This window comes from Mesorhizobium sp. 2RAF21 (genome assembly GCF_052115345.1).
Taxonomy (GTDB): Bacteria; Pseudomonadota; Alphaproteobacteria; order Rhizobiales; family Rhizobiaceae; genus Mesorhizobium; species Mesorhizobium terrae.
The window spans coordinates 1-105,299 of record NZ_JBFRGM010000018.1; the positions used below are offsets into that span (position 1 = coordinate 1).

At 61.6% G+C, this 105,299-nt stretch carries 85 protein-coding genes; 37 read left to right on the plus strand and 48 right to left on the minus strand.

The features are described 5' to 3' along the window. Positions 1-271: 271 nt before the first annotated feature. From AB4136_RS25260 to AB4136_RS25270, 3 genes are all read right to left on the minus strand, one after another. The gene (locus tag AB4136_RS25260; RefSeq protein ID WP_112796495.1) at positions 272-598 is read right to left on the minus strand and encodes a DUF736 domain-containing protein; all 327 of its coding nucleotides are present in this window, start codon (positions 596-598) and stop codon (positions 272-274) included. 583 nt (positions 599-1,181) lie between these two features. Next, positions 1,182-1,622 carry a hypothetical protein gene (locus tag AB4136_RS25265; RefSeq protein WP_441931719.1) on the minus strand — a complete coding sequence of 147 codons (441 nt, stop codon included), beginning with the start codon at positions 1,620-1,622 and terminating at the stop codon, positions 1,182-1,184. A gap of 139 nt (positions 1,623-1,761) precedes the next feature. After that, a complete protein-coding gene (locus tag AB4136_RS25270) occupies positions 1,762-1,929 on the minus strand; it encodes a hypothetical protein (protein ID WP_441931672.1) in 168 nt (55 codons plus the stop codon). A 302-nt stretch (positions 1,930-2,231) separates the two neighbouring features. On the opposite strand from AB4136_RS25270, the gene AB4136_RS25275 reads away from it, so the two are divergent. Continuing rightward, on the plus strand, positions 2,232-2,849 hold the full coding sequence (locus tag AB4136_RS25275) for a plasmid pRiA4b ORF-3 family protein (protein WP_441931721.1): 618 nt from the start codon (positions 2,232-2,234) through the stop codon (positions 2,847-2,849). Positions 2,850-2,864: 15 nt separating this feature from the next. Here the strand turns inward: AB4136_RS25275 and AB4136_RS25280 are convergent, their stop codons facing one another. The 8 genes from AB4136_RS25280 to AB4136_RS25315 all read right to left on the minus strand — a co-directional run bounded on the left by AB4136_RS25280 (position 2,865) and on the right by AB4136_RS25315 (position 13,963). Further along, on the minus strand, positions 2,865-3,791 hold the full coding sequence (locus tag AB4136_RS25280; protein WP_441931674.1) for a DUF2493 domain-containing protein: 927 nt from the start codon (positions 3,789-3,791) through the stop codon (positions 2,865-2,867). A gap of 310 nt (positions 3,792-4,101) precedes the next feature. Beyond that, positions 4,102-5,145 (minus strand): DUF7146 domain-containing protein, encoded by a 1,044-nt coding sequence (locus AB4136_RS25285; protein WP_441931723.1) that lies wholly within the window; start codon positions 5,143-5,145, stop codon positions 4,102-4,104. Beyond that, complete coding sequence (locus AB4136_RS25290; protein WP_441931676.1) at positions 5,145-9,491, minus strand: strawberry notch-like NTP hydrolase domain-containing protein; 4,347 nt, start codon at positions 9,489-9,491, stop codon at positions 5,145-5,147. The genes AB4136_RS25285 and AB4136_RS25290 overlap by 1 nt, the downstream gene beginning before the upstream one ends. A 154-nt stretch (positions 9,492-9,645) precedes the next feature. Continuing rightward, a complete protein-coding gene (locus AB4136_RS25295) occupies positions 9,646-9,942 on the minus strand; it encodes a hypothetical protein (protein ID WP_441931678.1) in 297 nt (98 codons plus the stop codon). After that, on the minus strand, positions 9,939-10,202 hold the full coding sequence (locus tag AB4136_RS25300; RefSeq protein ID WP_441931681.1) for a DUF6117 family protein: 264 nt from the start codon (positions 10,200-10,202) through the stop codon (positions 9,939-9,941). Before AB4136_RS25300 ends, AB4136_RS25295 begins: the two co-directional genes overlap by 4 nt. Then, positions 10,199-10,615, minus strand: coding sequence for a hypothetical protein (locus AB4136_RS25305; protein ID WP_441931682.1), 417 nt, complete (start codon positions 10,613-10,615; stop codon positions 10,199-10,201). Before AB4136_RS25305 ends, AB4136_RS25300 begins: the two co-directional genes overlap by 4 nt. Before the next feature lie 126 nt (positions 10,616-10,741). Continuing rightward, positions 10,742-12,853 (minus strand): ParB/RepB/Spo0J family partition protein, encoded by a 2,112-nt coding sequence (locus AB4136_RS25310; RefSeq protein ID WP_441931684.1) that lies wholly within the window; start codon positions 12,851-12,853, stop codon positions 10,742-10,744. A gap of 159 nt (positions 12,854-13,012) precedes the next feature. Continuing rightward, entirely contained in the window at positions 13,013-13,963 is a 951-nt protein-coding gene (locus tag AB4136_RS25315; RefSeq protein ID WP_441931685.1) for an ArdC family protein, read from the minus strand. 404 nt (positions 13,964-14,367) lie between these two features. Between AB4136_RS25315 and AB4136_RS25320 the strand changes: the two genes are divergently transcribed. The 8 genes from AB4136_RS25320 to AB4136_RS25355 all read left to right on the plus strand — a co-directional run bounded on the left by AB4136_RS25320 (position 14,368) and on the right by AB4136_RS25355 (position 33,260). Next, positions 14,368-14,697: a HigA family addiction module antitoxin gene (locus AB4136_RS25320; RefSeq protein ID WP_441931725.1), complete on the plus strand. Its 330-nt coding sequence runs from the start codon at positions 14,368-14,370 to the stop codon at positions 14,695-14,697. Positions 14,698-14,834: 137 nt separating this feature from the next. Next, a complete protein-coding gene (locus AB4136_RS25325; RefSeq protein WP_441931687.1) occupies positions 14,835-20,003 on the plus strand; it encodes a DEAD/DEAH box helicase in 5,169 nt (1,722 codons plus the stop codon). Positions 20,004-20,007: 4 nt separating this feature from the next. Continuing rightward, the gene (locus tag AB4136_RS25330; RefSeq protein WP_441931688.1) at positions 20,008-22,773 is read left to right on the plus strand and encodes a DEAD/DEAH box helicase; all 2,766 of its coding nucleotides are present in this window, start codon (positions 20,008-20,010) and stop codon (positions 22,771-22,773) included. Positions 22,774-22,776: 3 nt separating this feature from the next. Then, positions 22,777-27,129 (plus strand): Eco57I restriction-modification methylase domain-containing protein, encoded by a 4,353-nt coding sequence (locus AB4136_RS25335; protein WP_441931690.1) that lies wholly within the window; start codon positions 22,777-22,779, stop codon positions 27,127-27,129. Beyond that, positions 27,122-29,092 carry a hypothetical protein gene (locus tag AB4136_RS25340; protein WP_441931692.1) on the plus strand — a complete coding sequence of 657 codons (1,971 nt, stop codon included), beginning with the start codon at positions 27,122-27,124 and terminating at the stop codon, positions 29,090-29,092. Before AB4136_RS25335 ends, AB4136_RS25340 begins: the two co-directional genes overlap by 8 nt. A gap of 8 nt (positions 29,093-29,100) precedes the next feature. After that, positions 29,101-29,853, plus strand: a complete 753-nt coding sequence (locus tag AB4136_RS25345; protein WP_441931693.1) for an HNH endonuclease — start codon at positions 29,101-29,103, stop codon at positions 29,851-29,853. Positions 29,854-30,165: 312 nt separating this feature from the next. Then, positions 30,166-31,995 carry an ATP-dependent nuclease gene (locus AB4136_RS25350; protein WP_441931695.1) on the plus strand — a complete coding sequence of 610 codons (1,830 nt, stop codon included), beginning with the start codon at positions 30,166-30,168 and terminating at the stop codon, positions 31,993-31,995. Further along, positions 31,992-33,260: an ATP-binding domain-containing protein gene (locus AB4136_RS25355; RefSeq protein ID WP_441931697.1), complete on the plus strand. Its 1,269-nt coding sequence runs from the start codon at positions 31,992-31,994 to the stop codon at positions 33,258-33,260. The genes AB4136_RS25350 and AB4136_RS25355 overlap by 4 nt, the downstream gene beginning before the upstream one ends. A gap of 35 nt (positions 33,261-33,295) precedes the next feature. Here AB4136_RS25355 and AB4136_RS25360 read toward each other — a convergent pair whose 3' ends face one another. The 10 genes from AB4136_RS25360 to map form a co-directional block, all read right to left on the minus strand. After that, positions 33,296-34,879: a hypothetical protein gene (locus AB4136_RS25360; protein ID WP_130270589.1), complete on the minus strand. Its 1,584-nt coding sequence runs from the start codon at positions 34,877-34,879 to the stop codon at positions 33,296-33,298. A 29-nt stretch (positions 34,880-34,908) separates the two neighbouring features. Further along, positions 34,909-35,706 carry a TIGR02391 family protein gene (locus tag AB4136_RS25365; protein WP_130270591.1) on the minus strand — a complete coding sequence of 266 codons (798 nt, stop codon included), beginning with the start codon at positions 35,704-35,706 and terminating at the stop codon, positions 34,909-34,911. Between the two features lie 7 nt (positions 35,707-35,713). After that, a complete protein-coding gene (locus AB4136_RS25370) occupies positions 35,714-36,529 on the minus strand; it encodes a hypothetical protein (RefSeq protein WP_130270593.1) in 816 nt (271 codons plus the stop codon). Positions 36,530-36,536: 7 nt separating this feature from the next. Beyond that, the gene (locus AB4136_RS25375; protein WP_130270595.1) at positions 36,537-38,300 is read right to left on the minus strand and encodes an ABC-three component system protein; all 1,764 of its coding nucleotides are present in this window, start codon (positions 38,298-38,300) and stop codon (positions 36,537-36,539) included. Continuing rightward, positions 38,297-38,542 (minus strand): ABC-three component system middle component 6, encoded by a 246-nt coding sequence (locus AB4136_RS25380; protein ID WP_130270596.1) that lies wholly within the window; start codon positions 38,540-38,542, stop codon positions 38,297-38,299. The genes AB4136_RS25375 and AB4136_RS25380 overlap by 4 nt, the downstream gene beginning before the upstream one ends. Beyond that, a complete protein-coding gene (locus tag AB4136_RS25385; protein ID WP_130270598.1) occupies positions 38,539-39,450 on the minus strand; it encodes an ABC-three component system protein in 912 nt (303 codons plus the stop codon). Before AB4136_RS25385 ends, AB4136_RS25380 begins: the two co-directional genes overlap by 4 nt. Beyond that, positions 39,443-39,829 carry an XRE family transcriptional regulator gene (locus AB4136_RS25390; RefSeq protein ID WP_245457783.1) on the minus strand — a complete coding sequence of 129 codons (387 nt, stop codon included), beginning with the start codon at positions 39,827-39,829 and terminating at the stop codon, positions 39,443-39,445. The genes AB4136_RS25385 and AB4136_RS25390 overlap by 8 nt, the downstream gene beginning before the upstream one ends. A 282-nt stretch (positions 39,830-40,111) precedes the next feature. Further along, positions 40,112-41,365: a tyrosine-type recombinase/integrase gene (locus tag AB4136_RS25395; protein ID WP_130270600.1), complete on the minus strand. Its 1,254-nt coding sequence runs from the start codon at positions 41,363-41,365 to the stop codon at positions 40,112-40,114. 153 nt (positions 41,366-41,518) lie between these two features. Further along, a complete protein-coding gene (locus tag AB4136_RS25400; RefSeq protein WP_441931702.1) occupies positions 41,519-42,169 on the minus strand; it encodes a JAB domain-containing protein in 651 nt (216 codons plus the stop codon). Between the two features lie 75 nt (positions 42,170-42,244). Further along, positions 42,245-43,075 (minus strand): type I methionyl aminopeptidase, encoded by an 831-nt coding sequence (gene map, locus AB4136_RS25405; RefSeq protein ID WP_024925328.1) that lies wholly within the window; start codon positions 43,073-43,075, stop codon positions 42,245-42,247. A gap of 168 nt (positions 43,076-43,243) precedes the next feature. On the opposite strand from map, the gene AB4136_RS25410 reads away from it, so the two are divergent. Further along, positions 43,244-44,758, plus strand: a complete 1,515-nt coding sequence (locus tag AB4136_RS25410; RefSeq protein ID WP_024925327.1) for an ArnT family glycosyltransferase — start codon at positions 43,244-43,246, stop codon at positions 44,756-44,758. A 186-nt stretch (positions 44,759-44,944) separates the two neighbouring features. Then, positions 44,945-45,241: a DUF982 domain-containing protein gene (locus tag AB4136_RS25415; RefSeq protein WP_024925326.1), complete on the plus strand. Its 297-nt coding sequence runs from the start codon at positions 44,945-44,947 to the stop codon at positions 45,239-45,241. Between the two features lie 54 nt (positions 45,242-45,295). Here the strand turns inward: AB4136_RS25415 and AB4136_RS25420 are convergent, their stop codons facing one another. After that, a complete protein-coding gene (locus AB4136_RS25420) occupies positions 45,296-45,451 on the minus strand; it encodes a hypothetical protein (RefSeq protein ID WP_161773089.1) in 156 nt (51 codons plus the stop codon). Here AB4136_RS25420 and glpX point away from each other — a divergent pair. Both glpX and recJ read left to right on the plus strand, forming a co-directional pair. Further along, complete coding sequence (gene glpX, locus AB4136_RS25425; RefSeq protein ID WP_024925325.1) at positions 45,450-46,433, plus strand: class II fructose-bisphosphatase; 984 nt, start codon at positions 45,450-45,452, stop codon at positions 46,431-46,433. The genes AB4136_RS25420 and glpX overlap by 2 nt on opposite strands. A 65-nt stretch (positions 46,434-46,498) precedes the next feature. Further along, positions 46,499-48,283 (plus strand): single-stranded-DNA-specific exonuclease RecJ, encoded by a 1,785-nt coding sequence (recJ, locus tag AB4136_RS25430; RefSeq protein ID WP_024925324.1) that lies wholly within the window; start codon positions 46,499-46,501, stop codon positions 48,281-48,283. Positions 48,284-48,332: 49 nt separating this feature from the next. On the opposite strand, the gene AB4136_RS25435 is transcribed toward recJ, so the two are convergent. The 3 genes from AB4136_RS25435 to folE form a co-directional block, all read right to left on the minus strand. Beyond that, complete coding sequence (locus tag AB4136_RS25435; protein WP_024925323.1) at positions 48,333-49,304, minus strand: patatin family protein; 972 nt, start codon at positions 49,302-49,304, stop codon at positions 48,333-48,335. Positions 49,305-49,388: 84 nt separating this feature from the next. After that, positions 49,389-49,847: a phosphoribosyl-AMP cyclohydrolase gene (hisI, locus tag AB4136_RS25440; protein WP_024925322.1), complete on the minus strand. Its 459-nt coding sequence runs from the start codon at positions 49,845-49,847 to the stop codon at positions 49,389-49,391. A gap of 49 nt (positions 49,848-49,896) precedes the next feature. Further along, positions 49,897-50,535 carry a GTP cyclohydrolase I FolE gene (gene folE, locus AB4136_RS25445; protein WP_024925321.1) on the minus strand — a complete coding sequence of 213 codons (639 nt, stop codon included), beginning with the start codon at positions 50,533-50,535 and terminating at the stop codon, positions 49,897-49,899. Positions 50,536-50,778: 243 nt separating this feature from the next. Here folE and AB4136_RS25450 point away from each other — a divergent pair, with 243 nt between their 5' ends. Next, positions 50,779-51,225: an iron-sulfur cluster assembly scaffold protein gene (locus AB4136_RS25450; RefSeq protein WP_024925320.1), complete on the plus strand. Its 447-nt coding sequence runs from the start codon at positions 50,779-50,781 to the stop codon at positions 51,223-51,225. 20 nt (positions 51,226-51,245) lie between these two features. Here the strand turns inward: AB4136_RS25450 and AB4136_RS25455 are convergent, their stop codons facing one another. Then, complete coding sequence (locus tag AB4136_RS25455) at positions 51,246-52,406, minus strand: glycosyltransferase family 4 protein (protein WP_051504878.1); 1,161 nt, start codon at positions 52,404-52,406, stop codon at positions 51,246-51,248. Then, a complete protein-coding gene (locus AB4136_RS25460; protein WP_024925318.1) occupies positions 52,384-52,947 on the minus strand; it encodes a polysaccharide biosynthesis/export family protein in 564 nt (187 codons plus the stop codon). The genes AB4136_RS25455 and AB4136_RS25460 overlap by 23 nt, the downstream gene beginning before the upstream one ends. A 275-nt stretch (positions 52,948-53,222) precedes the next feature. Between AB4136_RS25460 and AB4136_RS25465 the strand changes: the two genes are divergently transcribed. Continuing rightward, positions 53,223-55,460 carry a GumC family protein gene (locus AB4136_RS25465; RefSeq protein WP_024925317.1) on the plus strand — a complete coding sequence of 746 codons (2,238 nt, stop codon included), beginning with the start codon at positions 53,223-53,225 and terminating at the stop codon, positions 55,458-55,460. 18 nt (positions 55,461-55,478) lie between these two features. On the opposite strand, the gene AB4136_RS25470 is transcribed toward AB4136_RS25465, so the two are convergent. Beyond that, on the minus strand, positions 55,479-56,696 hold the full coding sequence (locus tag AB4136_RS25470) for a GNAT family N-acetyltransferase (RefSeq protein WP_024925316.1): 1,218 nt from the start codon (positions 56,694-56,696) through the stop codon (positions 55,479-55,481). 105 nt (positions 56,697-56,801) lie between these two features. Further along, a complete protein-coding gene (locus AB4136_RS25475; protein WP_024925315.1) occupies positions 56,802-57,017 on the minus strand; it encodes a DUF2842 domain-containing protein in 216 nt (71 codons plus the stop codon). 252 nt (positions 57,018-57,269) lie between these two features. On the opposite strand from AB4136_RS25475, the gene AB4136_RS25480 reads away from it, so the two are divergent. Next, positions 57,270-58,364 carry a COX15/CtaA family protein gene (locus AB4136_RS25480; RefSeq protein WP_024925314.1) on the plus strand — a complete coding sequence of 365 codons (1,095 nt, stop codon included), beginning with the start codon at positions 57,270-57,272 and terminating at the stop codon, positions 58,362-58,364. Between the two features lie 57 nt (positions 58,365-58,421). On the opposite strand, the gene AB4136_RS25485 is transcribed toward AB4136_RS25480, so the two are convergent. From AB4136_RS25485 to speB, 3 genes are all read right to left on the minus strand, one after another. Further along, positions 58,422-59,264 (minus strand): aminoglycoside phosphotransferase family protein, encoded by an 843-nt coding sequence (locus AB4136_RS25485; RefSeq protein ID WP_024925313.1) that lies wholly within the window; start codon positions 59,262-59,264, stop codon positions 58,422-58,424. Positions 59,265-59,331: 67 nt separating this feature from the next. Next, complete coding sequence (gene argC / locus AB4136_RS25490) at positions 59,332-60,264, minus strand: N-acetyl-gamma-glutamyl-phosphate reductase (RefSeq protein ID WP_024925312.1); 933 nt, start codon at positions 60,262-60,264, stop codon at positions 59,332-59,334. 34 nt (positions 60,265-60,298) lie between these two features. After that, a complete protein-coding gene (gene speB / locus AB4136_RS25495) occupies positions 60,299-61,288 on the minus strand; it encodes an agmatinase (RefSeq protein WP_024925311.1) in 990 nt (329 codons plus the stop codon). 330 nt (positions 61,289-61,618) lie between these two features. Between speB and AB4136_RS25500 the strand changes: the two genes are divergently transcribed. Together AB4136_RS25500 and AB4136_RS25505 are read left to right on the plus strand one after the other, a co-directional pair. Next, on the plus strand, positions 61,619-62,068 hold the full coding sequence (locus tag AB4136_RS25500) for a universal stress protein (protein ID WP_024925310.1): 450 nt from the start codon (positions 61,619-61,621) through the stop codon (positions 62,066-62,068). A gap of 95 nt (positions 62,069-62,163) precedes the next feature. Continuing rightward, on the plus strand, positions 62,164-62,421 hold the full coding sequence (locus AB4136_RS25505) for a DUF1344 domain-containing protein (RefSeq protein WP_024925309.1): 258 nt from the start codon (positions 62,164-62,166) through the stop codon (positions 62,419-62,421). Positions 62,422-62,658: 237 nt separating this feature from the next. Here the strand turns inward: AB4136_RS25505 and AB4136_RS25510 are convergent, their stop codons facing one another. Beyond that, positions 62,659-63,144: a phasin family protein gene (locus tag AB4136_RS25510; protein WP_024925308.1), complete on the minus strand. Its 486-nt coding sequence runs from the start codon at positions 63,142-63,144 to the stop codon at positions 62,659-62,661. Between the two features lie 326 nt (positions 63,145-63,470). Here AB4136_RS25510 and AB4136_RS25515 point away from each other — a divergent pair, with 326 nt between their 5' ends. The 5 genes from AB4136_RS25515 to AB4136_RS25535 all read left to right on the plus strand — a co-directional run bounded on the left by AB4136_RS25515 (position 63,471) and on the right by AB4136_RS25535 (position 68,573). Next, positions 63,471-64,772 carry a DUF445 domain-containing protein gene (locus tag AB4136_RS25515; RefSeq protein ID WP_024925307.1) on the plus strand — a complete coding sequence of 434 codons (1,302 nt, stop codon included), beginning with the start codon at positions 63,471-63,473 and terminating at the stop codon, positions 64,770-64,772. A 70-nt stretch (positions 64,773-64,842) separates the two neighbouring features. Then, positions 64,843-65,271 carry a phasin family protein gene (locus tag AB4136_RS25520; RefSeq protein ID WP_024925306.1) on the plus strand — a complete coding sequence of 143 codons (429 nt, stop codon included), beginning with the start codon at positions 64,843-64,845 and terminating at the stop codon, positions 65,269-65,271. Continuing rightward, positions 65,272-65,643 (plus strand): VOC family protein, encoded by a 372-nt coding sequence (locus AB4136_RS25525; protein WP_024925305.1) that lies wholly within the window; start codon positions 65,272-65,274, stop codon positions 65,641-65,643. A 56-nt stretch (positions 65,644-65,699) separates the two neighbouring features. Continuing rightward, positions 65,700-66,962: an alpha-hydroxy-acid oxidizing protein gene (locus AB4136_RS25530; protein ID WP_024925304.1), complete on the plus strand. Its 1,263-nt coding sequence runs from the start codon at positions 65,700-65,702 to the stop codon at positions 66,960-66,962. Positions 66,963-67,067: 105 nt separating this feature from the next. After that, positions 67,068-68,573 carry an ATP-binding protein gene (locus tag AB4136_RS25535; RefSeq protein WP_024925303.1) on the plus strand — a complete coding sequence of 502 codons (1,506 nt, stop codon included), beginning with the start codon at positions 67,068-67,070 and terminating at the stop codon, positions 68,571-68,573. A 30-nt stretch (positions 68,574-68,603) separates the two neighbouring features. Here the strand turns inward: AB4136_RS25535 and AB4136_RS25540 are convergent, their stop codons facing one another. Together AB4136_RS25540 and AB4136_RS25545 are read right to left on the minus strand one after the other, a co-directional pair. Further along, entirely contained in the window at positions 68,604-69,377 is a 774-nt protein-coding gene (locus AB4136_RS25540) for an esterase/lipase family protein (RefSeq protein ID WP_024925302.1), read from the minus strand. Between the two features lie 102 nt (positions 69,378-69,479). Further along, on the minus strand, positions 69,480-70,928 hold the full coding sequence (locus AB4136_RS25545) for a WS/DGAT/MGAT family O-acyltransferase (protein WP_024925301.1): 1,449 nt from the start codon (positions 70,926-70,928) through the stop codon (positions 69,480-69,482). A 291-nt stretch (positions 70,929-71,219) separates the two neighbouring features. Between AB4136_RS25545 and AB4136_RS25550 the strand changes: the two genes are divergently transcribed. The 4 genes from AB4136_RS25550 to phaZ all read left to right on the plus strand — a co-directional run bounded on the left by AB4136_RS25550 (position 71,220) and on the right by phaZ (position 76,126). After that, positions 71,220-72,917, plus strand: coding sequence for a long-chain-fatty-acid--CoA ligase (locus AB4136_RS25550; protein ID WP_024925300.1), 1,698 nt, complete (start codon positions 71,220-71,222; stop codon positions 72,915-72,917). Positions 72,918-73,001: 84 nt separating this feature from the next. Next, a complete protein-coding gene (locus AB4136_RS25555; protein WP_024925299.1) occupies positions 73,002-73,487 on the plus strand; it encodes a MaoC family dehydratase in 486 nt (161 codons plus the stop codon). 3 nt (positions 73,488-73,490) lie between these two features. Then, the gene (locus AB4136_RS25560) at positions 73,491-75,245 is read left to right on the plus strand and encodes an alpha/beta fold hydrolase (protein WP_024925298.1); all 1,755 of its coding nucleotides are present in this window, start codon (positions 73,491-73,493) and stop codon (positions 75,243-75,245) included. Between the two features lie 50 nt (positions 75,246-75,295). Then, positions 75,296-76,126: a poly(3-hydroxyalkanoate) depolymerase gene (phaZ, locus tag AB4136_RS25565; RefSeq protein WP_244431262.1), complete on the plus strand. Its 831-nt coding sequence runs from the start codon at positions 75,296-75,298 to the stop codon at positions 76,124-76,126. A gap of 45 nt (positions 76,127-76,171) precedes the next feature. Here the strand turns inward: phaZ and AB4136_RS25570 are convergent, their stop codons facing one another. From AB4136_RS25570 to AB4136_RS25580, 3 genes are read right to left on the minus strand one after another with little or no spacing between them, the layout of a single operon-like run. Continuing rightward, positions 76,172-77,212: a zinc-dependent alcohol dehydrogenase family protein gene (locus AB4136_RS25570; protein WP_024925296.1), complete on the minus strand. Its 1,041-nt coding sequence runs from the start codon at positions 77,210-77,212 to the stop codon at positions 76,172-76,174. 31 nt (positions 77,213-77,243) lie between these two features. Beyond that, positions 77,244-77,894 carry a maleylacetoacetate isomerase gene (gene maiA, locus AB4136_RS25575; RefSeq protein WP_024925295.1) on the minus strand — a complete coding sequence of 217 codons (651 nt, stop codon included), beginning with the start codon at positions 77,892-77,894 and terminating at the stop codon, positions 77,244-77,246. Beyond that, complete coding sequence (locus tag AB4136_RS25580) at positions 77,891-78,586, minus strand: fumarylacetoacetate hydrolase family protein (RefSeq protein ID WP_024925294.1); 696 nt, start codon at positions 78,584-78,586, stop codon at positions 77,891-77,893. The genes maiA and AB4136_RS25580 overlap by 4 nt, the downstream gene beginning before the upstream one ends. Before the next feature lie 232 nt (positions 78,587-78,818). On the opposite strand from AB4136_RS25580, the gene AB4136_RS25585 reads away from it, so the two are divergent. Beyond that, positions 78,819-79,502 carry a response regulator gene (locus AB4136_RS25585; protein WP_024925293.1) on the plus strand — a complete coding sequence of 228 codons (684 nt, stop codon included), beginning with the start codon at positions 78,819-78,821 and terminating at the stop codon, positions 79,500-79,502. 111 nt (positions 79,503-79,613) lie between these two features. On the opposite strand, the gene AB4136_RS25590 is transcribed toward AB4136_RS25585, so the two are convergent. Then, the gene (locus AB4136_RS25590) at positions 79,614-80,948 is read right to left on the minus strand and encodes an ATP-binding response regulator (protein WP_024925292.1); all 1,335 of its coding nucleotides are present in this window, start codon (positions 80,946-80,948) and stop codon (positions 79,614-79,616) included. Between the two features lie 7 nt (positions 80,949-80,955). Continuing rightward, positions 80,956-82,125: an FIST signal transduction protein gene (locus tag AB4136_RS25595; RefSeq protein WP_244431267.1), complete on the minus strand. Its 1,170-nt coding sequence runs from the start codon at positions 82,123-82,125 to the stop codon at positions 80,956-80,958. Positions 82,126-82,382: 257 nt separating this feature from the next. Between AB4136_RS25595 and AB4136_RS25600 the strand changes: the two genes are divergently transcribed. From AB4136_RS25600 to AB4136_RS25610, 3 genes are all read left to right on the plus strand, one after another. Then, complete coding sequence (locus AB4136_RS25600; protein ID WP_024925290.1) at positions 82,383-82,880, plus strand: (2Fe-2S)-binding protein; 498 nt, start codon at positions 82,383-82,385, stop codon at positions 82,878-82,880. Between the two features lie 138 nt (positions 82,881-83,018). After that, positions 83,019-85,361 (plus strand): xanthine dehydrogenase family protein molybdopterin-binding subunit, encoded by a 2,343-nt coding sequence (locus AB4136_RS25605; RefSeq protein WP_137901407.1) that lies wholly within the window; start codon positions 83,019-83,021, stop codon positions 85,359-85,361. 104 nt (positions 85,362-85,465) lie between these two features. After that, positions 85,466-86,275, plus strand: a complete 810-nt coding sequence (locus tag AB4136_RS25610) for an FAD binding domain-containing protein (RefSeq protein WP_024925288.1) — start codon at positions 85,466-85,468, stop codon at positions 86,273-86,275. 121 nt (positions 86,276-86,396) lie between these two features. Here the strand turns inward: AB4136_RS25610 and AB4136_RS25615 are convergent, their stop codons facing one another. Both AB4136_RS25615 and AB4136_RS25620 read right to left on the minus strand, forming a co-directional pair. Then, positions 86,397-87,572 carry a GGDEF domain-containing protein gene (locus AB4136_RS25615; protein WP_024925287.1) on the minus strand — a complete coding sequence of 392 codons (1,176 nt, stop codon included), beginning with the start codon at positions 87,570-87,572 and terminating at the stop codon, positions 86,397-86,399. Positions 87,573-87,760: 188 nt separating this feature from the next. Next, on the minus strand, positions 87,761-88,399 hold the full coding sequence (locus AB4136_RS25620) for a class I SAM-dependent methyltransferase (protein WP_024925286.1): 639 nt from the start codon (positions 88,397-88,399) through the stop codon (positions 87,761-87,763). 240 nt (positions 88,400-88,639) lie between these two features. On the opposite strand from AB4136_RS25620, the gene AB4136_RS25625 reads away from it, so the two are divergent. Beyond that, entirely contained in the window at positions 88,640-88,858 is a 219-nt protein-coding gene (locus AB4136_RS25625; RefSeq protein WP_024925285.1) for a hypothetical protein, read from the plus strand. A gap of 80 nt (positions 88,859-88,938) precedes the next feature. Here AB4136_RS25625 and AB4136_RS25630 read toward each other — a convergent pair whose 3' ends face one another. Then, complete coding sequence (locus AB4136_RS25630; RefSeq protein WP_024925284.1) at positions 88,939-89,160, minus strand: tautomerase family protein; 222 nt, start codon at positions 89,158-89,160, stop codon at positions 88,939-88,941. Between the two features lie 72 nt (positions 89,161-89,232). On the opposite strand from AB4136_RS25630, the gene AB4136_RS25635 reads away from it, so the two are divergent. Next, positions 89,233-89,961: a winged helix-turn-helix transcriptional regulator gene (locus AB4136_RS25635; protein ID WP_024925283.1), complete on the plus strand. Its 729-nt coding sequence runs from the start codon at positions 89,233-89,235 to the stop codon at positions 89,959-89,961. Here AB4136_RS25635 and AB4136_RS25640 read toward each other — a convergent pair. After that, on the minus strand, positions 89,958-91,856 hold the full coding sequence (locus AB4136_RS25640) for a potassium transporter Kup (protein WP_051504876.1): 1,899 nt from the start codon (positions 91,854-91,856) through the stop codon (positions 89,958-89,960). The genes AB4136_RS25635 and AB4136_RS25640 overlap by 4 nt on opposite strands. A 268-nt stretch (positions 91,857-92,124) precedes the next feature. Between AB4136_RS25640 and AB4136_RS25645 the strand changes: the two genes are divergently transcribed. Then, entirely contained in the window at positions 92,125-93,834 is a 1,710-nt protein-coding gene (locus AB4136_RS25645) for an amidohydrolase (RefSeq protein WP_024925281.1), read from the plus strand. A 72-nt stretch (positions 93,835-93,906) separates the two neighbouring features. On the opposite strand, the gene AB4136_RS25650 is transcribed toward AB4136_RS25645, so the two are convergent. Together AB4136_RS25650 and AB4136_RS25655 are read right to left on the minus strand one after the other, a co-directional pair. Further along, entirely contained in the window at positions 93,907-94,401 is a 495-nt protein-coding gene (locus tag AB4136_RS25650; protein WP_024925280.1) for a GNAT family N-acetyltransferase, read from the minus strand. Continuing rightward, positions 94,398-95,165, minus strand: a complete 768-nt coding sequence (locus AB4136_RS25655) for a copper homeostasis protein CutC (RefSeq protein WP_137901406.1) — start codon at positions 95,163-95,165, stop codon at positions 94,398-94,400. Before AB4136_RS25655 ends, AB4136_RS25650 begins: the two co-directional genes overlap by 4 nt. A 271-nt stretch (positions 95,166-95,436) precedes the next feature. Here AB4136_RS25655 and AB4136_RS25660 point away from each other — a divergent pair, with 271 nt between their 5' ends. Continuing rightward, positions 95,437-97,740 (plus strand): Tex family protein, encoded by a 2,304-nt coding sequence (locus tag AB4136_RS25660; RefSeq protein ID WP_024925278.1) that lies wholly within the window; start codon positions 95,437-95,439, stop codon positions 97,738-97,740. A gap of 924 nt (positions 97,741-98,664) precedes the next feature. Here AB4136_RS25660 and AB4136_RS25665 read toward each other — a convergent pair. Further along, the gene (locus AB4136_RS25665; RefSeq protein WP_081766938.1) at positions 98,665-99,663 is read right to left on the minus strand and encodes a hypothetical protein; all 999 of its coding nucleotides are present in this window, start codon (positions 99,661-99,663) and stop codon (positions 98,665-98,667) included. 26 nt (positions 99,664-99,689) lie between these two features. After that, on the minus strand, positions 99,690-100,706 hold the full coding sequence (locus tag AB4136_RS25670; protein WP_244431260.1) for a hypothetical protein: 1,017 nt from the start codon (positions 100,704-100,706) through the stop codon (positions 99,690-99,692). A 354-nt stretch (positions 100,707-101,060) separates the two neighbouring features. Here AB4136_RS25670 and AB4136_RS25675 point away from each other — a divergent pair, with 354 nt between their 5' ends. Next, on the plus strand, positions 101,061-101,390 hold the full coding sequence (locus tag AB4136_RS25675) for a hypothetical protein (RefSeq protein WP_137901405.1): 330 nt from the start codon (positions 101,061-101,063) through the stop codon (positions 101,388-101,390). A 102-nt stretch (positions 101,391-101,492) separates the two neighbouring features. Beyond that, positions 101,493-105,206 (plus strand): RHS repeat-associated core domain-containing protein, encoded by a 3,714-nt coding sequence (locus AB4136_RS25680; RefSeq protein WP_441931717.1) that lies wholly within the window; start codon positions 101,493-101,495, stop codon positions 105,204-105,206. Positions 105,207-105,299 lie beyond the last annotated feature (93 nt).

Sequence of the window (105,299 nt, forward strand, 5' to 3'; positions counted from 1 at the left end):
AATGCGCCGACGGCACGCTGCCAGAATGTCCGCTGATAGAGACGTTATTTGGTGAAGCCGCTTGAACGCTTCGCCTATACGCTTTGCGGACTATGGAGCAACTAAAGCCGACCGCTAAACGCTCCGAATACCCCATCTATAATAGTCGTTCTTGGTGCGCGGCGCGAGTAAAAACCGTTGAAGAACGCGGTGCTAACCGGAATTGGCGGACAACTGATTCGGTTGCCAGGGGAAAGACCCCGACCGGAGGGCCGGGGCCTTGGCGGCGGGGTCAGTCGCCGCGGCGACCATTGGGGCGGGACCAGATCAGCGAGTACGTTTCGCCGTCTTCGTCGTCGAAGAGGTTGGCGTAGATGGGGGCGTTGAAGCTCGGATCGTCGAGCTTGAGGCCGAGATAGGGCCGGTCGTCGTTGGAGCGCTTCGACCAAGCGGCTCCGATTTCTGCCCGGCCGACCATGACGCGGTGGCTGGGGGCGTTTTCGCCGTTGGCGCGAAGGTCCGGGACGATGCGGACGCCCTTGGCCTGGACGCTCAGAGTGACGATCTCGCCGGTGAACTCGTTCGAGCCGGTTTTCTTGAAGGTGCCGATGGTAGCCATTTTGAAATCTCCGTTTTCGTGTTCGAGCCCGCTACCGCAGCGGCCTCGATGGCGATCGGGAGGCCGGAGGCGATCGACGCCGCATCGCCAAATCATTTAATGATGGCGACCGGAGCGAAGCGGAGGATGGCGACAGAGCGGTTTTCTTGGCTCGCGAGGAATGGGTGAACCCCAGGGGAAGAAAATCGCGCCGTGCCATTGCGGCTTAGGCGGTCGAGGCGAAGCCGTCCTTCGGCCAGATCAGCCCATCGGAGAGGCCGTGCAGGTGGCGGTTCCCAACGATTCCGAACGGAGATAAATGGCTGCCTTGGTTCCTCATGAACCGGCATGGCGAGTGGCATTGAGATCAAGTGCTTGGGCCGTAGACATCGGCTTGCACAATCCCGGCAGGTGCCACCAGATGGCCTGCCGCAGAGGCGTCTGGTCGGCGGCGTAGGTCCGAAGATTTTATGTCGAGCGGCATAAGGCGGTCGCGTTCGACTGGCTTGCTCAACGACCGTTACCAACGCCGATCCGCGTTACCTTTGAGGCAGGAGGCAGCGGAAGGCTTCGCTTGGCTGCTGAACTGCGTTGATCACAAAGACTACGCCCGCGCCAGCGTACCGCTCGACGGCGGGGTCGTCGCCATGCCCGCCACCCGCAGAAACGCTGTGATCCCCACAGCGACCGCGCCGATGACAGAAAAGATGATCTGCCAGGTTTCGGACGGCATGGTGTGCTTGACGATACCGTGCGTCGCGTGAAAGCCAGCGATTGCGGCCGGAAGGACAAAAGCAGCCGCGACCAGAAGCCGGATCCAGAGAGGGCGCACGACGATCAGCAGAAATTGGCCGATGCCAAGGGTTAGCGCCGCGCCGACAAGGCCAATGAGGATTGCGCCTGGCCATCCGGCCCCCGTGCCATAGGCCCAGGTTCCGATTGAAACGCCAGCGAAAAGCGGCAATGCGAAAACCGCGAGTGTGAACAACAGCCAGCACAGGAAGCCTATGGCGGCGATGAATGCGAGAATGCCGAGAAAGAGCATGGTGGTGTCTCCGGGAGATGAACTCTGACGGTTGCGCCTCCACCACCACCATGGCGCAGCCAGAGTATAGCAAATCGACGATGAAAAGAGGAGTGGAAACCGGCAGGTTTCCGCCATTTGAGGCGAGGCGTTCGCCCCATTAAGGGGCGAAGGGATCGATTTCGCGCAGGATCGAGGCCTCGTCGCCGTCGAATTCGGCGGCTGGCGTGACCGAGAGCGTGCCGTCACCAGCGCGGAAGATGACGATGGCGACCATCAGGGTCGAGGCGAGGCTGAGAGCGAAGGCGTAAGCGTCGGTGAAGGACATTGATCCGGCTCCTGTTTGAAGCGGAGGACCATCCCCCGCTGACAGGCGCCCGAAGTGACCGGCCAAGGGCCGCAATCACCGATGAAGGCGAAGCCGCAAGCGGCGGCACGCGCATGCGTAGTCCGACCCTTTACGGGTTGAAGGCGTCAGGCCATTGGGTGGATCAAGGATAAGCGCAAATAAAGCGGGGTGGTTCCCATTCGAATACTCGTCGGGATCAATTGCGTTCGGTGATGGATTGACTTGCTACGTTCGTTTACTGTGCCTTGACGCGTGGCCTTGGCTTCGGCATCGTCCAGGCTATGTTCTCAGCGCCTAACGCCGTTCGCCTTCGTGTATCGATTGATGGTATCCAGCCAGCCATCTGGCGGCGTCTGGTCATACCTGCACACTGGAATCTCGAACACCTCCACCTTGGAATTCAGGCCGCGTTCAATTGGTGGAACTACCATCTTCACGAATTTCATATCGGCGGATTGCGCTTTGGTGATGTTGTCCTTCTGGAAGATGGGGCGGGTCCAGATGATCCGCGCGTTTTCGATGAACGGGATGTTCAACTTAAGGATTTTTCGCGATCTGGAAGCACTTTTACCTACACATATGACTTCGGCGACAACTGGCGCCATACGGTTGAACTTGAGGAATGGCTCTGGCTCGATGTATTTCCCAAAAAGGCCATCTGCGAGGACGGTGCCTTTGCTAGACCGCCTGAAGACGTCGGCGGAACCTCGGGATATGAGCACTTCCTCGAGGTGATGGGCGATATTGAAGACCCCGAACACGCCGACATCAAGCGTTGGTGTGGTGGGCACTTCGATCCCGAGTGGTTTGATCTCGACCTCGTAAACAAGGATGTCGGTAACGCACTGAAACCAAATGTTCGCCGCAGGCTGCATCAGCCCAAGCCAAAGCGGGTGTAGACGTTCCAGCGGCGCTCACGCGCCGCTCCCGCCAAATCGATAAACCGGGATGCCCAGCTTGCGGGCCTTGTCGGCGAGGTTGTCTTGAATGCCGGTGCCTGGGAAGACGATAACGCCGATCGGCATGACGGAGAGCATCTGGTCATTGCGCTTGAACGGGGCGGCCTTGGCGTGCTTCACCCAATCGGGCTTGAAGGCGACCTGTGGGACGTTTCGATGGTCTGCCCAGCGGGCGGCGATCTTTTCGGCGCCTTTGGGCGAGCCGCCGTGCATCAGCACCATGTCAGGGTGTTTGGCGTGAACTTGGTCGAGCTTGGCCCAGATCAGCTTGTGGTCGGCAGTGTCGCCGCCGGTGAAGGCAATCTTCGAGCCGGCGGGCATCAGCACTTCGGCCTCAGTGCGACGTTTGGCGGCCAGGAAATCTCTGGAGTCGATCATCGCGGCGGTGAGATTGCGATGGTTGACCATCGATCCGGTGCGGGGCCTCCAGCTTGATCCTGTATGGCGCTCGAAATGGTCTGCTGCCTGATCGCGCATCAGTTCGAAGGCATCGCGGCGCTCCAGAAGTGTCTGGCCTTCGGCGGTAAGGCGCTCCAGTTCGACGGATTTCACCTCGCTGCCGTCCTGTTCGCGCTGAAGGCGGCGCTGTCCTTGCTCGTTGTCGTCCAATTCGCGTTCAATCCGGTCGGTGGCGCGGTGGAAGAGATTGACGGTTGACCAGAGAAGATCGTCGAGATCGGGTTCGAGACGGGTGTCCATAAGGGTCGCGATCAGGGCGTCGAAGATGTCGGCAATGGCGCCTGTGACGCGGGTTGCTTCCGGCAGGGGGCGGGGGTCTGGTTCGTTTTCAAAGGGGCGATAACCGTAAAGCTGAAGCTCCTGGAGAAGATGGTCGGTGGGAGAGGATGCGTGGTGGGGTTCGTAATCGTCGTGCTCGCTCATGGGATGCTCCGTCGTTTGGACCGCGACTCTCGCGGCCTTCATGGCGACGAAGCTCATGGGCGGGACGGGCCTGCACCCGGCGCGCAGCGCAGGGCCGGAGCAAAGCGGAGGATGGCGAAGGCCGGGGATTTTGTTTCGCGATGGAAAGCGGCCCCTTGGGCCGCGCCGGAAAATCGTTGGCCGCAGTCATTGTCGACCTGTCCCGGCTATGGGCCGATCGCCCTCTCGAAGGCCGAGAAGCGGTCCTTTTCGATGGTTGCAGCCTCCGTGAGGATGATGACTGTGCCCTCCAACATCTCCTCGCCGGTCGCTATGCGGCATTGCGGCAGAAGCGGGCGACGTCCTGCAGTGCGAGTTGACCCCTGAGATTGGCCCGGAATGCAATGAGGTCAAGTTGCCGGAGATCCTCGTTGAAGTCCTGCAATACCGGTGACAGCACGATCGCCTCGATCCCGACCGCGTTTGCCCGTTCGACCAAACTGTCCCGCGCACTGTCGCCTGCATGGTCGTTGTCGCGGACGACATAGAGGCGACGCAGCGTTTCTGGAAACAGAATGGCGGCGAGGTGCGCAGCAGACAATGCCGCTGCCATGGCCATGCCAGGTATCGCCTGGCGTACCGACAGGACGCTTTCGATGCCTTCGCCCGCTGCCATGACCTCGCCGGCAATCCCGAAGCGAACGGCATGACCGAGCAGGTCTCCCATCGCCTTGCGCTGCGTTTCGACAGGCGCCTTGTCGGAGCCGTCGGGCGCGAGCCATGTGCGATGGGCGCCGGTAATCGTGCCGCTGAGATCGGTGACGGCGGCGATCATCGCTGGCCATGTTTCGGTCGGGCCATGGTCATCGGGCCGATAATAGCAGTTTGGATGGAAGCGCAGGTTTCCGGTTCCGAGCAAAGCCGTAATGCCGCGAGTGCGGAAATACGTCTCTACGGGTGTGCCGCTGATCGGCTTCGACATGGCGAACAATCGCCTTGCCGCCTCGGCCGTGCCTGACGGGGCAGGCGTGCTTGGTCGATTCTTCTTCTTCTCAGGTGCGGGTTCAGGACGCGGCATGCTGAGAAAGGAACGCGCCTCGGCAACGACATCGGCGAAGTCGATGAGGCCACAGCTCTCCCGAATCACGTCGAGCAGGTCGCCATGTTCGCCGGTGGCGGCATCGGTCCATTTGCCGGCCGGTCCCTTCATCGTCTCCTTGAGCCGCACGAACATCGAGCGGCCCGGCGTGTTGCGTGCATCGCCAACCTGCCAATAATTGCCCTGGCGACGGCCGGCGTCGAGATAATGGCGGCACACCGCCTCGGCCTCCCGGCCGAGACGGGTCGCCAGATCCGAAGCGTCGAGCCGGGTCATCATGCCGCCTCTCGCTCGCCGATACGCTGGAGCGGATAGTGGCCCAGCACGCGCTCCAGTACAGCCGGGCCAGCGGCACCGGTCGGCACGAACATCCTGAGTTTCCATGATATGATCTCGTGGAACAGGCCGTAGGCGGTGAGCCGCTCGCGCATCGTGTCGGTGAACCCCGACAATTCAATGCGATCTGCGCCCATGACGCGGACGCGGCGAAGCTGAAGCCCCTCCGCGAGGTCGAGGATAGTGCGCCCATCCATCAGCGCCATGAAGGCGTCTGCGGGTGTGAGCGTGGCTGCGCCGGTCGTGGTGGCGTTGGCCGCCCAGGCGGGCGAGACCTTGCGGCCGACGATCCGCTCGCCGTCGTCGGTCTGGAGCCGATAGACGCGGGTGGATTCGTTCGGCAGCCGCTTCCAGATCGGCAGCAGCAAGCCGGCGACGATATGGATCGTGCTGTCTGAAAACTCCGGCACATCCGCAACCTCGGCGGCCCAGGCAGTGACGAAGGTGCTGCGCCCTGCCTCGATCCAATGGGTATCCGCCATCATCTTCAACGGAACGGTGTGCGATTCCATCGGCCGGACCAGCCGGACGCGGCGTTCGATCTCGCCATCGTCGAGCATGATCGAGGTTGCGGGGATCTGCACGGCGGCGCGGCCCGAACGCTCGTTGACCAACAGCTTGGCGCCGGGTTCGCTCAGATGGGCGAGCGCGTCGTCCAGCGTCACAGGGCGGTTGCGGGTACGCTGCGCGATTGTGAGGAGCCGGGTCTCGGCGTCCGTGCCCGGATGTGTGTAGATGCACTGGCGGTCGGTGACGGTGAAGCCTTCCGCGGTCAGTGTCTCCAGCCCGACATCGTAGACGCCGCTGGCGATGGCGCCCTCGATCTTTGCGGTGAGAAGCTGCTCGAAGGCAGTAAACAGCACGCCCTGAAGCTCGATCGTCAGCGCCAGCAGCCGGTTTAAGAAGGTGGTAATCGGCGGCAGTTCGTCCTTTATGCCATTCGCGTCCATCAGTTTCAGGCCGGTGGTGGTTTCGAAACGCTCGAGCGTGCAGCCTTCGATCTTGCCACGCACCAGCAACAGATAGAGCTGGCGCAGTGCATCGCGAGCATGAGGGCTTTCGAGATTGTCCTCGGGGCGGAACAGGCCCTGACCGCCAGTCTGACGCTGGCCGCGCGTAATCGCCCCCAGCGTATCGAGCCGCCGCGCGATGGTGGAAAGAAAGCGCTTTTCTGCCTTCACATCCGTGGCGATCGGCCGGAACAGGGGCGGCTGCGCTTGGTTGGTCCGGTGCGTGCGGCCGAGGCCCTGGATAGCAGCGTCCGCCTTCCAACCGGGTTCGAGCAGATAGTGGACGCGCAACCGCGTGTTCCGTGCTGATAGCTCGGCGTGGTAGCTGCGGCCGGTACCACCCGCGTCCGAGAAGATCAGTATGCGCTTGGTGTCATCCATGAATCCTTGCGTCTCGGCGAGATTGGCGGCGGCGGCGCGGGTCTCGACGACAAGGCGGTCGCCACCCGAAGGCGTGCTCTTGCGGACGATTCGCCGGGAACGGCCCGTCACCTCGGCCACCAGCTCCGTGCCGAAATGCTGGACGATCTGGTCGAGCGCGCCGGGAACTGGCGGCAGGGAGGCGAGCTGCGCGATCAGTTCGTCGCGGCGCGCAACGGCTTCGCGGCTTTCGACGGGCTGACCGTCGCGATAGACTGGCCGCGAGGTCAGATTGCCCTCGCTGTCGGTGAACGGCTCGTAGAGCTGCACCGGGAAGGAATGGGCGAGGTAGTCGAGCACGTATTCCCTCGGCGTGATGTCGATGCGAACGTCGTTCCATTCCTCGGTTGGCAGTTCGGCCAGACGGCGTTCCATCAGCGCTTCACCGGTCGAGACGATCTGGATCACGGCGGCATGGCCAGCTTCGAGATCGCTGCTGATCGACCGGATCAATGTCGGCGTTTTCATGCTGGTGAGCAGATGGCCGAAGAAGCGCTGCTTGGCGCTCTCGAAGGCCGAGCGTGCGGCTGACTTGGCTTGCCGGTTCAATGTGCCGGAAGCGCCGGTGATATTGGCCGCGTCCATAGCCGCATCCAGGTGGTTGTGAATGATGGCGAAGGCCCCGGCATAGGCGTCGTAGATGCGGGTCTGCTCCGGCGACAGCGCATGCTCGACCAGCTCATATTCCACGCCGTCGAAGGAGAGTGAGCGGGCGGTGTAAAGGCCGAGCGCGCGCAGGTCGCGGGCCAGCACCTCCATCGCTGCAACGCCGCCGTCCTCGATCGCTTCGACGAACTCGGCCCTGGTCGAGAACGGAAAATTCTCGCCGCCCCAGAGCCCGATGCGCTGAGCATAGGCGAGGTTATGGACCGTGGTGGCGCCGGTCGCCGAAACATAGACAACGCGGGCGTTCGGCAGGGCATGCTGAAGGCGCAGACCGGCGCGACCCTGCTGCGAGGCGGCCACGTCGCCGCGTTCTCCTTTACCGCCACCGGCATTTGCCATCGCGTGCGCCTCGTCGAAAATGATCGCTCCGTCGAAATCGGAGCCCAACCATTCGACGATCTGCCGGACGCGCGAAACCTTTGCACCGCGGTCGTCGGAGCGTAGCGTGGCATAGGTCGTAAACAGGATGCCTTCCGGTAATTTGATCGGACGCCCCTGCGGGAAGCGCGACAGCGGCGTGACCAGCAAGCGCTCCATGCCGAGCGCTGACCAGTCACGCTGGGCGTCCTCGATCAGCTTGTCGGACTTGCTGATCCATACCGCCTTTCGGCGACCCTGAAGCCAGTTGTCGAGAATGATCGCTGCGGACTGGCGGCCTTTACCGACGCCGGTGCCATCACCGATCATGAAGCCGCGCCGGAAGCGCACGGCGTCTTTCGCATCCTCGCGCGCAGCACTGACCAGGTCGAAAGTGGCGTCCACCGTCCATGATCCGGCGAGATGGTCGGTGTGCGCTTCGCCCGCATAGATGACGGTCTCGAGTTGGGCGTCGGACAGCAGCGCGTGAATATTGGAGGGAAGGCGTGGCCGATAGCTCGGCTTGGGCGGCGCGACTGAGGCCATCGCGGCGGATTGCACGAGCCTGGTCGGGTGCGCCTGAGAGCCGATAATACGGATCGACTGCAATCCGTATTCTTCATAGATGCCATCGGACAGGCGTCCGCCTTCGCCGGTCGGCCTGTCGACGGTCTCGTAGGCAAGCGGCAAGCCCTCGGGTTCGGCCAAAGGCGCGGTCGTCGGCGCGACCTTTGAGGCACTATTGATATAGCCGCGCACGCTGCGCGGGGCAGCGGCCGGAGCCGCCGGGACAATGACGGAGGAGTCGAGGGAAAGCCGTTCCGGCAGGTGCTCGGTGAGCCAACTCAGCAAGGTGGCCGCGTTGGGCGCGATACCGGGTGCGACCGGGAAGACGGCGGGATCATTGGCGGGTCGCTTGTCGATGACGGTCAGCCGCGTTGGGAAGGTTGTGCCATGCTTGGCATAGACCGAGCCGTCGATGGCGGCAGAGAACACGACTTGCCCGCGTTCCTGCAATTTCATGAAGACGTCTGTCCATGCCGGATTATCGGGAGCGAAACTGGCGCCGGTGATCGCCACCAGACGCCCACCGGGAGCCAGGCGTGCTAGCGCGGAGGAGAGATGGCGGTAAGCGGCGTCCGCCGTGCGACCCTCGACATTGGCCATGACCGAGAAAGGCGGATTCATCAGCACGACGCTGGGTGTGACGGCGGGGTCCAGATGATCGTCGATCTGCGCCGCGTCGAAGTGGGTGACGGGACTGGCCGGGAAGAGAAGCGACAGCAGTCTGGCGCGGGTGTCGGCCAACTCGTTGAGGACAAGCGTGCCGCCAGTGATCTCGGCGAGAATGGCCAGCAGGCCGGTGCCCGCCGAGGGTTCGAGCACCCGGTCGGCCGGGGTGATGGCGGCAGCGTGGGCGGCGACCAGGCCAAGCGGGATCGGCGTCGAGAATTGCTGGAAGGTCTGGCTTTCGGTCGAGCGCCGCGTATGTGTTGGCAGAAGTCCGGCGATTTTCGTCAGTGCGGACAGCCTTGCCGTCGTAGCTCCGGCTTTGCGGAAAAGCGTATGTCCGTATTTGCGGAGAAACAGGACGGTTGCGCCCTCGCAAGCGTCATAAGCCGTCTTCCAGTCCCAAGCGCCGACCGCATCCGAGCCTCGACAAGCGGTTTCCATCGCCGCACGCAGAACTGCGGCGTCGACCCGCTCGCCACGTTCGAGATGAGGTAGCAGCAGGCCGGCGGCCTCGAAGATGGCGGCGGCGGGCTCGGGGGTGGGGCCAGGCGGAAGTGTTGCGGCGACGGTCGCCGTCGTGGATGCGGAGATCATGGTCATCGTGGGGAACCTCACGGAGAGCGGGAAGGAACGAGCCCGCGCGGCGCTCTCTCTCGACCGCTCCGGCTCAAACCCGTCCCGGCGGTCCTCTCACTCTCAAGACGTCCGCATGGAAAAAGCGCCCGACCGCGAGGTGGGGCGCTTTTCGAGGGGATCAGTTCCAGAGCCCGTCCGCGATCTCGGAAGCGACGAGTGTCCGGGCTTTATGGAGCAGGTCGTCGCCGCAGGTATCGACGTGGCCGAAGAAACGTGCGCGCGCGCCATTTTCGCTCCAGTCGGCATAGGTGCAATATTCCCGAGCGTCGGACCGAAACACCCACATGTCGCTTGCCCAATGGGGCTTGGGCTCGACAACGACGGTGAGGCCGCCTCTGGTTTCCGGCCAGGGCAGGGACCGTTCATGCGGCGGATGCTGGCGATCCGCCGCGAAGATGGCGTCGATGTCGATCATGGCGCCTCTCCCGGATCGGTCCGTACGAAGCCTTCAGGATCGTCTGGATCGGGCGGCAGGTAGGCGTCATAGGGGTTGCCGTCGGCGAGATGGCCGAATGGCGTGAACACGTAATCACCATCGTCTCGCCCCACGGCGCAGATGACGTAGCGCGGAATGCCCGTCGCAGCATCGAGGCACTCCATGAGGGCGAGATTGCCGTCGCCCGCCGCGCGCAGCAGGGTCTGGAAATTGGTTCGGGCATGGGCGGGGATGCTCATAGAGGACCTCCCTCGCTGGAGATGGTCTGGTCGAGCCAGCCATCGGTGTAGATCCAGTCCACGGTCTCGCCGGTGGCGAGGTCGAGGACGTGAGCGCCGCCGCCGAAGCCGTCGAGACGCGGCCGCGAGCAGCTATTGCCGTATTGGAAGCCCCATCTGCCAGTGAGGCCGAACTCGGCTGCGCAGCGTTTTACGAACTGAATGACGCGCTCGGGATCGCCGGTCACGTCGTCGCGCATCCAGAGCTGGCTGCCGCCGTGCTCGGGCTGGATCGAGAGAAGAAAGCCTTCGGAGGGCGGTTCCTCCGACGCGCCTTCAGCGGAGAGCGCGTTGTAGAGGTCGAGCGCACGGGCGGCGTTCTCGGGTGTGCTCACGTCGAGCAGGCACGAGAAATGAGTGAAATAATCGGCCATGACAGGCTCCTGATATGAGAAAGCGCGAGCCCCGTTGCATCGCCACGCAAACTTTGGGTCTTGGGGCCGGGCTGAGAGGGTGGAGAAGGAAGGTGCAGGACGGCAGTTGCCGTCCCGCATTGCCCGCTATTCGGCGGCGACGGCGTGCGAAGCCTCGTCCTCTTCGTCGGAGAGCGCCTCGTCGTCATCGAGGAATGCAGGGAGCGCTTCGTCGCCTTCGCCGTTCATGGCTGGTTCGTCTTGATCGACCAGGCGAAGTGGCTCGGGCAGCCAGCCGGTGTCGGCCAACAGGCGTTCGGCTTCCTTGGCCATGTCGCCCTTTTTCAGATGGTCGATGAGCCCTGCTGCCCGCTCGCCCGCGCCCTCCCGAACGGCTTCGAGAATGCGGGGCTTGGTGACGCGGCCGAGATAGTTGCCAACAGTCGGCTTCCAGCCCGCCGTCGCCATGTCGAGGCCAACCGCTCGCGCCAACCGGTCGGCCTGCGCCAGGCGCACATCCAAACCATGCTGACTGAGGCCAGATCCGTAAGGGTTTGGCCGCTCGAACAGGGCGTTCACGCCGAAGCTGATGCAATGGGCGAGCAGATCGAGGCGTGTGCCATCATCGAGGTGGCTCAACCAATCCCACAGCGCCTGATCATCAGCAGGAACATGATCGCCCCAGCGCTCGTGTCGCTCGGCGACCTCGCGCGCGGGAGTGCTTTCTTTCAACTCCTCAGACTGTGCCGAAAAGAAGATATGATTGACGCGGGCCTCGAGGCAGCCTGCCGGTGCGGTGCGCCGGAACGTGTCGCTGACCAGCTTGTGCAGCAGCATGGTCATGGCGACATCCGGATGTTCGGCCACCGCGTTGCGCAGAGCCAGCGTACGATGCGCGGTCAATTCGATGACGAGGCGCTCGGGCAGCGGCTTGATGCCTTCCTCTTCGTCGTCTTCCGGCTCCGCAGGCTGGCCGCCGATCGTGATGACGGCGCGATGAACGGCGGGCGCGGCCTGCTGGTCCACTTCGCCGTCAACCTCCGCCGCATCGCGGCCTTCGGTCCCCACGTGACGTTCATCCTCGGGACGGACATAGCCGCGATCCACCGACAGTGAGCCGTCGGCATCGAGACTGACGAAGACGCCGGCGATGGCAATTTCGGCCGGATCGTAGATCGACGGGCGCTGCTCGAAGGCATTGAGCGCTTGTTCGATCTCGCCGAGTCTCGCGCCGATCTCGTCGGGCAGTTCGTCGGCCTCGCCATATTCGGCTTCAAGCCGGTCATATTCCTCGCGCAACGCTTCACGAGTGGCGCGTTCCTCTTCGGTCAGGTCGACCGTGACGCCGACAAGCGCTCGCAGTCCGTGCTCGTGGCCATAGGGAAAGCTCAAGCTGGCTTCGACCCATTTCCAGCCTTCGCCAGCGATCTCGTCGGCGACGCCCTTGAGCTTTTCGGTCACCAAGCGGTCGAGCAAGGCGGCATCTTGAAGCCAGCCGCCATCGTCGGCCTGGAACAAGTCGCGCAGCACGGCACCGCCAGCCGCCTCATAGGCTTCGATGCCCACAAAGACGGCTCGCTTGTCGGAGGCCCGTACCGTAGTTTCGGTCAGCATCCGGCGGATGTGATAGGGTTCTTTCTGCCAGCCATCCTTAATCGCGTCCCAGACCTGTTCTTGGCGGGCATGGTCGGAACTGACGGTGAAGGCCATGAGCTGCTCGAGCGTCATGCCGTCGGCGGCGTAGATTTCCAGCAAGGTCGGCGAAATGGACGCGAGGCGTAAGCGCTGCTTGACGATATTCACGCCGACGAAGAAGGCGGCGGCGATGGCTTCCTCGGTCATGCCCTTGTCGCGCATTGCCTGGAAGGCGCGGAACTGGTCAAGTGGATGCAGCGGCGCGCGCTCCATGTTCTCGACCAGCGAGACCTCGTCGACCAGAATGTCGCTGTTGGCGTCGCCGACGACGCAGGGCACCGGCGCGGTCTTGGCCAGTCGTTTCTGCTTCGCGAGCAACTCGAGCGCGCGATAGCGACGGCCGCCGGCGGGCACCTCGAACATGCCGGTCTCGACGCCATCGGCATCGAGGACCGGACGGACATGCAGAGACTGGATGAGCCCGCGCCGGGCGATGGACTCGGCCAACTCCTCGATCGAGACACCTGCCTTGACGCGCCGGACGTTGGACTGGCTCAGCACCAGCTTATTAAACGGGATGTCGCGCGAAGACGACAGGGTGATCTTTTGAACGGCAGTGGCCATGTTCATGACTCCGCGACGGGCGGCCGGGAGCCTCTCTCTCGACCTCCAACCCGTCACGAAGCGAAGCGCCGCCCTCTCACTCTATGAGGGCAGCGCCAGGCTAGCGGAAATCCGTAAAACCGGAAACCTGTGTCTGCGCCTTTCCGGTTTTCAGGATCGTCACGCCGCCGCCCGTTCGTCGCCAGGGATGCCCGCAACTGCGTCCGGCAGGTGAGCGAGCAGCCAGTCGGCTGCCTTGCTCGCCTGGGAGGCGGCGCGGACGATGGCGCGATTGTCCTCGCGCAGCACCTCGAGCCAGGAGCCGATATAGTCAGCATGGCGGACGGTGGGCGTGATGCCGAGCGAGGCGCAGCAAAAGGCTGCGTTGATCTCGGCGATCAGCTCCTCAAAGGCATATTTCTTGGAGCCGAAGGAGCCCGAGAAATCGCGGTTCAGGCGCGAGGCGTGGCCGGTCGCGTGCCCCAGCTCGTGCAGGGCCGTCCTGTGCCAGTTGATCGGCTCGAAATACGCCTGGGGCGGCGGGACCTGCACATAGTCGTGTGCAGGTATATAGAAGGCGCGGTCGCCGCCAATGCGGAAGTCGATGCCGGTCGCGCGTATCAGCGCCTCGACCCGCGGTTCTATGAGGCCGGGCGGAGGCGGTGGGGCGACAATGGCGACATCTTCCGGCAGCCCGTCGCATTGCGCCGTATTGAATACCGTGAAGCGTTTGAGGAACGGGATTGCGGACGCTTCCTCACCGGTCTCGCGGGCGAGGCGCTTCTCGTCCTCCGGGGTAAAGCGATCAGCATAGACGACGGTGGTGCCACGCTCGCCCTTTCGGACATTGCCGCCAAGTGACAGGGCCTGGCGGAAGGTCAGCCAGCTCTGGCCCGGGAAGCCGTACTGGATCACGGCGCCCCAGAGGATCAGGACATTGATCCCCGAATAGTGCCGTCCGGTGGCGGCGTTCCTTGGCATGGCGAGGGGTGCCTTAGCAGCGACTGTGCCCCAAGGTTGGACCCAAGGCACGCGCCCGGTCTCCAATTCGCCGATGATCTTGTTGGTGATGTCGTCATAAAGGCTTGATCGGTCGGAACCGGCACGTCCGCTGCGGTCATTCCTGAACATCGTTGTTCTCCGCGACGGGCGCCGGAAACCTCTTCTCCAGTCCTCAACCCGTCACGGAAAATCCGTCCGCACTCTCACTCTCCAGGGGGCGTTGCGGGGTTCTCCCCGCAGAAGGGGTCGGCCAAGACCTGGGCTCGGCCGCAGGGGAAGGCATTCCCCCTCGCGGGTTCCCGACAAAGACAAAATACAAATTCGAAAATAGCATCCCTTATCAGGCTATGTCGGTTCACCGAGACGGAGAGTTCAGCAATCAGGGCATCTCTAAAATCGTGGACCGCACGTCTTGTGTATAGCGTGGCTTGACGCTATCCGATTCAACCCATAGTTTTTGCCGCAATGCTAGGGCGATCGACGTCGGTGCACAGACATGCATCAACGTGAGCTATTTGAGGGGCGCAATTTTTATGGGGCAAGGGATAACGCGCCAGCATATTCCTCCACATCCAGGTGGGCATGTCCGGGAATCAGTTATTGAGGCGTTTGGTCTTTCTGTGACGCAGGCGGCGCGATCCCTCGGGGTCACGCGAGCCGCATTATCGGCTGTACTGAATGAGCGGGCGGATTTGTCGCCTGAAATGGCTCTTCGTCTGGAGAAGGCATTCGGTCTTTCGATGGAAGAACTGATGTTGATGCAAAGCAGTTTGGATATCGCTCGTGTTCGTGAGCGCGAAGCAGAAATAAAAGTCGCGCCATTTGACGATACGTCGCAAAGTGCGCACAAAACAGGCGTTTGAGCCGAAATTTATAAATGGCGCTCAAGCGGAGCGGGAGGGGTAGCGATGAATAATTCCGCCACGCATAAGGATATCATTGATAGTCGGCTATTCAAGTTGACTTCACGGCGCGGGCGCGGCAGCGAAGGCGTTCAAAAATGAAGGCGTTCGAATTTGATCATCGCCTCATCGATTCTTATGCACGGTTCTCTCGGTCGTTCAGCTCAATAAGGTCCGAGGATCTGGGTTCTGAAATCACTCGACAATATGACTCCGGGCGATTTTGGCCTGACGCGCTATTGTCTATCAATCCTCGCTTTCTTAAGGGGCCGACGGCCGAAGAATTGGTCGCTTCGGGAGACCTCGACGAAGCGACGGGCAAAATATTTCGGTTTGGCTCAGTGCCGCTGAGGTTTCACCGCCACCAAGCACAAGCAATCGCCAAAGCTCGTGCCGGCAAGAGCTATGTCGTCACTACAGGCACAGGGTCGGGTAAATCGCTCTGCTTTTTCGTGCCGGTCGTCGATGCGATTATTCGCGCTCGGAAAACTGGAAAACCTCGGAAAACCAGCGCGATCATTGTTTATCCGATGAATGCGCTGGCCAACAGCCAGATGAATGAGATCGACAAGTTCATTTCCCAATCTGGGCTGCCGGATGAACTCAAGCCAGTGGTGCGGCGCTACACCGGGCAGGAGAGCCAGGAGGAGCGGCAACAGATCGCCGACAATCCACCGGATATCCTGCTTACTAATTTTATGATGGCTGAACTTCTACTCACACGGCAGGATAGTCTCGACACGAAGGTCATTGAGAACGCGAGCGGCCTAGATTTCATCGTCCTCGACGAGCTTCACACCTATCGCGGACGCCAGGGCGCCGATGTTGCCATACTCGTCCGTCGTCTTCGTAATCGCTGCACGCCAGACAAGGCGCCGATCTGTATCGGCACATCAGCCACTATGGCGAGCGAAGGCTCAGATACCAATCGAGCGCAGGCCGTGGCTGACGTTGCCTCCCGCCTTTTCGGTGTCTCCATCGGCCCGGATTCTGTCATCGACGAGTCTTTGGAACGCGCGACGGACGACCTGTTGAAGCTGGAAGATGTACGTTCGAAGCTGGCTTCCGTGGTTACATCTCCAATACCGGAGGCGCTGACCAACGAGATGCTGAAGCGGCATCCCCTGGCCGTTTGGACCGAATTGGCGATAGGTTTGGACGATGGGCAGGAACTGAAGCGTAAGAAGCCAATTCCATATGGGAAGGCGGTTGAACTGCTGTCCCAGGATAGTGGCGTTGAGGCCGAAACCTGCCGCCGGCATTTTGAGGCGTTTCTGACCCGTATCAGCTTGCCGGAAGCTGATCGGGGCGGTCAGGAAACTGGCGCATTCCTGGCTTTCAAGCTTCACCAATTCATATCAGGCGCGGGCGAGGTGTTCGTTACGCTGACTGAACGGCCGAGAAACGTGCTCTTCGAGGGGCAGCTCGAAGACCCCAAAGCGCCCGGTCATCGTCTTTATCCTACACGCTTCTGCCGAGGATGTGGGCATGAGGTTCATGTTGTCACAAGAACTGATGATGCCTCGGGGACTCTATTCGTCCCCAGAAGCATTGACGACGCACCGCTCGACGATCAGGAAATGGACACTGCCGGGTATCTGATCCCTACCGGTGACGGTGACCCCGAATATATCTTCACAGGCGAGGTTGAGACTTATCCCGAAGATTGGCGCGAAGAACGCCAAGGTGTCGAACGACTGCGAGCAAACAGAAGGAGGCGAGAGCCGCAGCCCGTGTCGGTTGCTCCCGATGGTCGCCTCGCATCGGCGGGCAAAGCCTTCTGGTTCATCCCCGGCAAATTTGGCTTTTGTCCCTGCTGCCTCGATCAGCCGCACCCCAGCATGCGAGAACGCAGCAAGCTTGCTGGTCTATCGGGCGAAGGGCGAAGCTCTGCCACGACGTTGCTGATTTCGACCGCCCTGGACTGGATGAATAGTCGCACAAGCGGCGTTCCAAAGGAAAAGCGAAAACTCCTCGGTTTTACAGATAACCGGCAAGACGCCGCGCTTCAGGCAGGTCACTTCAATGACTTTCTGTTCGTCAGTTTGCTGCGGGGAGCAATTCTCCGCGCCGTCCTTGACGCTGGTGACGATGGGATAACGGAAGACGAGTTCGGCCTGCGGGTGGTCAAGGCACTCGGCTTCACCGCAAATAATAGAGAAGCTCGAATCCATTGGATGTTGGATGCTGAGGCCGGGGCAGTAGTTAGGGAAGACGCTCAGCGGTCTCTTGCAAAAGTCCTTGCTCACAGGCTTTGGACGGACTTGCGCCGGGGGTGGCGCTATACCAATCCAAGCCTTTCTGTCCTCAAACTCATTGATGTTGAGTTCATTGGACTTGATGAAGTTGCAGAGGATACAGAACGCCTCGGGGCCGTCTTGCCCGCGCTCGCCACGCTGAGCGTCTCGCACCGCAAGGAAATGTTGAAAAAGCTTCTCGGCGCCATGCTCGATGGCTTGGCGGTTGGAACCGAGGCACTTGACCTGACTGTCCTCGACACCGTTGCGCAGAAGTCTCGAAGCCTCTTGCGCAGTCCTTGGGCCATAGATGGGAAGGAGACACCAAGAAGCCGCACGACTCTATTCCTTCAGGCTCCGGGTAAGGACCGAGTGGGACTCCGCGAAGAGCAGACAATTGTTCGTGCCGGACACAATTCGCGCATTGGTCGTCTTATTAATCGCCCGAGCGTCATCGGAACAAAGCTCGGAAAAGACGACTATCTAGCCGTTTTAACGGGCATAATGGAATTACTGGCCCGCGAAGGGCTGGTGTCGCGCGTTGACATAGAGGCGGACCTGCAAGGATGGCGTCTGTCACCATCGACCGTCCGGATCATTCCTGGAGAGGCTGTCCGATCTGGCACAGCCCAAGGAAATCGCTATTTCCATGATCTCTACCATCATATTGCGGTTGAACTGAAGGCCGGTGGAAGCAGTTTTTGGGGACTCGAAGGTCGAGAGCATACGGCACAGGTTTCCCAAAGACAGCGCGAATGGCGGGAATGGCGTTTCAGGTACGAGAAGGAAGACCAGGAAAACCTCATAAGGAACGCTACCGAACTCAATGCGATGGGAGAGTCTGAACAATTCCTACCGGCTCTTTTTTGCTCTCCAACCATGGAGCTCGGCGTCGACATCTCGGCGCTTAACGCCGTCTATCTGCGCAACGTGCCGCCGACACCAGCGAACTATGCGCAACGTGCCGGCCGCGCTGGTCGCTCCGGACAGGCTGCGGTCATCGTGACCTACTGCGCCGCTCAATCGCCGCATGACCAGTATTTCTTCGAAAGACGCAATGAGATGGTTGCCGGAGTGGTCAGACCGCCCGCGCTCGACATCACCAACGAAGAGCTTGTGCGTTCACACCTCCACGCCGTCTGGCTCGCTGAATCGAAAATCGCGCTCTCACCTGACATCCCTGAGATTCTCGATCTGAAGGCAAAGGGCTATCCGCTAAAAGAAGAGATTCACGCCATTATCGATCCGCCGGCGCTCGCTGTGGCGGCACATGCGCCGATGAAGCGAGTGCTCGACCAAATTCTTGCATCCGTGGATGGCCGCAAACCGGCATGGATGAGCGATCCAAATGATTTCGTGTCCGCCGTTGCTCAACGTGCACCGCATGATTTCGACCGCGCCTTTGATCGTTGGCGTGAACTCTACAATTCCGCCCGAACACAGCTGATGGAAGCCAACGCGCGCTCCGAGATCACGGGACTTTCAGGCGCGGATCGCCGTCGTATCAAGGCTGCGCAGATGCAAGCGAGTGACCAGATCGCTATTCTTGAACAAGGCAAAGCCTCAAACGGCTCAGACTTCTATTCCTATCGCTATCTTGCGACTGAAGGTTTCTTGCCGGGCTACAATTTTCCGAGACTCCCACTCTATGCCTTCATCCCCGGCGAAGGGAAATCAGGCTCGTTCCTCCAGCGCGCCCGCTTTCTGGCTATTTCGGAATTTGGTCCACGTAGCCTGATTTACCACGAGGGCCGTGCATATCGTGTCATGAAGGCGAAGCTGCCGCCTGAAGTCCGGACGGGAGACGGGGCGGAACTGGCCACGAAAGACATCTTCATTTGCTCGAACTGCGGTGCCAGCCATGACGGGGAAGTTGAACGTTGCCACGCCTGCAACGCGCCGATGGCGGGCGAAGTGCCGGTACAGAGAACACTCCGCATCGACAATGTGGAAGCGGCCCCGGCCGAGCGGATCACGGCGAACGATGAAGAGCGTGTCCGGCAGGGCTTCGACATACAGACCGTCTTTTCCTGGCCGAAGCGGGACGGTCGCGCGCAAGTCACCGAAGCCGACTTCCGCTGTGAGGACGTCTCGATCCTCAATCTCCAATATGCGAACAGCGCTGAGATCAGCCGTATCAACAAAGGACTGAAACGACGCGCCAATCAAACCGTCTTCGGCTTTCATATCGATCCGCGTAGCGGCTATTGGGCAAAGTCGGACGACGAAGATCCCGATATCGATGTGCCGCCGGATGTGGTGAGGCCGGTTCGGATCGTCCCCATCGTGCGTGACCGGAAGAACGCACTGCTCTTCCGATTCAACAATCCCACCGACTACGCGCCCGAGACCATTGCGACGGTCCAACACGCTCTCATGAGAGGCATCGAGGTCGTATTTCAGTTGGAGGAAGGTGAAATTCTTGGTGAGCCGCTTCCAGCTCGTGACAATCGCCGCGCTGTTCTCGCCTATGAAGCCACGGAAGGTGGTGCAGGCGTATTGAGCCGTTTGATCGAGGATCCCCAAGCGCTTGGAAACGTAGCCCGAGAAGCGCTGACACTGATGCACTTCGAAAGAGTCGATGAAGCCGTCGCAGCAGGCGACGCCAAACTGCTCATCGATCACGATAAGGAGACGTGCGTTCGAGGGTGTTACCGATGCCTGCTTTCCTATTTCAATCAACCCGACCATGAGTTGATTGATCGCACAAGCGATGAAGCCAAGCAGATGCTGGTCGATCTTGCGCGTGGTCAGATCGCGCTCGCAGCTGCGGATCGGTCGGCGGGCAATGGGGAGTGGGTAAATGCCTTCAAGGAACTGGGACTTCCTGCCCCCGATGGTGCCTCTTTAAGGTTCTCCGACCAAGAAATGAGCTTCGTTTGGCGTAGCCATTTCGTCGCCGCAAGCATCTCTCCGTTAACCGAGGCATCGCGCCAGGACGCGGACGTGAAGGGCTGGACGCTGTTTGAACTGCCGGAATCCGTCATTTCGGGCGTGCCCGACACGATGCGTTCGATGTTTGGGAAGTAGAGTAATGTCAGTCAATTTTGCTCCGGGAGATTTGGTTCGGGCTCGTGGCCGTGAGTGGGTGGCACTTCCGTCCCCACGAAACGGCATCCTTACACTACGCCCTCTTTCGGGCGGCGGCAGTGACACTGTTGTCCTTGACCCCGCGCTCGAATTGTTGCCGGTCGAGCCGGCTCGTTTCGATTTGCCTGTGGACGCGGTCGCGACCGTTCAAGCCAAAGCGGCATTGCTGGCCGACGCGATGCGCCTGACGCTTCGCCGTGGTGCAGGCCCTTTCAGGTCGGCTGCCCAGCTGGCCTTTGAACCCCGCACTTATCAGCTTGTCCCCCTGCTGATGGCGCTTCGCATGGCGGTGCCGCGCTTGCTGATCGCCGATGATGTCGGTATCGGCAAAACAATCGAAGCGGGCCTAATTCTGCGCGAGCTGATGGACCGAGGTGAGGTGAATGCGTTTTCGGTGCTCTGCCCGCCACACCTCGTCGAGCAATGGATTGGAGAACTGAAGGCCCGTTTCGGCATCGACGCCGTACCGGTCACATCCAGCACTGCAAGCCGGCTGGAGCGTGGGCTGCCACTCGCCCAGACCCTGTTCGAAGCTTATCCCTTCACGGTCGTCAGCCTCGACTACATCAAGGCGGAGAAGCGTCGGGAAGGCTTCGCGCGCGCCTGTCCGGACTTCGTCATCGTCGATGAGGCCCACGCCTGCGTCGGAACGCACAAGGGGCGACAGCAGCGTTTCGATCTTTTGCAGGGGCTGGCGCGGAATCAGGATCGGCGAATGGTTCTTCTGACCGCGACGCCGCATTCCGGAGATGAAGAGGCTTTCGGTCGCCTTCTTTCCCTGATCGATGCTTCATTTGCCTCGATGGATTTCGAGGACTCGCGGTATCGCGAGCGTCTGGCGCGGCATTTCGTGCAGCGACGCAGGATCGATCTCGTCACCGGCGATTGGGACGAGGATCGTGCCTTCCCTAAACATGAGACCACCGAGTTCGCCTATCATTTGTCCGGCGCCCATCGCGATTTCCAGGAGGCTGTCCTCGACTACTGTTTTGGCGTCGTCTCCCAAGCGGGATCGGGGCAGCGGGAACAACGGCTCGCCTTCTGGGGCACGCTTGCCCTGATGCGTTGTGTTGGTTCTTCACCAGCCGCTGCCTTGAGCGCATTGCGTAATCGCATGTCCAGCGAGAGCGATCGCCTCGAACCCCAAATCTATGACGAGGACGGAGACGACGAAGACGCGGTCGATCTCGAACCGGGCACGACGTTCGACGTCGATCCGGCGCTTCTCAAGTTGGTGAGGCACGCCGAAGAATTGGTCGGCAAGCCTGACCCGAAGCTGGCCGCCTTGATCGAGACACTGACGCCGCTCATCAAGAAGGGCGCAAATCCCGTTGTATTCTGCCGTTATCTGGCGACGGCGGAACATGTGCGCGACGGTTTGCGCAAAACCTTTCCGAGGCTCACCATCGAATCCGTGACGGGCGTCCTTACGCCAGACGAACGCCGAGACCGTGTCGCCGAGATGGCGTCGGCAGACGAGGAACGTTCGACACAGCGTATTCTTGTCGCCACCGACTGCCTCTCCGAAGGTATTAATCTTCAACAACTCTTCGACACGGTCGTCCACTACGATCTGTCGTGGAATCCGACCCGCCATCAGCAGCGCGAAGGGCGCGTCGATCGTTTCGGGCAGCCGGCGGACGTCGTCCATTCGATTATGATGTTCTCGCCGGACAGCGCTATCGACGGGGCGGTGCTCGACGTCATCCTTGATAAGGCCAAGAAAATCCGCGAAGCGACGGGCGTGACCGTGCCACTTCCTGAGGACCGCGGACCGGTAACGGACGCATTAATGGCGTCGATGATGCTTCGTCGCCGAGGAAGCGCCCAGCTTACGCTCGATCTTCGCTTTGAGAACAGTGTGAAGGCCGTGGAAGCGCGTTGGCGAGATGCTGCCGAAAATGAACGGAAGTCGCGGGCGCGTTTTGCACAGAATGCCATGAAGCCGCAGGAAGTCGCACCCGAATGGGAAAAGGTCCGCGCGCTGCTCGGCTCCCCAGCCGATGCCCGCATTTTCGTTGAGCGCGCCATGTCGCGCTTCGGCGCGCCGTTGGAGGCCCGCAAAGCCGTGCTTTTGGCCCACGTCGACGCCCTTGATACCGGATTGCGCGAGCGGCTGGCCGAGTATGATCTGAAAGGATCGGTGCGCCTGGCGACACTGGAGCCTGCGCCCTCTGGCACAGCGTTGCTCACCAGAACGCATCCTCTTACAGCCACGCTTGCTGAAGCGCTTGTCGAAGCATCACTTGATCCGGAATCTTTGTCCGAGTTGGGCATCGGTCGTGTCGGTGCCTGGCCGACCACTGCCGTCCAGCAAGTCACCCGCCTCGCGCTCTTGCGTATCCGCTTTAAGCTGACTGTTCACGCCCGCAAAGAGCGGCTTCTGCTCGCCGAGGAAGCGGCTCTCGTTGCGATGCAAGGTGAGCGTATCGTGGCTATCGGCGAAGAAGCGCGCGAACTGCTGAACACACCCGCTACGGCCGATCTCGCCCCTATCGCGCGGGACAGATTCATCACCAAAGCCAAGGAAGATTTACCGGCTTTGCTTGAGGGGCCGATCGCCGATTTCGTCCGGTCACGCGCGCAGGAGCTGATGCAGGATCACGCTCGGCTTCGCGTTGCGTCTGGGTCCGCTTCCCGCGTCACCGTGGAGCCCGTGCTTCCTCCAGACGTCATCGGCCTTTTCACATTGATGCCGGGGGAGGCTTGAGCCATGGCGCGTAAACCTGTCACGGACATGTCAGCATGGCCCTCACTCAGCTTAGAAGGCAATCTTATTGCCCCTGCGATGGTCGCCAGCATTGACCGTCAGCAGGCCTCCGGTCAGGCTGAGGAAGACTATCGCATCCGCAAGGGGCTGACGATCCGCGAGGAAATCTCGACCTCCTTCCGTGTCGGCCAATCCCATTTCGACGCTTTCGCAAGGCTTCAAAATCCATCCGTTGAGGCAACTCGGCGCTATATGCGGGCCTTTCTTGCTGAAACTTTCGGATTTGATGATCTCGTCCCAGCCGATGACACGATCTCTTTCTTGGCGGGTGGGCGTGTTCCGGTTGTAGTTGTGCCACCATCTGAGGAGAAGCTTGATCGTCGCAGTCCGACACTTTCGACCGACCGTTCGCGCTCTCCAGCCTTTGCACTTCAGGACTATCTCAACGATCATGATGACGCGCTTTGGGGGCTCGTAACGAACGGGACCGTCCTGCGTCTCATGCGCGACAACGCTTCGCTGACGCGGCCGGCATATATCGAAGCCGATCTCGCCCAGATTTTCACCAACGAGGATGCCGCCTCGTTTGCGGTTCTTTGGTCGCTTATCCACCGCACCCGGTTCGGTGCCGCCGGAGCCCCAGTCACGGATTGCGCGTTGGAGCGTTGGCGTGAGGCTGGCTCTCGAGAGGGGGAGGCCGCGCGTGATCGGTTGGCAGCGCAGGTGGAAATCGCGCTCCGGGTGCTCGGCTCCGGCTTCCTGGAGGCCAATCCTGAGCTCGCCGTGCGCTTGAAGTCGGGCGAGATTGACCTGACCGGCTGGTTCAACGAACTTTTGCGCCTCGTCTATCGGCTGATCTTCTTGATGGTGGCCGAGGATCGGAACCTGCTTCATCCCGAAACGGCGACACAGGATGCCCGCAAGCTCTACCGCGAAGGCTACAGCCTTGCGGCGCTGCGCGCCTCCTGCGTCCGTGCGGCCACCTGGGACAAGCATCACGACCGGTATGAGGGCGTCAAAATCGTCTTTGGCGCGCTGGCGCACGGACAGGACGCGCTCGGCCTGCCGGCACTCGGTGGACTGTTTAGCGATGACAAGCTTCCTCATCTCGAAACGGCACGCTTGCGCAATCGGGCTTTCATGGAGGCGCTTTATCGCCTGTCATGGCTTTCAGACAAAACTGGCATGACGCCTGTCAATTGGCGCGTCATGGAGACGGAAGAACTGGGTTCGGTCTACGAATCGCTGCTCGAACTCCAGCCGCAGTTGGGCGACGACGGCAAGACACTCCTCTTTGCCTCTGAGGCTGCGGAGCAAAAAGGCAATCAACGCAAAACTACCGGCTCCTATTACACTCCGGATAGTCTCGTCCAGGCGCTGCTCGACACCGCGCTCGACCCCTTGCTGGACAAGACCGAGGCCGAAGCGGATGAGCCAACCGCGGCACTACTGAAACTGTCCGTCATCGACCCCGCCTGCGGCTCGGGCCACTTCCTTTTGGCTGCCGCCCGAAGAATTGCCACGCGGTTGGCTCGTATCCGGGCCGACGGAACGCCATCGCTTGCCGATTTCCGCCACGCCCTGCGCGATGTTGCGCGGTATTGCCTGTACGGGGTGGACCGTAACCCGATGGCGGTGGAACTGACCAAAGTCGCTCTGTGGATCGAGACGGTGGACCCCGGCCGCCCCCTTGGCTTCTTCGACGCTCAGATCCGCTGCGGTGACGCGCTGCTGGGGGTCTTCGATCTGAAGGCGTTAGAGGATGGCATCCCAGATGCTGCCTATAGGCCGCTGACGGGCGACGACAAAGACACCGCAAAATTCTACACCCGCGCTAACCAAGACGAGAAAGCCGGTCAGGGAAGTCTGGATTTTTCGGGCGGTCGATCCCGTCTGCCGGCCATCCGGCCAATTGCCACGGAATATACTGGGTTCCGGGCTCTTGGTGAAGACACGCTCGACGACATTGTCACCAAGGACCGTAGTTTCCGATCGATCCGTGAAAGCGAGGCTTTCCACAAAGCCGAGACTGCTTGCGACCTCTATATCGCTGCCTTTCTTTTGCCCAAGACCGGCGGCGTCCCGACTTCAAGAGGTACGCGATTAGTACCCACCACTTCCGATGTCTGGCAGGCCTTGGATGACGGGCAAGTCTGGGGGCCGATCATCGGGCAGGCAGCTGTCGCGCGTCGTGTCCGCGCCTTCCACTGGGCGTTGGAATTCCCTGACATCATGGCGCGAGGCGGGTTCGATGTAGTTCTGGGCAACCCCCCTTGGGATACGATGAGCCCAGATTACAAGGAATTCTTCTCGGTCTACGAACCGGACATCAGGCACATGTCCCCGTCGGAGCAAGAAGAGGCATATGCCCGACTACTGAGCAATCCAGTTCTTGCAACACGATGGGAGCGGCACTGCTCAGACCTTTACAGGGCTGTCCATTTCATCAAGTCGGGCGGTCGATACAGACTTTTCGCTGAGGGCAATCTCGGGAAGGGAGATTTTAATGTTTACCGCATGTTCGTGGAAACTGCCCTTGCGGTAACACGGCGTGGCCGGGTTGCTGCCCAGTTTGTGCCCGAGGGCCTTTACAACGGAGCGAATGCAACAGCGATTCGGAGTGAGTTGTTCACGGCCTTCCGCTTGGAGCATCTCGCCGGGTTCGAGAACACCAAGGGTATTTGGTTCGACAAGATCGACACCCGTATGAAGTTCTGCCTCTACGTCGCTTGGAAGGGCGGCAGGACCGAACAGTTCAATGCGGCCTTTCGCGTCAACTCTAGCCAGAAGTTGCAGGAGTTCACTGCCAATGGCGGGCTGCGAATCCCCGTTTCCGTAGTCGAAGAGTTCTCGCCGGACGCGATCGCGGTGATGGAGTTTGCAGCGCAATCAGAAATCGACATCTGCGCCCGCATGTATGCCCTCTACCCGAAGTTTGGAGCGGAAGTCGAGGGACTGCCTTATCGCCACTACATGGCCGAAGCCCACATGGGCAATAACCGTGACCTATTTGCTGAGGGATCGGAAGGCCTGCCGGTCTTTGAAGGGCGGATGATCGATGCCTACGATTACCGCGCCAAAGGCTATGTATCGGGGCGCGGACGCTCGGCTGAGTGGCAAGACTTCCCGTTTGGGTCAGCGGATAAACGTATTCAGCCACAGTGGCGCATTCTCGAGGACCAGATCCCCGAAAAGCTAGGAGATCGGATCTATCGCTATCGTATCGGGTTCGGTGATGTCGCTAGTCCGACCAACCAACGGGCTCTTACCGCAGCACTTATCCCGCCGGGAGTTATCTGCGGCGATAAGGTGCCAACTATAGTCTTGTCGTCAGACGTTCGCGATCATTTGCTTTGGCTCGGGATTGCTAACTCCATCGTGATGGACTTTCTCGTTAGAAAGAAGGTCTCCCTGAAGATGTCCTATACAATCATGGACAGCCTTCCCTTCCCGCGGGATTTCGCAAACACTCCCTCAGCTGACGCTATTGCACGCCGGGTCTGCGCGCTTTGTGCGGTGGGCGAAGAAATGGAAGCGTTCAGGGCGCAGGCGGTGAAAGCGGGTATTCTTGAAGCGCCCGATGCAGTGATCGAGGCGCCCGATCAACGCGCGGTCGTTGCCGCCGAGATCGATGTTCTTGTCGCGCGCGACGTGTTCGGCCAATCGAAGCGAGAAATGCTCTATATTCTCGATCCCGACAACATACTCGGCCCAGATTGCGGGGTCGAGACCTTCAAGGCATTGCGCAACGCTGAACTCCGCGAGTTTAAGGAATTCCGAACGCAGCGGTTGATAGAAGAGGCTTGGGATAGAGTTGAGGCCGACGTTGCGCCGGTCGTGGTTAATTTGCCAGCGCTAGAGACGCTCCCCAATGGCGCATGGGCCTGGTCGGCAAGTGTCCAGCCACGCGACCGACTGCGCTACGCAGCACAGTATGTATTGTGGTTGGCGGACTCTGCCGACGACGACGACCGCACGCGGTTCCTAATCGCCAGTCTTGCTGAGCCAGCATTGTTAACGCAAATGCTGACAGGATCCTACCGTGACCAGTGGGTCAGGCTCGTTGGTTCTGAGGCTCAACGCGCACAAGGTGTCATTCGGCTCCGCCCAGCTATCAATCAAGCCTGGACGTCGATGTTCGAAACTCTAATCACGTCGGGCCAATTAGTAGAAAGCTCCGATGGAGCATGGACGCGAGGACCGCATTTCAGCGCGGCAGGACTAGACGCGAATTCCACCCATGCCCGCCGCGCTGCCTTCGCAATGGCTGCCGTGCGTGGGATGGAAATCAGCAAGCTCACAGCCGCTGTTGCGCAGGATGACAACGTGATCTGGGTGAGATTTGGTCATGGCTAGTCAGGTGGACCTCTTCGCCCCGGTGATGACGCCGCCAAAAGCAGCGGCAGGCCGGGGCGGCCCGCGGCTTTGGGTTCGCCGTTTGGCGATTTTCAAAAATCGGCAGACCATAATCCGAGATGTATTGCTGAAGCGGGGTCTCAACATCATCTGGACACCGGATATGTCGAGCAGCGGCCGCCGTGCCTTGGCACATGGCAGTGGCAAGACCACGTTCTGCCGTCTACTTCGGGCCTGCCTGGGCGAGCCGGGCTATGCAACAGACAGCCAGCGATCGCGCCTCATGGCGCAGCTTCCCGACGGTCTAGTTGCGGCCGAGATTCTGATCGACGGGGTGTGCTGGGTCGCCATCCGCCCGTTGGGGCTACCAGGCGGGGAGTTTGTCGTTCAGGCCGATTCTATTGAAGATGCAGTTGCGCGGGGTCGTAGAGATAGCGATCTAGGATCCATAGATCCTTTAATCATCAGCAGCTTCTTTTCGACCTTAGCAGGAGCAACCCCGCCGGAGATTAATCGCGAACAGGTCTGGGATGTGCTTCGAGCTTGGCTGACCCGCGATCAGGAATGCCGCCTCGGCGACATCCTGGCGTGGCGCTCATCACAGACCCAGACTCGCTCCCGCGCGCAAGTTCTGGGTGAAACAACCAAACTGACCATGGTGCGACTTGCCTTACGTGCTCTTGACGCCGAGGAGCGAGCGGCGGCCGCCCGCGAGCGGGAACTTGAAGCCATGGTCGAGAACGACCGTCGCCGTCACACATACCAGCAACAGCGATACACTGAGGGCCTAAGCACGGTGAGACTTGCTTTGCGTGTCGGTGAGGAGGTTGGGTTCGACGACACCATCGATCAGAAGGGATTAGTTTCATTGGCAGAGGCTGCATTGGCCGAGGCTATGCGGACCACGGTACCTAAGTCTCCCGATGTAGGAGCCATCTTTGCCCGCCAAAAGGCCCTCAATGCCGAGCGCGAAACACTGACGACGAAACAACAGCAATTGAACAATGATGCGCATTTCAAGCGAGGCGAGGCCGAGCGCTACCGCTCTGAAGCCAATTTGGGTGAGATTGATATTACCCAAGGCCGGATCAGGGTATGCCCCGTGTGCCGGGTCAGCATTGATGAGATCAAGGCGAACGGATGCGGGATTTCGCTTGAGCCATGCGATCTGGCCGCATTGAAGACGACGATAGCGGGTAAGCAAAAAATAGCTGCCGATCTGGATGCTGAAGCACACGGTGCAGAGCAGGAGAGCAAGATCGTTGGCGCTCAGCTAATACAACTGGAGTCTAAGCACCTTGAGCTGGAAACTGAGATCAAAGCCGCAGGTGACGCGAGCCGCACCGCGCAGGCTGCAACGAAGGAGATACAGGACAGAATCTATCGTGCAAGACGCACGCTTGATGATGTTCGAGCTCTCCGTGATAGCGCGAAGAATGAGAAGTCGGCTCCTTCGAGCGCTTCAGCTTTGGAAGCCGTTCGCGCGCAATTGAAGGCCGGTCAATCGCGGGCGCGAGCCGCTATCAGGACATTGGAAGAGAGATATCAAGGGATCATGGCGGCTTGGTTGCCAGAGGGAATTAGCAGCACCATTAAATTGGATGGCCATGGCCTGAAAGTCGACGCGGAGTTCGCTGGACGAGGCGAAGTGTCCACTGCCGCATTAGACTCGCTCAAGATCGTCGCTTTCGACCTCGCGGCGCTGCATATGGCCATTGAAGAAAAGGCCGACCTGCCAGCTTTCCTTATTCACGACAGCCCGCGCGAAGCCGACCTTGATGGGCAGCTTTATGCTGGCCTATTTAACCTCGTGCAGCAGTGGGAAGAAGCTGGAACACCGTGTTTTCAGTATATCGTAACGACAACTACCGCTCCACCGGCTGAGTTGCAGAACGAACATTACGTTCGGCTTGAGATGAGTTCGACACCGGCCGAAATGCGGTTGTATAAGATGGATATTTGAGCTTCGACATGACACTTGAAGCCCCCCAATCTTTCATCGTCCGAGAAGAATGTGAGAAAGCTGCCTCGCAAAACGGCTTTCGCCGCGTTCTGGGCGAGGAAGCCGGATGGCGTGCCTTCACATCCACTACAGCGCACGGCACCATCTATCTAGCGGCGGAAGGTAGCCAGGGGCCTTGGTTTCTCGCCACCGACCATGCCGGCGTCGTCGCCGAACTGGATTGGCCAGCCGCCGATATGTCTGGCCCAGGGACAAGGCGTTACACCTTCAATGCGCAAAGCGAACTCTACTCGGCCCTGGATCGGGTCTATGACTTGGCGATCAGCCTTCCTGACGCGCCTCTTCGCGAGTTCGAGCGGCGGGTGGTAGGTCTGCCCCGGACCACCGAAGCTGAACGACTGGTGGTGCAGAGAATCGGGCAAGACATCTTTCGCGATCGCCTGATGAAATACTGGGAAGGGCGTTGCCCCTTAACAGGGATTTCCGATCCTGCCTTGCTGCGTGCATCGCACATTATCCCGTGGGCAGAGTGCAAAAGCGATGCAGCGCGGCTCAGCGTTTATAACGGCCTGCTGCTGTCGGCCTTGTGGGACGCTGCCTTTGACAAGGCGCTGGTGACCTTTGATGATCAGGGAAGGCCTGAGTTTTCACCTTTGCTTAGCGACGAAGCGAGAGGCGAGCTACGATGGACCAACTCGCTACCCCTTACAAACTGCCATCGGGAAAATTTGAGACTGCATAGACAAAAGCTGCAACAGTGAGCTTTAATTGAGTTTATGATTGTATAGGTGTAACGTGTATTGTGTGGTGAAACGGTTTTATCCGTATTTCTCCAATTTATCGTCCGTCTATGATGGCCTAATGATGTATAATTTTGGAGGAATATTTTAAAACACTTGAATGGAAAAAGTGTATTTTTTGACATGCTTGTTGATAATGGAGCGGGGCGAATGCCGGAATCCAATCGATTGGAATGTGATAATCCTAGCGTTGGCGTGCAGAGGGCTGAGTCTTCGGCTGAATAATGCCAGTCCGTGCCAATCTGACAGGGCGAGATTGGTTTGCGAGAATTTATGCTGGGGGACGCTGTGCAGATCGCGAAGTTAGAAATCGAAAATTTCCGCGGCATCCGCGAAGGCGTTGTCCGTTTCTCGCCTCACACCGTACTCGTCGGTCCCAACAACTGCGGCAAGACAACGGTCATCGAAGCGCTGGCGCTGCTGTTCGGTCGAGATCGGATGATCCGCCAACTCACGGAGCATGATTTCTACGGCAGCAACCCGCAGCCGGCGGATCGCATTCGGCTCGTCGCGACGGTGATCGGCTTCGAGGGCGACGACCCTGCGCAACATATGGACTGGTTCCGCGAGGACCGTGGGATCGTCAAATGGTGGGACCCGATAAACGGCGCAGTGATGCCGGCACGAAACGATCCGGCCTGGCCACTTGCGTGCCAGGTTGCCTTCGCCGCTCGATTTGATAGGCCCTCGCTCGAGGTGGAGACGCTTCGCTATTTTCACGATGACGATGCCGTCGGCGATGTTTTCGCGGACGAAAGCGCCACGGCTTTTTCCGCGCGGCTGATACGCGACATCGGGTTTTTCCTCGTCCCTGCGGCAAGAACGTGGGACCGGACGGTCTCCTTCGGATCGGAGCTCTTCCGTCGGGTCATCGCAGCCGGCGAGGGGCAACCCTCGGAATCGGTGCTGAGCGAGCGGGACCGGTTGCGGGCGCCGCAGGCGAGCCTTGAGCAGGACGAGCACCTAGCGCCGATCGTCGATCGGTTGAACCAGGAATTGCGCGGCTTCTTCCGCACTGCGCCGACGCTTCATCTTCGTGTCACGGCGACAGACAGCGATGGGCTTTTGGAGTCGGTCGTATCGCATTACGCCCACGAGGGTGGCAATCTTCCGCTCCCTGCTAGGCGGCACGGGAGCGGCCTGCTGTCGCTTCAGCACCTTCTTCTGCTCCTGCAGTTCGGGCGGATGCGGGCCGAATCTCATGAAGGTTTCTGGATGGCGCTGGAGGAGCCGGAGCTGCACGTGCCGCCGCCGTTGCAGCGCCGCCTTGTTCACCGAATTCAGGCGCTTTCGCGACAGACTTTTGTCTCGACACATTCGCCCATGGTGGCGACGCTCGCCGATCCCAAGGGCGTCGCGGTTCTGCGCAATGAGAATGGAGCGCTTACGTCGGTCCCGCTACTGACCTCGACCTTACCCGCGGCGACGCCGAACAGCGTGCGCAAGCTCTTCCAGGTCAATCGTGTCGAGACGATCGCCGCGGTCATGCACGAGTTCGTGCTGGTTCCGGAGGGACGCACCGACTTTGAATGGCTGGGGCTGCTGGTGCGTGCGGTCGATCTTCACCAGACCTGGGCAGCGGCGGATGAGTGCCGGTTCGACTCTTTCATCGGCGTTATCCCGACGCATGATGGCGCAGTTGTCCGAACGGTCGACGCCGTGGCCGCGCTGCATCCTCGCGTGCTTGCCATGGTCGACGGCGATGCCGAAGGTGTTGGCTACGCCGCCGATCTCGTCGCTGCGGGCGCTCCGAATTCGGGTGTGATCTTCCGTTGGGCGAACGGCCAGATGCTGGAAGACATCGTCGGGTGGATCATCGAAGCGGACGCGGCTGCATGCCTTGCGGCGATCCATCTCGATCACCCGGCGGCAACCGTTGCTGATCTGGTCACGAGATTGAAGAGCGATGTTCGAGCGGCTCAAGGCCTGAAGAAGGATACCTCCTCCTACGAGATCATCGCAGGCGCAATCGGGGCGAATGATGCTTGCTGCGCGCGGGCGCGGTCGTTGCTCAATGCGATAACGGACGTCGCCAAGGGCGTCGCGAACCCGCTCTTCGTCGCCGACCCGGCTAGCCCGACGGTGAAGGTCTTCCAGCCATGACGGTGCGCGCGGTGGAGGGCGCCGCTGGGTGTGGCAAGACGTTTCGGTTGATGGAAATGCTGGGCGAGACGCTGGCGGCCCACCCGTTGGTGGAGGGCCAGCGCGTCCTCGCGTTGACCTTCATGCACGGCGCTCGTCGGCGGTTGTCAGATCGGCTTCGTGCGGTGCCCGGGCTCCTTGGGCGCGTGGAATGCTGCACGGTCGACAGCTTTGCTTGGCGGATCTACCGACGCTGGCGCGGACTTGCCGTAGCGCTCGGCATTCCCTTGCGTAACGAGGGAGAATTCGACGCGGTCTGCGATGCCGCAGGATTGCTCCTCGAACAGGAGCAGGTCCGGAATTGGACGGCCGCGAGCTTTCCGATCGTACTGGTCGACGAAGGTCAGGATCTCAGGCCGCAGCGGCTGCGCATGCTGGTCGCGCTCTCGGCCGCGACGCGCTCGCTTATTGCCGCTGACGAGTTTCAGTGTCTCGATCAGGCGCTTCGCCCAAATCCTCTCGTGGCATGGATACAGGGCGCGACTGAGCCGGAGATACTGATCCAGGTGCGCCGGACCAATGTGGGCGGGCTTCTTGCGGCAGCCACCGCCATTCGTGGGGGGCATGCGCCCGTCAACGGCCAGGGGTTCCGAATCCTGCAGCCGGGCGTAAGTGTCCCGCTGGCTGCGACCTTGCTTGCAAACGCCATCGCATGGCGTCAGGGCGGTGACGTCGCCATAATCACGCCCGCGCTGCAGGGCGGGTTTGCCCAGAACGTCGTGGCCCGTGTCGGGCAAGGTCCATGCGGGCAGCAAGGCAATGGCCCGTATTCCGTCCACTGGGAGGGAACCGACCGCGATGAGACGCAGATTATCATCAACGGCCTGCAGCTCGGCGCGAACGCGGACGGCGCGGTCGCGCTGGCTGCCTTGCGAGCGCTCCCACCTTCCGGCCCGGTGCGTGCGGCAATCATGTGGGTCGAAAATCAAATCCACGCGCTGGGCCGGGTCGCGTTTGCTCGTGCTGACATCGAGGCTGTGATCGCGCGGAATGTGGCGCTTCGCCGACAGCATGGCGGCAACGCCTCACACCTGTTTACCGCATTGACCGTGCAGCAAGCGAAGAATCGGGAGTTCGAGGGCGTCGTGGTCATCTGGCCGTATCAGGTGGGCGGCGATGTGGAGCATAAGCGACGGCTGCTCTACAACGCGGTGACGCGCGCCAGGCGGTGGTGCAACGTCATCGTCCAGGGTCAGAATATTCTTGCCGCTGCGCCCTTTATCTAGGCCAGTGTCGCACGCGAGGCGACCGTTGCCGCCAATTATTCCGGGTTACGGGATATGCCGGGCGCCAAAGACGCGTCCCTCCGAGACACCAATGTGATGTTCCTTGGGTCAATCAGTAGCTTGACGCCGGAAGCCGTCGCTTGATCCATGCCGTACTCTTCGAGGTCTTCGACTTTTGGCCGGACATCGAGAGCTTCGAAGCGTGTTGACCTGTACTGCCATTCCGGATCGTCGGTCTTCTCGAAGGAGACTTTGGCGCTGAAGGTTACGCTGCTGTCGGCAAATGACGTGCTGTTGAAATACAGGCCTTCGGGCGGTGCCGAAGACCCTTCGACGTCAAGGGTCTGGAACTCGAAGCGCGCCTCCGATTTCGGATTGAGCATGATGTCCACCGCCATGCGTGGTTCATTGGCCTGCCAGAACGCATCGAACTTGAATCTGGCGGTGGAGCGAAGGCCTGTGTTCGTGAGAAGCTGCAGCCAGCCATCCGCAAATGCGGAGATGAGTGGCAGCTCCTCGAGGTACGGGCCGGTGATGGGTTGATCGACGGGGAGCGTGATAGAAGGAATCCGGTCGTTTCCGGCGATCGTCAAGGTCGCTCGCCCCGCTATCATGAGGGCAAGCGCGCGAAGCAGCGCCGCCCACTCCTCCAGGGTCTGCTCCATGTCATCGATCGAGCCGACGCTTTCGAACTTGAGCGCGGGCGGTGTCAGTCGGATGATGAAGTGTGGGGTACGGACGAGAAGCTCTGCGCCATGAGGTTCGGCCATGGGCGGCCCTATGAACATTTCGCCGTCGAACCGTGCCGCTTGTCCGAAGCCGGGTCCGCGGATCGAAACCTCGCAAGGGCCGAGAGTAGGAGGCGTTAGGCGCAATTCCTCGATGTCGTCGAAAAGGGTACCTTGATAGGGGAGGCGTATGCCAAACCGGCTGTCGTACACCCGGAGACGATGTGGCTTCAGGGGCGCGAGGCCGAGCAACAGATTATTGAAATGCTCGGGCCCCTCGATCTGGATAAGTGCTTCGGCCTCGAATTGGCCGTTCTCATAGCCATGTTCGGCGAGTTGCCGTTGTTTCTCAATCGTGTAGGCGCCGGGATTTCGCCCGCAGGCCGCACTCAGGGCGGCCAGTAAGCTCGTGGGCGTGGGCTCGAAGCGCACCCCGACTTTCTCATAGTCGTAGCTGATATCGGCATGGTTGATGTCGGTCGCCTTGCGGGCCTCCGCCAGTCTCAATCGCTTGAGAACACGTGCGAGTTCATTCCCGATAAGGTGGACAAGGTAAGCGGACTGGAGTTCGCCGTCAGCTCGTAGTCGAAACACGACGATAAGCGCCGGCCGAGGATCCTTGGCCAGGCGATCGATGGCGGACAGGCTGAGGCGGATACGATTGCCGGCGCGACCGAGCGTCGACTTCAGCTGAACCCGGGCGGCATTGGTGGGGCGTTGGTCGAGAGGTAGCGACTGGCTGGCCGACGTCATCGGGAATTCTACGATGAAATCCCAGCCCATAATGTCGACTACGCTCTTGTTGCAGTAAAGACCTGCTCGCTCGCAGAGCACTTCGAACTGCCGCTCCCCGATGCGGCCTATACGATCAGGATCTAGCTCGTTTTCCATTGCACTCCTTTGGCCTGAACCTTCGATCGTCAAACGCGTGCCGGCATGTGGGCCGCGTCGAGGCGCCGATGAATCAGCGACACGATCGATAGCAGGTCTTCGGCGTCCTCCTTGGACATTGCCCAGTTGATGCGGGCCTCATGGGCCGTCGGATTGCGGAACATGCCGAACGTGCCGCGGACAAGGTTGGCGAACCCACTCTGTTCGCTGCGCTCGCTGGCGGTGGACAGCGCGTTGATCGCCAGAATCGGCGGACTACCCGCGAGCACACGGTCGACAAGCGGTGCGCCGTCATCGGTCAGCCCCGTGCGCGTGCGCATCTTGTCGGCAACGCTTTTCACCGCCTCCTGCACTGCATGAAAATAGTTGTCGGCCAGAAGCTCGGCACGACAGAATTTGAGAACGTCGGCGTGCACGCCACGCCCTTCTAGGTCCGAGCGCAACTCGCGCGCGCGCCTTTGGGCCTCGGGCAAGGTCTGGGCGGCGTCGGCCTTCTTCAAATCGCCTGACTGATCGACGAAAATACCGGCGAACGCCAAAGCTTGATTGAGGCGAGCCCGCATCGGTTCGTAGCGGTGAGGCTCCCGGCTATAGCGAGCTGGCTTCATGGCGAGCCGGATGAATTCGAGAATATTGGTGCGGTTGCGCTTCGTGTTCTGGCACTCGGCGAAGGCGTTGTAGAGGCGGATACGCTTCGTGGCGGGCCCCGGATCGGTTATCTTGCAGGAGGCGAGAAGGTGCTCGATTTCGGGCCCGGTTAGACCGTCTGCTGTATCGCCGAGTGCGCCCGCGATTGCCTCTAACTGATCTTGAGAGAAGAACGCCATGGGCTGTTCACCGGCCGTTGGCGAGGCGCCGCAAGAACGTCCTAGCTGTCACCAGGACGATGTGGAGGCGGAAGGTGCAGTGATCTTCATCGGAAAGGCCGGGATGCGACCCTTCTGTGTGCAGCATTTTGAAGAGTCCGTTGATGTAGTTTTTTCCGTCCGCGGTCCACTCGTTACGATCCGTTGCAAGAAATCCGATCTCGGCAAGGAGCGCGCGCCGGTTCTCTGAACTTGGACGTGTCGCCGATTCCGCGGGCCGCACATTTCGCGCAATATCGTCGAACAGGCTCTCGATGAACGTTCGTAGCTGTCCGTTGCAGGCGGCCCAATCGCCGCGCGTATGCGCTTCGATTGCTTGGTCGAGGTGTCCCAGCGGGGTGATGAAGTTGAAGCGTTTGAGGAGCTGATGCACCTCGTCGTCGGTCTCCGGCAGATGAATTTCGCAGGGAAGGGCGGCACGGATCGATGCGTTCCGGCCGTAATCGTCCCAGACCAAAACGTAACCATCGCGCGCAAGTCCGCGCGCGAATGCAGTTTGGAGAGGCAGATCCGAATCCTGTTGCGCCAGTTGTGCGACGTGCCGGATCACGGCTTCGCCCAATGTCATGCTGCCCTCGAGCGTGTCGAGGATCGTGTCCGTGCGTTGCAGGACAATGCGCCCAAGGAGATCGCATTTCTTTGCGACGCTGAGTGTGGTGCTCGAGGAGATCTCATCCTCCAGCCCAAGCCGCAAGACCATCTGATTGAATTTGGCTTGGCTATGCAGTTCGAGCAGTTCGACTGCGGCAAGGAGGGTCGGTCTTGTGAACGGCGCAGATCGCATGGCAGGCCTACTCGAAGCGTAGGCCGAACAGGCCACCGGTGTCCGTCGCATCGGTCAGCTTTGGATTGATCACATGCGCTCGGACGTCGAAGCCGCGTTGGAATCCCTCCTGCGGGAGCGCGTCCGAGTTCATCGTCACGATGTATTGAAAACCAGCAGCCTCAGCCCGCTCGGCGCCAAGCTGAAGGGCTTTCGCCACTTGGCGTTCATCCACACCATCGAACAGATGGCTATCATGGATGAGGAAGCGCGGCCCGCGCCCGTTCTTGATGCTGATTTCCGTCAACATGAGATCAAAACAGAAGATCTGCATGTTGGTGATGCCTTTGCTGCGCTGGCCGTCGATGTGGACCTCGAACTGCGGACCGCTGGCGGTCTCGGAAATCGTGAGGCTGCCAGCCTTTTCGTAGAGCGACTCCGACAGCGCCTCGAAAGCGAGAATGGCCTCCCTGATGACGTCGGCGCGTTCGTGGATATCGTCGCGCAGAGCCTTGCTCAGATTGGCCCGCTCAATATCGAGCTCGGCCTTCGTGCTTTCGATACGCTCAGCGGTTTCAAGCCGCTGACGCAAGCCTTCGACTTCTGCTTCGGCCCTGCCAGCCTCCTCGCGCAGGCTTGTATAATGTTCGAGTGCGCCCCCTGAGCGCAGCACCCCCATAATTTGACGGCGACGCCGGTCGCGTTCTGTGACGCGCTGGTCTCGCTCGGCGATTCGCACTTCTGCGGAAGTGATCTCCGCGTTGAGATGAGCGCGGCGGTTCTCGATGATCGTCCGATGGAAGCGTTCGACTTCGTTGAACCGGCGGCGCACCATGTCCGGCAGAACCACGCCGGCCTCGGCATAGAGCTTGGTGACGTCGCCGAGGTCGGGCGCATCCTCTTCATTCAGGGATGCGCGAAGCTGCTGCAGCAGGTCGCCATCAACGACGTTCTCGACATTGAGGGCGTCGATCTCGCGCGTGATGTCATTCGCTTCCCGCTCGAGAGCCTTGTATTCGGGCACCACCTCGAAGTTATCAAGTTGGGCTCGCAGACGCTCGGCACGCGCTTCCGCGACAGCGAGCCGAGTGCGAAGGTCGGCGGCTTTGCCGAAGAAGCGGCCGAGATCGCCACTGCGTGCCGCTTTGCGAAGCTCGTGAGCAACTTTCTCCTGGCCACGCAGCTCCTGGAAGCGGCCGGGGATTGTCCAGTCCAGGCCGAGCAAATAGCAGATGGAGACCTGTTGGTCCCAGGTCTGCTGCATGGTCGAATGCTGCATCGGTTGCTGGAAGCCGCCGCTGAGCTGCCGTCTTACGAAGTAGGAAAACAGCGATCGGAACGAGGGTTGAAAGCGCTCCGCCTCGTCCCCCGCCGAAATCGGAAGGCCGAACCAGAAATGGCCGAGATTGGCTTTCCAGTTTTCGTTCGATAGCTCGAAAAGTCCCGCGCCCTCATCGAATTGCGGCGGAACGGGCCATCCTTCGACCGATCCATTGACTAGAATGCGGCTAGGTTTCGTCCCGCTCCGAGCCGCAGTGATGGTCTCGGCCGCGATATCTACCGCCACATCGAAGAACCATGGGCAGAGCGCGTCGGATCGGAAGATGCTTTCCTTGCGAGCATCAGCGCCGAACAGGAAATGCACCAGCTCGATGAAGCTGGTCTTGCCCGCGCCGTTTCGCGACTGCCGATCGTTGGCGCCTTCGCTCTTGTCGGCAAGCAGAATGTTGAGCCCCGGCCCAAAGGTCAGGGTCTTGAACGAAGCGAGATCACTTCCGAAGTGATGGATCATGACTGGATCCTCCGCACCAGGCCGCGCTCGAATTCGAGCGCGCCGATGGTGTAGAGCAGGTCCAGCGACAGGACGAACCATTGGTAGTCGATCGGCGCGTGCGGGGCATGCAGAGACCGTCTTCCACGGACCTCATCCCACAGCCGTGACATAGTCATAGGTCGCTTGAGAATTTCCAGCACTTCGGCGCCTACGCCGATTAGCGCACGATCCGGTCTGACATGCTTGGTCGGGAGGATCATAGTGCCTCCGCCGGGGCAATCGGATCTTCGAAGATATCGCAACTGTCGAAGAAGTAGGCAAGGACGGACAGCGCCGCTCCTTGCCGCTTCGGCTCGCCATTGAACCCGGCATAGTCCTGAAGGTGCTTGAAGATCGTGTCGGCAGGAAGGTCTAGCGCCTTCAGCTCGGCATACCGGGTGCGGAAGGCCTCGGCGATGCGCTCGCCGAGATCTGGTCGAGGGCTTTTGCGGAAAAACGTATCGACAAGGCTGGATTTGCGCCGGCCGATCCGCAGAAACAGGCCAGATTCCTCCGACAGCGCATTCTTTTCGAGCTTTTCGGGTGACGGCGGTGTCAGAGGGGGATCGGCTGGACTAGGCTCCTGGCGCTGCAGGGCGTCGATGATGGGCATGAGATCGGACATGACCAGCCGATCGACGATTGCGATGGAGGCGGCGGGGCCGAACAAGGCCTGTAAAGATGAGAGGTCCAGGTCCATGGCGATGGCGAGCAGCTCGGGCTCGGACCAGGTGGCTATCTGGAGCGGCGCATGGGCCTTGCGTAGGCTATCAATGTGCTGGACCGCATTTGGCGGCAGGCCGCGGCCATCGTTGTGGACGAATATCCATTCCTGCATGTTGCCGCCCCAGTGGGCACGGGCACCGTGAAAATCTTCGTCGATCTTGGCGATGAGCTCAGCTTCCTTCATAGCCTCCGGCGCGTAGCACTGGAAAACCGACCCGCTGCTGATTCGGCGGCCGTCGCATTTCAGGTCGCCATAGGGACCGTAAGGGCGGACCTCCTCGAAATCGGCTCCGAAGGCGTGTCCGGCTAGCCGCACAAACCAGTCCTGGAAAGCTGTGCCCTTCTGGGTGTGGAACGCCAAACGGAATCGGTCCACATAGATTGACCGTTGCAGTTCATCCATGACGCCGCCTTGCTGGCGACGCAGCGCCCCTTCCGGCAACCCGGGCCTTCGCGACGGCGGTAGCGGCCTGATCGCCCAGATGGTGGATCCGAAGAGCGGGACGCTTCGGGAGCCTCACGGTCAACTCAAGTTTTCCACCAACTGCTTCGACATAGCTGCGAAGGGTCGACAAATACATGTCCGTTTGCTTTTCGATCTTTGAAACGGACGGCTGCTTGATATTGAGGGCGGAGGCGATGTCGGCCTGACCCTTGCCAGCGATCTGCCGCAGCTCGCGGAGGCTTTCCACCTCCTGGCGCAACTCGTCATATTGCGCCTCGATCGGCTCCTGCTGATCTCGGGGCAGGGAAGCTATGACCTCGTCCAGGCTCCGTCCCATGGCACCATCCTTACTTTACGGATTTTAGGTTTTCCGGATCGTCGGAAAACCGGCTGTCCGTCCTTACAACACACTGTTTTTGGAAGCGGGTCGGCTCAAAGCGATAAGCTGCAGACCGACTCCGGCGCATAGCTTTGCAATGGTCCGAAGTTTGGTCTGAACCCTGCCTCGAAGGCCAGGAGGTCCGTCTCGCATGAGTCGAAAAGTCTGGCGTCGGAATCGATATAGCTTTCAAGCTATGTAGGGTCAAGCGTGTAGACGTCAGCATCCCTTTCMACTCTCTCACGCGGCGGCCTTCAACGCGCTGTTGGCCTTCTTCTTTTTCAGGAGCGCGCGCACGAACTTGTCCCAAAGCACCATGCCGGCGCGCTTCTCCGGCATATAGTTCCAGCGATCGTAGTTCTTGGAGCTGACGTCCTGAAGCGCGTGGTTCTGTAGGCGGTCCCGGATTTCTTTCGGTACACCCGCCTTGCCGGCAAGCGTCTTGAACGTCCGCCGCAGATCGCGGTTGGTCGCGTAAGGAATGACGCCACGGTCGCGTTGGCGCCAGACGAAGCTGTAGAGCGTGCCGTGGCTGACCGGCTTCGATGGGTCCTTTGCCGAAGGAAAGTACCATCCGAATTCGTTTGGTTTGATCGATTCGATGAGCTCGGCCGCAAGCGATGGAAGCGGGACGGCGTGTGGCTGAAGGTTCTTTGTCTTCGACCAGTCGATAATCCGCTCGGCTGCGTCCCACTGATCGATATGTAGCCGGGCGATTTCCTCGACACGCTGGCCGGTCAGCATGATGAGCTGCACGGCGCGCGGATACGACGGGTGGACGGGAGTGTCAGGGAATTCGAGCCAGCGATAAAGCTGAACGAATTCATCTTCGCTGAGCCACCGGGTGCCCTGGACCTTTGGTTCGGTCGGGATGTCGGACGCCGGGTTAAAGGGAATCCGAAAGCGACGAGGAGACGTGTTCCGGTAGTCATTGTCGGACTTCATCCCCCAGCTAAACGCAGCATGGATATACGACCGCACGTGATCAGCCATGGATCGAGCGCCACGCTCGTAGATCGGCCGGATCAGTTCCACGATCTCTTCGGCTTCAATCTCGCGGGCCAGGCGATTACGTCCGAGCGTGTCGGCAATCTTGTTCAAGCCTTTCTCCGTCTCCTTCCAAGAGGGCTTGCCAGCGGCCTTCAGCGACGCGACGTAGCCCTCGAACAAATCGGCGACGGTGCCCGGGCGCGTGTCCGTCGCGATCTTGATGCTGCGACCCTTCTGGATCACGTCAGCGAAGTCGCGTTTGAAAATTTCCCGCGCTTGAGCGAGCGACATCGAGGGGTATGAACCGAGCTTCTTCTTTGAGCGTTTCCCGTCCCGCCACTGTTGCGCCATCCAATCGGCGGTGACGCGCTTTGGCATGGGCTTCAGCACGAGCACGAGACGGCCGGTGCCGCGACCTTCGCCGTCCGCGAGGTTCTCCTGCTTCTGGCTCAGCTCGACGCGCTTCAGCGCGTGTCGGATTGTGGTGTCGGTCAGACTTGGCATGACGTTCTCCTTCTCCCAACTGGGATCGGTCGAGGAGAAACGGGGATCGTTTGCTGGGATCGGGAAGCCGTTTTCAATGCCTCTAACCGCTCCCAATTTGCCATAACCGCACCCTGTACGCAATGCGAAAAAACCAGTTATTCGCCTGATGTTTCAGCAGTATTGAGCGTGATCCAGCGTGATCATCGAGGGGGTGGTGGGGTGGTTGTGCACCAGAACGATCGCGGTGGCGGAGAGTTCGAGCGCCCGCTTAACCACCTCGCGGGGATAGACGGGCGTGTGGTCGACCGTGCCGGTCTGCTGCACCTCGTCGGCGATCAGCACGTTCTTCTTGTCGAGGAAAAGGATGCGGAACTGTTCCCTGGTTTCATAGGCCATGGCGGCGCGGCAATAGTCTAGCACCTGTTGCCAGGACGAGAGCGTCTCGCGCCCGGTCAGGTCGCTGCGCAACATGCGGTGCGCGGCCGCCGCGATCACCTTGAGATCAAGCGCCGCCGCCGGCCCGACACCCTTGACCTCTTTGAGCAGCGCTTCGGGCGCCCCCAGAACCTCGGCCAGTGTGCCGAACCTGGCGAGCAGCGCCTTGGCCACCGGCTTGGTGTCGGCGCGCGGAATGAGGCGAAAGAGCAGCAGTTCCAGGAGTTCGTAGTCGGGCAGGGCACTGTGGCCGGCGGCGCCGAAGCGCTCGCGCAGGCGTTCGCGATGGCCGAGATAATGGGGCTTCTCGTTCTCCGGCTTGCGCCTGTCGAGAGGAAGTACGGACCGTTCGGCAAGAAATCCGCGCTCGTCGTCGCTCTTGCTCATCAGCCCCCCGCTTCGAGCACGCCGGTTTCTCCGGCGGCTCCAAGTGTAGTGGGAGTTTTTTGCCTCGGATAGAGGTTAGCGCGCGGGCAGGCCGGGCCGATCGAGCCCCTTCGGCGACAGGGTGAAGATCTCGCAGCCCGTCGAGGTAACGCCGATCGTGTGCTCGTATTGCGCCGACAACGAACGGTCGCGGGTGACGGCGGTCCAGCCGTCGGAGAGAACCTTCACATGCGGGCGGCCGAGATTGATCATGGGCTCGACCGTGAAGATCATGCCCGGCCGCATCTCGACACCTTCGTTGGCGTGGCCGTAGTGCAGGATGTTCGGCGCGTCATGGAACAGCAGGCCGACGCCGTGACCGCAGAAATCCCGCACCACCGAGCAGCGCTCGCCTTCCGCGTATACCTGGATGGCCTGACCAATGGCGCCGGTGCGGGCGCCGGGACGGATCGCGGCGATGCCAAGCATCAGGCACTCATGCGTCACTTCCATCAGGCGCTCCGCTGCGCGCTTGACCGCGCCGACGGGATACATGCGGCTGGAATCGCCATGCCAGCCGTCGAGGATATAGGTGACGTCGATGTTGACGATGTCGCCATCGCGCAGCGGCTTGTCGTCGGGAATACCATGACAAACGACATGGTTGATCGAGGTGCAGCTGGATTTGGTGTAGCCGCGATAGTTGAGCGTGGCGGGCAGGGCGCCGTTATCCATGCCGAATTCGAAAACGAAGCGGTCGATGGTGTTGGTGGTCACGCCGGGCTGTACCATGCCGGCAAGTTCATCCAGGCAACGTGCGGTAAGCTGGCAAGCCTTGCGCATGCCGGCAAAGCTCTCCTCGTTGTAGAGCCTGATCTGGCCGGTGTTGCGCAGCGGGGCTGTTTCAGCGTCGAGATAGGTAACCATGGTTTTCGGAAAGGCTTCGAATTGAATGTCTTGAGCAGGCTATCATGTGACACCGATGGCGCCGATCTTCAACCTCTGGATTGCATCGGATGCAAGACAGGCGTCACTCATCCGTGATAGACGGCGCCGCGACTGGGGAAAGCAGGCGTCCATACGAGGCAGGGTTCCGTGTCGGATTTCGTCAAGCAGTTGCGCGACTGGCAGGGTTGGCGCGCGCCTCCCGCCCCATGGCAAGTCAATATGCTGCAAAGCTGGGCCCGCTACTGGCCGCTTTTCGTGCTGGCGGTTGGCATCGCGCTCTATTTGCCATTGCTCGCCGTGAGACCTCTGCGTTTCGAGGAAGGCCGTCGCGCGCTGCAAGTGCTGGAAATGCTGGACGGCGGCGCCTGGTGGCATCTCAAATTCATCGGCACGCCCTATGTCAACAAACCGCCTTTCACCCCCTGGCTGATGGCTTCGATGGCGACGCTGCGCGGCTCGCTCGACGAGGTGGCAGTGCGGCTCCCCGGGGTGCTCGCCACGCTCGCCGGCGCGCTGGCGGCCGGTTTCAGTGCATCGACGCTGACGATGGGCGATCGCCGCGTTGCCGGCCTGTGCGCCGGGCTGGCGTTCCAGTGTTCGGTCCAGATTCTGCTCAAGGCGCGCATCGGCGAAACCGACGTGACCGCGACGGTGTTGTGCGGCATTGCGCTGGCGCTTTGGCTCTGGGGCAGGGCTCGGGGCCGTTTTGGCGTTGGGTTGTGGCTGGTCATCATGGCGGTTTTCGCCTGTGCTGCCCTCACAAAGGGGCCAATTCCGATCGCCTTCTCGGCATTGCCGATGATCATCATGCCGCTAATCGAAAGAAAGCCGCGCGAGGCCGTGGTCGCTGGCGTGGTTGTCCTTGCGGCGCATATTCCGATGCTGGCCTGGGCCTGGAGCAATTTTGCGGATGCCGGCATCGCCCACTGGGCGTCCGAAATGCGGATCGGGCCGGAGCGCGACGATAACGACCGCCTGATCCGGTTGCTTCATCTGAGCGACCTGCCGGCATCGATCGTCTATCAACTGCCGTTCCTGCCGGCGGCGATCGCCTTGGTTTTCGCCCGATCGCAGTTGGCCAAGGACAGGCGCTGGGTCGTCGACGCGCTGCTGCTTGCGGCCGTACCGATGGCCGTGCTGACCACCGTCCTGCCGGTCGGTCGTACGCGCTATTCGATGCCGGCAAGCTGGCCGCTGGCGGTGATGGCCGGCATCTGGATTTCGATTGCCTGGCGCAGGCTGTATTTCGCGCATTTCATCATCGGTGCCGGTCTTTCCATCGCCGTCATCGTGCAGATCGTGCAGATCGGCATCATGGACGGCCGCACGGGCGGCCAGAAGCAACTGCGCGTCGATGTCGAAGCCTTTTCCAGCGTCATGAAGGCGCTTCCGCCAGGGCCGGTGCCGGTCGTGTGGGAGCGCCGGTTTATGAACGAGAACATCCTGTTCTATGCGCATCGCAAGATGTTCGAGCTGGAGCACGACGAGCTCGATTGCCGCACCGGTGGCGACTATCTGGTCGCAGGCGTTCCGGACCGGAAAGTGCTGGATGCCTCTCCCAACTGGAAGCAGGTGCAGCCGCTGGCTGATTGGGGCATCCTCTACCAGCGGGTTCCGCAGGCTCCGGTCAGGGACTGTCGGCCTCGCAACGCGCCGGCTTGATTTCGGCACAGCCGTTCGCTGGGCCGAGACTGAATTAACCGTAGGACCCGCCTGACGGGTTCTGTTGCAAATATGCAACTATTGGTCGTGCTCCTGCCACATTCATTCGTGAGAAGCGTGTGAAAGGAACCTCCGCATCAAGAAGATTTTGAACGACGGCGGAGGGCCTGTTCGAGAGGCTTCGACATGCGCGAACTCCAATTCGCCATACCTGTTCGTATCGTTCCTGTTCTCGGCCTGCCGGTCGAGGAGATCTACGGCGTCGACCAGGCGATGGATTTTCTTGCTGAATGGTCAACGGGCAAGCAGGGCAAGCTCTATCAGGCGGCGTTCAATGCCTGTTTCGGCGCCAGTGTCGGCGTCGCGTCGGCGGAAGAAGCCTGCCGCGCCTTCGCGATATTCTGCCGGGTCAGCGGCATACTGGCCAGGGACATGATGCCGCCGCGCAAGGGCGGCGACAAGGTTCAGGGCGTTCCGCTCTGAGGTCATCGCAAGTATAAATCCCCTTCTTTATGAGGCTCGAGATTCTTCGCGACTTCATTTCCCAGAAATACTGAAATCTCTTTCAATCGATTGATATTGTTTCTCTTTCGAGAAATGGCCGTTTCGGGTCTTGCCGTTGTCATATGCCTTTGACACAAGAGGCGCGCCCGCGTCACGGGCATGCGTTTCGAACGAGGATTGCTGCTTCATGAATGCTTCCGCGAACACCATCGCCGGCCTTGACCGGATACTCACCATGGAAGTGGTGCGCGTCACCGAACGCGCCGCCGTCGCCGCCGCCAGGCTGCGCGGACGCGGCGACGAGAAGGCGGCCGACCAGGTCGCGGTCGACGCGATGCGTTCGGAACTGAACCGCCTGAACATCAAGGGCACGGTGGTGATCGGCGAGGGCGAGCGTGACGAAGCGCCGATGCTTTACATCGGCGAAGAGGTCGGCACCGGTAAGGGGCCGGCGGTGGACATCGCACTGGATCCGCTGGAAGGCACCACGATCTGCGCCAAGAATCTGCCGAACGCGCTGGCCGTCATCGCCATTGCCGAGAAGGGCAGCCTGCTGTTCGCGCCGGACGTCTATATGGACAAGATTGCCATTGGCCCAGGCTATCCGGAAGGCACGATCGATCTCGACGCATCGCCGGCCGACAACATTGCAAGCCTTGCCAAGGCCAAGGGCGTGCCGGTTAATGAAGTCACCGCCTGCATTCTCGACCGGCCGCGCCACGCCAAGCTGATCGAGGCCGTGCGGGCCACGGGCGCTGCTATTCGGCTGATCGGCGACGGCGACGTCGCAGGCGTCATCCACACCACCGACCCCGAGGAGACCGGCATCGACATCTACATCGGATCGGGCGGCGCGCCGGAGGGCGTGCTGGCGGCGGCTGCGTTGCGTTGCACCGGCGGCCAGATGCAGGGCCGTCTCATCCTCGACACGCCTGAAAAGGTCGAGCGTGCAGCGAAGATGGGCATCGCCGATCCGAACAAGGTCTACCGGGTCGATGAAATGGCGCGCGGCGACGTGCTGTTCGCGGCGACCGGCGTCACCGACGGCAACATGCTGGCCGGCGTGAAATTCGGCCGTAACTACATCACCACCGATACCATCGTGCTGCGCTCGTCCTCGCGCACCGTTCGCGAGATCAAGGCCCGCCATCAGGACTTGGATAAGTTTTGATTTTCGCCGGTTTCGCCGTATTGAGCCATTCCATGTGGCTCGATACGGCGATGGGTAGGCCCTGAATGACGGGCGAAAAGCGGTTCTTTCTTGATGTCAGGCGCTCGGCCACCGGCCTCGCCTGGGTGCACCGACTATCCGAACGGCAGGATATGACGGCGCTGGCCATCGCCCAGGGGCATGGCGTTCCGGATATCGTTGCCCGCGTTCTGGCGGGGCGCGGCGTTACCGCCGTCGGCACCGAACGGTTCCTCGACCCAACCATTCGCGACCTTTTGCCGGATCCGGCCTCGCTGACCGACATGAACAAGGCCGCCGTGCGGCTCGCTGAAGCGATCATACGGGGCGAACGGATCGCCATCTTCGGCGATTATGATGTCGACGGCGCGGCGTCCTCGGCGCTGCTCAAGCGGTTCCTCGACGTCTTTTCGATCCCTTCGGAAATCTACATTCCCGACCGCATCTTCGAGGGCTACGGCCCCAATCCCGACGCGATGCGCGAATTGGTCGGGCGTGGCGCGAGCCTGATCGTCACCGTCGATTGCGGCACCAACAGCGCCGCTTCCATCGATGCTGCCAAGGAAGCCGGCGCCGATGTCGTGGTGCTCGATCACCACCAACTGGGCGGCGCGCTGCCGGCGGCGACCGCGGTCGTCAATCCGAACCGCGAGGACGACCTTTCGGGGCAGGGGCATTTGTGCGCGGCGGGCGTGGTGTTCCTGACGCTGGTGCAGACGGCCAAGCTGCTGCGCGAACGGGTGCCGGATGCGCCGAAGCCGGACCTGCTTGCCATGCTCGATCTCGTCGCGCTGGCAACGGTGTGCGATGTCGTGCCCCTGGTTGGTGTCAACCGCGCCTTCGTGGTGAAGGGGCTGCAGGTCGTGCGCCAGCAAAGGAATGTCGGACTGGCCGAATTGACGCGGGTTGCGCGCGTCGGCGAGCCGGTCAACACCTTCCATCTCGCCTTCCTGATAGGCCCACGCATCAATGCGGGCGGACGCATCGGCGATGCCGCGCTCGGCAGCCGGCTCCTTGCTACGGACGATCCGGCCGAGGCGCGGGGGATTGCCGAGACGCTCGACCGGCTGAACCAGGAGCGCCAGGTGATGGAACAGGAGATGCTGGCCCAGGCGCGCGCCGAAGCGGACGCCGAACTGGCTGGCGGCGAGGGGCCGGCGGTAATCGTGACGGCGTCTGAACAATGGCATCCCGGCATCGTCGGGCTGATTGCTTCCCGGCTCAAGGACCATGCGCGTCGGCCGGCCTTTGCCATCGCCTTCAACGCCAATGGCACTGGCACCGGCTCGGGCCGTTCGGTTCCGGGTTTCGATCTCGGACGATTGGTGCGCGAGGCGGCGGAAGCCGGCTTGATCGTCAAGGGCGGTGGCCATGCGATGGCGGCGGGGATCACCGTGGACCGTCAGAAGCTGGGCGCCTTGCGCGCTTTCTTCGAGGAACGCGCGGCGGCCGACGTGTTCCGCCTGCGTGACGAGGAGAGCCTCCTGGTGGATGGCGCGCTTGCCGCCGAGGGCGCAACACTGACCCTGCTCGACAATCTCGAGAAGGCCGGTCCGTTCGGCACCGGCCATGTGCCGCCGCTTTTCGTGCTGCCGCGCCACAAGCTTGCCGATGCGCGCGCCGTCGGCACCAATCACATCCGTGTCGATCTGGTTTCGGACAGCGGCGGGCGCATCCAGGCGATGGCATTCAGGGCCGTGGACACGGTGCTGGGCGACTTCTTGTTCAAGAACCGGGGCCGCACCCTGCATGTCGCCGGCTCGATTGGCGGCAACTACTGGAACGGCAATCGCAGTGTCCAATTCCGCATCACCGATGTGGCAATGGCCTGAAAGCTACGCGACCAGTATCCCGGAACAGGCCGACAAGATTGATAGCCGGTCAGGCCAAGACGGCCTGGAGCCGCCGCAACTCATCGACATGCGCCATGGTTGCCTCATAACCCAGCCGGATCGCCTCGTCGGCGCGGTGGAATTCGGTGAGCCCGACATGGCCGAGCTTGGGCTGTAGCGACAGATCGGGCGGATCACCGGCCAGCCTGGCGCGCGAGATGCGATCCTGAATGATGTTGAACGCCTCGACCATCATGCCGGTGATGCCGAGCCTCGTGCCCTGCGCGGTGGCGTTGGGGTCGTGCCGAGTAGGCCTTGCCGCATCCTTCTGTATCATCAACTCGCCAGCGCTATGCTTGATCACCGCGGCGCGGCCGAACAGGTCGTAATGGAGGTTTACCGCCACCACCATCGGCTGTTCGTAGGCACGGCAGACCGACACCGGCACCGGGTTCACCAGCGCGCCATCGGCCAGCACGCGGCCGTTGCAGTTGACCGGTTCGAAGACGCCAGGCAAGGCATAGGATGCCCGCATGGCAGTGACCAGCGAACCCTGGGTGATCCAGATTTCGTGACCGGTCCTGACTTCGGTGGCGACCGCCACGAACGGTTTCGGGAGATCCTCGATACGAAGACCGTCAAGATGTTCGCGCAGACGGGCATCCAGCTTCATGCCTCCGAACAGGCCGCTGCCGCCGAGATTGATGTCGAGCAGGCCGAAGATGCGTCGCCGGGTCAGGCCGCGCGCGAATTCTTCCAGTTCGTCCAATTTGCCGGCGAGGTAGCAGCCGCCCACCAGCGCGCCGATCGAGGTGCCGGCGATCATCGAGACTTCGAGGCCGACTTCGTCCAGTGCCCGCAGCACGCCGATATGGGCCCAGCCGCGTGCCACGCCGCCGCCGAGGGCGAGGGCAATTCCGCATTTCTTGGGATGTTTGAATTCGGGCGCCCCGTCGGACGACGACGGATCATTCGCGTCGCGAGCGATTCCCCTGCCACGCAATGACGCCCATTCGAGCATCACAATCTCCCTAACCCGCGACCAATATAGAGATTGGCCGTATCGAAATCGTGAATCGGGGCGAAGTTGGTCCCGGCGGGATGGTCAACGTGGCGTCCGATAGGTTTCCTGCGCATCGAACAGCGGCTCGGAGCCATCTCTGGCAAGTATTGCCTTGCCTTCGACAAGCGCCACCGTCCGATAAAAGCAAGAACGCCGACCGGTGTGACAGGTTGCATCGTGGCCGGAGACTTTTACGCGAAGCCAGACGGCGTCCTGATCGCAGTCGGTCTTGATCTCGACAACGTGCTGGAAATTGCCCGATGTCTCGCCCTTCTTCCACAAGGCGTTGCGCGAACGCGACCAGTAGTGGGCGATGCCGGTTTCCATTGTCAGGGCGAGCGCCTGCGCGTTCATGTGCGCCACCATCAGCAGCGTGCTGTCTTCGGCGTCGGTGACGACAGCCGTCACAAGCCCTGCCGCATCGAAGCGCGGCGTGAACACACTGCCTTCCTCGAGCAGGCTCTTGTCCTTGGAGGGTTCGGAAAACTGCAGAGCGGTCATCGCCTAATCCTGGGCCGGATCCTGAAAATTCTGGAGCCGGCGAAGCGAATCAAGCTCCGCTGCCGGCGCGCACCATGGTAACGAACCGGACCTGTTCCTCGGGATTGTCCCGGAAAGAGCCGGTGAAGGTGGAGGTCAGGGTCGTCGACCCCTGCTTGCGGATACCGCGCATGGCCATGCACATATGCTCGGCCTCGACCATCACGGCAACGCCGCGCGGATTTAGCACGTCCTGGATGACGCCGGCAATCTGGGCGGTCATCGCCTCCTGCGTCTGCAGGCGGTGCGCAAAGATGTCGACGACGCGGGCGATCTTCGACAGGCCGACGACCTTGCCGTCCGGCAGGTAGCCGACATGCGCCTTGCCGATGATCGGCACCATGTGGTGCTCGCAATGCGAGTGGAACTTGATGTCGCGGACGATGACGAGGTCGTCATAACCGGCAACCTCCTCGAAAGTGCGGCCAAGTTCCTCGGCCGGGCACATGTCGTAGCCGCCGAACATCTCGCGATAGGCCTTGGCAACGCGCTTCGGCGTGTCGACCAGGCCTTCGCGGTCCGGATTGTCACCGGTCCAGCGCAAAAGCGTGCGCACCGCTGCCTCGACCTCTTCCTGGCTCGGACGGTCAGTGACCGGCTTCTCCATATAGGACGAGGTCGGCATGATCTTCTTGATGACGGCATCCATGAAAGGCATCTCCCGTAGTTCCCTTCATAGAGGGAACGAGTTGAACGGACCACTGCCTTTTGCGGTAGCGGAAACCCCACCCGGCTTCCCGCCCGAAAGCGGCGTGAAGAAGAGACCGAACGACGCGACAGCCCATCGCCTTGTCGATACCGGACCCAAGGCATTATATATGGTCGTGCCGAGCGAATGAAAGATGCGCCAGCAGCATTCGATGATCGTGCCAGCACGGCGGATTGAAAGATTATGATCGACGACGTCTATAATGCGAAAATTCTCGGTTTTGCCGGAAATATCGCCCGCATCGGTAGGCTCGACCATCCCGATGCGACTGCCAAGGCGCATTCGAAGCTCTGCGGTTCGACCGTTACCGTCGATCTGCGGATGCAGGACGGCATTGTCACCGATTTCGCGCATGATGTGAAAGCATGCGCGCTCGGACAGGCTTCGTCCTCGATCATGGCCGCCAATGTCGTTGGTGCTACCGCCGAGGAGTTGCGCGCCGTGCGCGACACCATGTTGAAGATGCTGAAGGAAAATGGCGCGCCGCCAAATGGGCGTTTTGCCGATCTGAAATATCTGGAGCCGGTGCGCGACTATAAGGCACGTCATGCCTCGACGATGCTGACCTTCGATGCCGTGGTCGATGCGATCGGCCAGATCGAGCAGAAGCGCGCCGAAGCCGCCGCGTGAGCAGTCGTTCCGCCGGGTGATTAGCCGGCCAACGCCGCGAAATAAGCTTTTTCGATCTGCGCAGCCATCACGTCGGCACCGAATTTTGCGGTCAAGTCGGCCTGTTGCGGCATGGTTTCCCGATAGGCGTCGAGGTCGGCCAAGGCTTCACTCATCTTCTCGCCAACCACGCCCGCGTCGGGCTGTGTCAGGGCAGGGGAACCGATCCCGAAGATTTCCGGAATGCCGCCCACGGCGGTGGCGATCATCGGTTTTTCGGCCGCGAGCGTTTCAAGCACGATGTAAGGCATCGCCTCCGCTCGCGACGGCACGACGACAAGCTGCGCCAACGCGAAGGCCGCGCGGGCGGGCATCGGTTCGAGGAACTGGATACGGTCGTCGAGACCGAGGCGCAGCACCTGGGACCGGTAGCGGGGCAGGTCTTCGCCGTCGCCGACCATCACCGCATTGATGGTACGCCCGAGGCGAATCTCGGCCTGGGCAACCGCGTCGATGAAGATGTCTGGGCCTTTCAGGTCGCGCATCATGCCGATGTAGAGGAGATCCGCAGCATCGGCCTTCGAGACCACCGGTTCGAATTCCGCGGCGCGCAGGCCGTTATAGACCAGCGTGTTGGGCACACGCGGTTCGCCAACCTTGCGGCGATAGGCCTGCCTTTCATAGTCGGACACGAACAGCAGATAGTCTGTGAAATACGCCATCGTCCACTCAAGCGCGAAGAACAGCTTTCCGGTGGCTGTGCGTTCGTCGTAGTGGAGACTGCCGCCATGCGGCGAATAAAGGCGGGCCACGCGAGACCTTGAAACCCGCAACAGTGAGCCGAACAGACGCGCATAGGCGCCACCCTTGGCGCCATGGCCATGGAGCACGTCCGGCTTCAATTCCTTGATGATCTTGAAGGTACGCCAGGCCGAAGCCGCGTCCCCGGGACCGATGTGGCGCTGCATCGGCGTACGATGCACACCGAGCGCCAGAACCCCTTTCATGTCTTCGAAGAGCGCTTCTTCGAGCGCACCGCCCGTCGTCGAATCGCAGACGATGCCGACCATGTGGCCTGCCGCCGCCTGCGCATCGGCCAGATCGCGCACATGGCGGAAAATACCGCCGACGGGCGAACGGAAGCAATGCACGATGCGGAGGGAGGAAGGCGCCACGTTGTCAGAACAGACGTTCGCGGACATAGACCGTGTCGCCGGGCAGCAGCGGGTCGGATGTCACCACCCGGCCGGTCATGACCTCTCCGTTGATGTCGCGTGTGACGTCGACCATTGATTGATTGGCCCTGGCGGAGAAGCCGCCGGCGATGGCGATCGCCTTCTGAACGGTCAGGCCCGGTACATAGGAATACTGGCCGGCGGCGCCAACCTCGCCCATCACGAAGATCGGCCGGTAGCGGTCGATCTCGACCGAGACGTCGGGATCGCGCAGGTAGCCCTGGCGCAATTTGCCGGCGATCGCCTTTTCCAGCTGCTGCGCCGTGCTGCCGCGGGCCGGCACCGAGCCGACAAGCGGGAAGGAGATGTAGCCGGACTGGTCGACGCTGTAGGTGTTGGTCAGCCCATCCTGCTCGAATACGGTGATGCGGACCCGGTCGCCGGCACCAAGCCGGTAGGGTTGCGTCAGCACGTCATGAAAAGCTGCTGGGGTCGGGCGATAACTGGAACAGCCAGCCAGCAGCGACACCGCAAGCAATGCGCAAGTGAGCGGGGCAGGACATCTCATGGCTGGGCACGTACCTTTGAGTGGTCGCCAGATGTGCGGCGACGTTCAGGATCGAGTCTTGTTATCGGTCTGTTAGGGTTAATGGCCGGTAAAGGGAGTGCCGGTTCTGCGGTCCGAAATAAGGTCCGCGCGCGAAAAAGGTGGCGATCCGGCATTGGTGGCTCGGCGGTGTCTGCTTTCGCTCTTCCGCCGGCCCAATTGCCGGGCGGTTCTCTTAACCAGTGAGTTACCATAGTTGTTTACCTTGCATGCGACCCAGTATGGGAGCGGGATACATGTCAGGCGTACAGTCCAGCGCAGCAGATCTTGATGTCGATTTGAGGCAGCTCTTCGCAAGTCTTGCGCGGAACTGGCTTCGAATCCTCGTGGTTGCGTTGATCGTGGCGGGTCTCGCCTTCGCGCTCGCATGGCTGACGACGCCGCTTTACAAATCCGAAACGCGGCTTTTGATCGAAGCGCGTGAATCGGTATTCACCCGTCCGAACACGACCAACGATGCCGACCGGCCGCTTTTCGACGAGGAAGGCGTGACCAGCCAGGTCGAGGTGGTCTCATCGACCGACATTCTCAAGCAAGTGGCGAAGCAGCTGAATCTGTCCACGCTGCCCGAATTCGACGAGACGGTGAAGATGTCGTCGATCAGCAGGTTGCTGATCCTGGCCGGGCTGAAGAGCGATCCAAACGAGATTCCGCCGGAAGAGCGCGTGCTCAAGAAGATGCACGAGAAGCTCAACGTTTATCGTGTTGAAAGATCTCGCGTTATCGTCATCGAATTCTCGTCGCGCGATCCCAAGCTGGCGGCCGATGTGCCTAATGCCATCGCCGATGCCTACCTCGCCTTGCAACGCGGTGCCAAGCTGCAATCGAACACGGAAGCGACCGACTGGCTGGCACCGGAAATTGCTGACCTGTCGAAGCGCGTGAAAGACGCCGAAGCGAAAGTAGCCGAATATCGTGCGCAGTCCGATCTGCTGATCGGCCAGAACAATTCGGTGCTGGCTACCCAGCAGCTTTCGGAAATGTCCAGCGAACTGTCGCGCGTGCGCGCCAACCGTGCGTCGGCCGAAGCGACGGCGCAAGGCGTGCGCAAGGCTCTCCAGAGCGGAGGTTCCCTGGATTCGCTGCCGGAAGTGATGTCGTCCGCCGCCATCCAGAGGCTGCGCGATCGGCAGGGGCAGATCAAGAGCGATATCGCAGACCTTTCGACGACGCTGCTCGACAACCATCCCCGTATCCGCTCGCTGAAGTCGCAGCTTGCCGATATCGATGGCCAGATTCGCACCGAGGCGCAAAAAGTGCTGGCCGGTCTCGTCACCGAGGCCGATACCGCCAAGGAGCGTGAGAGCCAGCTCGTGGCGGATCTCAACCGGTTGAAGGCCGAATCGGCCCGTGCCGGCGAGGAACAGGTCGAACTCAACGCGCTGGAGCGCGAGGCGACCGCCCAGCGCCAATTGCTGGAATCCTATCTGACCCGCTACCGCGAGGCATCGTCACGCCAGGACCGCAACTATCTGCCGGTCGACGCCCGCATTTTCTCGCGCGCGATCGTTCCGACCGAGCCCTATTTCCCCAAGATGCTGCCGATCGTCGGTGCCGCCTTTGCCGCGTCGCTGCTGGTCATGGCCATCATCACCTTGCTTCGCGAATTGTTCTCCGGCCGCGCGATGCGCCCGGCCAGCGGTCCGCGGCCGGAACCGGTGAGAGAGGTGCCCATGCCAGCCGTTCGGGACGATGATCGGCCCGTGCCGCCGGTGGCGAAACGCGATCTGATGGAAACGACTGCGCCGGCTGCTCGCCTGCAGGCCTCCGACGACGAGCGCGCCGCCGCCGTCCGCAAGGCGGCAGCCCTGATCGAGAATGCCGCGGTCGGCAGGCCGGCTGTGAAGGAAAAGGCACCGGAACCCAGCGATGCGGGGCTCGGAGAAATCGACATCGAGAAGGCCGCCGAAAGGCTGATCACCAGCGGCGCGGCACGCGCGATCTTCGTTTCGCCCGAGGGTGACGAAGCGGCGGCCAGTTCCATCCTGGTGGCCCGCGAGGTCGCGGATGCCGGCTTGCGTGTGCTCCTGATGGATCTGACCGCATCGGGTGCCGCCTCGCGCCCCTTGCTCGACAGCAGCGCCTATGCCGGCATCACGAACCTGTTGGCTTCGGAAGCGCAATTCAGCGACGTCATCCATGCCGATCACTATTCCGATTGCCATGTGATTCCCGCCGGAACCGCCGACCCGATGCGCGCCATGCGGGCAGCCGACCGGTTGCCGATCATTATGCAGTCGCTCACCACCGCCTACGACCTTGTCGTGGTGGAATGCGGACCGGCCGATGCGGACGGCATCCGCCGGCTGGTGGGCGAGGCGACGGAGGTTTTCGTCAGTGTGCTGGAGCCGAGCGAGGCGATCACCGAAGCCGCTGTCAAACTGATCGAGAGCGGTTATCCGGACCTGATCCTGGTCACGCCTGCCGGGCATGGCACGCCAGGCGCGCCGGTCTCCGGCCGTTCGGCCGCGTAGCGGACGGGCAGGGGCGTCTCAGTCTTCCGAGGTTGCCGCCGGCTGTTCGTGGCCCGCGGCCCTGCGGCGCAAAGCTTTGGTGAATTTCCAGATGGTCGGGCTGTTCTTGATGAAGGCCTTGACCCGCGCGCCCTGATGCAGGCTCGAAGCCAGGGCGCGTCCTTTCAACGTCAGCGGCACCATCGCGTCCCGGTGCAGGATTTCGATATCGCACCATTGTCGTTTGTACGGCTCGTCGCCAACAGAGAAATCGTAGACGGCGTTGCCTTGTTCGCAGGCTTCCTGGATGTTGTCGAAGAACAGGAAATCGCCGGGGCTTGCCGACGAAAGCTCGTCTTCGAGAATCGCACCGAATTCGCATACGAGCCGGCGCGGCGCGTGGCTCGATCCGGTCACCGCGCGCAACTTGCCGGCCACTTCAAGCCCATGAAGCACGAAGGAAGGTTTCTCTTCGTCGAGTGCCTCCGCAAACAGGGCATGGAAGAAAGCGCGCACGCGCGGGTCGCCGAAGACATTGGCGATGCCCATCTTGCGGAAACGCTGTTCCTTCATGGCCAGGAAGGCTTCCAACAGGCGACGGGTTTCGTCCGCTGACCGGGCTTCGATTCTGGAAAAACCGCCCGCCGTCTCGAATTTGCGGGCCTGCGAGCGGTGTTTCTTGCGTTTGCGTTTGCCGCTGGTGCGCTCGAGCACTTCCTCGAAGCCGCCGCTCAGATCCACCGCCAGCGACAGATTGGGGCTTTGAAAAGAGGGGAGCGCCGACAGCGGATTGACCAGCCCGTCGAGGTCAGGCTGCAGTCGCTGCAGGGCGATCAGGTCGATATCCGGACGGGCTCTCTTGATGGCGTCGAAGAGCCTGCTCAGGTCAGCTGCGGCCAGGGGGCTGTCGGATGTCTGCGCAAAGGGAGGGAAGTTGCCGTTGGCGTGACGTCCACCCATAAAGCGGGCGACCTTGAATGGCCCGGAGCGCTCGACTTCCAGAGCCATGGCAAGCAGCGGCTGCTCGCCCGTTTTCAGCCAGGCGATCAAGGCGTCCGGGCGCAGATTGTCGATCCAGTGTCGTATCCACAGCGCGCTTTGCGGCGGCGCATGGGGGGCGGTCCGGCTGAAGTCTCCGTAGGACGCGATCGCTTCGGCGGAGGCAGATTGAACGGTGGCCACTACCGCCGGCGCCTGATGTGGTGCCGCGGTTGCCGCGAAAGTCTTGCCGTCCCCCGACGCCGTCGCGTCCGCCATACCTGCATCGTCCCATTGGCGCCGTGCAGTGAGCCTGCATCACGCGGGCGCGCTATGAAGCCTGAATATTAGGCCAAAAAGATAAATGAATCTTGGATTTGACCGTTAGTTCTTCGGGCGCGGCTCCAGGATCAGCCATTTGATGATGCCCATGGCGGGCAGCACCCAAAGCAGACCGCTGAAGATAAAAAAAGCGAGGTGGACCAAGGGGCCGGATTCCGAGAGCTGTGCCACGGCGACGATCGTCGCGACGATGGCGTAGATGATGACCAGCGCCACCAAAAGCACGGTTCCGATCAGCTTCTTGAGACGCAGGGGCATGGCGCAGATCCTTTGTGGTTTCGATTATGCCGAATGTCGGCCGCGCGCAACCGGCAAGGCTAAGCGGCGCGACGGCGTGCCGCGCTGCTTCGTCTTGCCAGTTTCGCCGCTATGGTTCACCTAACCGCTCGTTGGAGCGCAGCATGTCCATTTGAACGCGCAAAGGGTGCTTCAGCGCTTTGAATCCGCGCATCGTGCCTGCCGAAAACCGATTCCGGTTTCACTGCCGATGCGTTAGCCTTCGGAGAAGCCATGACTTCCGCCGCCGACATTGCAGCCCCGGCTGCCGAACAGGATCGCGAGTTGCGCAACCGCGCATGGGTTCGCGGCTGGCTTTATGTCGTGCTCCTGGCGCTCTTTGCGTTGGTGATGGTGGGTGGCGCCACCCGCATGACCGGCTCGGGTCTGTCGATCACCGAATGGAAGCCCATCCATGGCGTCATCCCGCCACTCAACCAGGCCGAATGGCAGGAAGAGTTCGAGAAATATCAGCAGATTCCGCAGTATCAGCAGGTCAACAAGGGCATGTCGCTGGACGAGTTCAAAGGCATCTTCTGGTGGGAGTGGGCGCACCGGCTTCTGGCCCGTGGCGTCGGCTTCCTGGTTGCTGTTCCGCTTGTCCTGTTCTGGGTGACGCGGCGGCTGGAAAGTAGGCTGAAACCGCGCCTGATCGGCCTCCTGGCCCTGGGTGGACTGCAAGGGGCCATCGGCTGGTGGATGGTTGCGTCAGGGTTGGCGGAGCGCGTGTCGGTCAGCCAATATCGGTTGGCGACACATTTGACGCTCGCCTGCATCATCATCGTGGCGGTGACCTATATTGCGCGCGGCGTCGCTCGCTATTCGGAGCGGCCGGCCGGGCGCGGCGCGCAACGTTTCGCCGGTCTCATGGTGCTGCTCGTGTTGATCCAGATCTATCTCGGCGCGCTGGTCGCCGGCCTGCATGCGGGCCTGACCTACAACACCTGGCCGCTGATGGACGGCGCCATCATCCCGGGTGACCTGTTCGTCATGGATCCCGCCTGGCGCAATCTGTTCGAAAATCCAAAGACGGTGCAGTTCGTGCACCGCATGTTCGCCTATACGGTACTGGCGATAGCCCTATGGCACGCGCTGGCGACCACCAGGTCGGCACCCGGCAGCACCCACGCGCGCCGCGCCTGGCTGTTGTTCGTTCTGGTGCTGGGGCAGGCGGCCATCGGCGTCGCGACGCTGTTGATGATGGTGCCGCTGGATGTGGCGCTGACACACCAGGCTTTCGCGATGATCGTGCTGATCTTCGCAACCGCGCATTGGCGTGGCACCAAGGGCGCTTATCCGCTGGAAACCCAGGTGGTGGTCCGGTCCTAGGCTTGGCGCCGGTAGCCAGACCACGGCGCGAGCGAGCCGGAACCGCTACGCCCGGCCTCAGAAATTATGATCGCGAACAGTGCGGACGACTGAAACGACTGCCAGTTCGCGGCGCTCGTCCTCATCGCTGCCGTCTTCGGCATGCCAGGACGACGACAGGCAACCATATGCGATCGCGTGGTCGAGCAGACGGCGGGGATCCTGCCGCATCGTGCGCGAGAAGATCGTCACCATGGTGGAGATCCGGTCCGGGTCGACGCACAGCGCTTCCCGCTCGAGCGGGTTGAAGAACATGTTGGCGGCATCGAAGCCGGGATCGCCCAATATGCCCTTGGGATCGATCGCCAGCCAGCCGCGCGGCGACTGGATGATGTTGTCGTGGTGGATGTCGCCGTGAAGCGGGCGCACGTCCAGCGGGTCGGACAACAGGCGCTCGGCGATTTCGGCTCCCTCGACATAGATAGTTTTCTGTCCAGCGGCCCGATCTGCCTCGGCCTTGGCAAAAAGGCTGACAAAGCGATCCCGCAGCGGCTGCAGGTCACCGGGCAGGGCATGAGATGATGGAGCGTGCAGCCTTGCCATCACGTCGGCGGCGATTTCAGTGGCTGCTGTATCACCCACGTCGTCCAATACGGCGGTGAGATGGCGCTCGCCGGCATATTCGATCAGCATCATCTTGTCTTCGCTGTCGAACAGCCGGATGAGCCCTTCGCCACGCCGCCATGCCAGAAGATGGGCGCCGCGCAACTCGTCCTCGACGTCGTCGAAATCCTTCAGCGCCTTGACGATGGCCGGCATGCCATTGGTCTGGCTAACCTTCCAGATACGGCTTGAGAATGTTTCGGCAATCAGGGTGGGCTCGCTGACATTCCAGCGCGCCGGCAAGGCAGGCGGTTGCATGAGGATTTTTCCTGATGGATCGAGGCCGCGCCAATGGCGCGGCCAGGCTCTTGTACCGAAGTAAAGATCAGCCGTTGAGGCCGAGCATCAGATCGAGGTTCTGCACAGCCGCGCCCGAGGCTCCCTTGCCGAGGTTGTCGTAGACGGCGACGAGCAGCGCCTGGGCGCGGGCATCGTTGGCGAAGACGTAGAGCTTCATGCGATTGGTGTCGTTGTACTCTTCCGGGTTCAGTTCCGGCACGCGGTCGACCGCTTCATAGGGTGCCACCTCGACCACGCCGCCCTTGATGGCGGCGAAATGGTCGGCGATGGCCGCGTGCAGTTCCGCGCCGGTCGGGATGTGATGCAACTGTCCAAGTTGCAGCGGCACCACCGTGATCATGCCCTGCGCGAAATTGCCGACGGCCGGCTGCATCAATGCGTCGTGCTTGAGCTTCGCATAGGCCTTCAGTTCCGGCAGATGCTTGTGCTTCAGGGCCAGTGCGTAAGGTGTGAACTCCGAGGCGTTCTCGCCCTTGGCTTCATAATCTTCGATCATCGTGCGGCCGCCGCCCGAATAGCCCGAGATACCGTTGAAGGTCACCGGATAGTCGGCCGGCAGCAGGCCGGCCTCGACGAGTGGGCGCAGCGTAGCGATCGGGCCCTGCGGCCAGCAGCCGGGGTTGGCGACACGCTTCGCCGAGGCGATGCGCTGCGCTTGTTCCCTGTCCATTTCCGGGAAACCATATTCCCAGCCGGCCGCCACGCGGTAGGCGGTCGAGGCGTCAATGACCCGGGTCGTGTCGTTGGAGATCAACGACACGCTTTCCCTGGCGGCGTCATCGGGCAGGCAAAGGATGGCGACATCGGCGGCGTTGAGGAACTCGGCGCGGGCCGCGGTCTCCTTGCGGCGCTCAGCCGGAATGGAGATGATCTCGAGATCGCCGCGACCTGCCAGCCGGGTCCTGATCTGCAGGCCGGTGGTGCCGTGTTCGCCGTCGATGAAGATTTTCGGTTTCATTGCCTGTCTGGTCCGATGTTTTGTGGCCGGGACGTCAGATGTCCTGGCCGGTATGCGCTTGGTTGTTGTTGTCTTCGGCTCTCGCCTTCTTCTCAGCAAGCAGGCCGAGATAATGCATGGCGATGGTCGAGCCGGCGATCGCCGTTATATCGGCATGGTCGTAGGCTGGTGCAACCTCCACCACGTCGGCGCCGACCATGTCGATCTGGCCAAGCAGCCGCAGGGTCGACAGGATCTTGGAGGATGTCGGGCCGCCGGCTACCGGCGTGCCGGTCCCCGGAGCGAAGGCCGGGTCGAGGCAATCGATGTCGAAGGTGACGTAGGTCTTGCGGCCGCCGGTGCGTTCGACGATGGCGTAGGCGATGTCGGCGGCGCGCATCTCCTCGACTTCGTAGCCGTGCAGGATCTTGATGCCGAACGTGTCCGGTGCATGCGTGCGGATGCCGATCTGGATCGACCGGTCGGGGTCGATCAGGCCTTCCTTCACCGCGCGGCCGACGAAGGAGCCGTGGTCGATGCGCTTGCCGTCATCCGGCCAGGTGTCCTGATGCGCGTCGAACTGCACCAGCGCCAGTGGGCCATGTATGGCTGCATGCGCCTTCAGGATCGGATAGGTGACGAAGTGGTCGCCGCCGAGCGACAAAAGGAACGCGCCGCTTTTCAGGATCTTGGCGGCCTCGCGCTCGATGATGCCGGGCGTCTTCTGGTGATTACCCGAATCCAGCAGGCAATCGCCGTAGTCGACAACCGCGAGATGATCGAAGAACTCGCGCGCAAACGGATATTGCGGATCGTTGTCGAAGATGGCGGAGGCGCGGCGAATCGCCTGCGGCCCGAATCGCGCACCGGGGCGGTTGGTGACGGCGGCATCGAACGGAATACCCCAAACGACGGCATCGGCCCCCTTCACGTCCTTGGTGTATTTGCGGCGCATGAACGACAAAGCGCCAGCGTAGGTCGGCTCATAAGAGGGACCGGTTTTGCCGCGTGCGGTGAAAGCGTGGTCGATGTTCTTGTTCGACATCACGTGCTCCTACGGTTGATCGGGCAGCGACACATAACGGACCGGATCGCAACATGCCAGTCACGAGACCGGAATGGGCGTGGTCCATGGCACCCCAAGCCATTCCCGGGCGCACCCAAATCGCGCGAACCTCTCCGCCCGGTTCGTCGAAAGACTGGCGGTTCCCTGGACTTTCCATCATGGTTTCATTGCACAAACACGACAGCCTTCAGTCGTGAGTACCAACTGCCGCGGGCTGGCCTCATTCTAATCCGCCGCGTGTCTGCTTGATCTCGGTCAACACATCCCCACGTGGAAAGGGTGACGCTGAGGCGACAAATGGAGACTGCAATGTACAAGCATATTCTGATCCCCACCGACGGTTCGGACCTGGCCGGCAAGGGCGTGAAGCAGGGGCTTGCGCTGGCCAAGGCGCTTGGCGCGAAGGTGACCGCGGTTACGGCGACAGAGCCGTTCCCGATCTCCGGTCTTGCCATCGGCGCCGGCTGGGTTCCCTCCGAAGCCGACATGCAGGACTTCAACGCCGCCCAGAAGGAAGGTGCCGACAAGATCCTGGCGGCGGTGAAGGCCGAGGCCGCGAAGGTCGGTGTGGAAGTCGACCTCGTCCACGCGCCCGGCGAGCGCGCCGCCGAAGCTATTCTCGACGCTGCGACAACGCGCAAAGTCGATCTGATCGTCATCGCCTCGCATGGTCGGCGCGGTGTCGAGCGCGTGCTGCTCGGCAGCCAGACCGCCGAGGTGCTGGCGCATTCCTCCATCCCCGTGCTGGTGGTGAAGTAGGCCCCGGCCACCTTACCAATCGGTATAGTAGCGGCAATGTTCCTGTGATGTCGGCCCCTCAGGATCGCGACGCCTCAACAAAAGGAGTTGCCCCCATGAGGAAGTACATTGCCGCTGCCGCCGTTGTGTTCGCGCTTGCTGGTGTGAATGGCGCTATGGCCAAGGATCTGAAGGCCACGATCAAGAAGGTCGATGCCGCAACCAGCTCGATCACGCTCGACAACGGCCAGTCGGTGACGTTGCCGGCCGGCGTCAAGGCCGCCTCGCTGAAAGCTGGCGACAAGGTGCTGATCACCTATTCGACGGACGCCGCCGGCAAGGCGACGGTGCAGAGCATCAAGCCTTCGAAATAACCGAGAGGGCGCGCATTCCTTGCGCCTTCGAATGAGACTGCGGTGGTAGTTCGCCACCGATCGGCCGGGCCACAAGCCCGGCCTTTTTGCTGATGGGCATGTGTTCGCGACGCTCAAAGAAAAAGGCCCGCTTGTGGGCGGGCCTTGGTTACGCGACTTGCACTCGTACAGAAATCAGAACCGGTTTACGCGGAGCGTTCGCTTCGCACGGATGGCTTCAATGCAAGCCTGCGTCGATCAGGCGGCCTTCTTGTCGAAGGTGTAGAGCTTGCCGATTTCAGCCTGGACGGTCTTGGCGCCATCGACAACGGTGGTCTTGGCGGTCTCGGCAGCGCCGCGAATGCGCTCGATGTTGGCGGAAGCGTTCTCACGCACAAAGTCGGCCTGGATCTGGACGGCTTCGTTGAAGGACTGCGCACCGGCAACCTTCTCGACCGTGGTCAGCGCATGCTGGACATTGGCCAGCGTCGCGTCGAGCAGGCCGCGGGTGAAGTTGGCGTAACCAACGACGAAGGAGGTGGCGATCTTCTCGGCGCCGTCGTTCAGCTTGGCGACACCGCCGTGCACGCTCTCGGCGCGCTCCTTGGCGGTCGAAGCGCCGCGCTTGACGAAATCGCGGGCAGCAGCCGGAACTTCAAGCTTCGACTGGGCGGTTTCGAAGGCGGACTTGATCGAGGAAAAATAGGTGGACGAAGGGGCGGTGGTCTTGGCGGTCTTGGTCATGGCGATTCCATCCTCTTAAGGAGCTATGGGTTGCGCTCCGGTCAGGATCGACCCGGAGCATGGCGAGCATATAGGAGCAAATATTGTGCACTGCAACATAAAACTTTGGTGCGGTGCAAAATTTCGGGCAACCTGTTGTTGTGGAACGCGTAATTTTGAGCGCGGCTAAACGGTTTCGTCGCCTTTCGAGACCTTGCACTCGGTCGGTTGGCGACCGACATGCGGTGATGTGTTTATGCAAACACTGCGTATCGTATGCGTGGGGCTGCCAAGCTCGGGCAGGGGAATGCTAAGCTTGGGCAGGTTGGATGCAGGATAGACCGTCAATGTCGCAGCAGGATGCAGTCGCGAGCACGGGCTTCGTGGTAGGCGACAAGGATGCCGAGGTGAAACTCGCGGCGCTGAAGCGTACGAAGTTTGTCGCGGCCGCCGCCCTCGGCCTGTGCGTGGTCGTGTTCTTTGTCACGAAATCGCTGGAGGGCAGCCATCCCTGGCTCGCCTTCGTTGCTGCCTTTGCCGAGGCCGCCACCATTGGCGGTCTCGCCGACTGGTATGCGGTGGTGGCGCTGTTCAAGCGGCCGCTAGGCCTGCCCATCCCACACACGGCGATTATCCCGGAGAACCAGACCCGCATCGCCGACAATCTCGGTCGCTTCATCGAGGTCAATTTCCTGGCACCGGGGCCGGTGCGCGAGAAACTCAACGAGGTGGATTTCGCAGCCTTGGTGGCCGACTGGCTCGCACATGAGGAGCGTGCGGCGGGCCTGTCGCGCTTCGTCATGCGATTGGTGCCGCAGACGCTGGGTGCAATCGAACAATCCAGCCTGCGCGACTTCGTTGCCCAGCGCATGCTGGAACAGGTGGAAAAGGTGCAGGTGGCGCCACTGGCGGCTGAACTGCTCTCGGCGTTCACCGACGATCGCCGCCATCAGAAGCTGTTCGACGAGTTCACCAAGGTGGTCGGTCGTTTTCTCGCCGACGAACAGGCGCTGGCGGTGATGCGCGAGAAGATCCGCGAGGAATTGCCGTCGCTGTTCAACCTGTTCCGCGCGGATGCCTATCTGTTGAAGAAGATCGTCGCTTCGGCGGGCTCGCTGCTCGAGGAGGTGAGGGCGGATCCCGACCACCCGATGCGCGAGGAGTTCGATCGTTTCGTCAGGAAATTCATCGAGCGGCTGCGCACGTCAAAGGAATATGCCCGGCGCGCCGAGCAGATGAAGCAGGGGTTCCTCGCCAGGCCGGAAATCCGCGATCTGGCGCACGACATGTGGGAAAGCCTGCGTCGTTTCATCGAGCAGGACGCGGCGTCGGAAAATTCCATGATCCGCGCCCATCTCGCCAATATGTTCGTCGAGGTCGGGCGGCATCTCGCCAGCGACCCGCAGATCAGGGCCGATATGAACCAGGGCTTTGTGGTGGCGCTCGCCTCCTTCGTCGAAACCCAGAAGAGCAGCGTCTCCAAGTTCATCGCCGATCAGGTCAAACGCTGGGATCTCGGCCAGCTTACGCGGCTCATCGAGATGAACATCGGCCGCGACCTGCAATATATCCGCTTCAACGGCATGATCATCGGCGGCCTGGCCGGTCTTGCGCTCTATACGGTCGAGCGACTGTTTCTGATCAATTGACGGTTGTGCCCTGTTGTCTATTCTGACCCCTGCGGCGATCGAGCCGGCAACAAGGGAGGAGAAGACGATCATGGCCAAGCAGCCCGAAACCGAATCCTTCATGGACATGTTCAGCAAGCTCGGCCGCGACCTGAAAATGCCGAAGGTCGATGTCGAGACCATTCTCAGTCATCACCGCAAAAACCTTGAGGCGCTGGAGAAATCGGCCAGGGCAACCGCATCGGGCGCGTCGTCCGTCATGGCCAAGCAGCGCGAGGTGTTGCAGGATTCGCTGCGCGAAATCACCGAACTGGCGCAAAACTACCGTGCTCCCGGCAATCCGCAGGAATTCATAGCCAAGCAGGCGGACTTCGCCCGCAAGTCGTTCGAGACAGCGGTGAAAAATGCCGGCGAAGTGGCCGAGATCGTCAAAAAGTCCGGAACGGAATCGGTCGACATCCTGCGTGCCCGCATCAAGGATGCGATGGACGAGATCCGCGAGGGCTACGAGAAGAAGTAGGTGGCTACCGTCCGCTACTTTGCCGCTGACGTCGATGCTTCCATCGATTTTTACACGAAGCGACTGGGCTTCGTGTTGCGGCAGCAATTCGGCCCCAACATGGCGATCCTCGACCGGAGTGATCTGACGCTCTGGCTTGCGGGGCGCCATGCTTCCGCATCCCGGCCGATGCCGGATGGCACAGTGCCGGAACCGGGCGGCTGGAACAGGTTCGTCATCGAGGTGGAGAACCTGCCGGCCTTGGTGAAGGTTTTGGAAGGCGATGGCGTGCAGTTCCGGAACACGATGATCGAAGGTCCTGGCGGACGACAGGTTTTGTGCATGGACCCGTCCGGCAATGTGATCGAGCTGTTCGAAGCAACGCAGGGCTGATCTGGCTGAAATCGGTTATTTCTCGGGACTGTCAGCCGCTCTTGGTGGGGGAGAACATGAACGACATGCGAGCCACGGTCGCACCCGGCCGCCTGCGCCAGATGCAGATCTACGTCACCGGCGCTGGCGGCAAGCGGCCGGCTGTGCCGGTGGCTCACGACCTGCTGGAACAGGCTGCCGCCCGCAAGATGACGCCGCAAGCCGCCGCCTACATCATCGGCGGCGCCGGTGGCGAGGCGACGATGCGGGCCAATCGCGCCGCCTTTGAACGGCGCCAGATCGCGCCGCGCGTGCTGCGCGACGTTTCAAGTCGTGACCTCTCCGTCACCTTGTTCGGACGCTGGCATTCCGCGCCCATCCTGCTGGCACCCGTCGGCGTTTTGGAGATGGTGCATCCGGAGGCTGATCTTGCGGTGGCGCGCGCTGCGGCAGCTGAGGGCGTCGGCTACGTCTTCTCCAACCAGGCTTCGATGCCGATGGAGCGGGCGGCCGGGGCGATCGGCAATGCGTCGCGCTGGTTCCAGCTCTATTGGTCGAGCGATGATGATTTCGTGCGTTCGGTTGTCGGCCGGGCCGAGCGTTGCGGCTGCGAGGCGATCGTGGTCACACTCGACACGACCTTGCTTGGCTGGCGTCCGCGTGATCTCGACATGGCCTATCTGCCATTCCTGCGCGGGCTCGGTCTTGCTCAATATCTCAGCGATCCGGTTTTTCGCACCAAGATCCCGGCCAGTCCACCTGATACGGGCGTGAAGCCCGCTGGCCTGGACATCGTCTCGACGGCGCTCAGCCTGCGTCGGAAAGGCAAGGAATTTGGCCTGTCGATGCAGCAGATGCGCGCCGCCGTCGCGCATTTCACCGCCACCTATTCGCGTCCCGACCTCAATTGGTCCGACATCGCCCGGCTGCGCGGCATGACGAAACTGCCGATCCTGCTCAAGGGCATTCGCCATGCCGACGATGCGCGGCTGGCGCGGGAGCATGGTGTTGACGGCATCGTCGTTTCCAACCATGGCGGCCGGCAGGTGGACGGCGAGATTGCGACATTGGACGCGCTGCCGGCGGTTGTCGCCGCGGCGGGCGGGCTGCCGGTCCTGCTCGATTCGGGCATTCGTTCGGGCAGCGATGTCGCCAAGGCGCTGGCGCTTGGCGCTGCGGCGGTGCTGGTCGGCCGGCCTTATGTCTATGGCCTGGCGCTTGCCGGCGAGACGGGCGTGCGCGAGGTTATCCGCAACATCGTCGCCGAGTTCGACCTGACACTTGCATTGGCCGGGCTGACTAGGGCTAGCGACCTCGATACATCGCTGTTTGCCGGATAGGGCACGATCACCTCTCCTGTGGGTTTCGCCAATCGGCCCCTGCATCGCAGCCATCATGGTGCTAGACCTCGGCTCCATATGTCTGGAATTTCGCCGGGGTTTTGAATGAAGGTTGGCATCGAGATGGGGACGGCGTCGGGCGCGGCCGCCACGCTCGATCTTGAGGAATTGCTGGCCACGCGCCTTTTGGTGCAAGGCAATTCCGGGTCCGGAAAATCGCATCTGTTGCGTCGGCTGCTCGAACAGAGCGCGCCTTGGGTGCAGCAGGTCGTCATCGATCCCGAAGGCGATTTCGTCACACTTGCCGATCGGTTCGGCCATGTCGTGGTCGATGCGCAGCGCACCGAGGCCGAACTGACCGGCATTGCCGGCCGTATCCGCCAGCATCGCGCCTCGGTCGTGCTCAATCTGGAAGGGCTCGACGTCGAACAGCAGATGCGCGGCGCCGCCGCCTTCCTGAACGGCATGTTCGATGCCGAGCGCGACTACTGGTATCCAGTGCTGGTGGTGGTGGACGAGGCGCAGCTTTTCGCCCCGGCGGTGGCCGGCGAGGTCTCGGACGAGGCGCGCAAAATCTCGCTCGGCGCGATGACCAACCTGATGTGCCGCGGCCGAAAGCGCGGCCTCGCCGGGGTTATTGCCACGCAGCGCCTGGCCAAGCTCGCCAAGAACGTGGCGGCCGAGGCTTCCAATTTCCTGATGGGCCGCACCTTCCTCGACATCGACATGGCGCGTGCCGCCGACCTTCTCGGCATGGAACGGCGGCAGGCCGAGATGTTCCGCGACCTGGCGCGTGGACATTTCGTGGCTCTGGGGCCGGCGATGTCGCGTCGGCCGCTGCCGGTCGCCATCGGCGCGGTCGAAACCTCGGCGCGCTCCGTCAGCCCGAAACTGACGCCGCTGCCGGAAGCGATCGAGGATGTGCAGAGCCTGATCCTGACCCCCAGCCCGGAAGAATTGCGGCAGCCGCCGGCGCGCCGGCCACGTCCCGTGGCGCCGACGCCGACCGCCGACATTCTGGAGCAGTTGTCGCGGTCGCTGCCGGAACAGTCGGCAGCCCTGGAACCGGCGCCGACCCTGTTCGATCAGGCTGAGCGCGAGGTGCTCATCGCTGCAGTCCTGGCGGAGATCGTCGAGGATCCAGACGCGGCTTTTCGTGCCGATTCATTGCTCTATCAGGATTTTCTCGTGCGGTGCCGTATTCGCCGAGTGCCCGGCGAACCACTTGGCCTGCCCGCATTCCGGCGCCGGCTGGCTATTGCCAAGACCGGCATCGACGAAACGACCGCGGCAAGCGATGCCTGGCAGCAGGCACTGGCATTGTCCTCGGATGTCCCGGAAGATTTGCAGGCCGTGTTCCTGATCGTCGCCCAGGCGGCGGTGACCGGTTCGCCCTGTCCGTCGGACGCTGCGTTGGCACGTGCCTATGGCACGCAATCGGCACGGCGGGCGCGGCGGCTGTTGTCCTTCTTCGAGGAGCGCGGCCTTGCCGTGCTGCGCACCGATTTCCACGGCCGGCGTGTCGTCGCTTTCCCGGATCTCGGTTGTGAAACCGCGCCCGGCGATCCCAATCGCGTGGACGACGTGCCGGAACAACAGGCGGCCGAGTGAGCCGTCACGCAGAGCGGTATATGAAACGCTCTAGTTCCGCTTCGGATCGGGGAAGAACAGGCTCTTGAAGCCGCTTCGGTCGAATGGTTTCCATTCTCCCTGGGGCTGCGCCAGGCGATCGGCAATTGCGTAGACCGCCGCGGGGTGATGGCCGAGGCCGCAATGGCTCGCTTCCACCTCGATGCTCTCGGTGTGCGGGAGGTCGTTTTCCATGCAGGCTTGCCAGGCGCAGATACCATCGGTGCGGCTGTAGATCGCCGTTGTCGGCACCGGGGGCGATTCCGAAATGGCGCCACCCATATGGCCTTCGCGATCGTCGACCTTGTGGCCGGAGGTGAACTCGTAGAGCTTCCAGGCATTGGTGGCACGCGGGTCGCCGTTGAACGGGCTGCCGAGCGTGATCACCAGCCGCACCTCGTCGGGCAGCATCTTGGCGAGCTGGCGCGCATAGATGCCGCCGAGGCTCCAGCCGACGAGGCTGACCTTGCGGCCATGCTTGTCGGCCAGCGCCTTGAGGCGGTCGACCATCTTTCGCTCGACACCAGGCAGCGGGCCGTAGTTGCGGCCGAGGTCCCAGCCATAGGCGGCGTAGGCCTTCGATTTGAGGAAGCTGCGCAGCGCCACCGTCGAGCGGTCGCTGGTCACCAGCCCGGGCAGGACTAGGACCGGATGGCCGTCGCCGCGCGGCGCAAGCGCAGTGAGCAGGGGCAGCGAGGCGACGAAACCGCCGAGCTCCGGCAGCGCCCTGAGTTCCAGCGCGAACAGCAGTCGCGAAGGCGGTTTCAGCGTATCAGCGTGGGCCATGACGGCTCCTGTCGATTGATTCCAGCTGCACTCAACGCAGAATATGGGCCCTTTGTTCACAAAACTGCAACATTGCTCCCGGTTTCCGCAACGGTAGCAGGGTCAGTGTTTGATCGGTTTCGGCGGTGGAGGCGGCAGCTTTTCGACCCCTTCCTTCAATTCGGCCATGGCGGTGACCAGCAGGTCGCCGAGGTGGTCTGCGTCGGGCACGGCACGGCGGTCGGCTGTGATGCCGAAATCGAGCCGGTCCTGATAGCTCTGCACGGTGATGTTGAGAGCGATGCCGTGGACGGGGATCGAGACCGGGAACATCGCGAGCACCTTGGCGCCGGCGCAGAATACCGGAATGGGCGGACCGGGCACGTTGGAGATCGTCAGATTGGTGGTCGACGGCATGATGTCGGCAAGGCCGGTGCGGCCGTAGAGCTGGGCGAGGCCGGGAAACAGGATCGGCGCGCCAAGCAGCGTATAGTCCTTGGGCGAAACGTCCTTCACCGTGCCGGCCAAGGTCTTGGAATCGCCGCTGTTCTTGGCGATTGCCTTCAGTCGCTCCAGCGGCTCGGCAAGCTCGGTGGCGATCGGACAGAACATGCCGAAGACCCGGTTAGAGGCTTCCATGTCGCCGGGCTGGCGCAAGGAGATCGGCACGAAGGCGACCAGCGGTTTCGTCGGCAGCGCCTCGTGATCCTGGAGATAGGCGCGAAGCGCGCCGGCACTCACCGCCATCACCACATCGTTGATCTTGGTGCCGGTCGCCTTGGCGATGAATTTGGCGTCACCGAGCGACAAGGCCCTCGCGGCAAAGGCGCGCTGGGCGGTGACGGTCACGTTGAACGGTGTCTTCGGCGCCAGAATGTCGGGAATGCCGGGCAAGCCACCGCCTTTGCCTTCGCCACTCTTGGCTATGAGCAGATCGGTCATGGTGCCGAGCATCTGCGGCACTGCCTCCATCGCCTTCAGGTGCTGGCGCATCACGTTCTGCACGACGTCGTTGATGCCGAGGATCGCGCGTTCCTCGATCGTCGGCTTGCGCATCGCCGGTTTCGATTCCGGCGGCTTCACCTTCCGCGGCTGGGGCGAAAGGTCGTAAAGGGCGGCGGCGATCGCCATGCCGGCACCGCCATCAACGGCGGCGTGGTGTATCTTGGAATAGATGGCGACATTGCCGCCTTCGAGCCCGTCGATGACAGTGAATTGCCACAGCGGCCGCGAGCGGTCGAGCAGCGTCGAATGCAACTCGCCGACGAGATCCTCAAGCTGCTTCCAGCTGCCCGGCGCGGGCAAGGTGGCGCGGCGCAAATGGTAGGCAATGTCGATGTCGCCGGCATCGACCCATGCCGGATGATCGAGTTCCAGCACCGTGCGGGCGAGCCTCTTCTCGAAGATCGGCGCCAGATGCATGCGGGTCAGGAAGAATTCCTTGAAGTGGTCGTAGAACGTCCCGGACAGATCGGCCGGCGGCTCGTAGAGCGTCAGGCCGGCGACATGCATCGGCGTTTCCGGCGTCTCCATGTAGAGAAAGGTGGCATCGATGCCGCCGAGCTGCTTCATGCGTTCCCTCCCGGCCAGGTATTGGTCAAGAACCGCCCGGCCGCGCGGCCCCTTTTCCGCGATCATTTGCCGGATCGCAGGCAAAGGCAAGGTGACGCAAGGTACGGAGGCAAGTCTCCGACACCCCCAGCACAATAACCCACGCTCCACAGCCTGTCATCTACTAGGCATGGCGGGAACTTGCATTCCGCAGGGTAATCGTCGTGAGCCGTCTAAGCCGCGGCACGCCGCTTCCCAAGCCCTTTTTGCCCGTCTAGATTGAAAGAAAAACGCGATCGAGGGGAGGAGCGCATGGACCGCATTTGGCTCAAGAGCTACCCAGCCGGCGTGCCGGCCGATGTAGACGTCAATCAATATCCGTCGGTTGTCGCGCTCTTCGAAGAGAGCTTCGCGAAATACCGGAACGACAAAGCCTATGTCTTCATGGACAAGGCGATCACTTTTGGCGACATCGACCGGCTCTCGCGCGACTTCGCCGCTTATTTGCAGGGCCTTGGCCTGAAGCGTGGCGACCGTGTCGCGGCCATGATGCCGAACGTTTTGCAATATCCGGTCACGGTTGCGGCGATCATGCGTGCCGGCTTCATCGTGGTGAACGTCAATCCGCTCTACACGCCACGCGAGCTTGAACACCAGCTCAACGATTCAGGTGCCAAGGCAATCATCCTCCTCGAAAATTTCGCTGCCACGCTGCAGCAGGTCATCAAGAACACCTCGATCCGGCATGTCATCCTCGCCAGCGTCGGCGATATGCTGGGCTTTCCCAAAGGCGCCATCGCCAATCTGGTGTTGCGCAAGGTGAAGAAGGCGGTGCCGTCCTTCTCGCTGCCGGGTGCCGTGCGCTTCAACGCGGCGCTGGCTGCCGGCAAGAGCAAGGCTTTCGAAAAACCGTCGATCAAGCCCGACGACGTGGCGGTGCTGCAATATACAGGCGGCACGACCGGCGTTTCCAAAGGCGCGGTCCTGCTGCATGGCACCATCATCGCCAATCTCCTGGCGTCGGAGGCCTGGACGCTGCCTGGCCTGAAACGCAAGCCGATCTCGGGCCAGCTCACCTTCATCTGTGCGCTGCCGCTCTATCACGTGTTTGCCTTCATCACCTGCGGGCTGCTCGCCATGCGCACGGGCGGCGTCAATGTTCTGATCCCCAATCCGCGCGACATTCCGGCGACGGTGAAGGAGCTCGCCAAATACAAATTCCATGTCATGCCGGGCGTGAATACGCTGTTCAACGCCTTGGCCAACAATCCCGATTTCGCCAAGGTCGATTTCTCGCAATTCAGGATCGCCAACGGTGGCGCCATGTCGGTGCAGGAGCCGGTCGCCAGGAAATGGCTCGCCATCACCGGTTGTCCGATCATCGAAGGCTACGGTCTGTCGGAAACATCCTCGGGCATTGCCTGCAACCCGACCGACAGCGACGCCTTCACCGGAACGATCGGCCTGCCATTGCCCAATGTCGAGATACGGCTCCTCGATGATGACGGCAATGATGTGCCGCATGGCCAGCCCGGCGAGATCGCCATCAAGGGGCCACAGGTCATGGCGGGCTATTGGCAGCGGCCCGACGAGACCGACAAGGTGATGACGCCGGACGGTTTCTTCAAATCGGGCGATGTCGGCGTCATGGACGACAAGGGTTTTGTTACCATCGTAGACCGCAAGAAGGACATGATCCTGGTTTCCGGCTTCAACGTCTATCCGAACGAGGTCGAAGCCGTCGCCGTGCAGCATCCAGGCGTGCTGGAGGCTGCTGTCGTGGGCGTGCCGGACAAGAATTCCGGCGAGGCGGTGATGATGTTCGTGGTCAAGAAGGATCAGGCGTTAACCAGGGAGGAACTGGCGGCGTTCTGTGTCAAGAACCTCACCGGCTACAAGAAACCGAAATACATCGAATTCCGCGATGACCTGCCACGCACCAATGTCGGCAAGATCCTGCGCCGCGAATTGCGTGATCAGGCTGTCAAGGAAATGGCGGTGTCGCGATGACGACAAGGGACGGGGCTTGCGTGAATTGACAGGGCGTTGCGTTCATGGTCGGACGGCGTAGCCGAAACAATCAGGGATGATGGGATGAGCAAGTCACCTCCGACCTACGAACAATTGCGGGCAATGACCGGGCAGGACCTGGGCTTTTCCGATTGGGTGGTGGTCGACCAGGCGCGCATTGACCAGTTTGCACGGTGCACCGAGGATCAGCAGTGGATCCATACCGACCCGGAGCGAGCCAAGAAGGAAAGCCCGTTCCGCACCACGATCGCGCATGGCTATCTCAGCCTGTCGCTGATCGGCGGCCTTAGCCAGCAGATGAATGTCGTTCCCGAAAACACCCAGGCCGTCTTCAACTATGGGCTGGACAAGGTGCGCTTTCTTGCGCCGATCCGGGCGGGTACGCGGGTCAGGCTGCGCGCGTCGCTGATCTCCGTGGAGGATAGGGGGCCTGGCCAATATCTGATGAAGTTCGCCAACACGATCGAGATCGAGGGCGAGGAGAAGCCGGCGCTGATGGCCGAGACTTTGGCCATGTTCTACGAGCGGCGGAGAAAAGCGGGAGGATAATTCATGGCGAAGGCGCCGGCGAAGGACAGCAGGGACGGCGACAAACGCGACGGCGACGACAGGGCGAGGGACGCGCGGCCGCTTGCCGAGCAGATCGCCGATGAGGCGGCCGAGAATACGCTGGCACTCAATCCGCTTGTCGGCCTGCGTACGCAGGACATCGCTGCCGCCGCCGGCTCGGTCATGAAGGCGCTGGCCAGCCATCCCCAGGCACTCGCCGAGCAGTGGCTCGCCTTTGCCAGCGAGTTCGGCAAGATCGTCACCGGTCAATCGGAAATCGCAGCCGACCCCAAGGACCGCCGTTTCGCCGATCCCGCTTGGAAGACGAGCGGACTGCACAAGGCGGTCATGCAATCCTATGTGGCCTGGAGCAAATCGGTCACTGAACTGGTTGCCAAGACCGAACTGCCGGAGAAGGATGCGGCGCGGGCGCGGCTGATCACCTCCATATTCGTCGACACCATGGCGCCGTCCAACAATCCGGCGCTCAATCCCACCGCGGTCAAGGCGCTGGTCGACAGCGGCGGCAAAAGCGCGCTGAACGGACTGAAGAACTTCCTCGACGACATGACCAGGAATGGCGGGTTGCCGTCCTCGGTCGATGCCTCGAAGTTCAAGGTGGGCGAGAACCTCGCCAACAGCCCCGGCACGGTGGTGTTCCGCAACGACGTGCTGGAACTGGTCCACTACACGGCGACGACCGACAAGGTCTACCGGCGGCCGCTGCTCGTCGTGCCGCCGCAGATCAACAAATATTATTCGGTCGATCTTTCACCCGACAAGAGCATGATCAAGTTTCTGCTCAGTCACGGCATCCAGCCCTATTGCGTGTCGTGGCGCAATCCGACGCCGGAACAGCGCGACTGGGGCCTCGATACCTATATTGCGGCACTGGACGAAGCCTGCGACGCGGCGCGCGACATCACCGGTTCCGACACCGTCAACATCATGGGCTCGTGTTCGGGCGGTATCACGCTGTCGACCTATGTCGCCTGGCTGGCTGCGCAGAAAAAGCAGAAGATCAACGCCGTCATTCTCGCCGTCTGCGTGCTCAACACCCAGGCCGAGACGGATTCCGACTTTGCCGCGCTGGTGACGCCGGAAACGATCATGGCGGCCAAGCAGATGTCGAAGGCGAGGGGCATCCTCGACGGCCACGAGATGGCCAAGATGTTCGCCTGGATGCGACCCAACGACCTGATCTGGAACTACTGGGTCAACAACTACCTGCTCGGAAACGCGCCGCCGGCCTTCGACGTGCTCTACTGGAACGCCGATACGACACGCCTGCCGGCCCGGCTGCACGGCGATTTCCTCGACCTGATCTTCACCAACCCGTTCATGAACCCCGGCAAGATGTCGATCCACGGCGTCCCTATCGACATGGGCAAAGCCAAACACGAGACCTATGTGATCGGCGGCACCACCGACCACATCACGCCCTGGAAAGCGGTCTACCAGACGGCGCGTCTCTATGGCGAGGACACCACCTTCATCCTGTCCAATTCCGGGCATCTGCAGAGCCTGCTCAACCCGCCCGGCAATCCGAAGGCCTGGTATGTGAAGGGCAAGACCAAGGAGAAGGATGCCGATGCCTGGACTGCCACGGCGGCCAAGCACGAAGGCAGCTGGTGGCTGGATTGGGCGACCTATCTGAAGGAACGCTCCGACGCCGAAATCGATGCGCCGGCCAGGCCCGGCAATGCCAAATACAAACCGCTCGGCGCAGCACCGGGAACCTATGTGTTCGAGCTGTGACGGCCGGACGCCATCGCAAGGAAGCATCGAAATAAACGGGGTTTGACTGAATGGCGATGGCGGCGAACAAGGCCAAGGCGGATGGCGCGATGGACATCAAGATGTTCGATGTCGACGGGCAATTGTTGCGCGTCGGCATCCGGCATGGTGCGTCCGAGCGGCCGCCGCTCCTGATGTTCAACGGCATCGGCGCCAATCTGGAACTGGCGGCTCCCTTCATGGCCGCGCTGGAAGACACCACGGGCATCATCTTCGACGTGCCGGGTGTCGGCGGTTCGCCCAACCCGATCTTTCCCTATAGACCGTCGACGCTGGCCAGGCTCGCCAAGCGGCTTGGCGAAATCCTCGGCCATGATCGTCTCGACATTTCCGGTGTGTCATGGGGCGGCGGGCTCGCCCAGCAATTCGCCTTCCAGTACCCGTCGGTGTGCCGCAAGCTCATCCTTGCCGCAACCGCGCCTGGCATCACCATGGTTCCCGGCGCGCCCACCGTGCTTTCCAAGATGGCAAGCCCGCGCCGCTACACCGACCCCGGCTATATGCGGTCCATCGCGGCCGAAATCTATGGCGGGGATTTCCGCAAGGACCCAACGCTGATCAACCGCCATGCCGGAGCCATGAAGGGCGCCTCGCAATATGGCTACTTTCTCCAGCTCTTCGCCATGAGCGGCTGGACCAGCCTGCCATGGCTCTGGATGCTGCGCCAGCCGACGCTGATCATGGCTGGTACCGACGATCCGCTGGTGCCGGTGATCAACGCCAGGGTGCTGCACACCATGATCGCCCGCTCACGCCTGGAACTGCTCGACGATGGCCATCTGTTCCTGGTGACCAAGCCGAAGCCGTCGGCGCAGATGATCGAGGCTTTCCTGCGGGAATAAGCGTGGCCTGAGCGAGGGCTTGCCACGCTCTGCTCACGCGTGGGTTCAGAAGCGCGTCACCACGCCGATGCCGATACCTTCGAAATTGCCCATCGCCATCAGCGCTGCCGGGGCTTCGTCGAGGCTCAGGGTCTTGCCGATCAGAAGGTCCGGCTTCAGTTTGCCGGCCCTGATCATCTCCATCATCGCGCCGTAACGAAACGCCTGCATGCCGTGGCTGCCGCGAATTTCCAGTTCGTAGGCGATCACCTTGGCCATTGGTATCGCCGCCTTGGCATGGTCGCCCAGCATCAGCCCGACCTGCACGTGCCGGCCGCGGCGACGCAGGTTGGAAATCGAGTTGTAGGAAGTGGTCGGATGGCCGAGCGCGTCCATCGACATATGCGCGCCGCCATTGGTGATCTCCTTGACGGCCTTGACCACGTTTGGCGTCTGCGCTGCGTTGACGGTAGCGGCCGCACCGAGCTTTCGGGCGAAATCCAGCTTTTCGTCGGTCAGGTCGATGGCCACCACATTGGCGCCCATGGCGCTGGCGATCATGATCGCCGAAAGGCCGACGCCGCCGCAACCATGCACGGCAACCCATTCGCCGGGCGTCACGCGGCCCTGGTCGACCACGGCGCGAAACGAGGTGACGAAGCGGCAGCCGAGGCTGGCGGCGGTGGCGAAATCCATCTCCTCAGGCAACGTCACGAGATTGGTGTCGGCGCGGTCGATGGCGACATATTCGGCGTAAGAGCCCCAGGCGGTGAAACCCGGCTGGAACTGGTGTTCGCAGACCTGGTGATTGCCGGAGGCGCATTCGAAGCAGCGGCCGCAAGCCGCCACGAACGGCACGGTGACACGCGCGCCGGCCTTCCAGTTCCGCACTTGACGACCGACGGCTACCACGATGCCGGCAAGTTCGTGACCGGGCACATGTGGCAGGCGGATATCGGGATCATGCCCCATCCAGCCATGCCAGTCGCTGCGGCAGAGCCCGGTTGCCTCCACCTTGATGACAACGCCATCGGGCGAGGGAACAGGGTCCGGTACGGTCCGCACCGTTGGCGCTTCACCGAATTTTTCGAAGACAACGGCTTTCATCGGCTGGTCCTGTATCTGCGACCTGGAGGGGTTATTCGGCGTCGGGCTGGTTCTGTGGCGCTGCCTTCTGGAAGGCGGGCAACGCCATGCAGGCGGCGTTGATGCGGGAAATGATCGGATAGGGTTCCATATCGACGCCGAAACGGGCGTTGTTCGTCACCTGCGCAGCCAGGCAGATGTCGGCCAGCCCTGGCGTTTCGCCATGGCAGAAGGTGCCCGTCTGCGGCGACGTCGCCAGAATCTTTTCAAGGGGTTGGAAGCCCTCATTCACCCAATGCCGGAACCAGTTGGCGATATCTTCGTCACTGGCGCCGAAGACGCTGCGAAGGCTGGTCAGCACGCGCAGATTGTTTACGGGATGGATGTCGCAGGCGATCATCTGCGCGAGCATGCGCACGTGAGCGCGATCTGCCGCTTCCCGCGGCAGCAGCGGCGGCTCGGGGCTGATCTCGTCGAGATATTCGATGATCGCCAGCGATTGCGTGATGAGGGCGCCGTCGCTCCAGATCAAGGCGGGGACCAATCCCTGCGGGTTGACCGCCAGGTAGGCCGGTTCGAGGTGTTCGCCGTGGCGCAGGTGATGCGGCACGTAGCGGTAGTGAATGCCTTTCATTTCCAGCGCGATCCGCACCCGGTACGAGGTCGAGGAGCGGTAATAATTGTGCAGGATGATGTCGCTCATCGCGCTTGTCCTATCGTAAGTTCGATGGTGCCGATGCCCTCGACGCCACCGCTCAGGCGGTCACCGGAAACAATCTGTCCGACGCCCGCTGGCGTACCGGTGAAAATGAGGTCGCCGGGCCGAAGTTCCACTGCTTCGCTGCAAATGGCAATGATGTCGGCGACCGGCCAGATCAGTTCGGCGAGGTCGCCATCCTGTCTCACGGTTCCGTTGACGGACAACCAGATGCGGCCGCTTGCCGGATGCCCGGATTGCTTAGCCGGCACCAGAGGCCCGCAAGGCGCGGATTGATCGAAGGCTTTCGCCCAGTCCCAGGGGCGCGCTGCCTTCTTGGCTTCGTCCTGCAGGTCGCGCCGGGTCAGGTCGATGCCGACGCCATAGCCCCAGACATGGGAAAGCGCTTTGTTCACCGGGATCCGAAAGCCTGCTTCGCCTATCGCGACGACAAGCTCGATTTCGTGATGCAGATTCGCGGTCAGCGGCGGGTAGGGAATGGTGCTGCCCGAATCGACCACGGCATCGGCCGGCTTGGTGAAGAAGAAGGGCGGGTCGCGTTCGTCATTGCCCAGTTCGCGGGCATGCGCGGCGTAGTTGCGGCCGACGCAGAAAATGCGTCGAACCGGAAAACGTTCCGCGGATCCTGCAATGGCGACGGATGGGATCGGTGGCGCCGCCAGGGCCAATGCATTCATGCTGATTCCGCTCCTTTGCCAATGTCGGATGCCGCGCACCTTCGGTCGTTTTGAACGGAGGGGCAAGGCATTGCCGACAGGTTGCGCGGGCGAACCGTTCTTGACCTGATAGGCCACTGCTCGATGGGCTAGCGCCAAGGGGCGGCCGATGTACTATTGGCCAATGAACGGATCGTGCCGCCGGGCGTATGCTGAAAGGCGCGATGACGATCGACATCGAGGCAGTGCCACCATGAATGCAGTGAATGAAGTCGCAAGATTCCTGATCATCGACGATCATCCGCTGTTTCGCGAAGCACTGCACAGCGCCGTGCAGATGGCCTATCCGGAAGTCGACACCGTCGAGGCCCGATCCATCGGTGAAGCACTGGAATTGCTGGCGGGCGCCGGGCAGTTCGACCTTGCGCTGCTCGATCTGTCCATGCCCGACGTCCACGGCTTCGACGGACTTCTGCAATTGCGGACGCGTTATCCGCATCTGCCGGTGATGATCGTTTCCGGCCACGAGGATGCCCGCATCATTTCGGAGGCGCTGTCTTATGGCGCGGCTGGATTTGTTCCGAAATCCGCGCGCAAGGACGATCTTGCGGGAGCGATCCGCGCCGTGATGGAAGGTGCGATTTATGTGCCGGAGACCTATTCGGTGCATCAGCCCGATCCGGAAAGCACCGACAGGGCCGACATGGTGCAGCGGCTTTCGCGGCTGACGCCGCAGCAGTTGCGCGTGCTGCAGATGCTGCGCCAGGGCATGCTCAACAAGCAGATTGCCTATGAGCTGCAAGTCGGTGAAACGACGGTGAAGGCTCACGTGTCGGAGATCCTGCGCAAGCTCAACGTCTACAGCCGCACACAGGCGGTTATCGAGGTTTCGAAACTCGACAATGCCGAGTTGTTCAGGGATCAGCAGGGGTTCTGAAAAGGCAATCGGCAGTCGGGAATAGGCAGTCGTAGAAAAACGGCTCGTTGCCCGCTTGCATATGGCTCGCAAACTATATGATCCGACTGCCGACTGCCGACTGCCGACTGCCTAAGCCAGCAAATGCGCCAGCAGCGCCCGAAGTTGTGCCGGCTTCAGCGGCTTGCGCATCAGGTCGATGCCCGCTGCCCGGGCGGCCTTGACCACGCTTTCCGACGGGTCGGCGGTGACGATCAATGCCGGTACTGTGCGGCCGAGATAGTCGCGCACCTCGGCGACCGTCTCCGTGCCCAGGTCACCACCGTCCAGATGCTGGTCGGCGATAACGATGTCGGGCACCCAGTCGGTGTCGCCCAGAGCGTCGAGCGCTTCGTCGGTCGAGGCGGCCGGGCGCACGATGCATTGCCAGCGCTCCAGCAGCGACGTCATTGCCGCCAGCACGTCGGCGTCGTTTTCTACCAGCAACACCTTGGTGCCGAACAGGCCATAACCCTTTGGCGTTTCGCTTTCGCCGGCACCGGGTTCCGGCTGCGGGTTGGCTGAGACCGGTACATCGATATGAAAGATCGTGCCGCGCCCGACCCTGGAAGAGAAGGTGACGGGATGGCCGAGCGCGCCGGCCATGCGCCGCACGATTGCAAGGCCTAGGCCCAGCCCGCCGCCGGTCGGCTCGGTGCCGCCGCCGACCGTGCCGCGATGGAACTCCTCGAACACGGCCTCGCGCTGGTCTTCGGGAATGCCGTAGCCCGTGTCAGCCACATCGATGCGGAGTGTCTTACCGCGCTGCCGGGTGCCGACCAGCACGCCACCCTTATGGGTGTAACGCAAAGCGTTGGAGAGGATGTTCTGCAGGATGCGGCGCAGAAGCGTCCTGTCGGAGCGTACTGCGATCGCGACGGGGCGGAAACGCAACGTCAGTCCCTTCATCTCGGCGACTTGTTGGAAGTCGGAGCGCAGGGCGGAAAACAGCGTTTCAAGGCTGACGTCGGTTATCTCCGGCTCGACCACGCCTGCATCGAGTTTCGAAATGTCGAGCAGCGTATGCAGCAGATCTTCCATGGTCTGCAGCGAACGTTCCACTTGCCGGACCAGCTTCTTGCCTTCGGTGGAAGTCTGCAGTTCCGCGAGTGCCGAAATCGACAGATGGGCGGCGTTCAAAGGCTGCAATACGTCATGACTGGCGGCGGCGAGGAAGCGCGTCTTGGAAAGATTGGCGTATTCGGCATTCTCCTTGGCGGCGGAGAGGGCCAGGTTCGACTGTTCCAGCCGGCGCAGCGCGGCATGTAGTTCCTCGGTGCGCATGCGCACCCGGTTTTCCAGCGAGATCGCGGTCTGAAACAGCGAGAACGCATTGCCCTGCTGGTCCATCGATCGTTCGACGCGGCTGACCAGCGCGGCGTTGATCTTCTTCAGTCGCTCGATGTCCTGGATGTCGTTCAGCGGCATTCGAGTTCTACTCCGCCGCCTGGCGCTGTCCAAAGGCGATGCCGGTAAAGGTCTGGTTCAAATGCATCGACCGGTATTGTTCGCCGTAGGTGCCGAAACCGATCACCTTGTTGGCGCGGTAGAGTTCGGAAATATCACGGAAAACCTGGCGGTTGCGGGCATCGAGCCGACGCAGCACGCAATCGAAGCCGAGGATCATGTCGATGTTGCCAAGCTTGGCCTCGACCTCCTTCAGCGCGGCGCGCGTCGTCTCGACCATGCTCTTGGGCTGGGCGATCGACAGGACGATGCCGTCGTCGATGGCGCAGAAAAAAGAGAGCGAACCGTCGGGGTTCATCTTCTGGATCGACCGGCAATAATATTCGCCACCCACTTTCACGACCACGGGATGCGACGCGAACGAAAAGGGCGTCAGCGTATGCTGCACGATGCCGACCGAGGCGGCATATTCGGTTGCCGCGACATCGGCATTGAACTCGCGCACGATGCGATGATCGGGATCGGAAGCGGTCACAACCAGCTTCTCGTCGGTCGGGACAAAATTGTCGGTCTTGAAGACGTGGAAGGGGATGGTGGTGGCGATCAGGATGACGATGGCGCTGTCCGAGGCGACGCGCCCGTCGCGCATCAGCGTCGTGGTTTCGAATTTCAGGTCATCGCCGGCCGAACCGCCGATCAGCGGGATGTCGTCGAGAGCCCAGTGGATTGCGGAGGTGACCGCTTCCTCGGCGTAGGAGAGCCCGTCGATCAGGCAGAGCGCGAAGACGTTGTCGGCGCTGGCGTCGCCAGCTTTGGCATGCAGGGTACGTCGCAGCACTTCCACTTCGCCGGTGATGCCATCCATGGCCGAAGACGACAGGTTCTCGACCATGGCGCTGGCGACGGTAAAAGCGCTGGTGGGAAAGAGCATGGCCAGCATATGGCCTTCCTCGAGGCCGTCCGGCGTGATTTCGCCTGCCGTCGAACAGCCGGCGTAAGGCAGCTTCGGGGCGTGTTTTTTCAATGAGTTGGCAAGCGTCGTTGCATCAACCAGGCTGCGCGAGAAGAACAGCAACGCAAAGCCCGCGCCGATCGCCCTGGCTTCAGCCTCGACGGCGATGGCAAAAGCATCCGTGTCCGGCTCGCTCGTGGTGAGCGCCGAAAGCCCGCATGCATAGCTCGTCCGCGAACAGACCAGCCCATTTCCTCCCGATGCCCAAGGCGCTCCCCAACGCCGCCAATCATTGTTGCCGCAGGGGGCGATCTTTGGCAATGGCCGCGCGCTAAGCCCAACGACCGAAAGTACAATATACGGGATTCAGGGCCGGTTGCATTGTCGTGAAAGCGGGGGTGCTTCGGGCGTTTGAGGCACTTCGCGAGACAAGAACATCGGTCTGCCGGGGTGTCCGGAGGGAGCCGGCAGCCACACCGAGGTTGAATACCCAGGGAGGCTTCATGTCGGACATTTCGTTGACCGTGAACGGCAGGCAGGTTCACGCAACAGTCGAGGACCGCACGCTGCTGGTCCATTTTCTAAGGGAACATCAAGGGCTTACCGGAACACATGTCGGTTGCGACACCTCGCAGTGCGGCGCCTGCGTCGTCCATGTCGACGGCAAGGCGGTGAAGTCCTGCTCGATGCTGGTCGCCCAGGCTTCCGGTTCCACCGTCGTCACGATCGAGGGTCTCGCCAATGGCGCGGACCTACATCCTGTGCAGGCGGCCTTCAAGGAACACCATGGGTTGCAGTGCGGCTTCTGTACGCCCGGCATGATCATGACCGCGACCGACATGATCGCCCGCCATCCGGAAGGCCTGGATGAGGCCACGGTGAGGGCAGAGCTCGAGGGCAACATCTGCCGCTGCACCGGATATCACAACATCGTCAAGGCGATACTGGCCGCTTCTCAAGCGATGTCGAAGGCCAAGCCAAAGGCCAAGAAGGCGGCTTGAGCCGCGAAAAGTGAACACAGCCCGGCGGCCGCGACCAGAGTCAAAAAGTTTTGACGAAGCCGATCAAGCACTTGGCGGCAAGAGGCCGCCGATACCGGGTGAAACGAATTCACTTCAAGGTTCCGGAGGAGAATTTTGATGGGTATTGAAGGCATCGGCGCCCGCGTGGCGCGCAAGGAAGACAAACGTTTCATCACCGGCGCAGGCCGCTATGTCGATGACATGGTGGTGCCCGGGATGAAGCACGCGGTCTTCGTCAGAAGCCCATATGCGCATGCGCAGATCAAGAAGATCGATGCCAAGAAGGCGCTGGCCATGCCCGGTGTCATCGGCGTGCTGACGGGCAGGGAATTGAAGGCCGACGGCATCGGCAATCTGATCTGCGGCTGGATGATCCATTCCAAGGACGGCTCGCCGATGAAGATGGGGGCCTGGTCGCCGCTGGCGTTCGACAAGGTGCGTTATGTCGGCGACGCGGTGGCGATCGTCGTTGCCGACACAAAGGGCCAGGCGCGCGATGCCGCCGAGGCGGTGGACGTTTCCTACAAGGAACTGAAAGCTGTCGTCGACGCGGTGAAGGCGCTGGAGAAGGGCGCGCCGCAACTGCATCCGGAAGCCGACGGCAATCTGATCTTCGACTGGGAGATCGGCGACGCCAAGGCGACCGACGCGGCGATCAAGGCCGCGCACCACGTCACCCGCATGAAGATCGTCAACAACCGCCTCGTGCCCAACGCCATGGAACCACGCGCGGCGCTCGGGCTCTATGACAAGGCCGAGGACCACTACACCTGCTGGACGACGTCGCAGAACCCGCATGTGGCGCGGCTGGTGATGAGCGCTTTCTACAATGTGGCGCCGGAAAACAAGCTGCGTGTCATCGCGCCCGATGTGGGCGGCGGCTTCGGCTCGAAGATCTTCATCTATCCCGAGGAGATCGTCTGCCTGTGGGCGTCGAAGAAGACCGGTGTGCCGGTGAAATGGGTTGCCGACCGCACCGAAAGCTTCCTGACCGACGCGCATGGCCGCGACCATCATTCGACGGTCGAGATGGCCTTCGACAAGAACAACCGCATCACCGGGCTCAAGGTCGACACCATCGCCAATCTCGGCGCCTACATGTCGCTGTTCTCGTCGTCGGTGCCGACCTATCTCTACGCGACCCTGTTGTCGGGCCAGTACAACATCCCGGCAATCCACGCCAATGTGCGCACGGTCTACACCAACACCGCGCCGGTCGACGCCTATCGCGGCGCCGGGCGGCCGGAAGCGACCTATCTTCTGGAACGCACCATGGAGACGGCGGCACGGGAACTTGGCGTTTCGCCGGCCGAACTCAGGCGCAGCAACTTCATCACCCAGTTCCCGCACCAGACGCCGGTGATCATGTGTTACGACGCCGGCAATTACAGCGCCTCGCTGGATGCGGCGATGAAGGCGGCCGACTATACCGGTTTCGCCAAGCGGCGCGACAAGGCCAAGAAGGCGGGCAAGCTGCGCGGCATCGGCATGAGCGCCTATATCGAGGCCTGCGGCATCGCGCCGTCGGCGGCGGTCGGTTCGCTGGGTGCCGGCGTCGGCCTGTGGGAATCGGCCGAGGTGCGTGTCAACGCGGTCGGCACCATCGAGGTGATGACCGGTTCGCACAGCCATGGCCAGGGCCATGAGACGACCTTCGCGCAACTGGTCTCGGATCGTTTCGGCGTGCCGATTGACAGCATCAACATCGTCCATGGCGACACCGACAAGGTGCAGATGGGCATGGGCACCTATGGTTCGCGCTCCGGCGCGGTCGGCATGAGCGCCATCGTCAAGGCCCTGGACAAGGTGGAAGCCAAGGCGAAGAAAATCGCGGCTCACCTTCTGGAAGCCGACGAGGGCGACATCGTGGTTGAGAACGGCGAACTCAAGGTGGCCGGCACCGACAAGAAGGTGCCCTGGTTCCAGATGGCGCTTGCCGCCTACACGGCCCACAATCTGCCGGCCGGCATGGAGCCGGGCCTGAAGGAGGGCGCGTTCTACGATCCGTCCAACTTCACCTTCCCGGCGGGCTGCTACATCTGCGAGGTCGAGATCGATCCCGATACCGGCGAAACCCAGATCATCCAGTTCGTTGCGGCCGACGATTTCGGCAACATCATCAACCCGATGATCGTCGAAGGCCAGGTGCATGGCGGCATCGCCCAGGGCGTCGGCCAGGCGCTTCTGGAGGGCGCCTATTACGATCCGTCCGGCCAGCTGCTGACGGCAAGCTACATGGATTACACCATGCCGCGCGCCGGCGACCTGCCTTCGTTCAAGGTCTCGACCTCGAACACGCCATGCCCGGGCAATCCGCTCGGCATCAAGGGCTGCGGCGAGGCCGGCGCCATCGGTTCGCCGCCGGCGGTCATCAACGCCATCACCGACGCGCTCGGCATCATGGATTTCACCATGCCGGCGTCGCCCCAGAAGGTGTGGGCGGCGGCGCAGAAGCATTGAGGAGGCAGTAGGGAGTGGGCAATCGGCAGTCGGAACGACTTCAAACGACTGCCGACTGCCGATTGCCGACTGCCCTGTCGAAATCTCTCTGAGGAGAACGAGCCATGTACTCCGTCACCTACCATCGGGCCAATTCCATCGCGGATGCGGCCAAGCTTTTGAAGACCGGCGATGCCAAGCTCGTGTCCGGCGGCATGACGCTGATCCCGGCGATGAAGACCAGGCTGGCGGCGCCGTCGGACCTTGTCGACATCTCGAAGATCGCTACGTTGAAGGGCATCAAGGTGTCCGGCAAGACCGTCACCATCGGCGCGGCGACGACCCATTTCGAGGTTTCCACAGACGCCAAGCTGCAGAAGGCATGCCCGGCGCTGGCCGAGCTGGCGGCGATGATCGGCGACCCGGCCGTGCGCCATCGCGGCACCATCGGCGGCTCGATCGCCAACAACGACCCGGCCGCAGACTATCCGGCCGCCTTGCTGGCGCTTGGCGCCACCATCGTCACCAACAAGCGCGAGATCGCCGCCGACAAGTTCTTCAAGGGCCTGTTCGAGACGATCCTCAAGGATGGTGAGATCGTCACCGCCGTCTCCTTCACCGCTCCCGCCAAAGCCGCCTATCAGAAGTTCCGCAACCCGGCCTCGCGCTACGCCATCGTCGGTGTGTTCGTGGCCAAGAGCAAGGCGAACGGCAAGGACGAGGTGCGCGTGGCGGTGACCGGTGCCGGCGACAATGGTGTCTTCCGCGCCAAGGCGATCGAGGCGGCGCTCACCAAATCCTTCGACGCGGCAGCGGTGTCGGGCATCAAGCTGGCGTCGGACAATCTGATGACCGACATCCACGCCTCGGCCGACTATCGCGCCCATCTGATCGGCGTGCTGGCCAAGCGCGCGGTAGCCGCCGCCAACGCCTGACGACATCGGCATCGCCGGCAAAAGGGAAGGGGCCGCGAGGCCCCTTTCGTATTGTGGAATTCATAGGGTCACGAAGCGCTCCGTCGCGGCGACCAGAATATGCGACGCGCGGTCTTTCTGCTCAATCGGCGGTGCCTGTTGACAGCAACGGATTTTCCGCCTGGGTTTCCACCCTGTCGCGACCTTGCCGCTTGGCCCGGTAGAGCGCGGTGTCGGCGCGCGCGATCAACGCGCCCAAACCTTCGCCATGACGCGCCGAGGCAACGCCGAAACTCGCGGTGAGCTGGCGCGACGCCGGCAGCCCGTCGAAACGGGTTTGGCGAACGATGCCTCGCAGCCGCTGGGCAAAGGCATCGGCGCCGGCGGCATCGCAATTGGGCAGCAGAAAAGCGAACTCCTCGCCGCCGAGACGGCCGCAAATGTCCACCTGCCGCATCGCTCCCTGAAGCAGGTGCCCAAATGTCTTGAGAACAGCATCGCCGGCCGGATGCCCGAACGTATCGTTGATGTTCTTGAAGTGGTCGATGTCGACCAGGATGAGGCTTGTCGGCCAGGCGCGAGCGCTGTTCAGCAGTTCCTGCGCGCGCTCCTCGAAACCGCGCCGGTTCAGCACCCCGGTGAGGGAATCGACCGAGCGCTCGTGGCGCAGATCCGCCATCATGTCGCTGACGGTCACGGCAAATAGGGCAAGCGCCAGCATCACTCCCAGCACAGCCAGCGAAAACTGCAAGGCCAGCCAGAATGGCGAGGCGCCGAACGCAGTGGCCGACGGGGCGACCGTGCCAACGGTCAGCACCGTGCGCGGAAAGAAGTGGAGCGAAAAGGCGAGCGAGGTCCAGAACAGGATCTTTTCCGCGAACATTCCGACCCGGAGCCGGCGCAGGCGCCATGCGGTGGCAAGGCAGACCAGCCCGTAGCCGAAATTCATGATGTAGATGCGGACGATCAGCTGACGATCGACATAGAAGAAATAGGCGACGCCGCCGCAAATCAGGCCGAGGATGGCGAGGTACGAAATCGGACCGAGACGCTGGCCGGAGCGCCGCAGCAGCCCGTCATTGAGCAAAAGGACGCTCAATGTGTAGAGAAAGGCCGAGGTTACGGCGTTCGGGCCGTGACCGTCGGGTACGCCGAGGATCTGGGACAGGGTTCCCAGGCAGAACAACAGGCAGGCCGCGCAAAAGAACAGCAGATGGCCAAGCCGTCGGTCCCGTAGCCAGATCGCCACGAAACTCGCCGCGAAAACCAGCAGGATGGCGGGGCCGATGAGCACGAGGGGGTTGTTGGGGACGCGCATGGCGGTACGGCGGCTTTCGGCTTCCGTCGGCGGTCTGGATCGCGGCGCAGGCTTCGCACATAAGCCGATGGCCCGCAACGAGCGAAGACAAGTCAGGTTACCGCCCGGTCAACGCGGCGCGCGAAACGCCGCGTATTTTGTGTGTCGAAACCCCGCAACGGGTTTCCCCGCAGTCCCGACCGTTCGCATCATCTCCTGCGCGCCACGATGTAGGGGCAGATTTCGTTGCCCTTGGTCGCATGGCGTTCATTGACGAGAATGTCGAAGCCCGCGGCGGAGATAAGCTGGCTGAGTTCAGCTTCTTTGAAGACGTTGGCGTGAGGCGCCTTGCCGATCGCGCGCATGGCGGGCAACAAAACGAGGCGGATGAGCGGGTTCATGTCGCCGACGCAAGGCGTCTTGGTGATGAACAGCCCTTCGGCCCTGAGCAGGGCGTGGATGCGGCGCAGCGTGCCGGGCAGGTCGCGCACCAGATGGAGATAGTTGAAGCCCAGAACGGCATCGAACTGTTCGACCTCGGGCGTAAGCATCTCGGCGGTGGCGACGCGAAAGGACAGCGCCGGCCTGGGGTCGGCGGCGTGCTTTTCCTTGGCAATGGCGATCATTTCGGTGGAAATATCCGTCGCGAGATAGCTTTGTACGCCACCCGCGAGCTTGAGCGCCGTCGTTCCCGTGCCGCAACCCAGTTCCAGCACCCGGGCATGCGGTTCGAGCAGGGCGCGGGTGCGGTCCAGCGTGCGCTCATAGCCGGCCGGATCGGCAATCGCGGCGACCGCATATCGCCGCGAGGTTCGGTCCCAGAAATCGGCGTCGTTCGTTGTGCTCATGAAGGGCCCGTGCATGAATTGCGGTGCGGAACTGGCGTGAAAGACGGCGGTGTCAAAGCTTCACGGAACGGTTAGTCACCGCTGCCCTTGAATGGAGGCTGGCGCTGGCCATTTGTTGGCAGCAGAAGTCAGTATGGGCGCCCGCCGGACGGCAACGAACCCGTTCCAGTCTTGTTAGCGGGCTTTCGTATTTTCGCAATGCTGCATATAATATTGGCGTTGCTGGACGGAGTAGGACCGATGCAGCTAACCGACATGCAGCGCGAGACGCTGGGACTGATGAAACAGGCACTGACTTCTCACCGCCAGGCGGCCGAGAGGGATGGATTTGATATGCTCGCCTATCTTCTGGAAATGGCGATCATCGAAGCAGGCGACATTATGCAAAGGGGTGGCGACCTCAGCCGCGGGTCCGAATTGCTGGCTATTCTGGGGCAGGATCGTCGTCACCCCCAGTGAGCTGAACCGCTGTCCGATCCCGTCGAGGTGGATGGCCTCGACGGGATCGGATCGCTTTTCAATGCACGGGCAAGCGACGTCTAGGTCGCGTGCCCGGCCATTTTCCTGACATCGGCCGCCTGCAAGGGCTGGCCGCCGATCGCCCAGTCGCCGCCTTCCACCTCGTTGATCTTCACCCAGGTGACGCCGCGCAGCTTCTCGCCCTCCACCGACACCATCGCGTCGGTAACCTTGGCGATCATCGCCGACTTCTGTTCGGGCGTGAACACGCCCTTGATCACATGAATATCCACCAGTGGCATGAGTTGCTCCTCTCGGTTGTTTCTGCGAGAATCGCACATTCGACGGCAGCGACAAGTTCAGGAACTGAACCGGTGCTCAAGCAAGCGGAAGCCTCCGACAACCGCGACCGGATCAACATTCCCGGTGGCGAAGCCTCGCTCTACGGGCAGTTCTGCCCGATCGCCATGGCGGCCGAACTGCTGGCGACGCGGTGGACGCTGGTGGTGCTCGGCGAGATGCTGTCGGGCTCGACCCGGTTCAACGATATCCGGCGCGGCGTGCCGCGCATGTCCTCGGCGCTGCTCGCCAAGCGGCTGCGCGAATTGGTGGATGCCGGTGTTCTCGACCATGTCGATGGCGAATACACGCTCACCCGGTCGGGCCGCGACCTCGCGCCGATCATCCAGGGTATCGGGCGCTGGGCATTGCGCTGGGTCGATTCGGACTGCTCGCTGGCCAATCTCGATCCACGGCTGCTGATGTGGAACATGCGCCGCAACCTGCGGCCCGACCCGATGCCGCGCAGGCGCGTCGTCGTCGAATTCGGCTTCAATAGCCTGCCCGCCGACGAAGGCCGTTATTGGCTGATCGTGGCGCCGGGCATGCCGGTCGATCTGTGCTCGATCGACCCGGCTTTCCAGATCGACCTCCTGGTAACCGCCGATCTTCGCGCCATGACGTCGGCATGGATGGGAATGAGCAGTTTCGACGACGAGTTGCGCGCCGGCCGCATCGAGCTGGACGGCGACGCCGGGCTTGCCGCGAGTTTTACCCGCTGGATCGGCCAGAGCGGTCTGGCCAGCGCCGTCGAGCGAGCCTAGATCTCGATTTCGGTTCCGAGCTGCACGACCTGTGGCGCCGGGATGCGGAAATAAGCGGCGGAGCGCTCGGCATTGCGCTGGAGCATGGCGTAGAGCACCTCGCGCCAGAAGGCCATGCCGGCGACCTTACGCGAAGGAATGACCGTTTCGCTGCCGATGTAGAAGGAGACTTCGCCAAGGTCGACCGGCGCGATCAGGCCGCGCGACAGGCCGAGGCGCAGGCCACGCAGCACATCCGGCTCTTCCATGAAGCCATAGCGCAGGATGACACGCTCGAAATCGGGGCGCAGCGGGACAACGGTGACACGATCTTCATCCTTGATGCGCGGGGTCTCGGCACCTTGCACGGTGACGAGCATGACGCGCGTGGGGATGGCGCGGGTGTGGCGCAAGAAGATGCTCAAGGAAAGCGGGATGCCGCTGGCGGCGGAGGAGAGGAACGCCGCCGTTCCTGGCAAGCGTACCGGTTTCCGTTCTTCCATCGCGGCGAAGAAGGCGCTTTCCTCGGCGCGCAGATGCCGGCGGGCCTGTTCGGCAAGCATCTGGCCGCGCCGCCAGGTGAGCATCAGCATGGCGACCAGGATTGCCAGCAAGAGAGGATACCAGCCGCCCTCGAACAGCTTGATGGAGTTGGCGGCGACAAAGATCAGGTCGACGATGAAGAAGGCGCCATTGACCAGGATGACGAGGAAGAGGTTGTAACCCCAGTGACGGGCGACCAGCGCCGCCAACAGGGTGGTGATGGCCATCAGCAGCGAGACGGCGATGCCATAGGCGCCGGCCAGCGCGTCGGAGGAGCGGAAACCGAGCACGGCGGTGATGGTGGCGGCGCAAAGCAGCCAGTTGACCAGCGGCACATAGATCTGGCCGAACTCGTCATTCGCGGTCTGCTTGACGGTGAGGCGCGGCAGGATGCCGAGCTGCATCGACTGGCGGGCCAGCGAGAAGGCGCCCGAGATGATCGCCTGGCTGGCGATGATGGTGGCGATCGTGGCGAACGCGATGGCCGGAAAATGCGCCCAGTCCGGAACCAGATTGTAGAAGGGGTTGTTGGCTGCCGCTGGATCGCTCAGCAACAGCGCGCCCTGGCCGAAATAGTTGAGCACCAGGGCGGGCAAGGCGACGGCGAACCAGGCGAGGCGAATGGCGTTGCGGCCGAAATGGCCCATGTCGGCATACATGGCCTCGCCGCCGGTGACGGCGAGGAAGGTGGCGCCGAGCACCGCGAAGGAGACCACCGGATTGGCGTGCAACAGGAAAGTGAGCGCGACGAAAGGATTGAGCGCCGTCAGGATCGCCGGCGCGCGCAGCACTTCGACCAGGCCAAGCAGGCCGATGGTGACGAACCAGGCGAGCATGACCGGGCCGAAGAAACGACCGATCGTGCCCGTGCCGAAACGCTGGGCAAGGAACAGCGCCAGCAAAATCACCACCGTCAGCGGCACCACGACAGGGGTGAGCGAGGGGGCGGCCACTTCCAGCCCCTCGATGGCGCTGAGCACGGAAATGGCAGGCGTGATGGCGCCGTCGCCATAAAGCAGCGCGGAACCGACCAGGCCGACGACCAGCAAGACCATCTGCTGGCGGCCGCGCCGGCGGGCGCTGCCCTCAAGGATGGCGAGCAGCGCTACGATGCCGCCTTCGCCCTTGTTGTCGGCGCGCAGGATCAGCACCGCGTATTTCAGCGAAACGACCAGGATCAGCGCCCAGAAGATCAGCGACACGACGCCGGTTACGATCCAGGGCTGGCTGGCACCGCCCGGACCGCTGGCATTGATGGCTTGTGAGAAAGCGTAGAGCGGGCTGGTGCCGATGTCGCCATAGACGACGCCCAGCGCGGCCAGCGACAAGGATGGCGAGAAAACCGCCGCGCGACCGTGTTTTTCCCTCGTCATCGGCCCGTCCGCTGATGCGCACCACGATAGGGTGGAGGATGGCAGATTGCGCAGGCTCGTCAAGGAGATGGCGGGGCAGATTGCGACGGATTGCCGTCGTTGCCCGCGCTATGTTCGGTTTTGATCCTTGAGCAGAGATTCGGCGAAGAGCGGATGGTCTTGCCGGCGTTTTCGCGCCGGCTGGTCGCCACGTCGCGCCGGCGTGGCCGCTTGACGGGGCGCGGGCGGCCGCTAGCGTCCCGGCATCAAGAAACCGGGAGGAAACACGATGTCCACCATCAGGGGTAAAGCGTGGCTTGTCGCCAGCGCATTCGCACTTGTCGCCGGCACGCCGGCAGCTTACGCCGACAGCCAGGCGCTGATCCTGCGCGGCGCGCGCGTGCTGACCATGGACCAGCAGAAGCCCGAGGTGCAGGCCGTGGCGATCGTTGACGGCCGCGTTGCCGCCGTGGGTTCGGCCGACGACATGGCACCATTCCTGAAAGGGGCGACGGTCTATGACCTGCCGGCGGAGGCACTGGTGCTGCCGGGCTTCCAGGATTCGCACAACCATCTGATCTGGAGCGCGACCGAATTGCAGGACATCGACCTCAGTGGCGTTGCCGATGAGGCCGGCTTGCGCGCCGCGATCGAAAAGGGCGTGGGCAAATTGCCGGAAAACGCCTGGATTCGCGCCAGCTTGTGGGACCCGACGACGCTGCCCAACGCGTCGGCCGCCGTTCTCGATGCCATCACCGGTCCGCGTCCGATTTTCGTTGCCGCCGCCGACAGCCATTCGGCCTGGGTGAACACCGCGGCCCTGAAGGCGGCCGGCATCACCGCCGAGACCAAGGCGCCGGAAGGCGGTCGCATCGAGGTGGATGCGCAAGGCCAGCCGACCGGTCTGCTGCGCGAAAGCGCCATGTCGCTGGTCAGCAGCCTGTTGCCGGAATATCCCGACAGCCAGGTCGATGCGGGCCTCGCCAAGGCGATGGCCGAGGCCGAAAGCTATGGCATAACCGCCATCATCGATCCCGCCGCCAAGGAATGGATGCTGCGCGGCTATCAGCGCGCCGACGCGGCCGGCAAGCTCAATCTGCGCGTGAAGGCGGCCGTGCAGATCGAGGCCAAGGAAGGCGCCGCGGCCGGTGTCGCCAAGGTGCTCGACTACAAGGCGCGCTATGCCTCGCCGCATCTCGAAGTCAACGCGGCCAAGCTTTTTGTCGATGGCGTCATCGAGACCGGTACCGCGGCGTTGATCGAGGCCTATGTCGGCAGCAATCAGGCCGGCGACCTTTTGTTCACGCCGCAGGCGATGAAGGAGATTGCCATCGCCGCCGACAAGGCCGGGCTGCAACTGCACGCGCACGCCATCGGCGACCGCGCGGTGCGCGCCACGCTCGATGCCTACGAGGCGGCGCGGGTCGCCAACGGCACCCGCGACAGCCGTCACCAGATCACCCATCTCGAGCTGATCGATCCCGCCGACATTCCGCGCTTCAAGGCGCTCGGCGTGCTCGCCAATATCCAGGCGCTTTGGGCTTATCCGGACCCCTATATCGTCAACCTGACCGAGCCGAAGATCGGGCCGGAGCGGTCGCAACAGCTTTATCCATTCGGCGCGCTGAAGCAGGCAGGCGCTTTGCTGGTCGGTTCGAGCGACTGGAGCGTATCGTCGATGAATCCGCTCGAAGCCATCCAGATCGCCGTCACCCGGCAGGACATAGCCGACCCTAACGGCCGGGTGCTGACGCCGCAGCACCGTCTGGAGGTGATGGACATGATCAAGGCCTATACGGCGAATGGCGCTTATGCGGCCTTCGACGAGGCGCAATCCGGCACGCTGACGGTCGGCAAGCGCGCCGATATCGTGGTGCTGGGCCATGACGTGACCAAGATCCCCCCGACCCAGATCGCGGCGACGAAAGTGATGCTGACCCTGATCGAGGGAGACGCGGCCTATAAAGGCGAGGCTTTGCCCAAGCCGACGATGCCGTAACCAGCGGAGCTTGAACTCTTCGGGAGCGCGACCGGCTTAGGCCGGGTGCGGCTCCCGAGGCGAGTTCCTATTCTAATCGGCGAGTGTCTTGGCGTAGTAGCGCACGGCCTTCTTGCCGCCATGGATGACGGCGTCGCCGACCTCGCGAAACCCCAACGCGGCATGAAAAGCGTCGGAGGCGGGATTGGGCGGGTCGGCATTCACCTCGCAGGTGACGAGTTCGTGGCCGGCGGCCGCGGCGCGCGCGAACAGATCCTCGTAAAGCCGGCGCGCATGGCCGCGCCCGCGCGCGCTGGAGGCGACGACGACGCGGTCGACATAGACGAAGCGCGGATAGCGGTCGCGAAACCACAGAAAGTTCGGGCTGTCATAGGTGGCGTCCTGGTCGAAGGTCATCAGGAACGCCTCGAGCCTGCCGATGCGGCGTGCATGGAAAGACGCGTCGAGCAGAGCGGTGAGCCGTTCCGGTTCCAGCCAGGAGAGCTCGGCGGCGTGCTCGTTGTTGAGTTCCAGGACCGCCGGCTCGTCGGCGGCAACGACGGCCTCGATGGGGAGCGGTGCCGTCATGCGCGGGCGGCTGCGATGGTGGCGGCCACCAGCGCCTCGTCGGTGAAGGTGTTGCGGTATTCGCGGTCGAGATCGTCGCCGCCCATGCCGACATTCGGGTTGCGGTAGCGCATGGCGCTGGCCTCGTGCCTGAGCGAGGCGAAGTGCATTTCGGTCAGCCCGGTCTTCGCCCTGACCGCGCCGATATTGTCGGCGTCGAGCGCGCCGCAGCCCATGATGATGATGCGTCCACCCGCCTGCCTGACCAGCGCGGCCAGAAGATCGGCGCCCTCGATGGCGGTGTCGCGCTGGCCCGAGGTCAGGACGCGTCCGACCTTGCAGCGGACCAGGGCTTCCAGCGCCTCGGCTGCGTCGCGCGTCATGTCGAAGGCGCGGTGGCAGGTGACGGCGAGCGGGCCGGCTGCCTCGACGAGCGCGGCCATGCGGACCTCGTCGATGGCGCCATCGGCGGTCAGGCAGCCGACGACCACGCCGGCGACGCCGAGTTCGCGAAGCGCCGCGACGTCGGCCAGCATCGAACGATATTCGTCGTCGCTATAGAGAAAATCGCCGCCGCGTGGCCGCACGATGACGTGGAACGGAATTTTCGCCAGTTCCAGGCCCAGCCTTGCGGTGCCGAGGCTGGGCGTGATGCCGCCCTCGACAAGGCTGGCGCAGAGCTCGACGCGGTCGGCGCCGGCGCGCTCGGCGGCAAGCAGGCCGTCAATGTCTTCCACGCAGATTTCAATCACCGGGAGTTTTTTCGTCGGGTCGAGGCTGGCCAAGGTCGTTTCCAATTCGGGTTGAAGCGGGCGTTTTCGTTCGGGCGGAAGCTGGGGATGCCCTAGCACCGCATGGGATCAAGCGGAAGCGGGCAGGGCCGCCAAACAAGGCGGCCAGCGACCGTCCACGGGTCTTTCGGAGGGGGACGTTTTCCCGTCCCGGTCCCCGGTTCGGTGTTTTGTTCAGCATTTATTGTGGAGACAGCGAATGCCGCCGTACCCGCGCCACGGTGATCTTTCTATGGTCGCCGTTGCAAATCACCACGGGACCAAGATGCAGACAGAGCAGAAGATCGCAGCCGCAATCGCCACCGAGATCGGCGCGGCCACCGCCCAGGTCGTCGCCGCCGTCACACTTCTGGACGAAGGCGCGACGGTGCCGTTCATCGCCCGGTACCGCAAGGAGGTGACCGGCGGCCTCGACGACACGCAGCTGCGCAATCTTGCCGAACGGCTCGGCTATCTGCGCGAATTGGAAGCGCGCCGTGTCGCCATTTTTCAGGAGATCACCGGGCAGGGCAAGATGAGCGACGAGCTGGCGCTCAAGATCGCCGGCGCCGTCACCAAGGCCGAACTGGAAGACCTTTATCTGCCGTATCGGCCGAAGCGCCGCACCAAGGCCGAGATCGCGCGCGAGCGGGGGCTCGGGCCGCTCGCCGAGGCATTGTTGGCGGACCGTTCGCTCGATCCGCACAAGACGGCGGAAGCCTATGTGGCGGGCGAAGTGGCCGACGTGAAGGCCGCACTTGAAGGCGCGCGCGACATCATCGCCGAACAATTGGCCGAAGACGCAACGCTGATCGGCGCTTTGCGCGACTATATGAAGCTCAATGCCGTCGTCACCTCCGCGGTGCTGGACGGCAAGGCAGAGGCCGGCGCCAAGTTCTCCGACTATTTCGCCTATTCCGAAAAATGGTCGACCGTGCCGTCGCACCGGGCGCTCGCCATCCTGCGCGGCCGCAACGAGGACATTTTGTCCATCGCCATCGAAGTGGATGCCGATATCGCTTCGCCGAACAAGCCGGTGGAGCACAAGGTGGCGGCGACGCTGCGGATCGGCAGCGGCGCGGCCGACCAATGGCTGCGCGACGTTGCCGGCTGGACCTGGCGGGTCAAGCTTTCGCTGCAACTGTCGCTCGACCTGATGCGCGAATTGCGCGAGCGCTCCGAGGAAGAGGCGATCCGCGTCTTCTCGCGCAATCTCAAGGATTTGTTGCTCGCCGCTCCCGCCGGCTCGCGCCCGACGCTCGGCCTCGATCCGGGCATTCGCACCGGGGTCAAGGTGGCGGCGATCGACCAGACCGGCAAGCTGGTGGAGACGGCGACCATCTATCCGTTCCAGCCGAAGAACGACGTGCGCGGCGCCCAGGCCGAGCTGGCCAGGCTGATCGTCAAGCACAAGATCGAGCTGATCGCCATCGGCAACGGCACGGCCAGCCGCGAGACCGAGAGGCTGGTGGCCGAGCTTCTGGCCGACATGCCGGCACCGACGCCGACCAAGGTGATCGTCTCCGAGGCGGGCGCCTCGGTCTATTCGGCGTCGGAGACGGCGGCGGCCGAGTTCCCCGGTCTCGACGTGTCGCTGCGCGGCGCCGTCTCGATCGGGCGGCGCCTGCAGGATCCGCTGGCGGAGCTGGTCAAGGTCGAGCCGAAATCGATCGGCGTCGGCCAATACCAGCACGATGTCGACCAGTACCGGCTGGCCAAGGCGCTGGATGCGGTGGTGGAGGACGCGGTGAACGCCGTCGGCGTCGATCTCAACACCGCCTCGGTGCCGTTGCTGACGCGCGTTTCCGGCCTTGGCCAATCGATCGCCGAGGCGATCGTGGCGCGCCGCGACGCCGACGGTCCCTATGCCAGCCGCGCCGACCTGCTTTCGGTGCCGCGGCTCGGCGCGCGCACCTTCGAGCAGTGCGCCGGCTTCCTGCGCATCCGCGACGGTGCGGAGGCGCTCGACGCCTCGTCGATCCACCCGGAGGCCTATCCGGTGGCGCGCAAGATCGTGGCCAGCTGCGGCCGCGACATTCGCGCGCTGATGGGCGACAGCACCTCGCTGCGCAAGCTCGATCCAAAACTGTTCGTCGACGAACGGTTCGGCCTGCCGACGGTGAAGGACATCCTGCTCGAATTCGAGAAGCCGGGCCGCGACCCGCGCCCGGATTTCAAGACGGCGACCTTCGCCGACGGCGTCGACGACATCAAGGATTTGAAGCCCGGCATGCTTCTGGAGGGAACCGTCACCAATGTCGCCGCCTTCGGCGCCTTCGTCGATATCGGCGTGCACCAGGATGGGCTGGTGCACGTCTCGCAGCTTGCCGACCGCTTCGTGAAGGACGCGCATGAGGTGGTGAAGGCCGGCGACGTGGTGAAGGTGCGGGTCGTCGAGGTCGACGTGGCGCGCAAGCGCATCGGCCTGACCATGCGACGCGACGGTCAGGCACCGGAACGCTCGACACCGGCGGCGAAACCGGCACCCGGCGGCGGCAAGAACCACGCCAGCAAGCCGGACAATCGAGGCGGCCAGTCGCAACAGGGTTCGTTCGGCGCGGCGCTGTCGGAGGCGCTGCGCAAGCGCTGAGAAAACCGGCCTTTTACGACGGCTCCGGCGTTCGCCGGGTAGAGCGATCGCGGCACCAGGTTTGCACCGGCGTGGCGATTGGCCTATGTGAGCGGGCATCAACGGGCAGTCGTCGATACGTGAACACCAACGCAAAATCGGGCGGGCAGGGCGCCTATGGCGATCATCGCCTGTCCATCGCGCCGATGATGGACTGGATGGATACTTAAATAAATTCAGCTAGTTATGAGATGTTGTGTGCAAAAAGCGCACACGAAAGTTCTGCTTCTCTTCTTTTTTCGTTCCCACGAAGGAGCCGCCGACAGGCCTTTTCGGACGCTCTCCTGCCGACGATATTTGCCGCTCCTATGCGGAATGTTCGCCGGAATATCCGTGGACTTCATTGTCCGCTGCGGTGTCCAGTTTGCCTGGGGTTCTTGGAAGCTTTTCGAACTTTCTGGCTGGTGCCGCCAGCCGAATTATCCGGGCTAGTGGAGGAAATCAGGCTTGATTGACCTGCACACGGTCTAGCGATGTTAGAAGCAAGTTTGGCACCGCTCGACGGCAGAATGATTTCCGCTGACTGATTGTGCGGAGCCCTATCTTCCTAATAACGCTTCCAACGACTTGGCGCCGGAAGACTGAGTATCGAGTGTCTGGACCCTTAGCGGAAGGCGAAGTCAGTCGGCTTCGCGCAATTTGTGCGAGACGAGGGCAACGCCTATTTTCCATATCTAAGCGTCTAAGGGCAAATCGACTTCGTCAAGATCGCAAATAGCCCAAAACTGAACTCGGCGATGGAACCTGCAGGTAGGCCAAAAGCGTGATCGTTGGTTTTGACGGGTAGTGCCGCAAAGCACATTTTTGCCTTTCGGCGCGCACTGCCTGAAGGCTGTCGCGCCGAAAAGATGATGGAGGGGTGCGCACTCGAAGTGAAGGGTCTATTTAGAGGGGTGCAACCTTCCACGAAAGCACATGATATGCAGCCGACCAACCGGGGTTTGTCTGCGAAAAAAACACGATGGCTGGACCAACCTTGTTTCGATTTGTGATGTGGTCCGTGGCGGAGACGCTATATGCGTCCGAGAAATTCTGACCATCTCTAGAGAACGACCAAACGAAATTTGAGCCGTTGTAGGTCAATCTCGACCAAATCGGAGATGAAGGCGCTGGCAATCCCGTATCTGAAAAAGCACTATCGTTGGAGTAGCTATCGAACCCGGTTCCACCGGACATTTTCAAATAGTCAAATCTATATGCACTGTTTCCGTTGGCGCTTATGCCGAACGTGATGGTCCGGCTGTTCGCAACGTCCCTGACGGCTATCCCTGGTAAATTGTATGTGGACAATGGGCCTGAATACACTGTCAGCATTGTGGCTTGCCAATTCCCGGATGGCGCATCGACTTCTGCCATCATCGCACGGTTGTTCGCTACCGTGCTTGCCGTGAGTGCCATGCCTCTGGAGGTTGCGGTAATAGCTGCGCCTACTGGCGCAGTGGTCGATGTTGTTAGAGCAAAATTCGCCGCGATTGGCTTTGCCACTGCAGAATAATTCAACCAATCGACATCCCCGCCGCTACCACTCCCTGTGGTTGCAATCGTGATGCTTCCTGGGCCATTTAGGATCGCAATTCCTGGCCCCGCGGTAATAGCACCCGCTTGCGGGGGATGACCACTGGAGCCAATGAGAACCTGACCATCGGTCAATGGGGTAACTCCACCAAAACCACCGGTCCCGTTGTTGAATTGGATGGAATTTTGCTGCCCACCAGGTGCAATGTTGGTCACGCAGTTCCCAAGGGCATTGAAATTCGCCATCACTTGCGTGGCGTCAGCAACTTGTCCATTCGTCAATTGGTTCGGTAGAACGCATTGGCCGAATGCTGCCTTCGTAGCAACGAGGACCGTGCCAAAGGCAAGAGCGAAATTGATCTTCCTCATCGTCGCAAACTTCCTCGAATTGGATACTAATTTAGGCTGACAAGTGTCCAGGACAGAACTTGCTGCGATACGGGCCATGTAGGGTATACAGGTTCGGAGAAGAGAATCGCTGGTCCGACACGATCGACGTTTACGAGATAATCGTCCGCTGCCGCCGAGTAAGCGGTTACAAAGAACTGACCGTCGCGAGAGAAAGCCCACGACAGGGTCGTGCCGTCGTAGGTAAGGCGGGTCCAAAGTGGCTCGGATGGCGCGGGCAATCCGATGTCCTGAAAAGTGGCTGCCGTGCCAAGGAGGCGATCCAGTCCTGATCCGCCAGAGGACCTTAGATAACTGAAGCGATAGTCGTTTTGTCCCAGCGCTCCAATTCCAAACTCAACTGCGCGATTGTTGACGGAGTCCCTGACCGCAATTGCAGGAACACTGGAGTTTGATGCTGCCCCCGTATAGGCGGTGAGCATTGTTGCCTGCCACTTTCCGCTCGGGGCGGGAGTTTCGGCCATCATCGCTGTGTTGGCGGCCCCTCCCGTCGCAGTCATTGCAAACCCACGCACAGTGGCCGTAATCCCAGCACCGCTTGGAGGCGTTGTCGATGTGCGGAGGGAAAAAGCGGCGACTGACGGCCGGACGACGGCAGCTGAATTGAGCCAGTCAACAGCGGTTTCGTTGCCGCCGCTGGGAGCTGCAATGATGATTCCGCTCGGCGAAGATTGGATGTTTATTCCAGTTCCGGCTGTAAGGGTCGAGTTCATTGGGAGGGCGCCTGTCGACCCGATCAATAATTGCCCATCGGACAGTGTATTGGTTCCTCCAAAGCCGCCAGAAGAGTCTCGTACCTGAACAGAATTGGCAGAGCCGGCAGGAGAGTTTTTGACAATACAGTTGGAGACCGCGGAGAAGTTATTGTTCACCGGGGTTGCGTCTACGGGCTGGCCATTGATGATCGCGCTCGGCATCGGGCAATCCGCAAAGGCAGAAGATGTTGAAATAACAAAGCCGCCTAATAGCGCGACCGCAGGTACAAAACGCAAAATGACTTGCATCTGTCACCTCAATTCGGATGGATAGCGCGAGTAGCTACAATTAATTTGAAGATGTCAAGTATCAAAATTGAAGATTGTCGGATCATGGCAATGGTAAGAATAAAAGTTTATTGAATACAAAATTTAAATAACCAAAACAATTGGACTAATAAATTTTCTATGCTGGATTAACTAATTCAATTTACGAAACTACTCACCGTTGTTAGACGTTGAGCGTCTTCAATGATGAATTGGCATTCAATCCTGACTGGCTAACCCGTATTGGCTAAGCTTTTCTGGGGTGGATATTCGCTGGCGCATTTCGTTAAATTCGTTGGATTGGCAACCTTGTAGCATTTCAACCGGAGGCGGCGCATGAATGCACGCTTGAGAGTTCAATGCTTCTCATTGTCGGTTTTATTTATTTCTGCAGCCATGGGGTCGGCCGCTGCAGATCAATCTGGCGTTTCATTTAGCTACGATCCGGCCGGGCGCCTGGTGACAGGTTTTTACAATCAACTGCGGTGTCTGGTTTATGGTTATGACCCCGCCGGAAATCGAACGTCACAGGTTTTGGTCACCAAGGCTGCAGCACCTCCGGTGTGGGGTGTCGCGCAATGGAACGGTTTCTCCTGGACATCCGGGATGCTCAACCCTGTGTGGGGAGTGGGCAACTGGGGGTGCTTGAATTGGACAAGCAACTAAAGGGGCGCGGTAACCGCACTCTTTGACGACCACCCACGTTCCGTAGGCTGCGGCCGCGACATGTTCAATGTGGGTCTGTCTTATTTGCACATGAGGGTCGGAATGAGATTGATACGGCAATTCTTCGTCCTCGCTGCGTTGCTGGCGTCATTTGCCGCACAGAGTGCGGTTTTGGCGGCGCCGATCGTGTCACCCACTGAGACAGCCGCTGTGTCAAAGCCCAGTTCTTTGACCGAGGCGATGCGAGTTGCGCGTTTCGAGGAACCGCTCGTGGCGACTGAAGCCACCAGTTCTGCCGAAGATGCAGCCTTGCGGCATGCCTTGAATGCCTACAATCAGAGGACAGATCTGGCCAACTACGGCGATTTGGTCGCGTTCCTGGAATCCAACCCGCACTCCCGCTGGGCATCCGCGATTTGGGCCAACCTTGGGCTGTCTTACCTCCACGATGGCCACTTTTCGAAGGCGATCCACGCCTGGCAGTCTGCATGGGTCGCAGGAAAGAGTTCGAGGGAGCCGCGCGCCAGGGCATTGGTTGATCGAGCCGTTGGAGAGCTTGCACAGCTCTACGCAAACTTGGGCAAGACAGACGAGCTCGCAGCGCTGTTTCGCGACATCGGGGATCGTCCAATTGCAGGCTCCGCAACGGAGACAATTCAAAGTGCAAGCGAGCAACTGGCGCTTACCACGCGGGATCCGCGACACCTGTTCATCTGCGGTCCCCTTGCGCTGAAGCAGTTGCTGTTGGCTCGCAAGGTCAGCTTTGAGAAGGCTGATCCTCTGCAGTGGTATAAAGCCGGGCCCAACGGAACCAACTTGGCCGAAGTCGGTCGTCTCGCCGACGATGCCGGATTCGCGCATCGGCTGGTCATACGCAGGCCGGGTGAGCCAGTTCCCGTTCCGTCAATCGTGCATTGGAAAGTAGGGCATTTCGCAGCCATCGTTGGTGAGGCGAACGGAAGATACCACGTTAGGGATTCTGTGTTTTCCGGAACTGACCTCTGGGTGACCAAGGCTGCGCTGGATACCGAGGCAAGTGGATATTACCTTGTTCCGCAAGATTTGGACCCCGCCAAACAATGGCGGGATGTCGAACCCTTTGAAGCCGCTTCGGTTTGGGGGAAGGGGCCGACCAATGGTGACAGACCAGGTGGCAACAATGATCCAGATGCCAACGGCGGCGGTGGTGGCGGTGCTGGCGGTGGCGGTGGTGGCGGTGCTGGCGGCGGCGGTGCTGGTGGTGGCGGTGCTGGTGGTGGCGGAGGTGCTGGTGCTGGCGGACGTGGACCTAATGGCGGCTGTGGCCTGTGTTTCTATAACATCAAAGAAGCGAGTGTCGCGGTCACGATCACCGATCGGCCAGTGGGCTACAATCCACCAATTGGCCCGTCGGCGATGGTCGAGATCAGCTACAATCAACGGCAGGACAGCCAGCCCGCGAACTTTAACTTCTTCAACATCAGTCCAAAATGGTCGTTGAACTGGCTGAGCTATGTAACGGATGATCCGACGAATCCAGGCGCCAACGTCTCATCCTACCTGCGAGATGGGACCACGTTCTTCTATCTCGGCTACCAGGCTAGGAACGGAAGATTTGCTGCGCAGGATGGCGATGGATCCATCTTGGTACGCGCGTCTGGTTCTCCAATCACCTACCGCCATCTCATGCCTGACGGTAGCGTTGAAATCTATGCGCAGTCTGACGGGGCCGCTGCCTATCCTCGGCGAATTTTTCTGAGCAGGGTGATCGATCCGCAAGGCAACGCGGCCACTCTGAATTACGATGGCCAGTTCCGGCTTATTTCACTGACCGATGCTGTCGGGCGCTTAACCACATTTAGTTATGAGTTGGCGACATCCCCTTTGCTCATAACCAAGATCACGGATCCCTTTGGGCGCAGCGCTGTTCTGGCATATGACGGAAACGCGCGCCTGAAATCGATCACTGACACGATCGGCCTGACATCGAGTGTCAGCTATGATGACAACTCCCTCATCAACGCCCTGACGACTCCCTATGGCACCACAAAGTTCGCCTACACTGCCCCGGGATCAAGTGGCCCGCCTCGTTTCGTTGAAGTAACGGACCCGCTAGGCTACCACGAACGTGAAGAGTGGCTTGAGCCTGCGCCCATTCCCGAGAGCGATCCGGCGGCGACCGTGCCGCAAGGAATGCCGCTCGCCCCGCTCAATCAATACCTAAAGTATCGAAACAGCTTCCATTGGGACAAGGATGCCTACGTCGCGGCAGGATGCACCTCTGGCGGCGGCTGCGACTATACCAAGGCTAGAATCCGGCACTTCGTTCATATGCCGGACACCTCGATCAAAGGGACGGCGATCGAGAGTGTCAAATACCCCTCTGAAAATCGGATCTGGTATAACTATCCGGGTCAATCCCTCAGTGCTTACGGGGGAACTTTTGGCAAACCGATCGCGATCGGGCGGGTGTTGGATGACGGAACCAGCCAGGTCAGCCGCTATTCTTACGACACGGGTGGCTTTTTCAATCTCACCCAGGCGATCGATCCAATTGGGCGGACAACGAACTATACATACGCCAACCAGATTGACCTGACCTCTATCAGCCAGACGACTGAATTCGGCGTTCAGCAAACCATCGCGCAGTACGTTTACAACACCCGTCATCGTCCGGTGATCTATACGGACGCTTCCGGACAAATTACCACTTACACGTATAACAACGCAGGGCAGCTAACCTCGGCCACGAACCCTCTCGGCGAGAAGACGAGCTATCGATACAACGCGTCCAGCCGGCTGATCGAGGTTATCAACGCCAACAATGCGACCGCAGCGTTCTACACCTACGATAGCTTCGAGCGGATAAGGACATTCACGGACTCAGAAGGGTGGATCGCAACCTACGATTATGATGCCGCAGATCGCCTAACAAAGATTGCTTATCCTGATGGCACAAGCGATCAGTACGCCTACGACAAGCTCGATCTCGCATCTTATCGTGACCGTGAAGGCCGCCAGTGGACATATCGTTATGATGCCAATCGGCGATTGACATCGGTGACAGATCCGCTCGGCCAACGCGTGCTGTTTGGCTATAGTCGCATTGGCAATCTCTCGAGCCTCACCGATCCTAAGAACAACATCACACGTTGGTCCTACGATGTGGAGGGTCGGCTCAGCCAGAAGACCTATGCAGATAATGGTACGCTCACCTATACGTATGAAAATACAACGAGCCGCCTCAGGTCCACTCTCGACGCACTTGGGCAATCAAAACAGTACAGCTACACCGGCGACAATCAAATTGCAGCTATCAGCTATCTGAACGCCATACACTCAACACCAAATGTAGTACTCGCCTACGATCCGTATTTCCTGCGCCTGGCTTCAACGACGAGTAACGGCAGCACGACATCCTATGATTACTACCCAGTAGGTTCATTGGGCGCTTTGAATCTCAAGCAGGAGGGTGGGCCGCTAGCCGATAGCACGATCGAGTATGCCTATGACGCATTGAACCGGGTAGCCACGCGCACCGTCCAGGGGGCGGGTGCTGAGACGTTCGGGTATGATGTCCTTGGGAGGCTAACCTCTCACGCTAGTGACCTTGGTTCGTTTACTCTCGGCTATCTGGGTCAAACAGCCCAGATCACGTCGCGAAGGCTTGCAAGCAGTACACTGGCAACGAGTTGGAATTACCTGCCCAACTCTGGCGATCGACGGTTGTCTCAAATCAGCAATGTCGGTCTCTCGGTCGGCCAGTACTCGACATACGATTATGAACCGCCCCGGGTTTGCCGGAGGCTCCAACTTCCAAATAGGATGGAGCCATGACGAGCAAAACGACGAACAAGTTTTCCCCTGAGGTGCGCGAGCGTGCGGTGCGGCTGGTGTTGGATCACGAGGCCGATCATTCCTCCCGCTGGA

Excerpts from the sequence above, each read along its gene's own strand:
- AB4136_RS25260 (WP_112796495.1), bottom strand. The coding sequence starts at position 598 with ATGGCTACCATCGGCACCTTCAAGAAAACCGGCTCGAACGAGTTCACC.
- AB4136_RS25265 (WP_441931719.1), bottom strand. The coding sequence starts at position 1,622 with ATGCTCTTTCTCGGCATTCTCGCATTCATCGCCGCCATAGGCTTCCTG.
- AB4136_RS25270 (WP_441931672.1), bottom strand. The coding sequence starts at position 1,929 with ATGTCCTTCACCGACGCTTACGCCTTCGCTCTCAGCCTCGCCTCGACC.
- AB4136_RS25275 (WP_441931721.1), top strand. The coding sequence starts at position 2,232 with ATGTTCTCAGCGCCTAACGCCGTTCGCCTTCGTGTATCGATTGATGGT.
- AB4136_RS25280 (WP_441931674.1), bottom strand. The coding sequence starts at position 3,791 with ATGAGCGAGCACGACGATTACGAACCCCACCACGCATCCTCTCCCACC.
- AB4136_RS25285 (WP_441931723.1), bottom strand. The coding sequence starts at position 5,145 with ATGACCCGGCTCGACGCTTCGGATCTGGCGACCCGTCTCGGCCGGGAG.
- AB4136_RS25290 (WP_441931676.1), bottom strand. The coding sequence starts at position 9,491 with ATGACCATGATCTCCGCATCCACGACGGCGACCGTCGCCGCAACACTT.
- AB4136_RS25295 (WP_441931678.1), bottom strand. The coding sequence starts at position 9,942 with ATGATCGACATCGACGCCATCTTCGCGGCGGATCGCCAGCATCCGCCG.
- AB4136_RS25300 (WP_441931681.1), bottom strand. The coding sequence starts at position 10,202 with ATGAGCATCCCCGCCCATGCCCGAACCAATTTCCAGACCCTGCTGCGC.
- AB4136_RS25305 (WP_441931682.1), bottom strand. The coding sequence starts at position 10,615 with ATGGCCGATTATTTCACTCATTTCTCGTGCCTGCTCGACGTGAGCACA.
- AB4136_RS25310 (WP_441931684.1), bottom strand. The coding sequence starts at position 12,853 with ATGGCCACTGCCGTTCAAAAGATCACCCTGTCGTCTTCGCGCGACATC.
- AB4136_RS25315 (WP_441931685.1), bottom strand. The coding sequence starts at position 13,963 with ATGTTCAGGAATGACCGCAGCGGACGTGCCGGTTCCGACCGATCAAGC.
- AB4136_RS25320 (WP_441931725.1), top strand. The coding sequence starts at position 14,368 with ATGGGGCAAGGGATAACGCGCCAGCATATTCCTCCACATCCAGGTGGG.
- AB4136_RS25325 (WP_441931687.1), top strand. The coding sequence starts at position 14,835 with ATGAAGGCGTTCGAATTTGATCATCGCCTCATCGATTCTTATGCACGG.
- AB4136_RS25330 (WP_441931688.1), top strand. The coding sequence starts at position 20,008 with ATGTCAGTCAATTTTGCTCCGGGAGATTTGGTTCGGGCTCGTGGCCGT.
- AB4136_RS25335 (WP_441931690.1), top strand. The coding sequence starts at position 22,777 with ATGGCGCGTAAACCTGTCACGGACATGTCAGCATGGCCCTCACTCAGC.
- AB4136_RS25340 (WP_441931692.1), top strand. The coding sequence starts at position 27,122 with ATGGCTAGTCAGGTGGACCTCTTCGCCCCGGTGATGACGCCGCCAAAA.
- AB4136_RS25345 (WP_441931693.1), top strand. The coding sequence starts at position 29,101 with ATGACACTTGAAGCCCCCCAATCTTTCATCGTCCGAGAAGAATGTGAG.
- AB4136_RS25350 (WP_441931695.1), top strand. The coding sequence starts at position 30,166 with ATGCTGGGGGACGCTGTGCAGATCGCGAAGTTAGAAATCGAAAATTTC.
- AB4136_RS25355 (WP_441931697.1), top strand. The coding sequence starts at position 31,992 with ATGACGGTGCGCGCGGTGGAGGGCGCCGCTGGGTGTGGCAAGACGTTT.
- AB4136_RS25360 (WP_130270589.1), bottom strand. The coding sequence starts at position 34,879 with ATGGAAAACGAGCTAGATCCTGATCGTATAGGCCGCATCGGGGAGCGG.
- AB4136_RS25365 (WP_130270591.1), bottom strand. The coding sequence starts at position 35,706 with ATGGCGTTCTTCTCTCAAGATCAGTTAGAGGCAATCGCGGGCGCACTC.
- AB4136_RS25370 (WP_130270593.1), bottom strand. The coding sequence starts at position 36,529 with ATGCGATCTGCGCCGTTCACAAGACCGACCCTCCTTGCCGCAGTCGAA.
- AB4136_RS25375 (WP_130270595.1), bottom strand. The coding sequence starts at position 38,300 with ATGATCCATCACTTCGGAAGTGATCTCGCTTCGTTCAAGACCCTGACC.
- AB4136_RS25380 (WP_130270596.1), bottom strand. The coding sequence starts at position 38,542 with ATGATCCTCCCGACCAAGCATGTCAGACCGGATCGTGCGCTAATCGGC.
- AB4136_RS25385 (WP_130270598.1), bottom strand. The coding sequence starts at position 39,450 with ATGGATGAACTGCAACGGTCAATCTATGTGGACCGATTCCGTTTGGCG.
- AB4136_RS25390 (WP_245457783.1), bottom strand. The coding sequence starts at position 39,829 with ATGGGACGGAGCCTGGACGAGGTCATAGCTTCCCTGCCCCGAGATCAG.
- AB4136_RS25395 (WP_130270600.1), bottom strand. The coding sequence starts at position 41,365 with ATGCCAAGTCTGACCGACACCACAATCCGACACGCGCTGAAGCGCGTC.
- AB4136_RS25400 (WP_441931702.1), bottom strand. The coding sequence starts at position 42,169 with ATGAGCAAGAGCGACGACGAGCGCGGATTTCTTGCCGAACGGTCCGTA.
- map (WP_024925328.1), bottom strand. The coding sequence starts at position 43,075 with ATGGTTACCTATCTCGACGCTGAAACAGCCCCGCTGCGCAACACCGGC.
- AB4136_RS25415 (WP_024925326.1), top strand. The coding sequence starts at position 44,945 with ATGCGCGAACTCCAATTCGCCATACCTGTTCGTATCGTTCCTGTTCTC.
- glpX (WP_024925325.1), top strand. The coding sequence starts at position 45,450 with ATGAATGCTTCCGCGAACACCATCGCCGGCCTTGACCGGATACTCACC.
- AB4136_RS25420 (WP_161773089.1), bottom strand. The coding sequence starts at position 45,451 with ATGAAGCAGCAATCCTCGTTCGAAACGCATGCCCGTGACGCGGGCGCG.
- recJ (WP_024925324.1), top strand. The coding sequence starts at position 46,499 with ATGACGGGCGAAAAGCGGTTCTTTCTTGATGTCAGGCGCTCGGCCACC.
- AB4136_RS25435 (WP_024925323.1), bottom strand. The coding sequence starts at position 49,304 with ATGCTCGAATGGGCGTCATTGCGTGGCAGGGGAATCGCTCGCGACGCG.
- hisI (WP_024925322.1), bottom strand. The coding sequence starts at position 49,847 with ATGACCGCTCTGCAGTTTTCCGAACCCTCCAAGGACAAGAGCCTGCTC.
- folE (WP_024925321.1), bottom strand. The coding sequence starts at position 50,535 with ATGGATGCCGTCATCAAGAAGATCATGCCGACCTCGTCCTATATGGAG.
- AB4136_RS25450 (WP_024925320.1), top strand. The coding sequence starts at position 50,779 with ATGATCGACGACGTCTATAATGCGAAAATTCTCGGTTTTGCCGGAAAT.
- AB4136_RS25455 (WP_051504878.1), bottom strand. The coding sequence starts at position 52,406 with ATGTCCGCGAACGTCTGTTCTGACAACGTGGCGCCTTCCTCCCTCCGC.
- AB4136_RS25460 (WP_024925318.1), bottom strand. The coding sequence starts at position 52,947 with ATGAGATGTCCTGCCCCGCTCACTTGCGCATTGCTTGCGGTGTCGCTG.
- AB4136_RS25465 (WP_024925317.1), top strand. The coding sequence starts at position 53,223 with ATGTCAGGCGTACAGTCCAGCGCAGCAGATCTTGATGTCGATTTGAGG.
- AB4136_RS25470 (WP_024925316.1), bottom strand. The coding sequence starts at position 56,696 with ATGGCGGACGCGACGGCGTCGGGGGACGGCAAGACTTTCGCGGCAACC.
- AB4136_RS25475 (WP_024925315.1), bottom strand. The coding sequence starts at position 57,017 with ATGCCCCTGCGTCTCAAGAAGCTGATCGGAACCGTGCTTTTGGTGGCG.
- AB4136_RS25480 (WP_024925314.1), top strand. The coding sequence starts at position 57,270 with ATGACTTCCGCCGCCGACATTGCAGCCCCGGCTGCCGAACAGGATCGC.
- AB4136_RS25485 (WP_024925313.1), bottom strand. The coding sequence starts at position 59,264 with ATGCAACCGCCTGCCTTGCCGGCGCGCTGGAATGTCAGCGAGCCCACC.
- argC (WP_024925312.1), bottom strand. The coding sequence starts at position 60,264 with ATGAAACCGAAAATCTTCATCGACGGCGAACACGGCACCACCGGCCTG.
- speB (WP_024925311.1), bottom strand. The coding sequence starts at position 61,288 with ATGTCGAACAAGAACATCGACCACGCTTTCACCGCACGCGGCAAAACC.
- AB4136_RS25500 (WP_024925310.1), top strand. The coding sequence starts at position 61,619 with ATGTACAAGCATATTCTGATCCCCACCGACGGTTCGGACCTGGCCGGC.
- AB4136_RS25505 (WP_024925309.1), top strand. The coding sequence starts at position 62,164 with ATGAGGAAGTACATTGCCGCTGCCGCCGTTGTGTTCGCGCTTGCTGGT.
- AB4136_RS25510 (WP_024925308.1), bottom strand. The coding sequence starts at position 63,144 with ATGACCAAGACCGCCAAGACCACCGCCCCTTCGTCCACCTATTTTTCC.
- AB4136_RS25515 (WP_024925307.1), top strand. The coding sequence starts at position 63,471 with ATGTCGCAGCAGGATGCAGTCGCGAGCACGGGCTTCGTGGTAGGCGAC.
- AB4136_RS25520 (WP_024925306.1), top strand. The coding sequence starts at position 64,843 with ATGGCCAAGCAGCCCGAAACCGAATCCTTCATGGACATGTTCAGCAAG.
- AB4136_RS25530 (WP_024925304.1), top strand. The coding sequence starts at position 65,700 with ATGAACGACATGCGAGCCACGGTCGCACCCGGCCGCCTGCGCCAGATG.
- AB4136_RS25535 (WP_024925303.1), top strand. The coding sequence starts at position 67,068 with ATGAAGGTTGGCATCGAGATGGGGACGGCGTCGGGCGCGGCCGCCACG.
- AB4136_RS25540 (WP_024925302.1), bottom strand. The coding sequence starts at position 69,377 with ATGGCCCACGCTGATACGCTGAAACCGCCTTCGCGACTGCTGTTCGCG.
- AB4136_RS25545 (WP_024925301.1), bottom strand. The coding sequence starts at position 70,928 with ATGAAGCAGCTCGGCGGCATCGATGCCACCTTTCTCTACATGGAGACG.
- AB4136_RS25550 (WP_024925300.1), top strand. The coding sequence starts at position 71,220 with ATGGACCGCATTTGGCTCAAGAGCTACCCAGCCGGCGTGCCGGCCGAT.
- AB4136_RS25555 (WP_024925299.1), top strand. The coding sequence starts at position 73,002 with ATGAGCAAGTCACCTCCGACCTACGAACAATTGCGGGCAATGACCGGG.
- AB4136_RS25560 (WP_024925298.1), top strand. The coding sequence starts at position 73,491 with ATGGCGAAGGCGCCGGCGAAGGACAGCAGGGACGGCGACAAACGCGAC.
- phaZ (WP_244431262.1), top strand. The coding sequence starts at position 75,296 with ATGGCGATGGCGGCGAACAAGGCCAAGGCGGATGGCGCGATGGACATC.
- AB4136_RS25570 (WP_024925296.1), bottom strand. The coding sequence starts at position 77,212 with ATGAAAGCCGTTGTCTTCGAAAAATTCGGTGAAGCGCCAACGGTGCGG.
- maiA (WP_024925295.1), bottom strand. The coding sequence starts at position 77,894 with ATGAGCGACATCATCCTGCACAATTATTACCGCTCCTCGACCTCGTAC.
- AB4136_RS25580 (WP_024925294.1), bottom strand. The coding sequence starts at position 78,586 with ATGAATGCATTGGCCCTGGCGGCGCCACCGATCCCATCCGTCGCCATT.
- AB4136_RS25585 (WP_024925293.1), top strand. The coding sequence starts at position 78,819 with ATGAATGCAGTGAATGAAGTCGCAAGATTCCTGATCATCGACGATCAT.
- AB4136_RS25590 (WP_024925292.1), bottom strand. The coding sequence starts at position 80,948 with ATGCCGCTGAACGACATCCAGGACATCGAGCGACTGAAGAAGATCAAC.
- AB4136_RS25600 (WP_024925290.1), top strand. The coding sequence starts at position 82,383 with ATGTCGGACATTTCGTTGACCGTGAACGGCAGGCAGGTTCACGCAACA.
- AB4136_RS25605 (WP_137901407.1), top strand. The coding sequence starts at position 83,019 with ATGGGTATTGAAGGCATCGGCGCCCGCGTGGCGCGCAAGGAAGACAAA.
- AB4136_RS25610 (WP_024925288.1), top strand. The coding sequence starts at position 85,466 with ATGTACTCCGTCACCTACCATCGGGCCAATTCCATCGCGGATGCGGCC.
- AB4136_RS25615 (WP_024925287.1), bottom strand. The coding sequence starts at position 87,572 with ATGCGCGTCCCCAACAACCCCCTCGTGCTCATCGGCCCCGCCATCCTG.
- AB4136_RS25620 (WP_024925286.1), bottom strand. The coding sequence starts at position 88,399 with ATGAGCACAACGAACGACGCCGATTTCTGGGACCGAACCTCGCGGCGA.
- AB4136_RS25625 (WP_024925285.1), top strand. The coding sequence starts at position 88,640 with ATGCAGCTAACCGACATGCAGCGCGAGACGCTGGGACTGATGAAACAG.
- AB4136_RS25630 (WP_024925284.1), bottom strand. The coding sequence starts at position 89,160 with ATGCCACTGGTGGATATTCATGTGATCAAGGGCGTGTTCACGCCCGAA.
- AB4136_RS25640 (WP_051504876.1), bottom strand. The coding sequence starts at position 91,856 with ATGACGAGGGAAAAACACGGTCGCGCGGCGGTTTTCTCGCCATCCTTG.
- AB4136_RS25645 (WP_024925281.1), top strand. The coding sequence starts at position 92,125 with ATGTCCACCATCAGGGGTAAAGCGTGGCTTGTCGCCAGCGCATTCGCA.
- AB4136_RS25650 (WP_024925280.1), bottom strand. The coding sequence starts at position 94,401 with ATGACGGCACCGCTCCCCATCGAGGCCGTCGTTGCCGCCGACGAGCCG.
- AB4136_RS25660 (WP_024925278.1), top strand. The coding sequence starts at position 95,437 with ATGCAGACAGAGCAGAAGATCGCAGCCGCAATCGCCACCGAGATCGGC.
- AB4136_RS25665 (WP_081766938.1), bottom strand. The coding sequence starts at position 99,663 with ATGAGGAAGATCAATTTCGCTCTTGCCTTTGGCACGGTCCTCGTTGCT.
- AB4136_RS25670 (WP_244431260.1), bottom strand. The coding sequence starts at position 100,706 with ATGCAAGTCATTTTGCGTTTTGTACCTGCGGTCGCGCTATTAGGCGGC.
- AB4136_RS25675 (WP_137901405.1), top strand. The coding sequence starts at position 101,061 with ATGAATGCACGCTTGAGAGTTCAATGCTTCTCATTGTCGGTTTTATTT.
- AB4136_RS25680 (WP_441931717.1), top strand. The coding sequence starts at position 101,493 with ATGAGATTGATACGGCAATTCTTCGTCCTCGCTGCGTTGCTGGCGTCA.